Origin of the sequence: Methylobacterium sp. C25 (genome assembly GCF_021352225.1) — a bacterium.
Classification (GTDB): domain Bacteria; phylum Pseudomonadota; class Alphaproteobacteria; order Rhizobiales; family Beijerinckiaceae; genus Methylobacterium.
The window spans coordinates 1-100,616 of sequence record NZ_JAAUVI010000015.1 but is presented as its reverse complement, the minus strand read 5'-3'; the positions used below and the strand labels follow the sequence as shown (position 1 = coordinate 100,616).

The following is a 100,616-nucleotide window of genomic DNA, read 5'->3' as shown; positions in this document are numbered from 1 at the left end:
CGGCGCCGCTACCACCGCCGTTGCCGTTTCCATTGCCGTTGTTGCCGTTGCCGTTGCCGCCGGCTCCGTTTCCGTTCCCGTTGCTGCCGGCGCCGCTACCACCGCCGTTGCCGTTTCCATTGCTGTTGCCGCCGGCTCCGTTCCCGTTGCTGCCAGCGCTGCTGCCGACACCGTTGCCGTTGTTGCTGTTACCGTTGCCGTTGGTGCCATTCGAGCTGTCGCTGACGGCGCGCGTTGTGGAGGTCGCGGCATCGGTGGCGGTCGTCGTCAGCACGCCGCCCGAGATTCCGCTGGAAGCGCGTGCTGCGCCACCGGCACCCAGTACGGCCTCGGCGGCGCCCACCGGATTGCCGCTGTTGGCTGCCTTGTTCTTCCCAACATTCGTGCCGGGGTTCAGGTCGCCGGTACTCCAGACCGTCGAGCGCCTGCCCCCCACAACTCGCCCTTGATCGCCATTCCGCGCGACCCCATTGGTAGCGGAATGGATGTCGAGCGTGACTTCGCCGATCGGTGCCGTGATCCGTGGCGTGCCGCCCTCCGTTCGAATGAGACCGGCCTTTGTGGCGCCGCCCTCGCTGGGGGCACCAGGCAATCCCACCGGTCGCAACGGCGCAGAACCCGTAGCGGGGCGCAGGCCGGATTTCGGAACGTCCAGCGGGGCTATGCGAGCCGTGCGCGGCGTGCCGTGCATGATCTGGCCGAGCATGCCTCGGCCCGAGAGCTGCAGTCCCTGCTCGGCATTGGCGAGCACCCGGGCGCTCTGGCCTGGCAGCACGAGTGCGGAATCGCCGGTCTTGAAGTCCGCGACCTGCACGCGGCCGCGCTCGACGTCGACCTTTGCCCGGCCGCCTTCCAGTGACACCCGGAAGCGGGTCCCCTTCACTACGGCGGCGAGATAGGGGGTCTCGACCTCGAAATGCTTGACGTTCTTCCTCTCGACATCGAGCAGGATCGTTCCGGCTTGCTGCAGAACGGTCGACATGCCCGGCTTGCCCTCGCCGGGCAGTGTGATCGCCGAGTTCGGTGAGACAAGGATGCTCTCCGCGCCGCGGTTCAGCAGAACGCGCCCGTTTCGGCCGGTTCGAATCGAGTCACCGGCGCGGAGCAGTTCGGTGTCGGAGGCCGATGCCGTGCGAACCTTGTCTCCGGAGATCCACGCCTCGCCCGAAACCTTGACGACCTTCCATTGGCCGCCCTCAGCGAAGGCCAACTGCGTCGTGGTGAACAGGCTGGCAGCGACCGAAACGACGATCAGGCCAGTTCTTAAGCATGGGTGGAGCATGGCTCCGGTTCCTTGACTCTGCATCAGTGCAACGGAAAGCGGCAACGCACATTCCGAATTAATGGGAATTCGTTAACCATGTCTTTTTACGGTTGCCCGCACGAAGCAGCGTTTAGAGTACCGACAGGCAAAAGGACATGTGGCGGCCGCGGCAACACAAAGAATGCGCTACAGGGCTTTCAGTTGGCGCATCCATTTCTGTATTATTTTATACATCGGCTATAATGTTTGCAGGATCTGCAGCGGCCCAGTCGACCGGACGTGTTGTGCCTCCCGCCGCAGCGTTGGCTTCTAAACCTGATCTCAGTTTGACGGGAGATCGGCTGAGGACTCCGCAACTTGCATCAGTGGCACCGAAAGCCGCCGCCGATGCATCTTCGAGCGCGCGGTTCCGGCTCCGTGCCGTGGTGCTTGAAGGAGGATCGGTGCTCGCCGCAGCCGATCTTGCCGGAACCTATGCGCCCTTCATCGGTCAGGATGTCTCCGAAACCGATCTGACAACCATTACCGCGTCGATCAGCGCCGCCTACCGAGGCGCCGGTTATCATCTCACGCGGGCGATCGTGCCGGTTCAGGATCTGGCTGGCGGTCGCCTTCGCATCCAGATCGTCGAAGGCACGATCGAGGACATCGTCATCATCGGCGACGATGCCGATCGGTTCGGTCTGCATCGGCTCTTGGCCCCTTTGGTTGCCGAGAGGCCGGCGCGGCGTTCCACACTCGAACGACAGCTCCTCCTGGCCAATGACAGGCCCGGTATCCGCGTTACAGATACGACCCTGGATGAGATTGTGCCGGCCAGTGGCCGTTTCCGGCTGAAGGTTTCGGTGCAGTCCTGGACGGTCTACGGGGCTGTCGGCCTCGACAATCTCGGCTCCGCAGCGGTCGGTCCGTGGCAAGGCTCGGCCACGGCGGCCCTGAACTCGCTGCTCGTCCCAGGAGACAGCCTGGTGTTCTCGGGCTCCTCGTCCCTGGGCTCGTGGCGCGAGCTCAGCTTCGGCAGTCTCGCCTACGATGCGCCGATCGGGACCGACAGCTTCAGGATCGGCGCTGCCGCGACACGAAGCGATATCAGGCCGGGCGATGCGAGGCGCTGGCTGGGCACTCGCTCCGAGGCCGATACCTATGAGGTGCGCGCCTGGTACGCGCCGCTCGTAAGTCAGAGCCAAACGCTTTGGCTGGGAGGTGCGTTGGGCATCAGCAATATCGAGGAGCGTACATATGCTGGGCGCAGCTACGAAGACCATCTCGGTCTGCTGAGCCTATCGGCCGACTACAAGCTGCACATCTCGGAATCGAGCTGGACCTACCTTTTCGGCACATTTCGCCAAGGCCTCGGCGCGACCGATGGTCGGAGTTCAGGCACAGATCTGTCGAGGTCAGGAGCGTCGACAAGGTTCTCGTTGTTCAACGTTTCAGCAGCTCACTATCAGAACTTGACCGATGCCTGGTCCGTGAAGCTTGCGGCCGGCGGTCAGATCGCATCCGGTCCGCTGTTGATCACCCAGCAATATTATCTCGGCGGATATTCGTTCGGGCGTGGTTTTGAAGCGGGCTGGATATCGGGTGACAATGCAATCGCCGGATCCGCCGAACTTCGATACGATATCCCGCTCGGGATGCAGTACCTCAATGCCCTGCAGCTATACGGCTTCGCCGAAGGGGGCGCGACGGAGACTTACCTGAATTCCAAGAGTCTCGTTCAGAAAATTGCTTCGATCGGTGCGGGAGTGCGCTTTTTTGTGACCAATGATTTGTTGGCGGGCGTCGCAATTGCGAAGCCGATCGCCGACACGGCTACATATCGGCGCTCTGATGGCATCGCTGTGCTGTTTTCCCTGACCAACACGTTTCATCTCTGCCCGGGCTCTCAGAGCTGGAGGTGTAATTGATCGCTCCATAAGCAGCCTCTTGCTGATCAGATGAAGCGTATCTCGCCCGGCTGCAGCTTCAACGATCGCGCCATGCGCTTCGAGAGCTGACCTGCGATCTCCACCTCAACGTCATCGGCTGCGCTCTCGGTGACAAGCTCCACCGCTGCGTCGGCATCGGATGCCAGGACAGCGTAGACGCGCACTTGCTCACGACGCTGTTTGACAGCGACCAAGAATGCCTGAGGCGCAGCGTTGGAAGCTTGCGTCATTGCGGTTCGCGCCGGCGTTCGAGTACCCGTTCTGCCTGCGTCAGTTTCCAGACTACCTGACCATCTCGGAGCACCTGAACCAGGGCAGCCGGCGCATCACTAGTACCCATGTAGGGCGCAAGATGCAGTTCAAGATCGAACTCATGGCGCGCCCAGACTTGTGCATCCGAGAGTGAAGAGACGTGCAGAGCTTTCGATGTTAGAACTCGGCAACCACTCTTCGTCGTGCCGACGATCTCAATGGTGAACATGCCGGCCATCGTCGAAAGACAGGATCAATCTTTGTCCGGCTTCTCTTTGGTGATTGCGCCAGTCCTCGGATCGACATGAAATTCCATCTTCACGCCGTTCTTGACGCCTTCGCCTTCCCAGTGGCCGTCGTCAGCCTCTAACTCGGTGATGGAGGTGTACCCGCTGTCGGTGAGCTTCTGACGGATCTGATCCGCCGGGATCCAGTCAGCGCCCGGTTTTCCGCCTGCGAATGCTGCGTTGCTGGCGCCGAGGGCAATCAAAGCGGCCGCTGTCAATCGTGCTGTGGTCTTCATGAGCCGATCTCCTTGCTGTGAAGGAGGATTATCGCATCGAGCAATCTCACCGGTCTGACAGTGGCTGTCAGCGTTTTGTCAGATTCGTGCGAGATTGGCCGGTAGGTTCATGCAATCCTCTAGCGCGCATTCGGCGCACGGCTCGGCTCCTCGGGCTGAGAAATTTCCGGCTTTCGCGAACAGGTGATCGCCTTGCGGCCGCATTCAAACTCGCTGCTTCGGCGGGACTACCATCATCGTCACCAGCATCCCGACAAGAACCGATGCGACCATCATTCCGATTGCATCCGCATCAAGTTCCGTCGGCAAGCTGCGATGACGCAGGAACGGCCACGCCATTACGACCGCGAGCGCGCCGGGTATTGCAAAGATAACGACGATGATCGGGATCTGGACCCAGCGCGGCATGCGCCATTTTGCATGCCGGCGATCAACTTAGAGTCTCCATACGGCAACAGAGGCGGATCTACTTGATGCGCCGATCATTCATCAGTGCGCAGTACCCAATCAAGCTTGCCGATCGAAGCCGTTTGGTCTTCGACCTGCGACTGACCGAGCCTCCCGGCCAATCCGAGGTAAACGGTCGTGACGACGACGCCGAAGAAGAAAAGCGCTCTCGCGAAGCCAGGCTCGAGCTGAAGTGTCGCTTGCATCCGCGCCAGCCTGCTGCGAAACGCGGCGGCGGCGCGGTGAAGGCCTCGTTCTTCAAGCCGAGAAGGATTTGAAACCGGCGCCATGGCGCATGTTGGCTGCCAAGCGTTTCTTAAAGGTAACCGCCCCTCTACGGCCCTAGGGTGCTGCACGAAGGCGATAGCGGGCAAACATAGGACGAACTGGAGTCAGCGGAGTAAGCCGGCAGCGTCGCACGAAGGTTACCAAGGCGATCGCAGTCAGGATGTATCGCGACATGCTATCGAGGTTCGGCGGTGAAAGGGTGGCGGGATGCGCTCGATCCGGCATCCCGCCTTGGCCGACGATCGGGCTTGGCTCACGGTGATTTCGTAAATCTCGCCCCGGCGGGCGCAGTGATCACGCTAAGGTGGGCCGCGACAAGGATCTCGATGCCAGCCGCCCAGCCGCCGGCGAGCAGCCCGACTACACCGGCCTAGCCAGCCTCCGGCAGGCGCGCTTCCGGGCATTGTGCTAGCAACTGGAACGACCAAGTCGCAACAAAACCGTGACGTCTGCTTTCTCGCCTGGCAAGCTTCAGAGCGGCTGGTCCGCTCTCGGCCAAGTTTGGTCGGCCGCTCCGCGCCCAAATTGGCCGTTCAATCGGCCTTGGCTGCTGTTCCAAAGCGGACAGCAGCGCGGCTGTCGTCAGTTGACGACCCGAGCCCGGCATGCGCCGAATGTGCGCGGCCCAAGCCGATCTCTGACTTCCCACGCTCCCGTCACGGGAGGCATGATCTGATTCCTGCCGTTGTTCTTGGCGGCATAGAGCGCCTTGTCAGCAACCATGACGAGGTCTGCTTCAACGTCATCGTCCCGCTCGGAAACGGCGAAGGAGCGGCAGGCCACGCCGATGCTGACCGTGACCCAAGAGCCCGCCGTATTTCGCGCATGCTCGAGCCTGAGAGCTTCGACGCCCTCACGTACCTCTTCTGCGACTTCGCAAGCTGTCCGAAGCTCGGTATGAGGCAGAACAACCGCCATTTCCTCGCCGCCGTACCGGGCGATCACGGCGCCGCTGACCTGGACCTTGCTCGCAATCGCCGAGGCTACCTTCTTCAAGCAATCGTCACCCGCCTGATGGCCGTAGTGATCGTTGAAGCCTTTGAAGTTGTCGACGTCGATCATCAGGAGCGCCAGTGGACTGCCCCGACCGATCGCGTAGCTGCGGCCGGCCGCCAGCGCCTCGTCAAAGCGGCGTCGATTGGCCAGGCCCGTCAGACCGTCCGTGGCAGCCATCGACCGCAAAGCATCCTCCAGCGCTTTCCGATCCGAGACGTCCCGGGAGGTTGCGACCACGCCATCGGGCTCGCCTGAGTGCGGATCCAGCGACACGTGCACAGAGCTTTCGAGCCAGATGTCTCGCCCATCCTGATGGCGGTGTCTGTAGGTCACGATGACCTCGCCCACCTGACCGCGTTTCAAGGCTTCGACGGTTCGCTCGAGTTCAGCCTGATCGTCTGGGTGAACATCTTCGAACACGTTCCGCCCTAAGAGGTCTTCGGGGCGCCGACCGATGATCTTCAGCGATGCGGGTGAGACATAGCGGCGACGTCCGTCGGGACCGATGCGGGAGACCATGTCGCCGCTGTGTTCCGCCAACAGCCGGAAGTTCGTCTCGGTCTCGAGGCGCGCGACCTCGGCGCATTGGCGAAGCTCCGCCTGCCGGATCGACCACCATCCCACGCTCGCGATCAGGCCGACGAGCACGAGGACGGCCCCAAACCGCCAGAGAGCGTCCGATCGCCACGGGGCCAGCGCGTCTTCGACGTCCAGGGCAACCAGAAGGACGACCGGCAGTCGCGACGATGACCTATACCCGCTGATCCGGTCCCGCCCGTCGACCGGCGAGACGTATCGAAGGTTTCCCGACGGCGCGTTGGGCAGGCCTTGCTGAAACAAGGGACCACGGGACAGATTTCGCCCGACCGTCGTGGGGCCATCCGGGTAGCGGGCCATCACGGTTCCGTCGCGATGCATCAGCGCGATCGCGCCATGAGGTCCGACGTTGAAGTGCGCGTAGTGCTCGAAGAAGTACGACGCATCCAGCGTCGCCAGGACGACGCCCGCGAACGAGCCATCTGGCGCATCGTATCGGCGCGACAGGGTCACGATCCACTCGCCGCTCGACCGGCTCAGGACCGGTGTTCCGAGAAAGGACGAGCGCTCAGGGCTGCGCAGATGGCGCTGGAAGTACGCACGATCCGAGTTGTTGAAACCGACCGGAAGCGAAGGCAGTGAACTCGCGATCCACGCCCCTGTCTTGTCGTAGACGAACAGGCCTCGGATTCGCGGAAGTGTCGTGACGCGCAACGCCATGAAGCGGCTCAGGCGGTCCAGCTCCTCGGGTGCCTGCCCCCTGGTCTCGAGGCGCTCGACGATGCCGATCAATGCTGCATCGGACATTTCGAAGGTGTCGTCGGCGTGCTGGGTCAGGGAACGCGCCAGATTGGCGGCATCCTTCGCTGCGTCCCGAAGCACGTCGGATCTCGTCATCCACTCATGCCAGCCTGCAAGCACGAGCAGGATCAGGCAGACGAGTGCCACGAACGAGAGTGGAGCGGCGACAGCCGATCTGCCTAGGATGGAGGGCCCTTCGGCAGCCCTGCGCGGGAGAGCACGGATTTTCATAAGGTCCCGACGTCCGTTCGCCTGGAGACGTTACCCGGCACATTAGGCGCAGACTGCTGAACGGATGATCACCTCTGCCCGCAGATTTTCGAGCTCGAATGGGCCGTGCTTCACTCGCTGATGACCCAATGGGGAAGTTTGATCGCGAGGGATATGAGCGACGCCTGCTTGTCTAGTCTTCGTCAGACAGCGGGGGCCCTCGGAACGCGTCGAGCGTGTCCGACGCCTTCAGTTTTACCGGCGCACCAGTCTTGGCGCTCTCGTAGATTGCTTCCATCAGCATCTGATCTTGCAGGCCCTCCTCGCCGGGAGTACGCGGCTTGCGATTCTGCAGGATGCAATCGGCCATATGGTCGAGCTCGGCCGCAAACTGGTTCTTAGGCTTGAGGACGATTTCCTCCCGGCTCGTCGCGTCCCCGCTACGCGAGGTCACTGTCAGACGCTGACCCGCGTAGAGGTAGGCGTTCGGCATGTCGGCCACGGCCTTCTCGAAATTCAGTCGATGGTGCTTGTCGTCGCGGCCGCCATAGCTCGTGAAGCAGTTGGCGATGAAGCCGGAGGGGAAGATCATTTGGAACGAGACCGTCTCTTCCACATCGGCGAAGCGCGGATCGTTCGGTGGCGTCACGGTGTAGGCGAAGATCTCGACTGGCTCCTCGCCGGTGAGAAACCGTGCCGTGTTGAGGCAGTAGAGGCCGATGTCGGGCAGCGAACCGCCGCCAGACATGACTCGCTTGTGCCGCCACTGCTCGGCACCGTTCTCAGCTACTGTCTGAACGTTGGTTGCGGACATGCCGAGTAGCCGGCCGAAGGTCTTTTCGCGGACGAACTTGGCAAGCCGCCGGTTGTAGACCTCGTACTGGATCCGGTAGGCGACCATGAGCTTCACGGCTGCCTTCTCGCAGGCGGCGATCATGGCGCGGGCATCGGCCGACGAGGTCGCCATCGGCTTCTCGCAGAGAACGTGCTTTCCGGCCGCCGCCGCCCGCTCGACGAACTCCCGATGCATCGCGTTCGGCAGCACGATGTAGACCGCCTTGATCTCCGGGTTATCGCGGACGCGGTCGAAGGCGGCGTAGTCGAAGCAGGCACTCTCCGAGATGCCGTACTGGTGAGCGACCGCCTTGAGCTTTTCCGGCGTGCCCGAGACTAGGGCCGCCGGCTTGGCCTTTTTGCTCTCGCCGAAAGCCGGGAGGATCTCTTCGAGTGCTAGACGTCCGAGGCCGACGATGGCGAATCCGACACGCTTGGAGGGCGGCATCGGCACCGGCGGCGGACCCGAGGGCGTGTCGGCCGGCGCGCGCCAGTTCTCGAACTTCACTTTGCCGCCCTCGACACTGCCGGTATCGACCTTGCTCGGCGCCGGATAGCTTTGCGCCGCCTGGGCTGCATCAGCCAACACGAAGCCCGAGGCTCCGAGGCCCGTGATCTTCAGGAGGTTGCGACGGTGAAGGTCGACGCGCTTCGACACGCTCTGGCTCCATAGTTTGCGAGGATCAGGTCGGCGGCAGATCGCAAGGTCCGGGTCTTGGTTCAGGCGACCAGCACCACGGCCTTGCGGAGGTAGACGGGACTCTCGATCTGCCGAGAGATGAAGTCGGCGACATCGGCGCGGGGGATCATTCCGTTGTGCCAAGGCGAGGCCGATTCCAGGACTTGGTACCTTCCGGTCCTGGTCGCGGACGTGAGCATGCCGGGTCGCACGAACGTCCAGTCGAGCCCGCTGCGACGGATGCGCATCTCCTGAGCGTCCTTGTCATCGTATGCGCGACCGAACATGAGGCGAAAGGGTAAGCGCTGGAGCGGGCCTATCGCTTCGCGGCTGTCGCCGGTGCCGAAGCCGGTGACCGAGATGATGCGGCGCACCCCGGCCTTTTCCATTGCCGGCACCAAGACGTTGGTGGCGGCGCTGAACAGCGTCACCGGCTTGAACATGGCGTGAAAAGGGATGCCCAGAGCTTGAACGACGACATCGACATCGTGGAGCGCCCCTTCGATGTCGGCAGCCAGAAGAGCATCCCCCGGAAACGTCTCGAGGTTCGGGCCCGCAAAGTCGATAGTCGAGGCTGAACGAGCGAAGGCGCGTACGCAGTGTCCTGCCCCCAGCACCGCTTTCACTGTCTCCAGGCCGACGCCGTTGCTGGCGCCGATCACGAGCACATGCGCCATGGCTGGATTAGCCCTCGCTCGTGCCGGGTATGTTGACCGGCACCATCTGCTGATGCTGCACGACGCGCGACTCGTCGTGCGACAAGCGCCTCAAGGTCGACGTGCAATAGGCTTGGTAGGCCTCCTCCTCGCGAGAAGCCCACGCATGGTAGGCGATGACGATCAATCCTTCCTGGGGGCGTGCAACCTGACGCTTCGACAGGTCGACCTCGCTCCAGCGCGGCGTGTTCGCTACCGCCTCGATGGCCTGCTTTCCAGTCAGGACGAAAGGTGGATGTGGCAGCACCATAAGGCACTCGTCATCGACGAGTTCGCGGTAATGGCCCGCTTCGCCGAGCCAGAGCCCCTTCTCGAACGACCACACACGGTCATCATCCATGATCATCTCCTTGGTTGAAGTGGAGGCGCTTGGGCGCTCAGACGGTGTCGGCGCTGCCCTTTTCGATCTCGGCAGTGTTGCCGCCCTGATCGTCGGTGCCGGCCTCTTCCCAGGCCTGCAGCCAAGCTGTGCGTTCTTCGGAGCCTTCCGGATACGGGCAGCTGTCGCGGGTTTTGCCGTAGACCCGAGCGTTGCGCCCCTGAATGAATGGGCTGTCGCTGGCGGTTGCGCCTTCGGTCATTGGTATCTCCACGGTTGATGGTGTCGGCATGCCGACGGATTGGAACCGGCTAGTTCATCGGTGTGTGACTTCGAATGAGCCGAGCGCCATTTCGCCGGCGGCGGCTGCATCTGCGGGAGAGCCATCGTAGTTCGGTGACTCGCGAACGGACACGCCGTCCGCGCCGGTCAGATGCCGTCGAAACCGTCCACGGGTCTCGCCGCACGCCTCGACCGTTGCCGCAACTGGGGTGGGATCATCGTGCACGGCTCATGTCGCCTTCGAGGGATCATGGCCCCAGTTCATCAGCGACAGACGCCACGGCGAGTGCTCGACCTCGGCCTTGTCCTCGGGTCCACCCTGCTTGAGGTGGCGCCGCACATAGCCAACGACCTTTCGCATGTGGCCGTAATCGTCGTCGGACAGCTCCGACTTCTTTTTGTGTAGCATTTCGACGATGCGTCGGCCTTCGGCATGGCCGGTCGGTTCGCCACCGTCCTTCTTCTGGCCGACCGAGCGGCTTTCCTCGGTCTTGAGATGCTTCTCCAGCGCGGAGGCCGTCATGTTCACGACCTCCTTGAACTCCTGGTAGGTCGCCTGGTGATCGCTTTTCCCTGACATCGTTGATTTCCTGGCTTTGGAGGATTGTCGGGATGGCCGGCAAACCCGGACCGCACGCACACGTTCCGGACCGCCCCTGCGGCGCAAGCGCCCCGCCAAGGCTTGCGGCCATTCATCGCCAGCTTTGGGCTGGCCCGCTCCATCCAGGAGTCATGCGTTTCGGTGCAACCGGCCTACGACGATGCCGTTCTCTTCGGCGCGAGGAGGGCTCCGATGGCACGCAGGATCTTGATCACGGGCGCGAGTGTAGCGGGGCCGGCCCTGGCATTCTGGCTCGCGCGAGCCGGCGATGAGGTCACGGTACTGGAGCGGGCGCCCGCCTTCCGGGACGGGGGGCAGAACATCGATATCCGAGGTGTTGGTCGCACAGTCCTTAGGCGTATGGGCTTAGAGCAAGTCGTAAAGGAGCAGGGGACGGGCGAGACGGGCATTCGTTTCGTCGATGAGCGCGACAAGACCTGTGCGCAGTTTGACCAAGCCGAGTTCGGCGTGGACGGACCGACAGCAGAGTTGGAGATCCTTCGCGGTGACCTTGCCCGCATCCTGGTCGAGGCCAGTCGCCGCGAAGGCGCCACCTATCGCTACGGCGACCACATCACCGAGTTCGAACAGCAAGGAGGCGGGGTTGGCGTGACTCTCTTCGGGGGCACCCGGGAGCGCTTCGACGCGGTCATCGCCGCCGAGGGGATCGGATCCTCCACCCGCAAGCTCCTGCTCGGCAGGGATCACGACCGCGAGCCTATCGGCCTCTACATGGCCTACTTCACCATCCCTCGGGGCCACGGCGATGGCGACGTGGCCCGCTGGTATGCCGCGCCCGGAGGCCGCAGTGTTCTCCTACGCCCGGACCGATACGGGACCACGCGCGTCGTGATGACTTTGCGCGAAGCGCCCTGCGGCTATGAAGATTTGCCGCTCGAAGAGCAGCGAGAGGTAATGATCCACCACTTCGCGGATGCGGGTTGGGAGACACCTCGTGTGCTGGAGGGTCTGCGCGCGGCGGAGGATTTCTATTTCGAGACGGTCGGGCAGGTTCACATCGACCGCTGGTCGGAAGGTAGGATTGCGCTGACGGGAGACGCGGCCTGGGCGACTGGGCCGATCACCGGAATGGGTACCAGCCTCGGGTTGATCGGCGCGTACGTGCTGGCTGGCGAGATGTCTCGCACCCGCGACATGCCGAACGCGTTTGCGGCCTATGAGCGCGTCATGCGGCCCATTGTGCAGAAAGGTCAGGACTATCCGAAGTTCGGGCCGAGATTGCTTCAGCCAAGCACCCGCTTCGGCATAGCATTTCAACACACCGTGCTCGCTTTCGCGGCCACGCCAGCGGTGCGAAGCGTAGCGGGCAAGCTGTTCGCTGGAGACGAAAACGGACCCGATCTGCCAGATTACAACTTAGACGCAAGGATTTGATAGTACAGGCGTCTGACTAAGAGCCTCGGGAAAAAGGCTGCCCCATCATCGAAGCAGCACAAATTCCCTGGATCCAGATCGATCCGAACGCCAGTCAGGTCAGCGTCGGTTGGCGAGCAAACCGAGACCGAAGCCGACGAGCCCCGCGACCACCAGCGAGGCATGCGGCCACTCGACGGATTGCTCATGCCCCTCCTGAAGAAACCGTTTCCCAGTTCGGTAGCCGTCTTCGGCATAGTCGGCGACGTCACCGGCTACCTGTCGGACCGCATCTTTCACTTCGCCGTAGCGACGCTCGGCTCGACCTGAGGCTTCGTTGGCACGACCTTCTGCGGCGTCCCGCCGCGAGCCGGACAGGCCACCGATCTCGCTCTGGATTTTGCCGCCCATTTCTCTGGCTGCACCTGTCAGTCTGTCAGGATCGACCATGTTGTTCTCTCCAATCGTTCCGCAGGTATCCCTAGGGATTCCCTGCGTGACGGTCCGCCGTGATCCGGCATCGTTTCTTCCGAGGGTGAGGTCACCGCTGTCCTACTTGTTGGATCTGCCGCCCTTCTTGCCGAGCTCGGACTGCGCTGAGGATGACGTGCGGGGATTCGATTTGCCTTCGTGGCTGGCCTTGGCGTTTGCCTTCTTGGCCGTCGCACTGCCTTGCCCTTTCTTCTCGGTCATGGGGCCTCCTTGTCCACATCGGTTCAACGGAGCGACGGGCCTGCCATGCCCATCGCCGAACGCGTGACGTAGTCGACACCAACATCGCCACCACCGTAGCCAAGGATACGAGTCAGACGTTCGCGGGCGCGCCAGACACGGCTCTTCACGGTACCGACCTGACATTTCATGAGGGCCGCCGCGTCCTCGTAGGTCTTGTTCTCAATGGTGACGAGACTGAGCGCCTCGCGCATCTCGATCGGCAATTTTGCCATGGCGAGGTAGACGTCCTGCAGATCGAGCCGGCAACCTTGTTCGGGCAGGACGGCAAGATCGTTGGCATGGTCGTCGTCGCCGGCATTCACCTCTTGAGAGTGCTTGCGACAGGACGAGTAGAAGTTATTTCGCATGATCGTGAAAAGCCACGCGCCGAGGTTCGTACCGACCGTGAAGCTCGCTCGGCCTCGCCAAGCCTTCAGCATCGTATCCTGGACAAGGTCGTCAGCTCGCGCCTGATTTTTCGTCAGGGACAGCGCGAACCGCTGCAGGTTGAGCATCAGGTCAAGGAAATCGACGCGAAATGCCGCCGAGATCAGACTGAATTTCCGGTGAAATTCCGGCGCTTTTTATCATACGCTGACTGACAGAATCCTTGGACGGCGCAACCATGGTTTCTGCTCATTCCGGTGACCTAAGGGTCAAACCGAACGCGGATCCTTGTCAAAAGTTCGCGCCGACACGGCAGCGAGACCATCTTAGTCTGAAAGCGAACCATCTCTGACAGATACAAATCTTACAAGCGGCGGTGCGAAACCTTGTGGGGTGCCTGCGGTTGCCGTCGCACCAGATCGCCGTCGAGTGACCGACAGCGTTCAGATTTGGAGAATGGTGATCATGAGCATCAAAGGCGAAGCCAAGGAAGCAGCTGGCTACATCAAGGAAGAGCTCAACGAGCACGGCAAGTCTCCCGAGAGCCAGCGAAAGGCTCAGGAGGGGCGCGACTTGCGTAACGAGGGACGTGTCGAGGACGGCAAGGCGCCGAAGACGACGCCTCCTGGATCGGGCCATTCCGATAATTGATGGTTCTCGGATCAAATAAGAGGCCGGCGCCTGGGCGCCGGCCTTTTTCGTGCGTGGGCGGATATGGTCTTTGATTGGATATGTTGCCTGTACGTTCTAGGGTCTTAATGTCTGACGTGCGTCCATGAGCTAGCCCACGATGCGATCTTGATCGGCCGTTCCACATCGGGCGTCGCGCGACGCCCAAGACTGCCGCGAACGACGATGTATCGGCCGTCGTCAGGTTTTCTTGAGATCGGCTACGTTCCGGATCTTGTCCGATACCGCCGTGGTCAACGACGAAAGCCGTTGGGGCGAGCGGCTTTGTAATCGATAGCCGCCCGCCGTCGAATTGCGAACTCAAGCGAGCGTGCGGACCTTAGATTCGCGGTCCCAATAGCGCTTCGTCGCAGCCTTTACGAAAGCATCGAGTTCGACCACACCGTCGTCCGGCTCGACACCAGCTTTGTCGAGCAGCGCCTGGGCTCCCGGATTGTGACCGATGGCCTTGAGATGGCCGAACGCATCCATGACCCATTGTACGGCTGCGCCTTCCTTGACCAGCTTCGCACACGCCTCTGCCGCAAGAAGTACGGCGCAGGCATCGACTGTCACAGACGGCTGACCGAACAGCTGGGCATCGGCCTTTAGTTTCGTGCCATCCGATAGCGGGACTGCGCCGACCTTCGGCGCAATCGTGATCGAATGACCGCCTGCCTTTTTGACGGCATCCCTGAGTTTCTGCAGGTCTTTCGCGTCGCTGCCGTCCGCCAGGAGTATCCCGACGGTCCGCCCTTCGAGAGTGTGCTTCTCCAACGGGCCACGGATGACCCGTAAAGCGGGCGACGGCTCCATATCGATCACCGGCGCGCTGGTCGGCGATGCGTCGGGCAGATCCATTGCCAAGCCGTCCGCGACCCTCTTGGCGAGGGCTTCGTCGACGTTGCGCAGATTGGCCATCGTCGCCAGGCGGACATGCTCCAAGGAGACCTTACTCAGCTCAAACACGAAGGCCGACGCGATGTGCGCCTGTTCGGCGGGATCCATCGATCGCCAGAATAGTCTCGCCTGGCTGTAGTGGTCCGCGAAGCTCTCGGGGCGGATCCGCAGCTTCTGCCCCTGTTCTTCGGACGGAAACGTCTTGAACCCGTTCTCGGGATCTTCGCGCGGGCCGCCGATTTCGCCTGCGAGATGCAGGCTGTTCGGCTCATAGTTGGCGCGTCCCTTCGGCACCTGCATCTGCATGTGCCCGTCGCGCTGCATGTTCAGATACGGGCAACCGCCCTCTCGCCCCTTGGCCTGGTTGATGGGGAGCTGGTGCCAGTTTGTAGTGCCGAGCCTCTTGATCTGCGTGTCCTGGTAGGAGAACAGCCGCCCCTGCAGAAGCGGATCGTTCGAGTGGTCGATCCCCGGCACTATGTGGCTCGGGCAGAACGCCACCTGCTCGGTCTCGGCGAAGAAGTTGTCGGGGTATCGATCGAGAACGAGCTTCCCGATGATCCGGACCGGTAGAACCTCTTCGGGAATGATCTTCGTCGCGTCGAGCACGTCGTAGGGCTGGCTGTTGGCGAACTCTTCGTCGAAGAGCTGAACGCCGAGATCCCATTCGGGAAAGTCGCCGCGTCCGATCCGTTCGAACAGGTCGCGCCGCTGGAAGTCGGGATCGGCTCCAGCAACCTTCACGGTCTCATCCCAAATGGTCGAGGCCATGCCGGCCTTCGGCTTCCAGTGGAATTTGACGAAGGTGGATTTACCCTCGCCGTTGACGAAGCGGAACGTGTGGATCCCGAAGCCCTCCATCGTCGCAAAGCTGCGCGGCAGCGTGCGATCCGACATGATCCACATGGCCATGTGGGTGGTCTCGGGCATCAGGCTGATGAAGTCCCAGAACGTGTCGTGCGCGGTTGCGGCCTGTGGATAGCCGCGGTCGGCTTCCATCTTCGCCGCATGGATCAGGTCAGGAAACTTGATCGCGTCCTGGATGAAGAAGATCGGAATGTTGTTGCCGACGAGATCCCAGTTGCCCTCTCGGGTGTAGAACTTGACGGCGAAGCCACGCACGTCGCGCGGATTGTCGACGGATCCCGCACCGCCAGCGACCGTCGAGAACCGCACGAAAACATCGGTCCGCTGGCCCTTCTTCTGGAAGAGATCCGCCCGAGTGATGTCGGACAGCGACTGGGTGCACTCGAAGTAGCCGTGGGCACCGGTGCCGCGGGCGTGCACGATCCGCTCAGGGATGCGCTCGTGGTCGAAGTGGTTGATCTTCTCGCGATAGACCTCGTCCTCGAGCAGGACGGGACCGCGATGGCCCGCCTTCAGTTGGTTCTGGTTGTCGCTTACCGGAACGCCGTGGTTGGTCGTCAGGACCGGGTGGTCGGCATCAGTAATTTGATGCGTCTCCCCACCATGGCCGGTAATGCGGTCGGTGCTGTCGCTCATGAAGGTCCTCGCTGGCTTCGACCCGCAAACCTTCCGACGGCCAGCTAGTTTCGCATTGGACGAGTTTTTGTCTGAAAGGCCCGATCAGGACGAGATGCTTCGTCGGGCCCTGATCCGGTGGGGTTGGATCGCCGACTGCTTTAAGTCTGAAATGTCGAGCCGATCCGCGCACTCACGATCGGAAAAGGGCAATCCATGGCTTGAAGTGCGTTTTCCTGTGAAGCCGAGCTGCTTCGGCAGCTCGGCTTCACAGTTCGATCATGCGGCGGTGAACCGAGCGGACTTTTTTGCCTTCAATGGTCCGTGCCCGGTCGGTTGGGTCTGGGCGCCTCTCCATGATGCTTAGTGAAGCTGGAACGGTCGGGATCGCCTTTCGCCTTTGCGACGCGACCGCGCATGACACTCGCAACCACCACGACGATGATGAGCGTTGCGATTGCTAGGACGATGATCAGGATAGAGTTGTCCATGGGTTTCCTCTCAATGGTTTTGAGAGGAATTCGACCTACCAGCAGCCAAGTTCCCGGCGGCCCGGTGGCGCGCGAATAAATGAATCTGAAATATTGCCGTCCGTTTCACGACCTCGGTTTGATGTCCCCCAAAGCATCAAAGACGATCCGGCCAACGCCGGACCGCCCTTGTTTCAGCTTGGCGTCAGTTGTTGCCACCACCGCCGCCCGTGTTGGGACGCCCGACTTCCGGACGTTCGGCATTTCCGGATGCGCCAGGATTGTTCGAAATCGTACCCGACCCCAAGCCGCTGCGGGGAACCTCCGTGTTCGAGCCGGGACCGCCATTTTGAGGTGATGACGGGGCCGTACCCAAATCCGTGCCGGCGGGGCTAGTGGTTTTTGCGGGCGGCGTCTGGGCCAAGGCCGGAGAGGCAATGGCGAGAACGAAGGCGGCAGTGAGAAGTCGGTTCATGGCTAATCCGCATTTCGGGAGCAAGGCGGGTGAGACGCTCCAACGGATGCGATGTCCTATTGTTCGTGCATATCAACGAGACGTGATTGCGGTTTTCGGGAGTGACCCGACGTCGCCGTACCGATCGGTAGCGATACCCCGCACAGCTATTGAGGATGCTTTGACGCCGGTAGCCCCGATAATCGGCAGGCGCGCTCGTTCTTCGTCGGCCACGCGAAGAACGCGACCTTCGCGCCTCCTTCCACCCCTACCGCAGGGTGGCCGACTCGCCGGGTTTGAGATGGCGATCCTCTCCGTCCGGGCCGCCGGACGAGACATGGTTGTTCAGACGCTCCAGGTGCTCGAAGGCGTGTTCGAAGGCGGCTGTCACGGCTTGTTCGAAAGAGCCATCATTCTTGCCCTGGGCGCTCTTCAGGGCGCCCAGCAGTTCGCGGTGCTTCTCGACATCGGTCGTCATGGTGTCCATCCTCGTCGCCGGAGTGGCTTCGATGGCCAATCTTCCGGGCGGGTCACGGTTCCTGGGCCGAACCAAAAGCCAGTCATCTATCGCCATATTCGGCGTATCGCGATCGGACCGCCGCGGGCCTGCGCGGCGACGGCTGGAGCCTTCCCCGTTCGAGCTGCGAGATGTCCGAGGCAAGTCTAGCCTCCAGTAAAACATGAGGACCTGGAACGTCCCTCGCACCCGACCAGCGCGTCGACGAGCTCATGGACTGTCGCGACGTCGTCGAGTCGCTCAAGCTGCTCCTGAGGGCTCTCAAGCGCATTCGGCCAGCCGAAGTGGGCATTCAAGCGTCTTCGCGCGGAGTCACGCTGAGTTCGGCCCAATCGAACTCCTGCTCGAGGACGTAGTAGGCATCGTCCCCGATCAACCCGTCCCTGCGCATATGGAGAACTCGGTCCCGGGCCGCGGTAATTGCCCGACGGCGAGCCGCGTCGGCGGGCAGACCTTCGGAAGCTAGCCCCTTCTCGTCGATCTCTGCTTCCTCGAGAGCGGTCCGAAACTCTTGACGCAAGACCTCCGCGCCTTCGGTTTCATCGCCATCGAGGCTGTCGATCGCCGCCGAGTAGGCTTCCGCTCGGCCCCAGCCCACTTCGTGCCCGACGGGATCGTCGTCCTCGAGACGTAGCCACGCCAGTAGGGGCCGCAGTGTGAGGCCCTGAAGCACGAGCGTGCCGATGACGACGCTGAAGGCGGTCAGCACGATCAAATCGCGGTAGGGAAATCCGGGCCCTTCATCGGGGAGTGCGAGGGCGGTGGCGATCGTGACGAGCCCGCGCATCCCGGCCCAGGCTACGGCAAGACCCGCCATCGGTCCTAGATCCGGCGAGCCGAGCCGTTCGTGCGCCAGACCCCTCTCGAACTCGGTCCCAACGCCAAGCACCGAGCTCTTGCCCGTCGCACCTCGGCTGAACCCGATCCGTCGGATGCCACTTGCCGGAACGACCCAGGCGATGCGCACGAGGACGACGGTCACCGTCACGGCGCCGGCCACGAGCCCATACGAGAGCCTTTGCTGCGGCCCGAGCCCTTCCAAGATCGGTCCGATTTGGTTGCCGATGAGGACGAACGCCAGCACGTTGAGAACGAAGATGGCCGTATCCCACACGGCATACGAGACGATCCGCTTGCGCGGGCTGGTCTGTTCAGGTGCGTGCCGGGCGACCGTGATGGCGTAACTCACCACCGTGAGGACCCCGGATAGTCCGAGGCGCTCGGCGACCAGCCAGATGCCGAAGGCGAGCACGAACTGGAGGACGATGGTCGTTGCCGGATCTTCGAATATCCGCATCAACCGGAGGGAGATCACACCGAGCACCGGACCAGCGGTCAGGCCGCCGACGACGCCGATCAAGAACGCCGGCCACAAATCTGAGGGCACGAGAGTTCCGCTCGCGGCAGCGGCGACCCCGAGCCGATAGATGAGCAGCGCGCTTGCATCGTTGAGCAGGCTCTCGCCCCGCAGGATGGTGGCGAGACGATGCGGCAGGTTCACGTGCCGCAGGACCGAAAGCGCAGCGACCGCATCAGGCGGAGCGACGACAGCCCCGAGAACGATCGCCGCCGAGATCGGGACGTCGGGGACGAGCACCTTCACAACGACCGCCACAGCGATGGTCGTGACGCCGACGGCGCCGAGCGCAAGGCCAGCAATCGGGCGCCAGTTCGCTCGCAAATCCCGTAAGGAGGTGTCGTAGCCCGCATCCAGTAGGACCGGCGCTAGAAACAGCGCCAACGCGAGCTCTGGATCGAGCTTTAGGTTCGGTACGCCGGGCGCGAACGCCAGTCCGACACCACCCATTGCGAGGAAGGCCGGATACGGAACGCCGCATTTTCTCGCGAGCGCGGCAAGCAATACCGCTCCAAAGAGAACTCCGACAATCCACTCGAACACGAACATGGATGCAGAGATAGCGCGCGATCACGCCGCCGCCCCAAGCCGCCGACAGTTCGTCGAAGGCGTACCCGGAGCCCTTCCTCATGGGCCGGAGGGTGGATTGGGCGACCAAGACGTCCGCGACCGTCACGCCAATCCAAATTGCCGAGGCAAGCAGACCGAAGACCAAGGCGCCTGCCTCCGGCACCGCCGTATCAACTACTGCAAGATAGCCCAGCGGAAATGCGTGGGGGTTCGATGAGCCGGTTTCTGCCAACCATCGCCGTTCAGGTAATCAAGCCGGTTCGTGGATCGGACAGCCGTTGAAACGCTGCCGGAACTCCGCGGAATGCTGGTAGGTCGCATTCCGCGCCCGATTGATGTTGCCAAGCGGACGATGCGCTACGAGCCCCGTCCAAATGCTGAAGCGCATGTGCTCGTCGACGGCATCGACGCGCTCCGAACTCCAGCTGTCCTGAGGCTGCACCCTCACAGTCGCGACTTTCACGAAGGGCGCCTCGTCCTCGTTCCACTCGATCGTCGGATCTTCGACAGGTTGGCGCTTGAGGTCGCGGCACAATTGAACCCGAAACTCCCAGACGCCCTCGATACCTTGCATCTCGGATTGCACGGTCTCGCGGAGCGCGTTGGGACGGCCCGTAGCATCGATCGAGTTGCCCGTCCGTGCGGTCAGGCTGTGCGAGACGGGCGCTAGTGAGAACTTCGCGATGTGGTCGCCATACCGGAACGGGGTGACGCTGTAATATGTCTCTCCGAGAGGGTCGACGTTTGGAGCTCCACCGAGCGAAGCAATGGCGGGACTTTCGACCCCAACGGCTTGCAGTGCCTTATTGACGCCGCGCAGAACCGAGGACGCCGCCACCTTCACGCGCTCAATCCGGTCCGTAGTCTTAGCTAGCAGCTTTAGGCTTCCCAGAAACTTCTCGGCGTCCGGGGCCTGGAAGACGTTGCCATTGACCATGATGAAGTTCTGAGTTGTGCCCTCGGCATCGGGCAGGCGTTCGCCCGGCACGTCGAGCACCTTCAAAGCGAGGCCACGGGGAAGCGATACCGCGTCGGGCAAGATGTCGCCGGCGTTCGTTGATAAGCGCATGAAAACCTTGTGCTCGCCCGACGTGGCGAACATGCCCTGTGCGAGCTCCAGCGGCAGGTCGGCTTCGACGGTCAGCGTGCCTTCGAGGATGCCATGCGCCTTGGCATGAACGGCGCGGACCGCGTGGCCGGAATCGTCGGCCACCGTCTGAAGGATTGTGTCGAAGGTCTGGTTCAACTGTTCGATGGTCTGGCCTTCACTCGGCTTCACGTCCTCGACATCGGGGCTGTAGCGGACGGGAGCAGCCAAGGTCATGTGTTTCACCTTCGTTCAACTTCCAGGTGAACCTCTCGCTTGCCTTCCTGTTCCGGATGCCGATCGAGTGGGAACGTTGGACGGCCCCTGTGATTGTCGCGGCATATGGCGTCTCGCACGCCAGCCATTTCGCATCTCGGGAAGACCGTCATGAGCCTGCAAGGCAAGAAGATCGCCATTCTCATCGCGCCGCGTGGCACCGAGGAGCCTGAATTCGTGAAGCCGCGCGAGGCCGTCATGCAAGCCGGGGCTACCGTTACGGTGATCGGGCTCGAAGCAGGCGAGGCCGAGACTGTGAACGGCGACCTCGATCCAGGCGGCCGCTACGCAGTTGATGCCGCCATCGAAGGGGCCTCAGCATCACAGTTTGACGGGCTCGTCATTCCCGGCGGCTGCGTAGGAGCCGACAAACTCAGAGCGAGCAAGGACGTCATCGCCCTCGTTCATGACTTCGTGGCTCAGGGCAAGCCGATCGGCGTGATCTGCCACGGCCCATGGACGTTAGTCGAAGCGGATGTCGTTCGAGGTCGGAAGTTGACCTCGTATCCGACTCTGCAAACGGACATTCGCAACGCCGGCGGCGAGTGGGTCGACCAGGAGGTGGTTACCGACCAGGGATTGGTGACGAGCCGCAACCCAAAGGACTTGCCAGCATTTTGCGCCAAGATCGTCGAGGAATTCTCGGAGGGGCGCCATGCTGGGCAGGCTGAGAGCGCCTGATGAGGCGCCGGGGCAGCCCCGGCGGCCTACTCATCGTCTGAATTCATGCATTTCTTGATCGGAACGATTTGTCGCATTGGGGTCGGCCGAGTTCTCGACATCCCCTCGACTTCATTGGATTCAGCTTCGGGAACGAAGATCGGCTGAGCTGAGCGCTCGAAGATTTGGGGTCGCCACCATAAGGGTAGGTCGAAAGCCGGGAGCCGGGTACGGTCGCTCGCTACAATGGTACGCCGCAAGCTGCCATCCCGATTTTGGCCAGTTAAGCCGTTCATCTAATGCCCAACTCGGTCGCTCTCAAACTGATTTAGTAATTCTGAGGTCGATCATTTTGGGGCAACCGGCATGCCCGACAAACCTCAATCATTCCATGAGACCATCTACCGGGGTGCAAATTGTGCCATTCTCCGCGGCGCGATATGCGACCGGCATGACGAAGCCGACCGCCGACCAGATCGCCACCCTCGGTGCCGCGTTCGAGGCCTTCGTGCGGCGCTACAAGCTCGCCGGCGCGGGAACCTCGGACAAGCCGCTGAACGAGCTCGACGTTCAGACCCTCCTCTTCGTCCTACGGCACCCCGATAGCGGGCCGACCGACATCGCGCGGTTTCTCGGGCTGCCCGTAACCACCATCTCATCGGCGACCGATCGCCTAGCGAAGAGCGGGATGCTGGAGAGGCACCGTATCGAGGGCGATCGTCGCGCCGTAGCGCTGCGCTTGTCCGAGGATGGAGCCAAACGGGCACGCTCGCACGTTGAGGCCTACAACTCGCTCAACCGGATGATGCTCGAACGGCTCGCACCGGCCGAGCGCGACGCCTTCATCGGCATGGTGACGAAAATTGCATACGACGAAGATTGAATAATCCGAAGTTCGTCATATCTGCTGGTCGCGCCTGCTTCGCCGGGCTCAGCACGCGGAGGACGTACGATGACCATCAGGGTCAACGGGACTGAGGTCGCCTCGCCCGACGATGCACGCGTTTCCCTGCTCGATCATCTGAGAGAAGGGCTGCATCTGACCGGCACCAAGGTCGGCTGCAACCAGGGAGCCTGCGGCGCCTGCACGGTGCTGCTGGACGGCCAGCGGGTGCTGTCCTGCCTCACCCTCGCAGTGCAGGCCGACGGGCGCGAGGTCACGACCATCGAGGGCCTGTCCGAGGGAGATGGGCTGCATCCGCTCCAGAGCGCCTTCATCGAGCACGACGGATTCCAGTGCGGGTACTGTACGCCCGGCCAGATCTGCGCGGCATCGGCGATGCTGCGCGAGTTGGCGGAAGGTGTTCCGAGCTACGTAACGGCCGACCTCGCCCAGGAGCACGTTTCCGTCTCGCGCGAGGAGATCCGCGAGCGGATGAGCGGCAACCTCTGCCGATGCGGCGCGCATAACGGCATCGTCGACGCGATCTTCCAGGTTGCGACGGAGAAGGCCGCATGAATCCCGTCTCGTATCAGCGCGCCTCGTCCTTGAGCGAGGCGGTCCAGATGGCCGAAACCAGCCGTCTGCTCGGCGGGGGCACCAACCTCGTCGACCTCATGCGCAAGGGCGTGGAGCAGCCCTCCCGGCTGACCGACGTCACCGCCTTGTCGGCGGCGATTGAAGAGACCGGTTCGGGTGGCCTCCTAATTGGGGCTGCCGCGCGAAACAGCACAGTCGCGGCCCATCCGCTCGTCCGCACCCGCTATCCGATGCTGTCGCGTGCCATCCTGGCAGGCGCCTCGGCCCAGGTGCGCAACATGGCGACTGTCGGCGGCAATCTCATGCAGCGGACACGGTGCCTTTACTTCGCCGACGTCGCCGGCTCCCGCTGCAACAAGCGAGAGCCCGGCACCGGATGCGACGCCGCGGGCGGCTTCGACCGCTACCACGCCATCCTCGGCGCCTCCTCGGCCTGCACGGCGACACATCCCTCCGACATGTGCGTGGCCCTGGCGGCTCTCGATGCGAGCGTCCGCATCGCAGGTCCGGCCGGCGAGCGCACGGTGCCCCTGGTGGATTTCCATCGCCTGCCTGGAGACCGGCCCGACCTCGAGACCGTGCTCGAACTGGGCGAGGTCATCGAGACCATCGAGATCCCGGCCTCACCTTTCGCGGCCCGGTCCGGCTACCGGAAGGTGCGTGACCGCGCGAGCTACGCCTTCGCCCTCGTCTCGGTCGCCTCTGGGCTCACGCTCCGCGAAGGCCGGATCGACGAGGCCCGCATCGCCTTCGGAGGCGTCGCTCCCAAGCCCTGGCGCGCCCATCGGGCCGAAGCCGCCCTGCGCGGCGCCGTCCCAAGCGCGGAGGCATTCATGGCTGCAGCGGCTCTGGAACTCGCCGACGCCGCCCCGCTCGCCGGCAACGCCTTCAAGATCGAACTGGCCAAGCGCACGCTCAGTGCCGTTCTCACGGACCTCACGGGAGACGATCGATGAGCAAGGTTCAGAACGCCATCGTCGGCTCGGTCCGGACGGTGCTCGGATGGATGCCGTCCCAGTGGCTGCCGGGCGGCACGCCCGATCCCCTGATCGAACGCCGCGCCGCCATCGGACGGCAGGCCTCACGCCTCGACGGCCCCCTGAAAGTCGCCGGCCGGGCACGGTTCGCGGCGGAGGTGGCGGCAGAGCGGCTGTCCTACGCCACTTTGGTCCATAGCCCGATCGCCCGCGGACGGATCACGCAGCTGGACGCCAGCGCGGCGGAGGGCGCGCCCGGCGTGATCCTGGTGCTGACCCACCGCACCATGCCGCGGATCGAGAGCCCGGCCCTGATCTCGATGAGCGACTTCTCGGCCGTCGGGAACAGCGACCTGCCGATCCTCCAGGATGCCGAGATCCGCTACAACGGGCAGGTCGTGGCCGTGGTCGTCGCCGAGAGCCAGGAACAGGCCGACCACGCCGCGTCGCTTCTCGCAATCAGCTATGCGCGCGCCGAACCGGCAACGCGGTTCGAGGAGGCGAAGGCCAAGTCGCGGACACTGGACTCGCTCCTGATCGAGCGGAACCACGTCTCGGTCGGCAAGGCGGAGCGCGAGCTGGCTCAGGCGGCTTATTGCGTCGACAACCTCTATCGGACGCCTTGGCAGAACCACAACGCGATCGAACTCCACGCTCTGACGGTGTTCTGGGAGGGCGAGGATGCACTGACCGTGCACGATGCGACGCAGATGATCGCGCCGAGCGCCGCGGTTCTCGCCAAGATCTTCGGGCTCAAGAAGGATCGGATCCGCGTGCTCTCGCCCTTCGTCGGCGGCGGGTTCGGCGGCAAGGGCCTGTGGGATCACCAGATCCTCGCGATCGCGGCCGCGCGTATCGTCGGGCGCCCCTTGCGGCTCGTGCTCAGCCGGGAGAGCGTCTACCGCATCATCGGCGGTCGCTCGCCGACGGAGCAGCGCGTCGCCATCGGCGCCGATGCGGACGGCCGTTTCACGGCGCTCATCCATGGCGGCCATTCGGTGATGCCGACCTACGGCGCTTGTCCGGAGGCCTACACGCTCGGATCACGCGCGCTCTACCGCGCGAAGAGCTTCGAGATCCTGCAGCACCATGTCGACCTCGACGTCGTCCCGAACACCTTCATGCGCGCGCCGGGCGAGGCGATCGGCAGCTTCGCGCTGGAAAGCGCGGTCGACGAACTGGCCCACAGCATGGGCATCGACCCGATCGAGCTCAGGCTTCGCAACGAGCCGGAACGGCATCCGATCTCGGGCGCGCCGTTCTCGCAGCACGCCCGGCGCCAAGCCTTCACGGACGGAGCCAAGCGCTTCGGCTGGGAACGGCGGGTACCGGAGCCGGGTGCGCGACGCGACGGCGAGTGGCGGATCGGCATGGGCTGCGCCACGGGCAGCTTCCCCTATGCACGCATGCCGGGAGCCTCCGCCCGCATCACCCTGCGCCGCGACGGCTCTGCAGTCGTCGCCTGTTCGGCCCAGGAGATGGGCATGGGCACCTCGACCGTTCAGACGCAGCATGCCGCAGACCGTCTCGGCCTGTCCGTCTCGGAGGTCACCTTCGAACTCGGCGACTCTGCGCTTCCCGCCGCCCCGATGGCCGGCGGCTCGTCCCAGACGGCTTCGGTCGCGGGTGCGATCATTGCGGCGGCCGAGAAGCTCGTCGGCGAACTGGTGCGCCTCGCCGGCAACGACAGCCCGATCGCCGGCCTGCGGGCAGGGGAGGTGCGTCTCGTCGACGGAGGCGTCGGCTCGATCGAGGATGCTAGGCGGCATGAGGCCTATAGCTCGATCCTGGCCCGGGCCGGGCGAGACGAGATCTCGGTGACGGCGACGGGGAAGCCGCCGCTGGAGATGCTGAAATACGCCATGCACAGCACCTCCGCGGTCTTCTGCGAGCTGCGCGTCAGCGACGTGACCGCGGAGATCCGGGTCGACCGGCTGCTCGGCTCCTTCGATTGCGGCACCATCCTCAACCCTCAGACAGCCACCAGTCAGTTCAAGGGCGGGATGATCATGGGGCTTGGCCTGGCACTGACCGAAGAAACGTTGTTCGACGAGCGCAACGGCCGCATCATGAACCCGTCGCTGGCCGACTATCACATCCCGGTCCATCTCGATGTGCCGGAGATCGAGGTGATCTGGACGGGCATCCCCGATCCGCGCTCTCCCCTCGGCGCGCGCGGCATCGGCGAGATCGGCATCACCGGGGTGGCGGCCGCTGTCGCCAACGCCGTGTTTAACGCGACTGGCAAGCGCGTACGGGAGTTGCCTATCACACTCGACAAGCTGCTGTAGGCCCCGACCCTTTCTCAAGGGCTCGCAGCAATGCGAGCATAATTGACGAGGTTGGGTTGAGAGCAGCCCGCGCCGAGATACCCACTCTGAAGTCTGGAAACCCGAAAGCTGCCGGTCAACTTTCGGCCATCCGCCGCTTTGAACGCGCTGCCATCGTTTTTCATCTCGCTGCCGGCGCGGGCCGGTTGGGAGAACGACGATGGGACATTCCGAAAATGATCCAGTCTTCAAAGATCGCCGAGCATGGAACGCGGGCCGCAAGCTCGGCGCCAAGCGTGCTCTAAAACCGCAGCAGGTCTGGGCGATCCGCTTCTGGCTCGATCGCGAACAACGCGTACGGGATCGTGCAATGTTCGATCTGGCGATCGACAGCAAGCTCCGAGGCTGCGATCTCGTCAAACTCAGGATCGGCGATGTCGTGAGCGGCGGTCGCGTCCGCGCACGCGCCATCGTCATCCAGCGCAAGACTGGCCAACCCGTACAATTCGAAATCCTCGAGCCGGCCCGCACCAGCGTCCTGACTTGGCTGGAATGCCGAGGCGGCGCACTCGACGACTACGCGTTCCCAAGCCGGATCGATCGCACGGACCACATCAGCACACGGCAGTACGCCCGCTTGGTCGACGAGTGGGTGACGGGCATCGGCCTGCGACGTGAGGACTACGGCACGCACTCGCTGCGGCGCACGAAGGCGTCGCTGATCTACAAGCGGACCGGCAACCTGCGCGCCGTGCAAATCCTCCTTGGCCACACCAAGATTGAGAGCACAGTGCGCTACCTCGGTGTTGACGTCGAAGATGCTCTCACCTTGGCCGAGGCGACCGAGATTTGATGTGAGGCTCCTCGACGCCTGATCGAGGAGCCCTCAAACACTGACAGCGGGATCGCGCAAAAACTCGTCAGGAACTCGGCTCGTCGAATGCTCAAAAGCGGTCGTTCGATCGAGAGCTCAGTGTGGTAAAGTGGCGGACTGCCCCTTCGTCACATTTTTTTGGGATCCCGACTTCGGTGCCCACTCAGGATCCGACTTCGGGCCATCCGAAGCATCCGTGGCTCCCCGAAGTTGACCGGGTGCGATGTCCGCGACGCGCTTCCATTTCTGCGAGGCACAGAAGACCAGCATGCAGCCCTTCACCGTCAGGGTCGACGGTTGCTCGCTCCAGACCGTGACGTCGTAGGATTTGCCGTTGTCGGCGTTGTAGATCTTGCCTTCGAAGTGTCGGTCCTCGTTCAAGGCGAGACCGAGCAGCATCTGATGGCCGAGTTGCGGCCGTGCCTGCTTCTTCGGGTCCGGATTGAATTTGTCGACCTTGGGCTGGCCGGTCTCGTCGAGAGGCTTGCTGCCCCATACGATGAAGCCGCAGAGCCGGCTGTTCTCCGATCCGCAGGGCTCCGTCCTCACGCGAGCGCGTCCATCTTCGGTCAGCCACGTCCCGAACGGCTCGGCAGCACGCGCAGGCTCCACGCACGTGCAGCCATAGGCGGCGATCGCCGCCAACGTCGCCGTGGCAAAACGAGAGGTGATCAGGGTCATGCGGTCTCCGCGGATTCGCGATCGGAAGGACACCCTTCCGCTTCAGGACATGGTTCGGTCTGATGCACCGCAGATGCCGTCCGAGGTTCCGGCCAAGCCGGCATCGATCAGAGCGAGGAGTCGGGCGATGGCAGGGGACGGGTCGTAGGCCGCCGCCAATGCACGCTCCACGACGATGCCCTTCATGAAGCTCGATACCGCCGCGTAAAGCGCCTCAGGCTCGCAGTCGGGCGACGAAGCCAGGGCTGTCAGAGCATCCACGAACCAGATCCGGGCTTCTGCCTCCGAGCGCTTGTGCATCTCCGCAATGACCGGATTCCGCGTGGTCTCCGCCCAGATCTCGAGGCGCAATATGGCCGCCTCCCGCGTCATCGACGAGAAGTACTGGGCCAGCAGGCCTTGAAAGGCTCCTCTGCGATCATTGGTTTTTTCCAGCTCGCCCAGGATCGCGATCCCACGTTCGCGATCACGGTCCGCCAGGCCGACGACGATGGCCTCCTTCGATGGGAAGTAGCGATAGAAGTTGCCGGCGCTCATGCTCGCGGCTTTCGCAAGATCCAGCATCGTGGTCCTGTGAAACCCGTTGCGGACGAAACAGGTCTCGGCAGCATCGAGGATGTGTTCGCGGCGAGCTGTCTGGCCGTCGCGCGCGTCCGCCGCACTGCGCGCTGCCTCTCCCATCACGCGCCCTTGCCGCCGGGGCCGTGACTGGGAAGACGGTTCTGGTCCTTCGCGGACATCATACCGCAAGCCGGGCGATCCGAGCCGAACTCGGCGCAGGAGCGGGCCTGCCAGCTATGCGGGCCTGCCCCCGTCCAGGCCAGGATCGATAGCCATCCCACAACCACAGCGGCCGAAAGCGACAGGTTGATGGGCGTGCAAACAGCCCCGACGGCCTTCAACGTGGTGACGAGATCGGATTGAGCCGCCGCAGGTCCAGCACCAGGGTTGGTCCAGCTACCGTCGAATGAATTTCCCACGCGGTCACCCGAGTCAGAATACCAGAATGAACGTTCGTTCTCATAGCAATGAACATTCATTCTCGTCGAGTGCGCTACCACACTGCGGCTCGCTCGATGCCCACCAAACCGCCTCTGAGGCTGCTGTCGGTTCGCTGTTGGAAAACGGCGATGAGCAGGAGCGATCTGCCGAGATCCCTGTGATGGGCTGAGCGTAGGTCACCGTCGAGACGACGTCGGTCGCCACGATGGCCTACACCGTGAATTTCCCGAAATCGTAGCCGATCAGGCCGCCGACCGCGAAGCGGCCGGCGCGACCTCTCTGCGTGCCGAAGTTGCTGACCGTGGCGCTCGGGCGGGCGGTTTCTGAAAGCGCACGTCCGTCCTCCAACGAGAGTTGATCGATTTTTGCGGGGCAAGCGTGTGCAGTCAGCCGCGAAATGTCAGCACCAACAATGCGCCAAGCCCAAGGATGGCGACTGGCATCTGAAGCGGGCGCAAGCGTGCGAAATGCAGCGGGGCCTCGCCGCGTCGAGCAGCTATCGGATCGAGTATCGCAATACCGCCGTAGCCTAGGATCAAGAGAGCCAACGCCGTGCTGGGCTCGTTGCGAACGGCCGCTGCAAGCGCCAGGAAGCCGAGGCTGAACAGGCCGAACATCGTAGAGAGCTGAGCCGGCCGCGGACCGCCCTCGGTCCGGAAGCTGACGCCTCGGCGCACGCCGGACAAGAAGACCAGAATGGCCCCGCCCCACAGGGTCGTCAGCATGATGAAGCCTTCACGGATCTCGCCCACACACCACCAGGCGAGAATGGCTCCGCCGACGAAGGGCACCATCGGCCCGAAGCCCAGCACGACGCTCAGCCAGGGGACCGCCCGAGGTTCACGCGCCGTGATCGTGCGTCCGTCGGGCTTCTTCGTCGCGGTCAAATGAAGGGTCGTCCACCGGTGACGGCGATCGTCGCGCCGGAGGTATAGCTTGCCTCATCGGAGGCCAGCATGACGTAGGCGGCCGCCAGCTCCCGCGGCTGTCCGGCCCGGCCCATAGGCGTATTTCCACCGAAGTTCTGAACTTTCTCGGGCGGCATGGTCGACGGGATCAATGGCGTCCAGATTGGTCCAGGAGCGACACAGTTCACCCGGATGCCTCTGTTGGCTAGGATCTGGGCAAGACCTGCGGTGTAGTTGTGGATCGCGCCCTTCGTGGTTGCGTAGGCAAGGAGCTGCGGACTCGGCTGGTCGGCGTTGATCGACGTGGTGTTGATGATCGACGCGCCCTCGCGCATGTGCGGGAGAGCGGCCTTCGTCAGGTAGAACATCGCGTGGATATTCGTCGCGAAGGTGACTTCCCACTCCTCGTCGCTGATCTCTTCCGGGCTTGAGAACGTTGCCTGATGTGCAGCATTGTTGACGAGCACGTCGACCCGACCGAATGCGCCGACAGCCGTCTCGACAATAGCGCGACAATGCGCAGCGCTCTTGATATCGCCGGGCACCAGCACCGCCGTGCGCCCCACCTCCTCGATCAGACGGCGTGTTGCCTGAGCATCGTCCTCTTCGTCGAGATAGGAGACGAGAACGTCCGCGCCTTCCCGGGCGAAGGCGATGGCGACTGCGCGTCCGATACCGGAGTCGGCGCCGGTGATGATGGCCTTCTTTCCCTCCAGGCGACCCGATCCCCGGTAGCTGGTCTCGCCATGATCGGGCTGCGGCCGCATCGCTGCGGTCGAGCCGGGCATGCGTTGCTGCTGCTCGGGGAAGAGAGGAGTCCCATTCTCGGCCATGTCGCTGTCCTCCGAACGGCCAAGACGCGCCGTCCTGCGGGCAACCGAACGGCGCACCAAAAGATCACGCCGCTGTCGGACTGTGTGGGTGTCAATGGGCCGACGCGCCTGCTGCCCTCAAGCGGGATTGGCCGTGGTTGCCCTATCAACCGGCGCCGTATCCACCTTTGCGATTGTCGGACGGCTTCTCGGTCCGCTCCCGATCGACCGACGAGGGTGCCGTCGGTCCACTGGTCTCGGGAGGCGTCTCTTGCGATCGCCTGGGCACGGTGACGTTCTCGTCAGCCTCGACATCCCGGTCGCTTTGAATGCGTTGGGCTCCGCTGCCCACGGGCGTATGCAGGCCGGGATGCTGCTGCTCATCATTCGGATCGCTGTCCTCGGTGCGACGCGGCATCTCGTCGTTGGACTGGGGCAAGGTTTCCTCCTCGTATGACGCACCAGCCTTCATCGGAGGCTGTCTCCGGCAACCCGGCCGGATCCGGTCAGTTCGCCCGGTAGGAAGGCACAAAACCAAGAGTATTGTCCGCGAACGAAGAAGCCCGCCGCGGCGAACCGAGCGGGCTTCACACTCTCATGCGCTGCAAGCGATGGTCAGCAGCCATCGTCCTTGCCGACGCCCTGGGCGGCGCCAGCGTTATTCATGGCGCCGACAGTGCCTGGGGACGCCGGTTGATTGCCGCCCGCCGTATTCTTCGAAGCAGGATCTTCCTTGCTCTTGTCGGTCGAAGCTTGCTGGCCCACGCCTTGGCTCGCACCGGCGTTGTTCATTGCGCCGACAGTGCCAGGCGACGCCGGCTGCTGACCGCCAGCTTCGTTCTTGCTCGACTTGTCAGTGGCCGAACTCTTGTCGTTCGAGGCAGAATTTTCTGGAGTTTTGCCTTTCGTCGAACCGGTATTGCAGGGAGCGGCCGTAGCGACAGACAGAGACATCAGAAGCGCGAGGGCGCTCGCGGCGAAAGCCGATTTCATGTGTTTCCTCCGGTTCATTGAGCCGGGGCAATCAGGCAGCCCCAGTCAGAGTTCCCGGCAAAACAACAACGAGCGGCCTGACCGAACTCCTCAGCGTTCCCGATGCGAGGAGATCTGCGGCGGCATGAAAAGGGACGATGCCCGTCGCTGGATTGATCGCGAGGGATACGGGCAACGCCTGCTTGTCTATTCTTCGTCAGACAGCGGGGTCCCTCGGAACGCGTCGAGCGTGTCCGACGCCTTCAGTTTTACCGGCGCACCAGTCTTGGCGCTTTCGTAGATTGCTTCCATCAGCATCTGGTCTTGCAGGCCCTCCTCGCCGGGAGTATGCGGCTTGCGACTCTGCAGGATGCATTCGGCCATATGGTCGAGCTCGGCCGCACGCAGTTCTTGCTGTCGCGGCCGCGCCGACGGCGCGAAGCGTCGCGGGCTCCAATAGATGCGATGTCATATTCTCCGTGAATATCAACGAGACGTGATTGCGATTTTTGGAAGTGACCCGACATCGCCGTACCGATCAACGTCTTCATCCTCGCGCGACGGTTGGACCTCCGTCGTCCCGGAGCGCTGCAGCAGCCACGCACTAGAGAAATTGAGCATGGACCGGCCGCAAGACGATTAGCGTCCTCCGGCCGGTCGCGCATCGGCTATTCGACAGGGGGCACCACCGCTTCCGCGGCGCGCTGGCAACGAACACGTCCATAATGCGCGCGATGACGCACTCACGAGAGGGTTCGCTCGCAATTCAAAGAGATCGCGGCGCCGACCGCTCGCAGGCGATGAACGTCGAGTCGCAACACTGATCACCGATCTCGCCCGGAGCGGAACAATTCATGGCTCACGCCGCGTTCTCCCGCGAAGCCGAGCTGACTCGGCCAGCAGAGCGATCCTTTCCCGACGATGCTTGCTTATTTTGAAGAGGCGCCGACGACGACGTCTTCCACCCTCGCCGACACTGAATCCGTCGTCGCTGCTGCGGCGACGCTCGACAATGATCTCGATTGCCATGACGCCTTCCCTACGCATGCATTTGAGCACTTCCGCCGAAACGGGCTTCTGACGGCTCCGCTGCCCATCGAACTTGGAGGGGCGAACCTCTGCGAGGCGAGCGAGACCGCAGCTTTGCGCGACGTGCTGTACCTTGTCGGACGCGGCAGCCTCGTCATGGGACGGCTCTACGAGGGCCATGTGAATGCGCTCGCCCTCGCGCTGCGATACGGAAACGCGGAAACACGAAAGCAGGTGTCGGCTGACGCGAAGGCGGGCCATCTCTTCGGCGTCTGGAATACCGAGCCTGCTCAAGGCAGTTTGTCGATGACGCGGCATGGCGGAGCACTGGAGCTCGCCGGGTCCAAATGCTTCGCCTCTGGCGCGGGTCATGTCACGCGTCCCCTGGTCACGGCGCGGATCGATGACGGGCGGCGCCTGATGTTGATCGTGCCGCTCGAACCGGGCGTACGCGCCGAGACTGAAACCTGGCGGGCCCAGGGGATGCGGGCGACTGCAACCGGCACCGTGGACTTCTCTGGATTGCAGCTCGATGTCGGGGCGATGGTCGGCGAGCCCGACGACTACATGCGCCAGCCGTTCTTCTCATGCGGCGCCTGGCGCTTCCTCGCTGTGCAGTGTGGCGGTATCGCCGCCGTGTTCGAGGCGCTTCGCATCCATCTTGTCACGACAGATCGCGGTGGCGATCCTCATCAGCGTGCCCGGCTTGGTGAGGCGGCGACGCGGGTCGAAACGGCACGGCTCTTCGTCGCGCGGGCAGCCGAAGCTGCCGCCGCGGCGGAGGCCGATCCGGAGGCCGCCATTGCCTACGTCAATCTCGCACGAGGCGCCGTCGAGCGATCGGGGCTGGACGTGATCGAGCTGGCTCAGCGCTCCGTGGGTCTGTCGGGCTTCCTCGAGACGCATCCGCTGGAACGCCGCGTTCGCGACCTCGCTACCTATCTGCGTCAGCCGGCGCCCGACCACGCCTTGGCCTCGGCGGCCGGCTACGTTCTTAATGAGGCGGGAGCCTTCCACGCGCTCTGGCAGAAACTCTGACGGGATGCGCGCCGACGCCTTCTTTGCAACCCTGGATCGGTTACCCGTCGCTTCGCTCGATGCAATTCTCGACCGTGGCGGCCTGGTCGTCGTCGCGCCGCACCCCGACGACGAGAGTCTCGGATGCGGTGGCTTGATCACGCTGGCCTCGGCGGCCAACCGCCCTGTCCGGCTGGTGGTGCTGAGCGACGGCTGCGGCTCCCACACACACTCCCTCCTTTATCCGCCGGAGCGCCTTCGGGCTCTCCGCGAGGTCGAGACCCTGGCGGCGGTAGCCGAATTGGGCCTCGCCTCCGATGCTGTGCGCTTCCTGCGCTTGCCGGACGCCGGGGTACCGAGCAAAGGCCCGCAAGCCGAAGCCGCCGCTGGATCGATCGTCGAGGCGGCTCACGCCTGCGGAGCCGGCGCGGTCTGCGTGACCTGGGGCCGTGATCCCCACTGCGATCACCAGGCGGCCGCCGCGATCGTCGCCTTGGCCCGCCCCCGGCTCGTCGGAGTTCGCATCTTCGCGTATCCAGTATGGGGCCACACCCTGCCGGCAGAGGCTGATGTCGGGGCCCCACCAAGGGGAGTGCGTCTCGACGTGACCGGAGCGATCGAGGCGAAGCGGCAGGCCGTTGCGGCGCACGCCTCACAGACCACGGCGCTCATCGCCGACGATCCGGGCGGCTTCCGTCTGGAACCCGCTATGATCGACAGACTCTGCGGACCCTACGAACCCTTCATCGCGATGTCCGCATGAGCCGACATCCGACTTCGCTATCTCCCGAGTACTTCTCCGGAATGTATGCCGACGATCCAGACCCGTGGCGCTTCGCCACGAGCGGCTACGAGCACGAGAAGTACGCGGCGACGCTCGCAAGCCTGCCGCGTGACCGATACGCATCCGTGCTGGAGGTCGGCTGCTCGATCGGCGTGTTGACGCGACAGCTGGCAAATCGATGCGAGAAGCTCACGGCGCTAGATGTTGTGCCGTCCGTCCTAGAGAGCGCAAGGAGGATGTGCGCCAGTCTCGATCACATACGCTTCCAGCTCGCCACAGTGCCCAGCGAGTGGCCGGACGATCGCTTCGATCTCATCCTGCTGTCGGAGGTCGTCTACTACCTCGACCGTGCCGATCTCGCCCTGCTGGTAGCCCGCGTCGAGGGTTCGCTGCTCCCAGGCGGCGACGTCGTGCTGGTCCATTATCTCGGCGAGACCGACTACCCGCTCACCGGAGACGAGGCCGCCGACGGCTTCATCGAGACAGCGTCCGCCTTCGCCACGCTCGAAGACCAATCGCGCAAGGATGGCTATCGCATCGATGTGCTCCGAAGAACCGGCGTGGAAGCGGCGCGCCCATGACCGCCGTCAGCGTCGTGACGATCAACAAAGGGCGCCGCGCGCACCTTCTTCGGCTTCTGGAAGGACTCTCACGGGGTTCAGGACCGGCCGAATGCATCGTCGTCGAGATGGGCGGTGACGCGGCTCCTTTGCCCGGCACCGGCTTTGCCTTGCGTCGGATCGACCTGCAGACCGAAGGACTGCCGCTTGCTGCCGCACGCAACGCGGGACGCGCCGCAGCTTCCGGTGACATGCTCGTCTTCCTCGACGTCGACTGCATCCCGTCAGCCGATCTCGTTGCCGGCTTCAGTGAAGCCGCGACCAAGAAGGATGGACTCGTCTGCTGCGAGGTCCGCTACCTACCGGCGGGCGCGGTTGCCAACGGATGGACGGCGGAACACCTCGACCAGCTCGGTCGTCCGCATCCGGTGCGTCGGTTTCCGAAGCGCGGCGTCGTTCCGGCAGAGAAACCGGGGCTGTTCTGGTCGCTCGCCTTTGCGGTCCGCTCAGCAACCTTCGATCGTCTCGGTGGCTTCGACGATGGGTTCGATGGCTACGGGGCCGAGGATACCGACTTCGCCTTCAGGGCAAAGGCAAACGGCGTACCCGTGCTTTTCGCCGGTGGGCCGCGCGCATGGCATCAGCACCATCCATCCTGCGATCCGCCGCTCCAGCACTTTTCGGACATCATCCGGAGCGCTCGCCGCTTCCAGGCACGTCACGGCATCTGGCCGATGGAGGGTTGGCTCGAAGCGTTCGCCGAACGCGGCCTGATCGCCTGGGACCGACAGGACATCCTCTCAATCCTGCGCTCGCCGACCTCGGACGAGATCGCGGCGGCCCGGCTGCCTCCGGAGCGGGCATTCTGAAGCGGGCTTCGTTTCAAGCGCTGGGTCGGCCCCGTCCTGGATCTCGTGAGCCATGGTCTCGACCTCCGCGATGGTCCGTACCAACGCATCCGGGTCGGCAAGACTGGCGATCCGCGAAGCGTCCAATGCCATCCCCTGGCGGACGAGATCCGGCCAGGCCGCGGCACTCGGCCAGCCGTGATGAATGATTGCCGCGCCGAGGCTCGCCAAAGCGTCGGCCTTGGTGGTTTGTTCGCCGTAGGGGCGCGGCTCGGGCAGGCAGATGAACCGTTTGGACGCCGCGACGACGGCCGCGACGACGCCGTCACCGGCTCCTCCGACGACGAGCGATGCCTGTGACAGATGCGCGTCGACATCCTCGACCCAGCCGTGAAGGTGCAGGTTTGACGGCAGCGGCGTGCCGTCATCCGTGCCTTCGACGGGTCCTAGGACATGCCACGTCCGATCGGGAATGGCCCGCGAAGCAGCGGCGAGATCCCTGATGCAGCCACCGCGGCCGCCCTGTCCGAACACGACGACGATGCGGCCGTCTTCCGCGCCCTTCGTGACCGGGGACGACCCGAGAAAGCCTGAGAAGAAGGACTTGGCGCGGACCCACTCCGGCACGTCGGCGGCATCGAGGGCGGCGGGATAGGGTACGATCAGGCGGGTCGCCGCGCGAAACGCCCCGAGATGAGGCGCGTCTGTCCGGGAACCGGCAAGACGCACAACCACGGTCGGCACGGACAAGAGACGGCACAGCAGAGTGACCTCGACCGAGACGTCGACGATCACCAAAACCGGATCGGCCTTCGCGATCCAGGCCGCGATCCTCGCCATGCGCTCGCGTATGCCGGGATGGTTGAGCGGTGCGTAATGCAGAGCCTCCGGACGTTCGGCCTCTCCGTCATCGCCGTCGAAGCCGACGATACGATCGTCCGGCAGGTCAACGAGTGGAACGCGCGCCTCTTTCGTATCCCGTTCGTTGAAGGTGCCGAGCAGGGTGACGGGTCTGCGCAGGGCGGTCGCGATCCGACAGGCGCGCTGCCAATGCCCGGCTCCATGGTGGTGGACGTAGATGCCGATCGGACGGGTCATGGCGCCCCCTCTCCAAGCATCCTATCGAAGCTGGCCAACGCCGCATCGAGATCCTGCAGCGGTGGCTCGGCGGTTCGGGCTTCGAGCCGCCGGCTGGTGCGCTCGACGAAGGCAATGGCGTTCGCGCAGGAACCGGGAGAGATGGCGGCGTGATCCTCGTCGCCCAATTCGAACCGCCGGGCGACCTCCGACCAACCGGGCGCAGTCGCAGCCGCTGGCCAGTACCGCCGGAGGGCAGCGCGGCGCAAAACGAGCCCGTGCCAATGTTCTGTAGCGGGGAGCAGATAGGCATCTTCACAGCTCGCCGCGAGGCGACGTCGCGCCATCTCCGGTGCCATGCCGCCCTTGGCCCGGCCTTCCGCCCGGTCGGAGACTCGAACGAAGACGTCGGGGCAATGTCGCAGGCGGCCCCCTTGCTCCTGCACGCGAGCAACCAGCGCGTTGTCCTCGCCCCGGTCGAGCAGCGGCAGGCCCCCGACGCCTCGATAGAGGTCGGCCCGCAGGGCGAGGCTCGCTCCGGTATGATCGCCGTGGCGCGGCGCAGGGTCGTGTGCCGGCGGATCGAGCTGCTCTTCGAGGGCGCGCACCGCCTGCCAGTAGCGCTCGATCCTGTCGTTCAACCGAGCGACAGCCGGGTCTGGCTCGCGCTCGTAGGCGATGACCAGTCGACCACCGACGATCTCGGCGGCGGCCAGCGCCCTTAGATTGGCGGCGACCCAGGTCAGAGGTAGCCACGCGTCGGCATCCGTCGTCAGCAGAACACCGTCCTCACATCCGTCCGCGTCGAGCCACTCTGCGCCGGTGTTGAGGGCGAGGCGGCGCGCGGTGCCGACATGGGCTGCCTGCGAGGCGAAGGTGGTCTCGATCAAACGCACCTCCAGGGAGGCCGTCTCGTTGCCGGCGATCATCGTCTCGACGGCCTGGACCGTCCCATCGCTGCAATTGTTGGCCACGACCACGACGCGCAGACGGTCCGCCTCCGAATAGCACTCCTGTGCGGCGAGCGACCGGATCAGACGGGGAAGCCGCTCGACTTCGTCACGCGCCGGCACGCAAACCACCGCCGGCTCGTTGCGATGGGCCATCCTTCAGACCGTTGCCGCGTCGAGTGCTTCGCCGGGGTCTGCGGCTCCGCGATCCGAGGCGGCGAGGACGGTACGGTAGAGCGCTTCGTAGGCGTCGATCATGGTCCCGGCGTCGAAATGTGCCTCACCGTAGGCTCGGCAGGAGTATCGGTCGAGCCGGCGCGCCTCGCGGATGGCGCGAGCGAGATCCTCGACGTCGTCGGCGTGGGCGCAGCGTCCGCAGGAGGGCGTCACGAGATCCGGCAGAGCGCCTCGAGCAAAAGCTGCCACTGGCGTGCCGCAAGCGACAGCCTCGGCAACGACAAGGCCGAACGGCTCCTCCCAGCGCGGCGTTACCAGTGCGATGCAGGCCCGACCGAGATAACGGGCCAACTCGTCATGCGGGAGGTGGCCGAGGTCGGTCAGGTCTGGGCCGAGCCGCGGCGCGATCTCGGCCGCCCAGTAGGCGACGTCAGTGCGCGGGCCGGCGAAGACCAGGGGAAGCCCCTCGAGACGGGCGGCATCGATCGCCAGATGCAGACCCTTTTCCGGCACGATCCGACCGCTCCAGAAGGCGTAGGATGGCCGAGCGGCCTCCACCTCGAAGCGAAAGGTCGACAGGTCGATGCCGTTTCCGATGACGTAGGCATCGGACACATGTGGCTGCCAACTCGCCGCCAGGGTCTGCGAGACAACGGCATAGGTCATGTCTGCGCCGGCCGCCTCAACGCCAGCGACGAGCGATGGGAAAGGGGGGGTATGAAGCACCGTGAGCATCGGTATGCCGAGATGCCGGACCGCGCGGAATGGGAGGTCGTGCAGGCTATTGTTGTGCACAAGGTCGAAGTCGCCCGTACCGACGGCCTCCAGGATATTCGAGTAGGTGGCGAACTCGATGGCATCGACTTCGAGAGCACGGACGGGGTCGTCGAAGGCTTCGCCGGTCGGAGCGCAAACGGTCCAGGGCTCGAGCGCTGCGTCCGACCCCTGCGACGCGAAAAGAGCCACGTCGTGGCCACGTTCTCGGAGACCTCGAACCAGCAGATGCGTCTGCATCTCCAGGCCGCCAGCGAAGGGCTGCGCGATCGGATATTTGAGATGAGCGAGAAGTGCGATCTTCACGAAAGGTCTTCACCGGCGCGATGGCATGGGACGGTCGCAACTTCCGCGTATCGCGTCGCAAACCTATGTTTTCGAATCTCTCTCCAACTCGCGCGAGAACTGCGGCCGATGGCGCGGGTTCCTCATCGCTTGTGGAAAGTCGATCGCCGCAACGGGCCTGCGGAACAGCCAACACGGCATGAGCGAGACGATGGGATCGGGTTGGTTCGACACTCCGCAGCGCTACGGCCGCATCAGCCGCGCTTTCCATTGGTGCATGGCAGCGTTCTTCGGCTGGCAGTTCGCGGGTGCGCTGCTGTTCGTCAGTATCGGCGACAAGGCGATCACGCGCCTTGTCGGGGGAAGCCATTTCACGATGGGCTTCATGCTATTCGTTCTGGTCCTGCTCCGTTGCGTCTGGGGCTTGCTGAACCTCCGGAGAAGGCCCGCGCATCCCGGACGCCTCGGCCGCGCAGCGGTGGCTGGTCACGTCCTTCTCTACGCTCTGATGGTCGTCGTGCCTTCCCTCGCAATGCTGAGGCAGTACGGGTCGGGGAAGGGATTTTCGCTTTTCGGCGTCGAGCTGATGGCAGCCCGAGACTACAAGATCGAGTGGATGATGGTGCCGGGCGATCTCCTGCACTACTGGCTCGGCTTCCTCCTCCTCGCGAGCATTCTCGGCCACGTGACCATGTCGGTCGTTCACCGACGTTCGAGACATGACGACGTCTTTGAACGAATGATCTGAACGAGCCGGTCCGAGATCGGGTTCTCTGTTCGGAGCAGCATCGGCCGGCAGGATGAGGAGCGCGGCATGACGGACGACCTGGATCCGAAGCGTCGGCTCGAACTGGCCGTGGAAGGTGCGAACGTGCGGGCATCGGGACGATCGAAGGACGCCTGCCCGTATCCGTTGGAGTCTCGTGAGAGAGTAGCCTGGATGGAAGGGTTCGACGGAGAACCGGTCGATCAGGGCCCGGACCTGCCGATCGATCAGAGCTGAGCTCTTCATTACGAATGCGGTCGTCATTGGCGCATCTGGCGGGATCGGTCGGGCCCTTACCCAAGCCATCGCGGACTCAGACGCCTATGAAACGGTCTTCGCGTTGTCGCGCTCGGACATATCGTTGCCGGCGCCGATACGCTTTACGACCATCGACGTCACCAACGAGACATCCGTTACCGCTGCTACCCAGGTCACCGCAGCGGCAGGCCAGATAGGGCTCGTCGTAGTCGCGAGCGGGATCCTCCATGGACCCGACATAAAGCCCGAGAAGGCGATCCGAGTGTTGGATCCGGCTGCGATGGCCTCCGTCTTCGCGGTGAACACCATCGGACCCGCGCTCGTGGCCAAGCACTTCGTGCCACTGATGCCGCGATCTGGCCGGAGCGTCTTCGCCGCCTTGTCGGCGCGGGTCGGCTCCATCGACGACAACCGCCTGGGCGGCTGGTACGCGTACCGAGCTTCCAAGGCAGCCCTGAACCAGATCCTCCGCACGCTGGCCATCGAGGCCTCTCGAACACACCCGGAGACGGTCGTCGTCGGGCTCCATCCAGGGACGGTCAGGACCGCGCTGTCGCAACCCTTCCGACCGGATGAAAACGCCCCGGGTGTATTCGCGCCCGAGGAGTGCGCAATGCATTTGATGGATGTGCTGGAAGGGCTCAAAGTCAGCGATAGCGGTAAGATATTCGCCTGGGACGGTCAGCCCGTACCGCCGTGATGCGAACGTATTGCCGTGTCTGCTTTTCGGCCCGCGCACCCGAAAGCGGCCTGTCAGCTCTCGGCCAGCTTTAGTCGGCCGCTCCGCGCCCATCCCGGTCGTTTCATTCTTCCGGAAGACTGACCCGAAGCAGACATCAAACGCGGCAGGAAGCAAGACGGGAAGCGCCTTTCAGAAGCCTTGCGAGAGATCGGCGTCCGGCCTGTCTTGTTTGCTTGACGCAACGGCCTCCGCTCGAGGAGCCTTGGACCGAGGACCAGACTTGGCTCCGCATGTCGTGGCCCGCATAATGTCTTGACCTTCGCGTTCCGCCGCCTGGCGCTTGCTTCGCCGCTGCTTCGTGCGTCAGCCGATGCGCTTGGTGACCATCACCCCACCCGCGCCGGCGAGCAGGCTCGCGGCCGCGATGATGACGACGGCAACCGCGTAAGCCTCGTGGAGCGCAGGGCCTCGTGCGGCGAAGATGCCGCCCATCAAACCCGTCGCCACCAGCCCCCCGGCTCGTGCGACGGCGCTGTTGAAACCGGATGCGGACCCGCTGTGCCGGTCGTCGACCGAACCAAGCACCGCGGTCGTCAGAGGGGCGACCGCGCACGCCATGCCGAACGCGGCGACGACGAGCCCCGGCAGGACGCTCGACCAGTAGCTGGTGGCGTCGCCTACCCGCAGGAGGAGGAGAAATCCCGCTCCGACGATGATCGGGCCGGCGATGAGGAGCGGACGAGGCCCGAGCCGTCCCGCGAGACCGCCCAGCGCGGGAGATCCCAGGGCGATGATGAGCGGCAGGGGCAGCAATGCCGCACCGGCGGCCGTGCTCGAATAGCCGCATGCCTCGATCAATACGAACGGAAGCAGGACGAGTATCCCTCCAAGCGCGCCGTAGAGAAGGAACGTCAGCAGCGTCAGTCCGGCGAAAGACCGTGTTCCGAACAGGGCGAGCGGCATCATGGCCTGATCGCCGAGGCGCTTCTCCCAGATGAGGAAGCCGATAAGGAGCGCGGCTCCGGCAACGAGCAGCGCGAGCGCCTGCAGCGTCAAACCCCGTTCCCCGGAGGCGTCGATGAGTCCCCATGTCATCGCTCCGAGGCCGAGCGTCGCGAGCAACGCCCCGCCGTAATCGAGGTGAGCATCGTCGACCGCCCGATCCTTCCTGACGTAGAGCAGGGCCAGCAGCACGGCACCCACGGCGAGCGGTATGTTGATGAGGAAGATCGCGCGCCAGCCGATCCAGTCGATCAGCCAGCCCCCGACGACCGGCCCGATGGCCGCCGTCGCGGCGCCCGCGGCAGACCAGATCCCGACGGCGCGACCGCGTGCTTCCCCGCTGAAGGTGTCGCTGAGGATGGCGAGGCTGTTCGGTAGGAGAAGAGCCGCTCCGATCCCTTGCGCCATTCTGGCCAGCACCAGGATCGACAGGTACGGGGCCAGCCCGCAGGCGACGGATGCAAGGGCGAAGAGCCCCACCCCGAGGAGCAGCGTCCGGCGTCGCCCGATTCGGTCGCCGAGGGCTCCGCCGAAGAGGAGAAGCGCCGTCAGCGGGAGGAGATATCCGTTGATCACCCACTGAAGCCCGGCCGATCCTCCTCCGAGGTCGCGAGCCAAGGCCACGAGCCCGACGTTGACGACCGATCCGTCCACGAGTGCCAAGCTCGATGCCAGGATGCATGTCGCCAGCGTCAGCGAAGGGTGCCGTGGAGCGCGGTCTATCCGCGCGTCCCTTCGCGCAACGCCAGCCGGACGGCCCGCCTCTGGGAGGCGCTTCATCGACATCAAGACCGTCCCGTGCGGCTCAACTCCGTGATGGCATCCCGAGATAGTCGAGCTTGCTGAGTGGAACCCCGACATGGCGAAGGATGTCGTAGGCGGTCGTGACGTGGAAGAAGAAATTCGGCAGCGCGAAGTGGAGCAGGTAGGCATCGCCCGGAAGCGTGGTCTTGGACGTTCCGCCCCCGAACGTGATCTGCCGGGTCTCGCTGCCCGCGAAGGCATCGAGGCTCACCGTCTCAAGGTACGCAATCGTCTTCGCGCACCTCTCCTGAAGGTCATCGAGCGTCGCTTCCTCGTCAGCGAAGGAAGGGCCGTCGACACCGGTCAGGCGGGCAGCGGCGAATTTCGCCGTGTCGCTCGCCCGCTGGATCTGTCCCGACAGAGGCAACATGTCCGGCGCGAGGCGGGCCGCCACGATGGTCGCGCGGTCGTGCCCGCCCGCATCGGCGTGGGCAGCTCCCTTTCCGAGCAACGTCGACAGGACGTCGAGCCCCCGCGTCAGCACGGGAATGGAGGCCTGGTACATCGAGAGGGGCATTGAGATGATCTCCGGTGATGGGAGCGCTCGCTCGCAACGGCCGACGCCTGTACTCCTGCGATCCGGCTAGGGCGAGAGAGCATCAGCGTGGATCGGGGGACGTCCGTCCTATCGTGCCCATGACGATCCCGGCCACGATGACGAGCGCGGAGACGATCAGTCCGGGATCCAGCCTTTCGCCTAGGATGGCAGCGGACAGTCCGATGCCAAGCAACGGGGTCGCCAGGAACCCAAGCGAGGCCGTCGTGGCGGATACCTGCCGGCTCACGACCATCATCGCCCAGAACCCGAGAGCCGTGCCGATCACGCCGTTGTAGGCGAGCGACAGCAGAACCCGACCGCTCATCCGAAAAGGATCCGGGGGCGCCCCATCGACGGTTGTCGCAAGCCCGACGAGCACCGTCGTGGCCAGCAGGCATTGCCAGGGCACGAGTTGGAGCGGCGTCGAAACCCAACGGTGGAGGCGGGTGTAGATGATGCTGACCGACCAGGAGAGGGAGGCCGCGAGCAGCAACCCCTGGCCGACAAGGGCCTGCCGGTCGCCCCAGTCCAGGCTCGCGGGGCCGAACAACGATAGTAATCCGGCGAGACCGACAAGGATGCCGACCGCCTGCCAGATCGAGACGCGCTCGCCGAGGAAGAGGAACGCGGCTGGCGTGACCCAGAGGGGCGTGGTGTAGCCCAGCACGACGGCGCGACCGGCGGGAACGAGTGCGAGACCGGCAGTCATCAGTGCCGCGAAGCCGGTCATGTGGAAGAGCGAGATCACCAGCAGCATGGACAGGTCGGCGCCGGACGGGCGCCGAAGCTGCCCGGCGACCAGCAACGCGGGGAAGAGCACCAGCGCGGCGAGCCCCGTTCGGATGGCGACCGCCCAGAGGGAACTGACCTCCTGCACCGCAACCTTCATCGCGATCCAGTTGAGGCTCCAGGCCGTCACGACGAAGGCGAAGAGACTGAGGGTCGTCAGCGTGGATGACGCGGCAGGCCGCCCGTCGATGGATGCGACGGGCGGCCTCGATGTCGTGGGCTGGCCCAGCGGTGGTTGGATGCTGGGGCCGGGTTTCGAGGAACGTGTCACGCGGAGGCCAACGCGCCCTGGTGGGCCACTCGGTTCGAGGCATTGATCTTCGCGGTCGCCAACTCAGCGAGGCCGAGCGCTACGAAGACGATGCCGGCACCCACCCAGCCCAGCGCGTGAGCGCCGACCGCGGGAATAGCGAGGGCGCCGATGACGCCGGCCGCGGTCACGCCGAGATACGTGCCGGAGGTGTTCAGGCCGAGCACGACCGGCGCCGACTGCGGTGCGACGACCACGAGACGGTGCTGCTGTGGGGCGAGCAGGCCCCAGGCGACGGCACCCCAGATTGCGACAGCGACGGCCGTCATCCCGAGGTTCGCGCTGGCGTAGGGCAACCAAGCCATGACCGCGATCAGGATCACCAAGCCGGCCAGGATCACCCGGCGGTTGCCGATCGCGTCGGCCAGGCGGCCGGTCACGAGGTTGGCGACCATGCCGCTGCCACCCCAGAGCACAAGCAGGGCGCTGATCACCAAGGTGTCGTTCCCGAGAACCCGGTCGAAGACGACAGCGAAGTAGGTGTACGTGATGAAGTGACCGGTCTGGTAGACCAGAGTGGTGAGCAGGGTCAGGGCGACCCGTGGGTCACGCACCGGTGCAATCCGCTTCGCCAGGCTGATCGCCGGCGGCAGCGGGATGTGGGACAGCAGCGCCCAGACGCCCAGGCCCGAGAAGGCCGCCAGGGCCGACACAAACACCATCGTCCAGCGCCAGTCGCCGAGGCCGCCGATGAGCGCGCCGGCCGGAGTTCCGAGGGCCGTCGAGGTGGTCAGTCCCGTAATCACGACCGCGAGCGCGAAGCCGCGCTTCTCCGGGGGCACCATGGTGGCAGCGGCACCGGTTGCGGTCGGAGCGAACATCGCCGCCCCGATACCGGCCAGGACTCGTGTTGCGAGTGCGAAGCCGAAGGTCGGTGCCAGGGCAGTGGCCAGGTTGGCGACCACGAAGGTCGCGAGGCTCGCGAGCAGCAGGGCCTTGCGGGGCACGTTCGCGGCGACCGCCGCGATGGTCGGGGCCATCAGGGCATAGGTGATAGCGTAGACCGTCGTGACCTGACCGGCCACGCCGATGGAAACGTCGAAGCTACGGGCGATCTCGGGGAGCACCCCGGCCATCACGAAGCTGTCGGTCCCGAGGGCAAACATCCCTAGGGCAAGTACGAGCAAACGCCGATCCATGGAGACCTCCTCTGGTAGCCGCGAGTTGACGAGGCGCCATCGCAGTTGCATGATGCAACTATGCGCATCAGTTTTATGATGCAACTGTTATTTTCTTGGTGGGTTCCCATGCAGCGCAAGAGCTTCTCCGGGATGAACTGCTCCATCGCCCGGGCGCTTGAGGAGGTCGGGGAGTGGTGGTCGTTGCTGATCGTGCGCGAGTGCACGCAGGGCGCCCGTCGGTTCGACGAGTTCCAGCGCGAGCTCGGCATCGCCCGGAACATCCTCACCGCCCGCCTCCAGCGGTTGACCGAGCTCGGGATCATCGAGCGCTTCGAGATCGAGGAGCGCGCGAACACTGACGGCTACCGGCTGACCCCGAAGGGTGAGGACCTCTACCCGGTCATCGTCGCCTTGATGCAGTGGGGCGACCGATGGCTGGCCGACGACTGCAAGCCCCGCACGGCGCTTGTCGAGGACGCTACGGGCGAGCCGGTCGAGCCCCTCGCCGTGCGCGCGAAGGGGGGGCGGCCCCTGTCCTTCCGCGAGGTCCGCTTCGCGCCCGGGCCGGGAGCCACGGCCACCACCCACGCGGTCATCGAGGACCGGAATAGGAAGGTCCTCGGCCACGCCTGAACGCGTGGCACGAGGGCGACAGGACCAGCGCCTAATGGATGAACAGCGAAACGTCTGCATCGTCGTCTATCCTGGCGTTGCCTCCTACGACGTGGCCGGCCCCGTGCAGGCCCTACGCGCGACCGGGCTTGGAACGTATGCCGTCACCCTCGCGTCGGTCTCGGGCGGCCTGGTGGAGAGCGATTGTCCCGGCGTCGCGTTCGGGAGCGTCCCGGCGGCATCGGTCGGCGACTTGATCGACACCCTGATCATCCCAGGCGGCAACGCCGCGCTCGAAGCGATCGAAGATCCGGCGCTGATCGAATGGGTCGCCACACTCGCCCGGCGCGCGACGCGGGTCGCGTGCGTCTGCACCGGCGCGTTCCTGGCGGCGAAGGCCGACCTCCTCGTAACCCGGCGCGCCGCCACGCACTGGCGCTTCTGCGACGAGCTGGAGCGGCGATTCCCGCACATCAAGGCGGATCGCGACCGGATCTGGATCAAGGACGGCCGCATCTGGACGTCGGCGGGCATCAGCGCCGGAGTCGACCTGACACTGGCGCTGATCGAGGAGGATCTCGGTATCGAGACGGCGCTCGAAGCGGCTCGGGAACTGGTGGTCTTCTTCAAGCGACCTGGGGGCCAAAGCCAGTTCAGCACGCTCCTGTCGGGCCAGATCGCCGACACGAAAGGCCCGGTGCGCAAGCTCCTCGCCTGGATCGCCGATAACCTCGCGGCGGACCTCCGCGCCGAGAGCCTGGCGGAGAGGGCCGGCATGAGCCTGAGGACGCTGACCCGCACCTGTGTCGCCGGCACGGGGATGGCTCCGGCGAAGCTCGTCGAGACCCTGCGGGTCCAGGCCGCACGCGAGGCGATCGAGAGGAGCGACACCAACCTAGAACGGATCGCCGGTCGTTACGGCTTCGGCGACCAACAACGGATGCGCCGGGCCTTCGTCCGTCACCTGAACGCCACCCCGAACGAGATCAGGAGCCGGTTCGGGCGAGCGTCGGTGGGCGGGGAATGCGCGAGCGGGACCGCCGATCATGGTCTCGCCCGGGCTCACGACGAGCCCCGGATCGCCGAACCGGCATCATAGGGCGATCGATCGTCCCGACGGAGACGAGCAGGTGCGCCGGCCTGCCTACCGCTACGGTTTGGCCGAAATTGAAGCCTGACTGACCTTTGGGCCGGACCACGCGGAGGCGACAAACGCCTGGAGGTCGCCGGAAGGCCGACGCTCGACGGGACGCCCGGACCGAACGCGATGTGCCTGCCGTCGTCAGGCGCTCAACCGCCCCGGCATCCCGTCCAGGCCAGCCTTCGCGATCCTCGCCAGCTTCTCGCGGGAAGCGCCGTCGCGAGCCTGGACCGCCAGGCCGCGCAGCAACGTGTTGAGGAACGCCGCGTGACCGTCCACGTCGACATCGGCAGGCACGTCGCCCTCCGAGATGCCCTTGCGGATGCGCTCGGCGAAATAGGTTTCCGTCCCCGCACGGATGTCCACCATCATCTCGCGCAGCGACGTCAGGCTCGACCCCTGATGGGTGCCGGACAGGGAGACCATGCAGCCGCGCGGCATGTCGGGGTTCGTGAACTGCGTCGCCACCGCCTCGAACAGGTTGGAGAAGGCGGTGCGCGCGGTCACGCCCTCCTGGAACAGGCTGTCGAAGATCCACTTCCTGGAACCCTCGACGAAGCACTCGGTCGCCTCACGGTACAGCCGCTCCTTGCTCCCGAACGCATTGTAGAAGCTCGACGGGCTGATGCTCATCTTGCCGATGAGGTCGTCGAAGGTCGTGCCTTCGTAGCCGTTCTCCCAAAACAGCGTCATCGCGTCCCGCAGGGCCGCCTGCCGGTCGAGCTTCGGGGGCCGACCGCGACCCCTTTTTTGTGGCTCCGACATTTTTCTAAGCCTTCGCTCCAAAAATGTGTTGACGAGGCCGTACGCTTCGCCATATGCATCTTTATAGGAGCTATCGCTCCACAAATAAAGACCCCTCGGGGTCGGAGCGTGAAGGACCCTCGACCATGATGAACGTCGCCCCCAAATCTCTCTCCGACTTCGAGGCCGTCCCGGCGGAAGTCACGACGAAGCGTTCCGGCAAGGGCCGCCTTCTGGCTCTGCCGCTGGTCGCGCTGCTGCTCGGCGGCACCGGGTTCTACGGCTACTCGCACTACGAGGCAGCGCACGCGGTGGCCCCGGCGGCCGCTCCCGTCCCCCACGTCACGGTGGCTAGCCCGGTGGGCCGCGACGTCGACGTCCGCCTTTCGGGCCTCGGCCAGTTCTCGGCCATCAACCGTGTCGAGCTGCGCGCCCAGGTCGGCGGCACGCTCACCGAGATCCACTTCCAGGACGGCGACATCGTCAAGAAGGGCGCCCTGCTCTTCGTGATCGATCCTCGCCCCTACGAGATCAAGCTTGCCCAGGCCAAGGCGCTAGTCGAGACCGCCAAGGCCCGTCTCGCGCTGGCCGAGAGCCAGCTCGCCCGCTCCCAGTCCCTGGCGAAGAGCCAGTTCGCCACGCAGGAGACGCTGGACCAGCGCTCCAACGAGGTGGCGGCCGCGAAGGCCACCCTCGACGACGGGCAGGCCCGCGTCCGCGATGCGCAGCTCGATCTCGAATACACCCGGGTTACGGCGCCGTTCACCGGTCGCATCGGTGCCCGGCAGCCGTCTCTCGGCAGCCTGATCGCCGGCAGCCGCGCGGCCGCCAGCGCCACCACGCTGCTCGCCACCATCGTGTCGCTCGACCCGATCTACCTCGACTTCGACATGAGCGAGAACGACTGGCTCAAGTTCCAGCGCGAGCGCCGCGACCAGAGCGCGCCGCTCTCGAAGGTCGTTACGGCTTCGCTCGGGGACGAGGCGCGCTTCGACAGGCAGGGCAAGCTCGACTTCGTCGACAACGTCCTGAACCGGTCCAGCGGCACCATCCACGCTCGCGCGACCTACGCCAACCCGGACCTGTTTCTCTCGCCGGGCCAGTTCGCCCGCATCCGCCTCGCCCTGTCCAAGCCGGCCCCGGCGCTGCTCGTGCCCGACGCCGCCGTGCTGCCCGACCAGTCGGACTTCGTCGTGATGACCGTCGGTGCCGACGACGTCGTCACCCCGAAGAAGGTCGAGGTCGGCGACCTGCGCGATGGCCTTCGGGTCATCCGCTCGGGCCTCGCGCCGACCGACCGGGTCATCGTCGACGGTATCGCGCTCGCGCGGCCCGGAACGAAGGTCGCCGCCAAGACCGCAACCGTCGCCGTCGCGTCCGCCCAGGACTGACGGCCCGGCTCGAATTCAAGACCTCGGGGGCAGCCATGAAACTCGCGCACTTCTTCATCGACCACCCGCGCTTCGCCGTGGTCCTCAACATCTTCATCGTGGCCTTCGGTCTGGCCACGATGATCTCGCTGCCCATCGCCCAATACCCGAGCATCGTCCCGCCGACGGTGCAGATCACGACCGTCTATCCCGGCGCCTCGGGGGAGACGATCTCCAAGACCGTCGCGACGCCCATCGAACAGGCGGTCAATGGCGTCGAGGGGATGGACTACATCTCCAGCCAGTCGACCGGGAACGGCGCCCTCACGGTCACGGTGATCTTCAAGATCGGCACCAACGTGAACACGGCGCTGATGCTGACGCGCAACCGTGTCCAGGACGTGCTGAGCCGGCTGCCCCAGGAGGTCCAACTCCAGGGCGTCCAGGTCAAGAAGACCATCCAGGCCCTGCTGCTCGGCGTTCACGTCTACTCGCCGGATGGCTCGCGCTCGCCCGAATACATCTCCAACTTCATGCTGCGCATCCGTGACGAGATCGCGCGCATCCCGGGCGTCGCGGACTTCCAGATCTACGGCGAGCGACAATACTCGATGCGGGTTTGGGTGGATCCGGACAAGGCGGCCGCCTACGACATCACGGCCAACGAAATCCTCGCCGCCATCCGCGCCCAGAACACGCAGGTCTCGGCGGGTGTTCTCAACAAGCCTCCGCTCTCCAGCCCGGCGGCCTACCAGATCAATGTCGAGGCGCTCGGCCGGCTGACCTCGCCGGAAGAGTTCGAGAACATCATCGTCAAGTCGGACAAGCAGGGCCGCGTCACCCGCATCCGCGACATCGGCCGCGCCGAGATCGGATCGGCCGACTACAGCTCCAAGGCCTATGCCGATCGCTACGATTCCGCGCCGTGGTTCGTGATCGCGACGCCCGACGCCAACGTCTACCAGCTCCATCACGCGATCTGGGACAAGATGGCGGAGCTCAAGAAGACGAAGTTCCCGCCCGGCATCGACTACATCCAGATCTACGATCCGACGAACTTCGTCGACCAGTCCATCGACGGCGTCATCCATACGATCTTCGAGGCGGTCCTCCTCGTCGTCGCCGTGGTCTTCATCTTCCTGCAGAGCTGGCGCGCGACCATCATCCCGGTCATCGCCATTCCGATCTCGCTGATCGGCACCTTCACGCTGCTCGCCATCTTCGGCGCCTCGATCAACAACCTGTCGCTGTTCGGCCTGGTGCTGGCCGTCGGCATCGTGGTCGACGACGCCATCGTCGTGGTCGAGAACGTCGAGCGGAACATGGCCGCGGGCATGTCTCCCCGAGACGCCGCCCACAGGACGATGACCGAGGTGTCGACGGCGCTCATCGCCATCGCCCTCACGCTCTGTGCGGTGTTCGTGCCGACGGCCTTCATCTCCGGCATCTCGGGACTGTTCTTCAAGCAGTTCGCCATCACCATCGCCGCCTCGACGGTGATCTCCTGCTTCGTCTCGCTGACGCTCAGCCCCGCCCTGTGCGCGGTGCTCCTGAAGCCGCACGACCATCACGCGAAGAAGGGCTTCGTCGGCCGGATCGTCCAGGCCCTGTTCGGTCGCTTCAACACGGGCTTCGAGTGGCTGTCGTCGAGCTACGGCCGCTTCACGGGGCGTCTGATCAGGGCCTCGGCCATCGTCGGTATTGTCTATGTCGGGCTGATCGGCCTGACCGGCTTCCAGATGTCGCGGATGCCCTCCGGCTTCATCCCGGATCAGGACATCGGCTACCAGGCCGTCGTCGCCTTGTTGCCCCCGGGCTCCAGCCTCGACCGCACCGACGCCGTCGTCCGCCAGGTCAACGAGATCATCCTCGACACGCCCGAGGTGAAGGGCATCACCCATACCTCGCCGGTGACCGGCTTCGACGTCACCACTAGCACCATCGCCCCGAACGTCGGCACGGTCTTCTACGGGTTGCCCTCGCTCTACGACAAACACGTTCCCGGCATCAACGCGGCCTCGATGCTGCCGAAGATCCGCGCGCGGCTCGCCGGCATCCAGGGCGCCTACGTCATCGTGGTAAACCCGCCGCCGGTTCAGGGACTGGGTGCGGCAGGCGGCTTCAAGCTGATGATCCAGGACGTCGCCGGGCACGGACCGCAGGCGTTGGCCAAGGCGACGAACGACCTCGTCGCGGCCGCCAACAAGTCCGGGCACTTCGGGGGCGTCTTCACCCTCTTCAACGCCGGCGCGCCCTCGATCTACGCCGACATCGACCGCCTGAAGGCCGAGAAGGTCGGCCTGACCCCGAGCGACGTGTTCTCGACGCTGCAGCTCTACATCGGCTCGCAGTATGTGAACGACTTCAACTTCTTCGGGCGGACCTATCCGGTCTTCGTCCAGGCTGACGAGCAGTTCCGTCGGACGGCGGACGACATCGCCCGGCTGAAGGCCCGCAACGCCAGCGACGAGATGGTGCCGATTGGCTCCGTCGCGACCTTCAAGACCCAGACCGCCCCCTATCGCGTGCCGCGCTACAACCTCTCGCCGGCGGCCGAGATCATGGGCGCCGCAGCCCCTGGCGTGTCGTCGGGCACGGCCATCAAGGAGATGTCGGCACTCGCCAAACAGGTGCTGCCGGCCGGCTTCGAGTTCGAGTGGACCGACCTCGCCCACCAGGAAGAGCAGCAGGGCACGCCGACCATCGCGATCTTCGCAGCCGCCGGACTGTTTGTCTTCCTCGTCCTGGTCGCTCAATACGAGAGCTGGGCGGTGCCGCTCGCCATCGTGCTGATCCTGCCGATGTGTCTGCTGGCTTCGGCGACCGGTCTCGACCTGCGCGGCATGCCGATCGACATCCTCGCCCAAATCGGCTTCGTCGTTCTGGTGGGCTTAGCGGCCAAGAACGCGATCCTCATCGTCGAGTTCGCCAGGCAGGCCGAGGAGCACGGCGAAACGCCGGTGGAGGCCGCCATCGAAGCGGCCAGGGTCCGGCTTCGCCCGATCCTGATGACCTCCTTCGCCTTCATCCTCGGCGTGGTGCCGCTGGCCATCGCCACAGGCGCCGGCTCCGAGATGCGGCAGTCACTCGGAACGGCCGTGCTGACCGGCATGCTCGGCGTGACCGTCTTCGGCCTGCTCTTCACGCCGACCTTCTACGTGATCGTGCGCCGCATCGGCTCGAAGCGCCGCGAGGCGCCCGCCCCGACCCCGACACCAGCCAAAGCCCCCGAGCCCCATTCCGCCTGATCCCCCGCGCGTCGAGGCCAGCCGGTCCCGACGCGCCTCCAACCCCCGTCAGAAACAGGAGTCCGTCATGACCCAGGTCGACAAGGCCCATCTCTTCGCACGCCTGCATGCCAAGGGCTCGCCGCTGATCCTCTACAACGTCTGGGACGCCGGCTCGGCCAAGGCCGTTCGGGAGGCTGGCGCCAAGGCCATCGCGACCAGTAGCTGGGCCGTCGCCGAGGCGCAGGGTTACCGGGATGGTGAGGACCTCCCGCTCGCCAATGTCGAGCAGGTGGCCGCTCGGATCGCCGCCGTCGTCGACGTGCCCCTGAGCGTAGACTTCGAGGGCGGCTATGCCGAGGACGAGGAAGAGCTCGCCCGGAACGTCTCGCGGATCATCGGTCTCGGCGTCGTCGGGATCAATTTCGAGGACCGCGTCGTCAAGGGACCCGGCCTCTATCCCATCGACAAGCAGGCGCGGCGGATCAAGGCGATCCGCGAGGCGGCGACCAACCTCGGATTGCCGCTCTTCATCAACGCCCGCACCGACCTCTTCCTTGGTCGCGGCACCGATCCGGCGAAGGACATCACCGAGGCGCTGGAACGGGCCAAGGCTTACGGCGAGGCCGGCGCCTCCGGGTTCTTCGTGCCGGGCCTGCGCGACGAGAAGCTCATCCACCGCGCCGTCGAGGGCATCACCCTCCCGGTCAACGTGATGGTGATGGACGGAATTCCTGCGAAGGGCCGCCTCGCAGAGATCGGAGTGGCGCGCCTCAGCCATGGCGCCAACCCGTACGTACAGGCGACTGCAACGCTCAAGGACGCGGCTCACCGAGCCTTCGTCTGAGCCTCTCCCCCTGAAAACAGAAGGAACACGACCATGTCACTGCAAGGCAAACGCGCGCTCGTGACGGGCGCCAGCCGCGGCATCGGAGCCGCCATCGCCAAGGCGCTCGCCGCGGAAGGCGCCGACGTCGCCATCACCTACGAAAAGTCGGCGGACGCCGCCAACGAGGTGGTCCGCGCCATCGAGGCTCATGGCCGGAAAGCGGCTGCGATCCAGGCCGACAGCGCGAACCCGGGGGCCATCCATGCCTCGGTGGAGAAGGCCGTCGGGGCTCTCGGAGGGCTCGATATCCTCGTGAACAATGCGGGCATCATCCGCTTCTCCGAGGTCAAGGACATGGCGCTGGAGGACATCGACGCCCTCCTCAACGTCAACGTCCGTGGGGTGATCCTGGCCAGCAAGGCCGTGATCCCGCATCTCGGCGAAGGCGGCCGCATCATTAACATCGGCAGCTACTTCGCCGACCGCGTACCGGGTGGCGCCGGACTGTCGGTCTACTCCCTGACGAAATCCGCCTTGACCGCCTTCACCAAGGGCCTCGCCCGCGAGCTCGGCTCCCGGAACATCACCGTCAACGTGGTGCAGCCCGGCTCCATCGATACGGACATGAACCCGGCCCACGGCGACTTCGGTCCGGCGCTCAAAGCGCTGTCGCCGCTCGGCCGCTACGGTGAGGTCAACGACATCGCCAATGCCGTGGCGTTCCTGGCGAGTGACAAGGCGAAGTACGTCACTGGTACGGCCGTGACGGTCGACGGCGGCGCAAACGCCTGAGCCGTGGCCAACCGGATCAGGCGGCCATGAGACCCGGTCGCCTGTAGTCGCCAGGATCCTTGCCCTCCTTTCCTGGCGACGGCGGGTCGGGTGCTCGCCCGAGGTCACCCGACCCGCATCTTCACCGGCGCGACCGAACACCCCCCCAGCACGGTCGCGCCGACCGTCGTGCCACGCAGGCGGCCTCGACCGATCATCCAGATACGAAGGATCCGACCATGTCTTCCAGCCGTCGCGTCGTCTTCGCCGAACCGGTCCGAACGCCGGTCGGCACGCTCGGAGGCGCCCTCCGCGAGGTCGAGGCGGTCGCCCTGGGCGCCACGGCGGTGCGGGCCGCGGTCGAGCGTGCCGGCATCCAACCCGACGAGGTCGGCACGGTCGTGATGGGCAACGTGATCCAGGCCGGCAACAAGATGAACCCGGCACGGCAGGCGGCCATCCGCGGCGGATTGCCCATCGATACGCCGGCGCTAACCGTGAACCGCGTCTGCGGCTCGGGCGCCCAGGCTATCGTCTCCGTGGCGCAGGAAATCCTACTCGGCGACGTCAGCGCCGGTGTCGCGGGCGGCATGGAGAGCATGGATCGCGCCCCGTACCTGATCGGCAGCGGGCGCTGGGGCTATCGCATGGGCGACGCGCAACTGGTCGACAGCGCGCTTCGTGACGGTCTGAATGACGCCTTCTCGGACGCGGCCTCGGGCTGGCACACGGAGGATCTTGCGGAGATGTTTCAGATCAGCCGGGCGGAACAGGACCGCTGGGCTGCTCGCTCGCAAGCGCGGTTCTCCGCCGCCCAGGCCGAAGGTCGCTTTCGGGCCGAGATCGTCCCGGTCGAGGTTGCGGGGCGCAAGGGCACGACGGTGTTCGAGAAGGACGAGCACAACCGGCCAGAGACGACCGCGGAGACGCTGGCGCGGCTCAAGCCTGCGTTCCGCTCCAACGGCACGATCACGGCGGGAAATGCGCCTGGGCTGAACGACGGTGCCGCGGCCCTCGTGCTGATGGACGAGACGTGGGCCGAACGCCGTGATCTCCGGCCAGTGGCCCGTCTCGTGTCCTATGGCATCGGCGCCGTCGAGCCCGGCCTGTTTGGTCTAGGTCCGGTGCCCGCGGTGCGGCAGGCGCTGACCCGCGCCGGCTGGGACATCGACTGGGTGCAACGCTTCGAGATCAATGAGGCCTTCGCCGCCATCGTCATCGCCATCATGGACGAACTCGGGATCGCGGAGCAGGTCGTGAACGTCGAGGGCGGCGCCATCGCCCACGGCCATCCCATCGGCGCGACGGGAGCGATCCTGACGACGCGCCTGATCCACTCGATGCGACGCGACGGCCTCGACCGGGGCGTCGTGACGCTGTGCATCGGCGGCGGCCAGGGCATCGCGCTCGCCATCGAGACCGTTGGGTGAGAGCCGGGCCGCCGGCGGCCCGCACGACCACCGATGCCGGCGGCGCGAACATGGGAGGAAACAGGCATGGCCCGTCTCGATCTCAGACCCAACTGTGAATGCTGCGACAAGGATCTGCCCCCAGATTCGAGGGAGGCCTTCATCTGCACCTTCGAATGCACCTTCTGCCGCGACTGCGTGGAGGGCGTCCTCGATGGCCACTGCCCGAACTGCCTCGGCAACCTGGTCGAGCGGCCGATCCGCCCGATTGGCGGTCCGGTCGGCGGCTTGAGCAAGTACCCGGCGTCCACGAAGCGGGTCCTCAAGAACGGCGGCTGCGTGATGACGCCGGATCCGGCTGGCGCGGATGCGGTGCCGGCTCCGGCATAGCCTGCAGGGAGCCGAACGTACCGGCTCGCCAAGGTCCAGCCGAAACTGGAGGGATGACATGAGCTACGCGTTCAAAACGGTGGCGTCGCCGGTCGGCGCGCTGAAGATCATCGCGAGCGACCGCGGCCTCTCGGCAATCCTCTGGGAGGACGACGACCCCAAGCGGGTCCGGCTCGGGCCTTTGGTCGAGGACCCGTCCCATCCCGTGCTGCTGGAGACGGAGCGCCAGTTGGCAGCCTACTTCGCCGGCACGCTGCAGGCCTTCAGCGTGCCGCTCGATTTCCGGGGAACCGATTTCCAGAAGAGCGTCTGGGCAGCCCTGCTGACCATCCCCTTCGGGGAGACACGGAGCTATGGCGACATCGCCTGTCAGATCGGGCGGCCAAGCGCCTTTAGGGCGGTGGGAGCGGCGAACGGGAAGAACCCGATCTCGATCATCGCGCCCTGCCATCGGGTCATCGGTTCGGCCGGTGCCCTGACGGGCTTCGCGGGCGGCCTGGAGGTCAAGAGGCGACTTCTCGGTCTGGAAAGCTCCAAGGCTGCGGCGTCTTCCGGCCAGCTCCTCTGACCGTGGAGGCGAGCCATGACCATCAAGCACCATGACCTCGCGGGCATCGACCTGAACCTGCTCGTGGCACTTGATGCCCTCCTGACCGAGAGCAGCGTGACGCGCGCGGCCGCCCAGGTCGGCATCGGCCAGTCCGCCATGAGCAGCAGCCTTTCCCGGCTGCGGAAGCTGCTGGGTGATGAACTGCTCACCCGCCTGCCGGACGGCATGCGGCTGACGCCGAGGGCCATGGCCCTGGTCGAGCCGGTCCGTACCGCCCTGCGCCAGTTCCAGGGCATCGTTCTCCAGGAGGACAGCTTCGACCCCGTGACGGTCGAACGGTCGTTCACGCTCGCCGTCCCAGGCGTGGAGGCGCGCGTCGTTCCCCGGCTGCTGGCCTTCCTTGGGCGCGAGGCGCCAGGAATTCGTCTGACCCTGCGAAACTTCGATTATGGCGCCGTGCTCGACGAACTGGATGCCGACCGGATCGATCTGGCCATAGGGGTCATCTCCCAGGGTCAGACACACCACAAGGTTCGTACGCTTTACCGGTTCGGCTACCTCTGCCTGTTCAACCCGGCACTCCTGGGTGTGAGCGGCCCGCTGTCGCTCGAAGACTACCTGCGATTCCCCCACATCATGACCGGGATGACGGGTCGGGGTCCAGGAGTGATCGACGACGCCCTCGCGAGTATCGACCGCAAACGGCGGCTCATGGTGACGACGCCACGTTTCACCACGGTCCCCTTCCATGTTCAGGCCGCTCCCTTGATCGCCACGATGGTCGACAAGCTGGCGGTGACATTCGCGGAGCAACTCGGCTTGGGAACGAGCCCGGTTCCCCTTGAGCTCAACGAGTCCTCCATCTCGATGCTCTGGCATTCGTCGTACGACCATGACCCCGCGCACCGTTGGCTGCGCGAGGTCATGGTGGGCTTGGGTCGGGATACCGCGAAGGATGCGGCGGCGGCCTTGTGAAGGCTGCCGCGGGCGGCGCCTCCTTAAAGGGCGCCCAGGCGAACCGGCTCCGACTTGGCAGCGGCTTCCACCGGTGCGGCCGGCAGCCACTGGACGGCGGCGATCATTCCAAAGCCACCCTGGCGACGAACCTCGACGGCGTTCGTCGCGATACGGGCGTCATGGTAGCCGGCCCCGATGACGGACGGCATGTTGATGACAACGCCCTCGGCCGTCCGTTCGGACCTGTCGGTCCACTTGACGGCGCCGGCGGTGGCGAACCCACCCTGTCGACGCACTTCCACCGCGTTCACCGCGACGCGGCGGTCGTGGTAGGCGGCCCCGATCACTGACGGGAAGTCGATCACTGCGGCCTGGGACTGTTCCTGGGCTGCGCCGGTCCACTGGACGGCGGCGGTGATACCGAACCCACCCTGGCGGCGGACCTCGGCCACGTTCGTCGCGATGCTGCGGACATGGTAGGCGGCGCCGATCACCGACGGGAAATCGATAGCCGCGCCATTCGATGACTGACCGGCGGCCTTGAGCTTCCACTCGACGGCGCCGGCGGTGGCGAAGCCGCCCTGGCGGCGGACTTCGACAGCGTTCGTGGCGACCCGCGGGTCATGGTAGGCGGCGCCGACAACCGTCAGCACTTTGAAGGCCTGGGGGGTGTTGTCGGCGATGGCTGCATCCGAGGCGCTTGCCTGGCCGAAACCGGCAACCGTCAAGAACAGGGCGGCGGCGAGAGTTTGAGTGTTCTTGGACATTGTTCGATCCTCTTTGGCGGCGGCGGGTATTTCCGTCGTTCGATGAGGCGAACGTGCGCTCCGATATTGTATTGATCAAACAGATGTGGTCCATAGCCGACATCGACATCGTCAATCATGGCAGTTGTCGATGAAGACGCTGTGACCTTTTGCAGGCCTCGCGGCCGGGGATCCTATTACCGACATAGGTAGCGATCGGGCCTCGTGACGATGTCCGCTTTCTTTTTCTTAGATTTAGAACCAGCCAGACTGCTATCGGCCAAGTTCAGTCGGCCGTGCGAGCTTGAGCCGCAGACTCTCAAAACCGGATATTTGCAGAATCAGGCAGCAAGCTAACTGGGCTCAGTCACGGGCTGCTTTTCAGTCGCTTCAACTCCTCCGCTAGCTCAATCAAAGCCATGTCGAGCGTCACGCGGGTGCGGAAAGCTCCATCGACACCAACGTGCCGTCGAGCCATTCGACTTAGGCCGATGGCGCTCAGTATGCGCTTCCTCAGAGTAGGCGCGCCGCAGGTGGAAGTAGCATCCTCAACGAGCGCTGGGTTGCGGACGGCAGGTGTATATGCTGCTTCGTGCCTACCATCATGGTCGATGCGTCCAAAGACTTCATAAGCTCCGGCGGTCGCATCAGGCAGGATCGTCAACGTTCCGAGAAAGCCAATAAACGCTTGGTCAGAAGGACCAACCGAAGCTCGCACATCCACCATGACCCAGCGCGGCTGGTCGTGTGGGGTGAGCAATCGATATTGCACGCGATAGTCGGACGACGTTTCGAGCGCGCCGTAGTGGGTGTCTTCAACCAAAGCACGTTCTTTGATATAGATGCGCTCCAACCAGCCACTGCCCAAAGCTTGGCTAGACTCTTGACCTGTCAGACTTTTCCAGACCGGATCCTGGTAGAGCGTTTGCCCGGCGGCATCGTTCACGAATATCCCGTAACCCTCCTGACTTCTGGTTATTATGTACCCGCGGGATTTTGCTGGTTCGCATCGCGTCGCGCATCGTCAGCTTATTCGCAGCGTCTGCGAGATCGGACGCTCTACACTACCAGCTTCCGGCTTCTTCGCGCCCATCAACGTGATTCTGACCCGTCGGCGTTCTGCACGACTGAGAATGTAGGGCGCATGCCGAGGCTGTCCGTTCGCAACAGCTGGCCCGAAAGAAGCATCGTTGGTGACCTGCCGCGCCTCACTTTAGCGGAATGGACATTCCCGCGAGAAGCGGAGCGTAGGCGGAGAGCCTACGGGTGATAAACTCCGTGAAGAGCCGCACGCGCTTAGTCTTCCGGGCCTCGCCCTGCGTAAGGAGCCAGAGCGTTCCGTAGAGATGCAGTTCGATGCCCGGGACCCTGGCCAGAAGTGGATCGGCGTCGCCGACGAAGCACGGCAGCGTGGTCATACCGAGCCCCTGCCGGACCACCGCGAGCTGCGCCTCGGCATCCGAGACCCTGAACGGAACCGCGTCGCTGCGAATCTCGATCTTGCCGGCCCAGTCCGGAATGCCGTGAGCGCTGATGACGATCCACCGCATGGGATCGGGCGCGTCCGCCTGCACGGTGGAAAGTCGATTCCGGGCCTCATAGACGCCTCCGAAAACCTCCGGTCCCTTCAGGCCATGGAGATTGAGTGGCAAGGTTTTGCGGTCGTAGACGACGCGGATCGCGACGTCGGCGTCCCGATTGGTCAGGTTCGCCAGCTCGCCGGACGACGAGATGTCTATCTCGATGTCCGGATGGAGACGCGCAAACTCGACGAAATCCGGCACGAGCAGGTGCGTCGCAAGAGGCGGAGGCAACGTCACCCGCAGGAGCCCGCGCACGCCCTGGTCGCGCCCAAAGACGCGAGCCTCCAGTTGGTGCGACGTTGCCTCCATCCGTTCGGCGAGTTCCAGGACCTCCTCGCCCGCGCTCGTGATGCGATACCCCGAAGGCAGCTTTTCAAAGAGTTGAACCCCGAGGCGTTCCTCGAGCTGGGCAACACGCCGCAGCACGGTCGCGTGGTTTACCCCGAGGCGGGCGGCAGCGCCCCGCACTGAGCCTCCGCGCGCGACGGCGAGGAAATACCGAACGTCATCCCAGTCGATCATGGTGCAATCCAGCACCGCAGGATGCCCGACTGCAAGGCCCGCGTTTGCACGCCGACAGGGTCTCGGGAGGCCTCAGAGGCCGAATTGGATGGCAGCAGACCGTGTCGCACGGCGGATCCCGTCTCTCGCGATTGGGGACGCCTTCAGGCCGGATCGATTTCGCACCACCGCTGTGCGCACATTCATACTGAACGCCTGACGCAGGCGGCCACATGTTCGGTCCTCGGGGGCTCCCCGAAGCAGCCAAGGAAGGATCCTGGACGTGAGAAAGCTTGAGGGTAAGGTCGCGGTCATCACAGGTGGATCTAGCGGCCTGGGGCTGGCGAGCGCCAAGCTGTTCGTCGAGGAAGGCGCCCATGTCTTCATCACGGGCCGCAGGCAGGAGGCGCTGGACGAGGCCGTCAAGGTGATCGGGCGCAAAGTGACCGGTGTCCCCGGCGATGCGGCGAACCTCGACGATCTCGATCGCTTGTTCGAGACGGTCAGGCGCGAGAAGGGCAGCATCGATGTCCTGTTCGCGAGCGCCGGCAGGGGCGAACCCGTCCCGTTGGGCCAGATCACCGAGCAGCATTTCGATACGACCTTCGGCCTGAACACGCGCGGTACGCTGTTCACCGTGCAGAAGGCGTTGCCGCTCTTCAACGATGGCGGGTCGATCTTCATGACCGGGTCCGTCGCCTCACTGAAGGGATATCCTGCCTTCAGCGTGTATTCGGCGAGCAAGGCGGCCCTGCGGGCTTTTGCGCGCGGATGGCTCAACGAGCTGAAGGGTCGGAACATCCGGGTCAACGTTCTGCATCCGGGGCCGACCGATACGTCGGTGCCGATCGACGAAGAGACGCGGCGGATGTTCGAATCTCACATTCCGCGCGGGAAGTTGGGTCGGCCCGAGGAAATCGCAGCGGTCGCGCTGTTTCTCGCCTCGGATGCGTCGAGCTTCGTGAACGGGATCGAGCTGTCCGTCGACGGCGGTCTCTCGGCCGTCTGAACGAGCGCTGCGCGGCCGATGACGGGGCCATCCGTCCGGCCGGCCCGAGACGGCGCCGCCATCCGAAACATCACTCTGAACGGCGGGATCGGCAGGCTCGGGAACTCCCGACCGACCGAGAACCGTGTCTGAAAGGAACGACCATGGAAAAGCTTGAGGGCAAGGTCGCAGTCATCACGGGCGGCGCCACCGGCATCGGCCGCGCCGCGGCAAAGCGCTTCGTCGAGGAGGGCGCGTTCGTATTCATCTTCGGCCGCCGGCAGGAGGCGCTCGATGCCGCCGTGGCCGAACTTGGACCCAATGCCCGTGCCGTGCAGGGCTCTGTCTCCGACGAGGCCGACCTCGACCGGCTCTACGGGGCGGTGAAGGCCGAGCGGGGCACGTTGGACATCGTCTTCGCGAATGCCGGAGCAGGTAGCATGCTCAGGCTCGGCGAGATCACTGCCCAGCACATCGACGAGACCTTCGACACCAACGTGAAGGGGACGATCTTCACGGTCCAGAAGGCGCTCCCGCTGATGGGCCAGGGCGGATCGATTATCCTGACTGGATCGAGCGCCGGCACCACGGGCGCGCCAGGAATGACCGCCTATAGCGCGAGCAAGGCGGCGGTGCGCAACCTCGCTCGCACCTGGGCGGAGGACCTGAAGGGCACCGGAATTCGGGTCAACGTGCTGTCGCCCGGGGCGACGGCGACCGAACTGGCGAAGCAAGCGCTGGGCGAGGACGGCCAGAAAGCCTTCGCGTCGATGACGCCGCTCCAGCGCATGGCGGATCCGGCCGAACAGGGAGCGGTGGCCGCTTTCCTCGCTTCGTCGGACAGCAGCTTCATGACCGGCAGCGAGGTCGCCGTCGACGGAGGCTTGGCGCAGCTCTGATGCGTCGCGCCCGGACGGGTTTCATCGTGTTACTTGAAAGGAATAGCTATGAGTTGCGCAATCATCGGCTTCGGCAAGATTGGCCAAGCGCTTGCCAGAGCGTTCGCCCGCAACGGCATCGAAGTCTCCGTCGCGACCACACGCGAGCCGGCAAGCTTCGCATCCGATGCGGCCTCCATCGGACCCCACATTGTGCCCAAGGCACTGGTGGAGGCCGTGAAAGCGGACGTCATCTTCCTCGCCGTGCGGTTCGAGGCGCATGCGGACGTCGCGAAGGCGCTCCCGAACTGGCAGGGGAAGACCATCGTCGACGTGACCAACGCCTACGGTGTGCCCTCTGAGGACCTGGGAGGACAGCCCTCCGCCAAGGTCGTCGCGCAAGCCTTCACCGGCGGCCGATTGGTCAAGGGCTTCAACCACCTGGGCGCTGGAGTGCTCGGCCAGGATCCGGCCGTCAAAGGCGGCCGGAGGGTCGTGTTCCTCACGAGCGACGACCAGGACGCGACGGCGGAGATCGGCGAGATCGCGAAGAAGCTCGGCTTCGCACCGGTCGACCTCGGCGGCCTCTCCGAAGGCGGCCTGCTCGTCCATGGGCGCGAGAAGACCTGGGGGAAGCTCATCTTCGAGGATCTGGTCAAGTTCGGCTGACCAACGCGGACGCGCTCGGATTGAAAGCGGTTCGGGCGCGCGTGAAACGGAGACATTCCATGAGCATCGAGACAAACATCCAAGCCGTGAAGGACTTCTTCGCCGCGATCGGCAGCGGCGACGAGGAGGGTCTGCGTGCGCTGGCCGCCGACGATTTCGAGTGGATCGTCCCGGGAGAGAATTGGCCGCTCGCCGGGACACATCGGGGGCACCATAGACTGACGGACGTGGTGAAGACCGCATCCGAAACCATCGAGATGTCGCTCTCAGAGTCCCGCGCGTTCGTGGCACAGGGAGATCGCGTCCTGGTCGTCGGCTTCGCCAAGGGGACGATCAAGGCCACGAAAAAGTCGTTCGAAGACCACTGGATCTTCGCCATCACCGTCCGCGAGGGCAAGGTGGTCAGTATCCGGGAATACGTCGATACGCAGGCGCTGGCGCGAGCCGCGCAGATGTAATCTTCCGAAGGGACGTAGCGATGACCAACCGTTGGGAGGGGGCGCTACGTCCGCATTCATTTTCTCGTTGCAAGCAAGCCGCCCTTCAGCTCTCGGCCACGTTCGGCCGGCGGCGTTGCGCCCGTCGTTGATGTTTATTTAGCAAAGAAATCGTCCCGAAACCGGACATCCCTCAAGACCACCATTGGCGGGTGCGATCCCACCGACGTTGTGAATGCTTCGCATTCGCAGCCGACACCGTTTTTTACATTTTATTTCCTGGCAGCCCTTCTAAACAATCGGCGCGGTTACGCCAAATCATCGCTCGATGATTGACGGATAATCCAGAAAACAGTCGTTTTATTTATATCCTAGATCGGATTGAACATCGACGACACGCGGCGGTTCGCATCCAAAGCGCGCTACCGAAAGTCCTCTGGCCGTGTCCGACAAGAAGGACTCAGATCACGACAAATCCCTAAATGACTTGTCACCAGACGAGAAGAAAAAACGACTGTACGACCTGTGTGAAAGACTCCCTGTCTCGGAGGAAGTCGAAACTCCGGCGTCCTCAAACGACAATGCACCTAAGCAGGTGGACGAATGAGGGGGGCGGCCAGTTCAACGCCCGAGTTGAACCCCGCGCCCTGATCCAGGCCGTCCGACCCAATGTGAACCGGAATCACATTTTGCTGCAGGCGCGGGAACGAAAAGCGGTCGCTGCGGCTTCCTCGGTGCCAAATGAGTGGGCAGAGGAGTCTAAAAATGCGTCGCATCGCTTTCGCCGTCATGGCCGCCACCATGCTGACGGCACCGGCACTCGCCGAGAGCGCCAAGCCGGTCACTCCGCCGGCCGAAGTCAAGTTTGCCCCCGTACCGCCGACTGCGGTTCTGAGCTACAATCTGGTGGGTCTCACGGTCGTTGACGGCTCGAACAGCACGGTTGGCGAGATCAAGGATCTCATCGTCAATGACGGCAAGCTGGTTGGCTACATCATTTCGGTCGGTGGTTTTCTCGGCATGGGCGAGCACTACGTCGCCGTCGAGCCGTCTTCGGTGGGCCTGACTTACGATGAGAGCGCCAAGAAATGGGTCGCGTCCATCAACACCGCCAAGGACAAGCTGAAGGAGGCCCCGCAGTTTAAGTACGAGGGCAAGTTCAAGCACTAAACCGCTGAGGACCGGGATTGCGAAAGCGATCCCGGTTTCTATTTCCGGCGCAGGACTTCATTGTTACTGATAGAGACACTTTAATTAGGGAAATAAATTGTTCCTGGCGTCTGGATCTCACCGGTCCGACATCACATTTGCAACTAGCCGTCGCGATTATCGACCAAATGTCCATGCTGTCGCACTGCACGCCGTTCGGAAACAACGCTGCTCGACGGTGAGTTGCCCATTTTCACAAGGGCCGACCTGACCCACACCCCCGGATGCTTGGCGTCTTTGCCACATCAACAGGTTCAGTTTTTACCACAATAGCGGTGCGTGGTTCGGGTTGCGCTCATTGAGATCAAGGAAAAAGCCATGAGCCTAGAGGGCAGGAATATCGCGATCCTCATCGCACCGCGCGGGACGGAAGAGCCGGAGTTTACGGAACCCAAAGAGGCGGTGGCAAAAGCCGGGGCCACTGTGACCGTCATAGGCCTTGAGGACGGTGAGGCTGAAACCGTGACCGGGGATCTCGATCCTGCCGGTCGCTACCCAGTGGATCGTACCATCGGTGGCGCGTCGGCTGCTGACTTCGACGGGTTGATCATTCCAGGCGGCTGCGTGGGGGCCGATAAGCTGCGCGCAAGCGGGGACGTCATCGCATTCGTCCATGACTTCTTCGCGCAGGGGAAGCCGGTCGGAGTAATCTGCCACGGCCCCTGGACTCTCGTCGAAGCCGACGTCGTCAAGGGCCGCACGCTGACCTCGTATCCAACGGTCCGCAAGGACATCGAGAACGCAGGTGGTCGCTGGGTGGATGAAGAATGCGTGTGCGATCAGGGCCTGGTAACGAGCCGCACCCCGAAGGATCTGCCTGCTTTCTGCTCCAAGATCGTCGAGGAGTTCGAGGAAGGCCGGCATCCCGCTCAAGCGCGCAGCGCCTGACCAAAAGGCTGCCTGAGCCGGAGCCTGTAAAGAGAAGGCCGCCCTGTCGAGAGGGGCGGCCTGAAGTCCTGGGAGGACACGCCCGCGAGGGGCGGCAGACGGTGCTGTTGAAACACCCCGCACTGCAAACTTACGTTTGTGCGAAGCAATGGCAAGCGTCTCAATAACGAACGTGGAGCGAAACGCAGGCTTCGGCCCGTACTCATGGAAACTGATCAGCGGCAGCGTCATTAACAGACTATTAACAGTGTCCGCTCATAGTGATGATCGCCAGATCGGAAGACGCATGCCCAAACGATTTACTGTTGTCGGCACGTCGTTCGAGGAACCTGGTCCAGGCCAGCTCGGCGACCCGCGACTGCAACGCATCGCCCTCGGGCTAAATCATGTCTTCGCCCCTCCGCTGCATGACGCGCTGCCCGATCGGCTGCATGCTCTTGTTGCGCAGCTTCATGCCCAGGCCGCGGATGACCACCAGAAGCGACAGACCGGCTAGAGGCCAGGGTCATCTAGCGTGAGACGAACCTGCCCGCAGAGCGTTATGCGGCCTGCGCGTTCAGTTTGCCCGCGATCTTCGTAAGCAAGGCATCCGCCTTCTTCTCCTCCTGTAGCGTCTGATCGAGGAGGGAAGCAGCGTCGGTGTATCCGAGCTGGGATGCCCAAGTCTTCAAGGTCCCATACCGGGCAATCTCGTAATGCTCGACTGCCTGGGCGCAGGCTGCCAAGATCGTATCAGCGGCCGGGGTCCCGCCGAAATCCTCAAGATCCTCTTCCATCTCCGACACTATACCCTGCATTGCCTCGCAGGTCTTGGCACGGGCCGACTTGCCAATCAGCTCGAACACCTGCTGAAGGCGTTCAACCTGTGTCGCGCTTTCCTCGCCGTGCTGCTCAAAAGCCCGCTTGAGATCCGGGTGTTCGGCAGATTTCGCGGACTTCTTACAGGCTTTTACCGACGCTTTTCAGCGAAATAGACATCCTTGAGCATTTCGTAGAACGCATCATTGAGCGTCTTTTCTTTCGTGGCCATCTGCCTGTTCCCGTATGATATGGCGTATCTACGCCGACTGAGCGGGCAACCGGGCGATCGGAAAAAGGCTCCCTGCTACCTCGGGCAATTCACGAGCGAAATTCCGAAGCGTAGCAGTTCAAATGATAAAGCCCCACAGATCTTAGATCTGCAGGGCCAACATTTAGATGCAAAGGTAGTGCGGCTTTAGTGCTTGCCGGTTACCTTATCGGCCAGATCCTTGGCACCATCCTTTGCGTCGCCCAAGGTCTTCTGCGCCTCGCCCTTCAGCTCTTGCGCCTTGCCTTCGGCCTGCAGCTTCTCGCTGCCGGTGACTTTACCAACGCCTTGTTTGACGTTGCCGGCGGCTTCGTTCGCCAGACCTTTGATCTTGTCGGTGGTGCTGCTCATCTTGCTTCCTCCGATTGCCGGGCTTTCACCCAAAATGGTCAGCACACAACTCGACCTTGGCCGCGAATGTTCCCGCTGGGCAGGTTGCTCGATCGTTCGGACACGGTCCGAAGGAAGAAGGCAGTTCGCACCGGCGTGTGCTGAATATTTGCGCATACAGAAAGTTTGAAACGCAAAGCATCGGCGGAACTGAGCAGCTTGGCCCATGTTAACGACCGCAACATCTGACGTTCGTTGGGCCTCGTTATGCTGATCCAGACCGGTTTCTCGCTCGCATTCGACACCTTCGGCCCGACGCCGATGAACCTGCTGCTGAACGTTCGTCCGGAACGCGTAGCGGATCTCGTTACTCCGGAAACCTTCACCTTCGATCCGCCCGTGCCAGCGGGCCGACATGTTGATGCCTTCGGCAACATCGTAACGCGCATCGTCGCGCCCGGTGGCCGGATTAATATGGCCGCAGATTTCGTGGTGCGCGACTCTGGATTGCCGGACCCCGTGGTACCCACCGCCGTCCAGCACCCCGTGCAGGATCTTCCGGACGATGTGCTGCAGTTCCTGCTCGGTAGCCGCTATTGCGACACCGACAAACTTGCCGGGATTGCCTGGTCGTTGTTCGGCAACTCTGCGCCGGGCTGGGCTCGGGTCCAAGCGATCGTCGACTACACGCACGACCGGCTTCGCTTCAACTACCAAGACGCCGATGACACGCGCACAGCGTTCGATGGCTACACCCAGCAAAAGGGCGTGTGCCGGGACTTCGCGCATCTCGCCATCACGCTCTGCCGCTGCATGAACATTCCTGCCCGCTACGCCACCGGCTACCTCGGTGACATCGGCGTCCCGCTCGATTCGGCACCAATGGATTTCTCAGCCTGGTTCGAGGTGTACCTTGGACACCAGTGGTACACGTTCGATGCTAGGCATAATCGGCCCCGCATAGGCCGCATCGTAATGGCGCGCGGCCGCGACGCGACCGATTGCGCACTAACGACCAGCTTCGGGCGCGCCCCCCTGGCTGAGTTCGCCGTCCACACCGCCGAGATCGCCGATTTTACGGATGATGTTCGTAAGGCCGCCTGATCGCCATACTGACAACCTCTCACTCTACGAAACTGAGCCCCGCCATGTTTCGATGCGCGGGGTTTTTCGTGAGCGCAGGATTTATTGGGCCGTGATGGTCCGCATCGCTGGGGAAGGCGTGATGTGGAAATCCAGCCGAAAGAGAATGAGGCCGAGCGCGTCAGTGACTTCCATCCGCCAGTGGGTGCCGACGTTCGCGCGCTTGGCACGATCGGCAATGAACTCGCCCGCGTAGGCGATGGCAGCGATCTGGGCGGCCTGGGGATCGGAGAACTCAGCCCCGTCTCGATCGAGGAATGTGCTCTCGTCGATGACATTGAGGTGATACCGAGGCATCCCAGCTCCGAAAACCGCTCATTAAGCTCGCTGCCTTCTCAGCAAGCCAACATTCTCAGCGGTTAAAGCATGCGGCTGGTCTTCGTTCCCGACCTTCCGCCCTGCAGAGGAGCACCGTGTCACACACAATCACGTGAGCGAAATCTAAGTAATAGCCTGGCTTTAGACTGCTCCCGCCACAAGAGACGGTATGTTTTCATACAGTTGGCCAAGAACCATCCAGACATCTTTGGCCATGCGCCATTTAAGCAGATGGTCCAACCGTAGCCGTGCTATATATATTACGCAGAAGCTCACATGTCAGAAAATTGAAATGGCAAAGGGATTAGGCGCAGTTTGAGTGATCAGGAGCAACACGATCGGATCGAAGCAGAAATAGTCCGCATTGCGAAGAGCAATGATCCGTTTGTGTCAGCCGTCCGCGCGACGCGCATGCCAATGATTATCACTGATCCAAACCAGCCCGATAATCCGATTATCTTTGTGAACGACGCGTTTTGTAAACTCACCGGCTACGAGCGTTCTGAAATCTTCGGACAGAATTGCCGATTTCTGCAAGGCAATGAGACTGACCCGGACGACGTTTCTAAAGTCCGCGATGCCATAGAGCGGCGTGTCTCCATCGAGATAGATCTACAAAACCACAAAAAGAACGGCGAGATATTCTGGAACCGCCTGCTGGTTTCACCGGTCTTCGATGACGACGGCGAACTCACCTATTTTTTTGCCTCGCAGTTTGACGTGACGCTGGAGAAGGAACGGCTCGTCCGCTTGCAGGACGACCGCGACGCCTTGGAAGCCGAGGTTGAGCGCCGTACCGCCGAACTCACGCAAAGTGAGGACCGGCTACGTTTCATGCTCAAGGCCGGACGCTTTGGCTCCTGGACCCTCGACCTCACCGAACGGCGGCTGATGGCGTCGGATGTCTGCAAAGAGAACTTCGGCCGTTCGCCGCGTGACCCCTTTACCTATGACGATCTGATCGCCGCCATTGTTGAAGACGATCGCGAGCGGATGCAGGCGGCCGTCAAAGCCTCAATCGAGCAGAATGCCGATTACGGCATCGAGTACCGGATCATCACTCCCGAAGGCGAGACCCGCTGGGTCGAGATCCGTGGACAAACCTACTACCGGGCGGATGGCTCGCCCCTGAGCATGGCGGGCGTTTCGATCGACGTAACCGAGCGGAAGCGAGCCGAGGAGCACAAGGCTCTGCTGACAGGCGAGCTGAACCATCGGGTCAAGAACTCGATGGCGACGATGCAATCCATCGCCTACCAGACTCTGCGCAACGCCGAGACAATGGACGATGCGCGCCAGATCCTGGATGCGCGCCTGCAGTCCCTGTCGGCCGCCCATGACGTGCTGACCCGCGAAAGCTGGGAGGGCGCGACGCTGGCCGAGCTGGTCGATGGCGCTTTACAGCCCTTCCAGTCCGTGGAAACGCGACGTTTCAGCGTCGGTGGTCCTATGGTTCGCCTGCCGCCTCAGCGCGCCCTGGCCTTCGTCATGGCACTCCACGAACTGGCGACCAACGCGGTGAAATATGGCGCACTCTCGAACGATACCGGCCGGGTGATCCTGAACTGGGACGTTCTCACCGACGGCAAGCCGCATCGTCTGTCGCTGCGTTGGGAAGAGCTGGGTGGGCCGCCGGTCAAGCCGCCGACCAGGCGCGGGTTCGGGTCACGCATGATCGAGCGCGCCCTATCCACCGAGACGGGAGGCAAGGCCGAGATCGAGTACCGGCCGCGCGGCGTCGTATTTACGGTCGATGCACCGTTGTCGGAGCGCTGAGCCATGGTAGCGCCGTTCAACCACGACGGCGTGATAGGGGGTCGCTCACATTCAACAGCAACAATCCGCGCCGTAGCGTGCTCGCATGTCCGGTGAGCGCCCTCAGCCTGATCCAAGGCTGGTGACCACCTATGAGCGCCTGGTGGCTGCTCAGACCCTCGACGGTGTGGTGACGGCGCTGCGGCAGACAGCCCGGCGTGTGCTCGGATCAGACGGAATTGCCGTGGTCCTGCGGGATAATGGGTTCTCTCACTACGTCGCGGAGGACGCGATCCAGCCGCTCTGGCGTGGGCAGCGGTTTCCGCTTGAGACATGCGTGTCCGGCTGGGCGATGCTGAACAACGAAACCGTCGTTGCCGAGGACATACGCCGCGACCCTCGCGTGCCGGTGCTGCCCTATCAGAACAAGGCGATTTGCAGCCTGCTTATGGTGCCGATCGGCTCGCCTGAGCCGATCGCTGCGCTCGGCGCATACTGGTGCGCCATGGTCCACATTCATGACGATCTGGTGGCCCGTGCCGAGGCACTAGCTCATCAGGCCGCTACCGTAATTGCGCGCATTCAAAGATCAGACATGAACCAGATATGTTATCCAGAAATGTGAAGTGCCGTCAGATTCTTAGTTTTATTCAGACACTCATGACATATGAACCAAACGAAGGTGAGGTTTCGGCCCTAAGTTATGGGAGGCAGTGGCCTGTAAGCAAGGCGGCCGCTCCGCCAATTACAACTCTTGAGTGTTGAGGATGCTATAAGAGCACCCATGATTTTGCCGCCCAGTCCGCTTAGCTTTGAATGGAGGTCGAAAGCAGCCTTTCCGCTTTCGGCCAAGTTTAGTCGGCCGCTCCGCGCCCATTTTGGTCGTTCTGGCTTGCGGTGCGTCTGCTCCGAAGCGGACGTAGGCACCGGCGAGTTAATGACCGAGTTAAGTGGATTCTTGCCGGTCTGCTTTCAGACGCCAGCGTCGACAAGCGGACATTCGAAGTCCGGCAGGAGCTGGCCATGTGCAGGGTTGGCCTGCTCGCTTCTGAACTGACGCTCTCCAGCCGCTCTCTGCTTCCCCGTTCGCGTCGTCAAGAAGAACGAGCAGCCCGGATGCGGCGCCCGACATAACCGTCGACGGACAGTGGCCCGGCTCCCCCCATGACCAGCGCGGCGAGGCCGGCGAGGTAGAGCAGATCGGTCTCGTAGCCGGGCTGGCCGAAGGTCGCTCCCGCTGCGGTCACGGCCTGGAGCTTGATAGAACTGAAGCCGTAGGGGAGGTGCACGGTGAAGATGGCGACGAGCAGCACGATCGCCATCGGAATACTAGCGAGCGAGACCAGGGCCCCGAGCAGGATCGCCAGTCCGCCGCCTATCTCGACCAGGATGGTGAGCCAGCCGAGGAGATGAGGCATGGGGAGCCCCATGGCCTGCACGATGGCCGGAAAGGCGTCGTAGCCGCGCGCGGCCTTCGCAACGCCGTGGGCCAGGAAGCCGTATCCGACGATGAGGCGCAGCGGCACGGGCGCCCAGTGTAGGAGGAAGGCGCGGCGCTCGAGGAGCGCGGCGAGCAGGTTCGACATGGAGTCAGTCCTTAAGGGTTCGGAGGAGGTGGCGAGCGCGCACGGGGCCGCGGTCGCGCGCGGTCGGGCGCACGCCGGGGCAGCGTGGTGAGAGGTTCGGGCTGGCTTGCGGAAAGCGGCCGCCGCCCGGCGGTCAGGTAGCGCCGGCTTCCCGTCGCCGGATTTCCCGGACCAGGGGATGCAGCACTTCCGGATCGGCCGCGGCGACGAGGCTGTAGCCCAGTCCCCTCTGTACCCAGGCGCAGCCGGCAATGGAGCCGTAGATGTGATCCACCATCGGCACGTCGCCGCCGTCGCCGTAGGACCGGATCAGCATGACCACGCGCGTTCCCTGCTTGTCGTCATACATCAGCATGCCCGCCGGGCCGTGGGCGGTGGCGACGAGGCGGCCACCGAGCAGGTGGTAGCCTGCCTCGCTGAGATCGGGCACGCCGACCGGCCGTTTCAGCCTGTCGGAAAACCAGTGCGCGATCTCGTCGCGATCGGTCGCGGCGAGTTCGATGGGACGCGAGCGGTCGGGCGCATAGACGACGTAGTTCGCCTTGGCCTCCTGCGCGAGAGCGGAGATGCCCGACGTCCCCTCCTGCATGGAGCCCCTGGCGACCCAGCCACCGAGGCCGCCGACGGTCATGAAAAGAGCCGCCGCCATCGCCTGCCACGCCGGCACGCGCGGCCGCCGCCGTGCGGCGACGAGACGGGCGAGATCGAGCTGCGGCGGCACCGGCTCGGCCGCAATCGGAGCGAAGACGGCGCGCAGGTCGCTGCCGAGCGCCATCAACCGGCCGACGCGGGCCCGTGCCTGCGGATTCTCGGCGAGGTAGGCCTCGACCCCGCTGCGGCGATCCGGATCCAGGCGATCGTCGACGAAGGCCTGAAGATCGTTCTCGCTGATGGGACGCTCGTTCATTTCAGCCTCCTCAGGGCCGGGCGCTGGGCCGCGGCTTCGCCGTCCATGAGCTGGATCATCCGATCCCGCGCCCGGGACAGGCGCGACATCACGGTACCGGTGGGAATGCCGAGAACCTCCGCCGTCTCGGCGTAGGAGAGGCCTTCCACGGTCACGAGGAGCAGCACGCTGCGCTGATCCTCTGGCAGGGCGTCGATCGCCCGCACCAGATCGCGGTGCTGTAGGCCGGCCTCCTGACGAGGAGGCATGGCGAGGACCGCCTCCTGGGCATCGTCGATCGGCAGGTGCGAGCCACCGCGCCGGCGGCGTTGCCGGAGACGGCTGATGGCGAGGTTGTGCACGATGGCGAAGAGCCACGACCTCACGCTGCCGTCGTCCCGCCGCTGGTGCCAGCGGGTGATAGCCAGCTCCAGCGTATCTTGAACGAGATCGTCTGCATCCGACCGATCCCGCAGCAGTGAGACGGCGTAGCGCCGCAGAGCTGGGATTAGCGGCGTCACGAGGAGCATCATCAGCTGCATCGTGCGCCTCTCCACTCGGTCCCAGGCGCCATGCGCTGCCGGGATACCATCGAACTGTGCCTCTTCATGCGAGGCCAGACGCCGCCTCTCAGCGATTATTCCGTCGGCCCCGCATAAAATTCGCCCGAGGGCTCACGGACGATACCTTGTGTAGGCGGAGGCCGGCCGATTGGCGCGCTGCCGCTTGGCATAGCCGAGGGACGGATCACCGATGAGATACTGGTCCGCGCTTCGTCCGCGCTGTTGCTCGATGAGGTGAGGATCATGAAGCGCGGCTCGAAGAGCAGAATCGCCTTCGCCAGTGTCGGCCTTGGCAATGGAGAGTGCAGGCAAGCTCATGCTTGCTGCGACAGCGATAATTCGCAAGACATTCGCGATCGAACGTTCGGACATGACGCTTCCATTTCTTGTCTCGCTGCGTGAATTCATTGGGCAGCGAGGAGGAGACGCCAGTCGATTGAGGTTATTCCGTCGTTGGATCGATTTTTTTTGCAAGGCGACATACAACACGAGCGCGGCCCGAGCCAGTGACGGACCGGTGATGACCGTGTCAGGTAGAAATCCACCGGGTTGCTTTCAGCCGTTAGGCGGGAGAAGCTGACGTTTATGGTTCGGTACGTCAAAGAAATAGGTCGAGCGGCGACCTCATTGTGACGTCAGAGCCGGAAAGTCTGTGTAGCCCTTCGAATAGTCCCTTGGGTCGGCGCCGAAATAGACGCTGGGATCAGCGGTGGTAAGTGGGTCGTTCGACCTCAAGCGCTGTACGAAGTCCGGGTTCGCCAGGACCATCGCACCGTACGACTCGAGGTCGGCCAAGCCGGAGCCCACATCCGTGCCAATGTCGGCGCGTGGCCGTCCCGGGCGGTTCAGGATGAAGGCTTGGTGCCACGACCTACGCAAGTCGTGGAGGATCTCGTCTCCGCCATAGTGGACGATGTGGACGTAGGCGAGACCGATCCGGTCGAGCTCTGCGATGAGATACCGAAAGAGGTTGCCGCCCTCATGTCCGTAGTCGAGCGCCATGCCAGTGAAGCCAGGTGACAGCCGGATTCCAATTCGGTCTGCGCCGATCGCCGCCTTGACGGATTCCGCGACTTCGATGGCGAACCGCGCCCGGTTCTCTAGCGAGCCTCCGTACCGGTAAGATCGCTGGTTCGCACTCAGGGCCAGGAACTAGTGGATCAGGTAGGCGATCCCATGGATCTCAACCCCATCTGCTCCAGCCTCGATCGCTCGCGGCGCAGCATGGGCGTAATCGTCAATCGTATCGCGGACTTCGACGGTGGACAGCGCGCGAGGGACAGGGACGTCTTTCATCCCGCCGCGCGAGAAAATCCGCTCGCCGGGCGCGATCGCGAATGGGGCTACACCCTGCCGATGATGGGGCGTGTTGTCAGGGTGCGACATGCGGCCGGCGTGCATGAGCTGGAAGAAGACGTAGCCGCCCCGGGCATGGATGGCGTCGTTGACCTTTCGCCAGCCTTCCAAATGCGCGTCGGTGTAGATGCCAGGCGTAGCGGGATAGCCCTGTCCGTCCTCGGACGGCTGCGTGCCTTCCGTCACGGTCAGTCCAACTCTGGCGCGTTGCCCGTAACACTCGGCTGCCAGAGCCCCTGGGGTGCCGTCGTAATCCGCCCGCGCGCGGGTCATTGGCGCTATGACGAAGCGGTTCCGCAGCCGAATGCGGCCGAGCGTGAAGGGCGTGTGCATGTCGGGCATAGCGTCCGGCCGTGGGTCAGGGAAAAAGGTCAGCGTCGCGCGTTGTCGGCGGTAACCGTGGCCGTCCTAGTTGTTCGCGCGGGCGGCCATGGTGGCCTTCGCCCACCAGACCAGCTCATCGAGTGCCGTCTTGGCGGCTGGAAGCAGATTCTGTTCGATAGTCTCGATGGGCTGATTGCCGACAGCCGGAAAGATCGCGAAGAAGTCGCTGCCGCCGATGTGAACGGCGGCGTGGGTCGAGACCATCTGCATCTCGATGCCGATCAATCGGAGGTGCTCGATGGCGCGAGCCGCCCCCATGCCGCCGTAACCGATGGCCGTGAAGGGCTTCCGGTTCCATTCGGTATAGGCTTGGTCGAGCGCATTCTTGAGCGCGCCGGTCAGCGAGTGGTTGTACTCCGCCACGACGAAGACGAAGCCATCGAAGCGGGCGATAGTCTGCTGCCAGCGGACCGCTTCTGGGCTTTGGCTGGGCACGAAGGCGTCGGACGCGATCTCGTCAAAGAACGGCAGATCGAAGTCGCGCAGGTCGAGAAGTTCGACCTCCATATCCTCGCGGTTCTGCGCCTGCTTCAGCATCCATCGGGCTGGCACATCGGCGAACCGCGCCGCTCGGGTCGAGCCGACGATGAGAGCGATCCTGGGCTTAGATGTGATCGTCGACATGATTGGGATCCTTCGGCTGTCCATCAGAACGTGCGGGTAGGACGCGAGCGTTCGGGTCGCTGATCCGGGAACAGTCGCGCTACGTGATCGGGATCGGCCGGCGATGGGCCGGCCGGCTCAGACGGGCCTAGTGCGCGGGGGCGAGGCTGGCTGGAAACGTGCGGCGATGGGCGAGATATGCGTCCAAGCTGAGGGCGCCCGCGCCGAACGCGGCGACCTGAAGCAGGCCCCCGGCGAGCATCACGTTCTTGAAGAAGTGCACGAAGGTGTTCTGGTCGCCGAGGTTGGCGTGGAAGTAGACCGCTGTCAGAACCGAAAAGACCGCCAGCAGGGCCGCAACCGGTCGGACCTTGAAGCCTATGACGAGGAGTGTGCCGCCGACGATTTCGAGAGTGACGGCGGTGAGGAAGGCGAGCGGCGGGACTGGAAGTCCGACGGCTTCGATCATGGCAACGGTAGCGCCGTAGGTCGTGGCGTTGCCAATGCCGAAGAGAATGAAGGGAAGGCCGACAAGGAGCCGGCCGGCAAGGGGAAGATATTGGGTGGTGTCCACGGTTCGTCTCCAGTTCGTTCAGGGATGTCGGGCCATCCGTGAGACCAGAGATGCCGCGGCGCCCACCTCGCCACTAGCCGCTTGAAATGCTACCGGGTGTTCCTCTTTCAGGAACATTAGAACCGCTTGTTCCAGGTGGCTGCAGGACTTTGCGGATGGAGATCGAAGACCTCAGGACCTTCGTTGAGGTTGCTGACGCCGGCGGGGTCAACGCCGCAGCTCGGCGCCTGGGTGTAGCGAAGTCCATTGTCAGCCGCCGCCTCGTAAGGCTTGAGACCGAGCTCGGCACCGAGCTCCTCGCACGTACGACGCGCGGTGCGGTCCTGACCGAGGCTGGTCTATCCTTCCGAGACCGTGCGGCCGGCGTTTGCGCGACCATCGACGCAGCCCAAGAGGAGATGTCCCCAGACGGCGACATTCGCGGCCTCTTGCGGATCGCTGGGCCTGCCTCGATCGGAACGTACTTCGCCCCAGCGCTTGCCGAACTCGCCCGAAGGCATCCCTCGCTGCAGATGCACACGCGATTCTCGGACCAGTACGTCGACTTGGCCGCAGAAGGCTTCGACTGCGGTATCCGCGTCGGGTACCTGCCCGATTCCAACCTGATCGCCAGGAAGATCGGTGCGCTTCCCGTCCGGCTCTACGCCAGTCCTGGTTACATCGAGGCGAAGGGTGCGCCTGAACATCCCGACGAGGTGACAAAGCACGCAGCCGTGGTAGCCGGTGCGAACCCCTGGGTGCTCAGCGACGGCAACCGGAGAGTCACTGTCCATCCGCAGGGGCGGTTCAGGGCGGATAACGCCTACGTCCTGGCAGAAGCCGCCGCCGCCGGCATCGGGATCGTCGCGATGGGAGAGATGATCGCCGAGCCTTACGTGAATGCGGGCCGACTCGTTCGGCTTATGACGGGCTACGCGCTTCCGGATGTCGGCATCTTCGTTGTTTGGCCCCCCAGCCAACACGTTCCGAGGAAGGTCAGGGTTCTCGTCGACCTTCTTCTAGAGATGTTCAGCGCGCGGTGCGACTGCGATGGCGAGCACGATCGCCTGCAGCAAGTACAGGGCGACGGTCACGCCCGTGACGAGGACGGCGACGCCCGTCAAAAGCAAAGCCTTCCATCGCAGGAGTCATAGCATCCTACCGGACATCGTGTTTTCGCCGTCAGAACAGCGAGATCAGCACGATACCGGCGACCATCAGGGCGGCACCGCCAATGCGCTCCGGGCCGGCGGCGACCTGCCTCATGCCGAGCCAGCCGAAATGGTCGAGCGCCACCGACGTCAGAAGGTTGGCGGTGATCAGAAGGCCATTGAAGGCACCCGCTCCGACCTTGTCGACGAAAAGCAGGCCGGCGAAGACCGCGACTGCCCCTGTAAGACCCGCCAACGGCATCCACCATCGAACACCCTCGATGTCCTCGCGCCGCGGCAGCGGCTTCGGTCGTAGGACGAAGACCAGAACGAACACGAAGACGACCGGCAGGAACGAGACGGTGGCTGCGAGCCAGGGGTTCACCAGCGCACCGCGCAACTGCGCGTTCCAGACCACGCCGATCGCCTGGAGTGCCCCCGCCACTACGATAAAGGGGTAGAGAAGCCTTCCGTCGAGACCGTGGCCGGCCTCCTGCTCCTGAGTGTTGCCCGGTGTGGCGCGGGCGATGAAGGTCACGCCAACCGCCATCAGCAGGCCGCCGAGCCACGGCATCGGCTTGAACCCGCCGCTCTGCAGTCCGAACAGCCCGAAGGCGTCCAGGGCCAACGACGTGAGGATATTGGCGGTCAGCGTGAGCCCGTTGAAGGGACCGGCACCGACCTTGTCGACAAAGGCGAGGCCGCCAAACACCGCCACCGCGCCCGCCACGCCGCCGAGCGGCGCGTACCATGGCATCACGGCGAGCGTATCAAGGCTCGGCAACGGACACGGCATGACGAGGAACATCGTCGCGAAGACGAAGACGATGGGCAGGAACGACGCGGAGGCCGCCAGGAACGGATTGATGAGGTGGCCGCGCAACTGCGCGTTCATGGAGTTGCCGAGCGCCTGCAGTATGCCGGCAACGATGATGAAGGGGTAAAGCAGGGCAGCGGTCACGCGGGCGCGTCTCCTGGAAGGTCGGAAGCGAGATCAAACGAGAAGAAGGGCGGCGAGCGACAGGACTAGCGCCGGCGGCATCACGAGAAGCCCGAGCTTCAGGAAGGACCAAGCTGACACGTCCTCACCCTCGCGGCGGATCGCGGTCAGCCACAGGATGGTGGCGAGCGATCCGGTAACCGAGAGGTTGGGACCGACGTCGACGCCGATCAGGATCGCATCGGCCACCTTCTCCTGGACATGGGCAGCTTGGACGGCTGCTCCAGCGAGCAGGCCTGCCGGCAGATTGTTCACGAGGTTCGAGCCGAACGCGACGATGGCGCCGCCGACCCAGGCCGCCGCGGCGGGGTTCGTCTCAGTCGACCGCTTCAGGACGTCGGCGAGCATGCCGAGCACGCCGGTCTTCTCCAGCGCCTCGACCAGGACGAACAGACCGGCGACCAGGGGCAGCACGCTCCAGGAGACGTCCTTGACGACTTCTACGAGGCCGCCTCGGTTGATCAGGAGCACGACGAGCGTGGTGGCCAGTCCCGCGGCGAATGTCGGCAGTCCGAGATCAAGGCCGTAGGCGGATGCTGCGATAAGCAAACCGCCGGTCGCGGCAATGCCGGCGCCTGCGACCTTACCGCCGCTCGCGAGACGCGGCGTCTGCACGCTGGTGGACACCGTCTCGGCGTTCAAATGCGCCCTTTGCGTGAGGTGGAGCACGACGTAGGTCGCCACGACAGCAAGCAGCGATGGCAGAGTGAATGTTGCGAGCCACCGGCCGAGCGGCGGCATGTGCTCGGCGAAGACGACGAGGTTGGCCGGGTTGGAGATCGGCAACACGAAGCTCGCCGCGTTCGCGATGAAGGCACAGATAAACAGGTAGGGAAGCGGCTGCTTCACCCCGGCGGCCTTGGTTGCGGCGAAGACGGCGGGCGTGAGCACCACCGCACAGGCGTCGTTCGACAGGAACACCGTCACCACCGTGCCTACGACGTAGACGAGCAGGAAAAGACGCGTCGCAGAGCCTTTGGCGGCCTGCACCGCGTGCGAGGCTAGCCAGTCGAACAGGCCCTCCTTCCGGGCGATCTCGGAGAGCAGCATCATGCCGACGAGGAACAGGTAGACGTCTGTCCCCTTCAGGACGCCGTCGAGGGCGGTGGCAGGCGCGAGCAGGCCGAGAGCGACGAGGGCGGCCGCGCCAAGCACCGCCCAGATCGCCTCTGGCCAGGAAAAGGGACGAAGGATCACGCCGAGTGTGGCGAGACCGGCGATGCCCCAGGTCGCGAGGTTGGGTGTCAGGGTGAGAGCGCCCATCGCGTCGGTCGTCCTTGCAGGTGTTCGAAGTGAAGGCAGGGAGCGAGTGCCGCGCTACCAGTGCCGACCGTTGCGGTTCGGCCCCAGCTGCGTGCCGAGCAAGCCTCGCTCGGGCCAAGGCCCAAGCGCGTCTGCGTCGCTGCCGATCCCTTTCGAGGTCGCGAGCGCAAAAGATTCACCGGCAGGCTCGACGATGTCCTCGCCGCAGGCGCCACCGGCCTCGTAGGCGCGGACGGCGAGGCGGTGGGTGCCAGCCGGCCAATCGACATGGGCTTGGTAACGACGGTCGTTCCCGCTGGAGCTCATCGGGCTCCATGGACCATCATCGATCCTGTACTCACACGCCGCGATGAGGCCAGGGCTCAGAACAACGGCGCGGATCTCCGTTGTGCCTGCGACGCGGTGATGCTCGGAAAGTGCAAGCCGTCCGTCGGCCGGTGCCGTGATGAGAACGAGGGGCCAGGGTTGGTTGAGTTCCCGGAACCGCCAAGACACGACGCCGCGATCGATCGCCACGACGGCGTAGCCGACCGGTCCCTCCTCGATCTGCCCCGTGGAGCGGCAGGCGGCGTAGATCGTACGGCCGTCGTTTGCGAGTTCGTTGTAGTGGGTGTGCCCCATCTCGACGAGGCGGACGGGACCGCGGTGGACGAGGTCGGCGACGCGCTTCGCTTCGCCGGTATCCGTCAGGTCGGCCGGGTAGCTGTGCATGAACAGGACACAGTCCCGGCCCTGCTTTTCAGCCCCGCTAAGTTCCGCTTCGAGCCACGCGATCTGATAGCCGCCGAGCCGGAACTCTGGGCCGCCCGAGCCCGGTCCACACATGTCGAGGAAGAGGCAGCGCGTGCCGGAGACCGTGACCGCGTAGGGCAGCTGCCGCACCCCGAGCCCGCCGTAGAACGCGTGAAGGCTGCCTGACTCCATGTCGTGGTCGCCCGTGATGACGTGCACGGGCAAGCTCAAGCCGTCGAGGCCAATACGGACGAGCTCGTATTGATCGGGACGCCCATTGTCGGCGTTGTCGCCGGGAAGGAAGACGAAATCGAGCCCGTCGAGTTCTTCGAGCTGTGCGAGAACGGCCCAATAGTCGGCGGTATTCTGCGCATCCGGCTCTGTCAGGTGCAGGTCGCCGACATGAGCGAAGATAAGGATGTCGTCGTGCACGCTCATTGCCGGACCTATTCGGCCGCACGTACAGGGAGCGAGGCATTCCCTGCGGCCGTTGTGCCGTTCCAGTCGGTCATTCACGCGTCCGCCAGCTGTTCGACGAGAGGCGGAGAGGTGCTCGCCTGCTCTGTGTGATCGCTCGACGCGGGGAGCAACGCTCCGTTCCCGTGTCTGAGCCGGCGAACAGGCTGAAGGCGAGTTTTTTATTAGATCAGAGACTTATGCGGAGCCCGGCACGTCCAGATCGTCGTGTTTTGTGACAGCCGCTGTCGTATCTCGCAACAGGTCGACGTCAGGCGCTCCGCCGAGACCGTAGCGTTCGATCTTCGCGTACAGAAGCTGCCGTTGAATCCCGAGACGCCGCGCCGCCTTCGTCCGGTTCCCGCCAGCCTCGGACAGGGCTGCCGCGATCATCGCGCGTTCGAGGCGTGCAACAGCCCCGGGCAGATCCGCCTCGATGCCGATCTCGATCACGTCGTTCGACCGGTGCGACGAGGGTGCGGTTGCGAGGTCGAGATCGGACGCCTCGATCAGACGGCTCCGCGTCATCACCGCCGCGCGTTCGACGACGTTGCGCAGCTCCCGGACATTGCCCGGCCAGCGATGGGAAAGCAGGCGCGTGGCGGCGGTGTCGCCGAGCCGCTTGCCCGACACAGCCAGAAAATGTTCCACGAGCGGCACGATGTCGGCCAGCCGCTCGCGTAGCGGCGGAAGGACGATGGGCATGACGTTGAGGCGGTAGTAGAGGTCGGCGCGGAAACGATCTTCGGCGACCATGCCCTGCAGGTCCCGGTGCGTGGCGGCGACCACGCGGACATCGACCCGACCTGGTTTTCCGCCGACGGGCGTTACCATCCTGTCCTGGATGACCCGCAGGATCTTTGCCTGCATCATCGGGGACATGTCGCCGATCTCGTCTAGGAACAGCGTACCGCCTTCTGCAAGATGGAAGGCTCCCGCGCGATCGGACGTTGCTCCGCCCAGTGCGCCGCGGACATGACCGAACAACTCGCTCTCAAGCAGGTCGGCAGGTGTCGCCGCACAGTTGACCGGAACGAAGGGCTTGGCGCACCGGCCCGAGAAGGCGTGGAGTGCGCGCGCGACCTCTTCCTTTCCCGTGCCGGTCTCGCCCTGGATCAGCACCGTGGCGCCGCTGTCGGCGAGAAGGCCGATCGACTTCTGAACGCGCCGCATCGCTTCGCTTGAACCGATCAGACCGTTGGCTGGCTCGCACGCCAGTTCCTCTGCGATGTCGGTTGGACTGCAAAGCAGCATCGACGCGAGGTTCTCGGCAAGATCGGCGCGGCCGATCGGCTTGGTAAGATGATCGTGCGCGCCGAGCCGCATCGCCTCGATCGTATTGGCCGGGCTCGCAAACGCTGTGAGGACCGTGACGGGCGGCGGATCGGACAGAGCTCGGATCTGCCCCAAGGTTGCGATCCCGTCGAGGTCGCCCGGCATGCGCAGATCGAGGAGAACGGCGGCTACGGGCTGATGCGCGAGCGTGGCCACCGCCTCGCGGCCGGATCGGACCGTTAGCGGCGTATGTCCGAGATCCGTCACGGTTTCGGCCAACCCTTCGCGCAGGGCCTCGTCGTCGTCGACGATCAGGATGGTTGCCATGGCAGGTCCAACATAAAAGTGGTCGCGTCCTCTCCCTCGAGGAACATTGCCATTCCGCGATGGGCGACCGCGACCTTGTTCACGATCGCGAGGCCTAGACCCGTGCCGTCGGATCGTCCCGTAACGAAAGGTTCGAAGAGACGCGGCCGCATCGCCGGCTCGATCCCTTTTCCGATATCGGAGACGAGCAGATGCAGGTGGGGCGCACCCTCGCGGATGATCCGGCGAGCGCTCAGACTGACGGTACTATCCGGCGGCGCATGCTGCAGGGCGTTCAGCAGAAGATTCTCGAGCGCGCGTCGAACCTGCTCTCCATCGATATGGGGGCGGTCCGAAGGGGGCAGTCCTTCAAAGTGCATCACGATCTGAACGCCGCGTTGCCGCGCGAAATCTTCGTGCAGCTGCGAGGTCTCCGCCAGAAGGGAGCGGATATCCGTAGGGGTACGCACAAGCACGCGCGTCTGGGTTAGACTAAGAAGGTCGCGCAGAAGAGTTTCCACCCGTACGATCTGGCCAAGGATCGCACCGAGCGCGGCCTTGGCCCGAACTGGATCTCCGGCAGCCAAGGCATTCTCGGCTTTCAGGCGCATTGCCCCGATAGGATTGCGGATCTCGTGAGCCACGTCGGCACTCAGCCTCCCGACAGCGGCCATCCGCTCGGCCGCGACGGCTTGTTCGCGTGCTTCCTTTAGCCGAGCGCCTGCTGCGTTGAGAGCGTCGACCAGGCGGTCGAGTTCGTATTCGCCTGTAGGTTCGAGGCGAACGAGATCGGAGCCGTTGCTCCGCGGAGCCTCCAGCGCCGCCTCCAGACGAGCGATGCGACGGGCATAGCCGTAGAGAAAATGCCCGAGAAATCCCGCGGAACCGATCACCGCTACGGCAAGGAAACCAAGGGCCGCCAGAAAGCGTGAATAGGCCGGACCGTCGTTGACGTGAGCCCGGGTCATTGTCCAGGCGGTCAGCCCTGGAACGGGACCGTGCAGCGGACATGCCTGTACCAGGAGCGCCTGCGTCCGGGTCAACCGGTGACTGACGACTGAACGTCCGAGCTGCCGCGTCTCCGCATTGACTACGGCGATCGACCCACGTTCGGCCTCTGGAAAATCCAGTTTGGGGCCGGAGCCCTCATAGGTCGGGAAGGCATAAGCCAGCGAACCGCCGGCGTTGCTCCAGATGCCGCCTTCGATACCAGGCCATTCGCTCAAGGCGTCCGATACGATGCGCGGCAGGTCGACCGGCTTCTCGTCTGTCGTTTTCTGACCCGCTGATACGCTGTAGCGATCGATGATCGCGCGACAGGCACGCCCGATAGCAAGCTCGGCCTGCGACACCTGCACGGCCGTCGATTGGCTATAGAGACCAAACAGCAGGTATGCCGTTGCCGCCGCCGACGCGAGCAGCATGATCCAGAGGCCGACAAGCCTCGTTTGAAGTCGGTACGGGGTCACTGCCCGATCCGGCTCAAGGCAAGCATCCCGCTTCTAAAATTGTTTCTGCAGCGACTACCGAGCCATCTGCGATAGTGAGGCAGATCTACTGAAAAATGACAATCTACCTCTTCTTCCATCGTTAGATGAGCGTTTGGCGATAGCCGACTCACTGGTCTGGTCAGTTGCAAGCAGAAAGGTTGCTTTTGGCCGCCTCCTGCTGGATGTCGCATGTCCGCATGTTGAATTTGCCACCTGCAAGCGGACGGACTGTAAATCACCCAACCCAGTCAACGATTGCCCTCTGCCAGCGCCCTCTACGGAGGGTCGGTCGACGCCCGTTCAACGAACGAGCTATTACCATCGGCAGCTCGTCGATCAGCGTCGTGTAGCGCGGCGTCCGCATCTCGAACTTCGTCGGCCCGCTCGGGCCCGCTGGCGAAGTCCTGCGAAGTCTACGCGTCAGGTCCCTATGCAGCCACGTTTGGAGGCTTGCTGTCGAATTTTCCAGATGACGATGTCCTATACGCCATTTGGGTTGCCTCCGCCGCTGCTGCGCGATGGGCGTGCTCGAGAGCCAGGAGGGGCTTCAACGCCGACTCTGCAAAGTCCATCAGCTTCGCATCACGCCATCGTAGCCTGACAGCGCCCCTGCCCCCCAGCCATCTTGGCCTCTTCTCCTCGACCATCAGTACGACTTTGCCGGTCCACGTCTTACGGAACCAGAAGCGTCCTGTGAGCGCCATGACGATTGACCACGTGTTTGAACCCGAGGTCTGGCCCGTAAGGGTGAAAGGCTAACAGTCGCCGAGGACACAGCGGTTTTTGCACAGTTGGTCATTTTTGGACCATGCATTTACCGCCGCTGGTGCCTCGACGGTCCGGTATCGCAGTCGCGTTTGATGCAGGCATTGTATGCCGGTTGCTTTCCGTCGGTGAAATCGTTGCAGCTCCAAATGCAGCGCTGTGCCTCCATCGCGGCGTCGTGCTTATTCTTAGCGAATGCAGTCGTCGAGCTGATGATGGCCAGCACCAGAATAAAATATCGCAAGCACGTCTCCTGTTTTTGGCAGTTCGGAGATTTTGCGAAATTAGTAGCGGTGCCAAGCTTGAACTCGGGGCTCCCGAGAGACGTTCAACAGCTTTCGCTCCCCACTCGATCCCGAATAGCCTGAGCCATGGCTGAGCCCCCCGAACCTCGCTGGAGCATCGTCATCCCTGCGATCGGCATGTGGGCAGGCGTGGCATTCATTTTTTGGGTGATCGGGTGGGTAACCGGGCTATGGTAGAACCTCGTCCCCGTAAAAAAGCCTTGCACATAGCTGGCTTTGTAGCCTCGACCGCCGTTGCAGTCGCGGGCTTACTTGCCGCCGTATGGCGGCTGAATTGGTCGATTTGATCCGCTGGCCCTAAGGAACAACGCGGCGAGACACATCATCGCATTGAATGAACGGCCTACGATCCGACAACCAGCGGTGGTTCAGGGTCGGCATGCACTTGATCAGAACGAAATTGGACGCCGATGAACGCGCATTCGCAGCGCCAGCTGACCCTAGGCGCTCTGATCGAGGCGCTGTCCGGGCTCGATCGAGCGCGGATGATCGCCTTTGAATTCGGAGGCTGCTTTCCGACAGACTTCGCGTGCTACCGCGGGGCGAGCAGGACCCTTGCGATCGGCTTCAGCGACCATGGTGAAGAACGCTCCTTTCTGGTCGGCGATCTGCTCCAGAAGGCTACAGCGATGCTCAAGAAACCGCTGACGGACTGGAATGGGCAGACATTCGTGCCGACGCGCGACTCCTTGCTATGGGTCAGCAACCCGGGGTCTGTGAGCGAGGCTGCGATCGTCGATGTCGTCGAGCGTGGCGCTGTGGCTTATATCGTCACGGCTTGGAAGGGCTGACGAGTTATTCGTCTGGGAGGCGCTCGATCAGCTTTCCCTCACGCTGCATCTTGGCGTGGACGTTGCAGAGCCCGTGGTCGCGGGCGTACTGCGTGCAGCGGGTCTTGATCACCTTCGCAGGCGTGATCTTGATCCCGTGACGAACGACGGCGGCCTGCTTCTTCGTGAGAATGGCCTGGCACTGAGGCGGTTGAAGGTCTTTCATCCTCAGCATTTAGGGAGCGACAGCGCGCGGCGGAAGCAAACAGCTAAGAAGTCTGCGTACGGCCGGATTTGCGGGCCGATGGTGAGGCACCCGGCTTCTCGATCAATACAAAACTCGGCCAGTGCGTCGAACTCCAACGCTCAATCTCCTTTCCGCAGAGCCCACATTCAAAGCTGCCCTTCTCCTCAAGCGGTTGCTCATCCTCCACCCGCTGATAGAGCGCTCCGCATTTGCATTTGATCTGGGTCGTCGACATGGCGCGTTTCCGATTGAGGAGGCGAAACGTCCACGGGCGAGTTCGGTTCAGGTCGAAAGCTTATCGGCCTGGAACTTCGACACTTGAGCTAAAGCGACGAACATAAGCAAAGCCAACGAGAGGGTTCGTTTGCAGACGCCTTTCGCATCTTGCGATGCTTCTTCGCCGTCACATCAGCGCCTCTGGATGTAAGCGTGTCTCGCCTGGGACATAGTAAGCCGAATGGGGACATGCGCTGTGAGCTCGGCGATGCTGTAGCCCAACCCTTCGATTGCCAATGTACGTGCCAGAAGTGATTACCGCACCATGGCAAGCGGGGCATCGCTTGAGGGCGTCGCGATAACTGCGATGAGCTAGATCGACCGACATCTCGACCCAGGTCGCCGCGATCTGGACATCACAAGCCAATGGAGAGACGCTCTGGGTCATACCGTCTCTTGTCACGGCGCCGCAAAATTCTGGTTAACGAGACCATCATCAAGCACGGTCTGCCATACGAAGCGACCAGATCGTGTTGTTCTCGGCATCCGTGAGCCAAAATGCATTGACTGCTTCGTTATCGAGCACACGCGTCCGTTCGCGCGCCTGCTCAATAGCCGTCTTGCGATCAGCAGCTTCGAAGACATCGTCGATTGCAGGAGTGCCCAGCTCTCCGTTTCGATCGCGCAAGGCTGCGCGGAGTCGGTAGGTCAGCATAGGATTGGCTCTCACGCCGACAGCCTGTCGATGGTGGCTCACTGGCCTGAGCTAAATCGATCAGCAATTTTCGTCCAGCCGACTGCGTCGCAGAGAAAATGCCGCTCCCTCAGCCGTCCTTGGACACGAACAAGTAGGTCGCAGCGCTCAAAGTCTCGCCGGTCGCGCGATGCGTGACGCTATCCACGCGGAAGTGCCGGTAGGCCTGACCATCGTCGCTGGGAAGAGAAATCGTGTCACCGGCTCGCGGCAATCGGTCGAAGGTCCAGCGACCGACCTCCGTCTTCTCATCGAGCCAGATTTCGCAGTCTATCGACATAACGCGTTCGCTGAGCCTAGCGACCGCGCAGGAAGAAGAACCAGAGGAGGAGGATGACGGGGATCGGAATCCCGATGAGCCATAACAGACCGCCGGTGAGCATGACGAACTCCTTGCTGCGAGCGGCAACGACTTTGCCATCGTGAGGTTCCGCCGCATCGTCCGTAGTCGATTGGAAGCGCTTCATCTTTTCAGTGGCTCTGGCTGCATGCCGTCGGGTAGCAACTCCCTCAGTCGATCATGCACAACGTCTGCACTGAACGGCTTGCCGACGAAATGCGCGCCTCCGGGCAGGTCGTCTGGGCCCGGCTTATACCGTCCAGATGCGATGAGGATGCCGATGTGCGGCCACTGCTCGGCCACCGCGCGGGCAAGGCCAAAGCCGTTCATCGGCCCCGGCATTTCAACATCTGTGAAGAGCAAGACGATGGAAGCGTGATGCTCGCAAAGGATCTTCAGCGCTTCATCGACATCGCTAGCCTCATAGGTCCGGAATCCAGCAGCTTCGAGGATGTCGGCAGCGTCCATACGAATGAGCATGTCGTCATCCGTAACCAGGGCGTACGGACGGTGGTCCTCAGCGAGTTCGCGCACTTGCTATCCTACGACGCTCATCCCCACGGATCAGGAAGCGTCGAAGCAAACTGGATTGTTCCCGGGTCGAAGTAGTCGCGCCGGTACGAAAAAGCCCGCACCAGCGCTGCTGGGCGGGCAAGGGGTTGCATTGGGGGTCCAATGCACGCGCGCTGTGTAGCTTGCCGCAGCGGCAAAGGATGTAGTGATCGGGTCACAACAAAGCCCGCCACGGGTTGCGCACCAAGACGGGCTCTGAAGCCGGGCTATCCAATCGGGAGAAGGTGCCCAGGTCCGTTGAACCGGGCACGCTGGGTAATGTTCAGATCACCGAGCCAGGATCTCGAGGTGGGCTTCCACACCGGAAGCGCTCGATCCGCCAACGCTCATGCTCATGGTCGTTCTGCCACCCCGCCATGGCGGGCTGCGCGAGCTTCAGACACTGAATAGGCGTCTCTACGGCTTCGTCGAAATAATGCGTGCGCGTGACGCAGTGGGCCGGATTGGCAGCGAGGCACGTGACGAAATAGAGGCCGATCATGCGAGGGTCACTCCCTGGCGTTGCGCGGCGCTTCCTCCGAGAGGAGTGCAGCAAACGGCGTGCCGACTCCTATTGAACCGAGCCGGAGCGCGTTTGTTCGGATGCAACAAAACCCGAACCGTGAAACGCCAGGTGGCCGGTGCGGGCTCTGAAGCCGAGGCTGCTAGGCAAGGGAGAGAGCCCCAGGAATGGTGAACCGGGGATAAGCGCGCCGGCTCAGAACCGACAAGGTCCGCCCACGTGAGCCAACGGGACGGACCTTGAAGCCGGGCGATGTGGGGCTCACAAGACACCCAGACGGCAGCAACGCCGTCGATGCGGAGGGGTTCGCCCGTCGCAACAAAGCCCGCCATAACCCCAGGAGGATTGGCGAGCCTTGAAGCCGAGGCTGCTCGGCAAGGAGGTAAGCGCCTCAGACCCGGTGAACCGGGCGCACCGCCGGATGTTCAGCGCTAAAAGGAATCAGTCTCGGCAAGCCTGGCAGACTTAGGGCACTTGGCGATGGAGCGCTCGAACCTGATGCATCAGAGCGCTGCCATCGTACAGTCGCTCACCGCCTTTCCTCTTTGAGCTGGTCATTTCGCACGACCGGTGAAGCGGCAACGTGAAAATCCAAGCGGAACAGCACCAGCCCCGTGTCCTCCGAGACCTCCATCACCCAGTCTTCATCGACGGCGATGCGTTCAGGATTCTCGGCCAAAATGCGTCCAACGATCGAGATCGCCTGCAGCCGAGCCGTTGTCCAATCAGGAAGCTCGACGCCCTTGTGATCGACAATATTCCTGCCGTCCTGAACGTTGAAAAAGAAACGCGGCACGCGCCGGCCTCCATGTGAAAAGGGAGGCGGGAGCAAGCGGCTCTCACTCGCGGACCGGCCTGAGTCAGTGTCCGCGATTGCGAATTGCATACGCCGTTTTGGGGCAGCCGGCTATCGCTGGCGAGTTACTCGGACGCGAGACCAGATCTCCGTACGAGATGGCGCGAAAGAAAAACCCGCCGCGGCAAGCCGGGGCGGGCAAGGGATCACGATCAAGGGGGCTGATCACAGGGAAGACTCGCGAGATCGGATCGGGTTCAATCGAACTGCCGCGCGCGGGCGCCCAGGGCGCTATTCTGATCTCCTCCGACGTCTCTCCGCCTGACGTAAGCGGATAGTCATTCCGGATCACCGGGCGACCCGTGTCCACAACTGTATCAATCTCTCGAAATGTTCGGAACAGATCGGTGTTAGCGAAATCAGTCTTTGGCGACTTTGATCGCTCGCAGCCGCCTAGACTCTATTGTCCGATATTGTACCCTTCGTGCGTCGCAGGCTCGCCTCACGAGGTCAGCGACGGCGGGTCGGATGGTTTTCCCGAAAGTTGGCTGTCCGGCCCGCTTTGATTGACGAGTTGCCCAGCGGGAGCCTTAGGGCCCGCAGGGTGACGGCGGGTCGGGCGGTAGCGCGAACGCTGTCCGGCCCGCTCGAGCACTTGGCATGGCCCGCTCGCAACCATGTGTTCGTCTCGCTTTTGGAACCGAGGGTCTCTCAGCAGCTTGGGGCTTCGGACCGAGGAGGGCGGCGTTGACTGAGGACTTTCAAAGGGAAGCGCTGGCGGTCATCAAAGCGGACACGCATTCGGCGCGCTGCCGAGATCTTCCGGATGTCTACATCGCGGTGCGAATGAGCCTCTCCAGCGTCTTTCCAAGACCTCACGCATCGAGCTTTCTCCAAACCGAAAGGTCCGAGGCTGCATTCGCGTTCGGATCTGCGGTCCCGAGATCGTCGGGGAATTCACGGTTGGACTGCGGATGAACCCCGCCGGCTGAGATTTCAACGGTTCGGCAACGTCCGACACCTACAGTTGCGATTATCATCCGGCTTTTAGCTGACCTGGCTTGGATGATGGCGGGTCGGGTGCGGTCGTCCCCATAACGAATGCCCGGCCCGCCTTATAGCGCTCTGCTTTCGCTCGGACGAAGTCCGGAAACATTCGGTGCCTAGGAGTACGTGCCGTCTGTTCATGCCCGTTCCGACGGCGACAGTCCGAGCGATCTCCCGCCCTCACATGGTCGCTCGGACTGTCAGCACATCGGCCCTTAAACCCGCGGACGCGGCACGACAATCTCGACGTTCTCGCCAGTCAGTGGGTTGAGGATCAGCATGTACGGCGCCTTCGGATGGAGGTGCCTGGAGAACGCCCCATCGCGGCTCTGGAGCCCGGCGATCCGAGCAATTGCGCACACGTGGTCAATGAAGCGTTTACCGCGACGAAGCCGCGTGAAATTGGAGCCTCAGCCGTCCAATCCATCATCGTTATCGCGGATCTCGCCGTCTCGAAGATCTAGAACCTGCTCGGCGATTTCATGCTGCTCAGCAAGCAGTCGCTGGAGGGGCGTCGGGTTTGATATGGCCGAGAGGTCTCCGTTCTCGGACGATTCCCACTCCTCGATGGCCTCTTCCGCTGTCGTGAGAGCGTCGCTCTGCTGAGCCTCCGTGCGGGGTCCGTCGCCGAACAGGGATCGCCCAATCTCGGCGACAATCTCATCGACCTTCGCTTGCCATTCGGCCTGCGTCGCCATGAAAACTCATAGCTATCAAGCACTTGATATCGATCGGCGAGCTCCATCAAAGCCTAGGTAGGTCTAGCTGAGGTTGGCAGAGGCCGTCTCGACCGCGCGGGTAGCGCTCGCCGACTGCTTGCACCCATGATGGCCGGGCTGCTTTCGACCCAACCAAGACGCCGAAACCGCTGATTGCGCCTCTCCAAAGCGGTCGCTTGTCAGCCGTCGCGCAACTTCGGCTGGGGTTGAAGCGCGGACCCTGACCCTTCGCCCTGATGCGGGCGTTCCGTGACCGACCCGTGGAAGACCGCGGGCTCAGGTGTGCGACAAGTTATTTCAAGGTGCATTCTACCCAACCGTTTCAAGGATCACGCGCGCCGTTTCGACAGGCTGATCCCAATGCGGGAAGTGGCCGCAGCGCTCGAACCAGTGCAGCTGGGCCGACGGGAAAGCTATCCGGGCGCGTGCAGCCTGGCTTGGCAAAAGCAGGTGGTCTTGGCGGCCCCAGCCTATGGTGACCCGGCCAGGGGTCTCTGCCGAGCCCTGCTGCAACGGCCCGCGTGCCAGCCCAAGCAGCATCGCATCGAACACTGGTGTGGCTGCCAGGCTTTGCAACTCCTCCGCAACAAGCTGCGGTGGCAGTACCCACGGACGGGCCGACAGCTGGGCTAGCAGCAGCGTGCGGGTGACGGCGTGGCGCGACAGGCCGGGATGGAGGGGGCGCAGCAACCGCACCAGGCGGATTGATGCCGCGAGCGTCCAGTGAAACCAGCGTGTCTCCCACCCGCGCCAGAAACCGCCGGGATCAAGCGCCACGCAATGCCGACCGATGCCCCGCCGCGCCAGCTCTAGCACCAGCCGGCCCCCCACCGAACTGCCGACAAGGTCCGCTGTCGTCAGGCCTTGCGACTGCACGAAGCTGGCGAGGGCGTCCGCATGGGCCTCCATCGTCTGCCGACCCGCGAGCGGGGCCGATCTGCCATGTCCCGGCAGGTCGACCAAGATCAGTTCGCGCGAGCCGCGAAATGCGGACAAGAGCGGATCCCAGGTTCGGAGATTGGACCCCAGCCCATGGACCATCAGTAGCGGCCGGCCCGTGCCGAGGCGCTCAAAATGTAGAAGCATGACGGCATTGTCCTTCAATGTTCAGGCCGCAGTCCGAACATTGGTCCGTCGCAGCTGGTCAGGCAGGGAGCGCCTGTCAGATCCGCGGGCCAACCCTATCCGACGCTTCGATGCCGAGCGGGCTTCCGAAGAATTCGGTGACCCCAAAGGCGATCAGTACAAGACCCTTGGCCGGGCTGGCGCTTGCCGAGCCAGCCCCGCCGTTCCTCATTTCGTACCGAGATCGTCGCGCCCTATCGCACGCTACGGCAGGTTGACCGCCTCACGCGGCTCCGCGATGGCATGACCGTTCCGCTCGGCGCGGAAACGCTTGCCCATTTCGTAGGCTTGTTTGCGCGAGCGCATGATGCCGCCGAGGGGCCGATGCGCGGCTAGCCCGTGCCAGGGGCTGAACGACAGGCCGTCGTCGACCGCGCTCGATCGGGCCTCGCTCCAGGCCGTCTGCGGCTTCACCCGGATCCGCGCCACGGTCTGGTACGAACTCTCGCTCTCGGGCCAGACCGTGGCGGCGTTCTCGACCGGCATATCGTCGAGGCCGGTGCAGAGTTGCGCCCTGACTTCCCAAAGCCCTCCATTCGCACGGAAGAACTCGACGACCGCCGCCCGTATGGCGTTTGGGCCTCCGTTCTCCGCCAAGGGCTTGTCGGTCAAGGCTGTCAGTTCGGGCGCTACCGGCGCGACGCAAAGCTTGGCGACGTAGTCGCCGAAGCGCACGGGCACCTGACTGTAGAAGGTCTCGCCGAGGATGTTGGTCTCGGGCTGGCCGCCCATCGTGGCGACGGTGGCGTTGGGCCCACCGGTGGTCGCGACGATGATTTCCTGCAGGCCGCGCATGGCGCCCGAGACGACCTTCTTAAAACCCTCTGCCTTGTCGGTCGTGGCCGCGAGCAGTTTCAGGGTGGCGAGGAAGGCCTTCGGCGTCGGCGCGCCGAAGGCGGGTCCGTTGACCAACACGAGGTCCTGGGTGACATCACCTTCGGACCCCTCCAGTCGCTCGCCCTCGACACCGATGATCTTTACGGCGAGGCCGCGGGGGGTCGAGACGCTGTCGTCGAGGATGTCGCCGGGGATCGTCGAGAGCCGCATAATCACGGGATAGGTCGCCGGCTTGGAAAACAGGCCCTGGGCCAGCATGGGCGCTAGCCCCGAGACCACCTGAAGCTCGCCCTCCAGGAACCCGTGGCTCTTGGCGTGGACGCTGCGGATCGCATGGCCACCGTCCGCCAGGGTCTTCTCGCTGACCGACCGCATCGTCTCCATCAGGCCCTTCGCCGTCTCGGCCTCGTCGTCGGCGACGGTTTCGACGTCGGGGCTGTAGCGAAGATAGAAGTCATGCGCATCGACCATGATCGTTCCCTGGGGCGGGAGCGATGGAACGACCGGGGACCGGTCACCTTTCGTCCTCACCCACTCTCGGTGGCCAAGATCACCCGACCTCGACGGTTCCGACGGCCTTGGTCCGGTCGAACGCTCGCGGACGTGATCCGAACGCTGGAGCACCGGGACGGGGCCACTCGGCGTCGTGATGGGATCAGATTGGCTCGGTGTCCGGAGGCTCGCTCTCGATGCGCTCCGGTTCGCCTTCGTCCATTCCGCCCACCATGCGGAAATGGCTAGGCGCAGTCCCGAACTCGATCGCGAACGCCTTGCTGAATGCGCTCCGGCTCGCGTAGCCGACGCTGGCGGCGATGACCTTAACCGGTAGGTCAGTGCCGCTAAGGAGACGGGAGGCGATCCGGAGGCGGACCCTCTGGACGAACTCCATCGGGCCTTGCCCAAAGGCCGCGGCGAACGCCTCGGCGAAGCTGGTCCGGCCCATGCCAGCGAGGGCCGCCAAACCCTCGACGGAGTAGTGTGCGCCTGGCTGTTCGAGGACCGCCAGGACGGCGCGGGCGAGCTTCGGATCCTACAGGGCCGCCAGGATCGGGGACGTGAAATCGCTCACCGTTAGCTGGCGGCGCAGGAGGAGGATGAGGCACTGCTTCATCAGCACCTCCGTCATCGCCTGTGTCGCGAGATTGGGGCTCACAACCTCGGCGAGCATGAGCTCGAAGGCGTAGTGCAACGCAGGATCGGTGGGAAAGGTCTCCACCACGGGGGCCTGGAACAGCTCGAACAGACCCATCGCACCGGTGTGGGTGTCGGCGATCTGGCCGCACACGAACAGCGCATCGGAGCTCCCGTCACCGGCCGTGAAGGAGATCAGGCCGTCACCGTGGAGGACGCAGTGATCCTCGGCGCGGACCTCACCGACGCAATCCTCGGCGGCGCCGAGGCTGTGCGAGTGGCGAGCCGGCACGACGATGATGGTATGCGGCGCGAAGGATCGCCACGGGCCTCGCCCGACCCTAAGGCTTCCGGTTCCGCGCAGCACGTAGTGGACGGTGATCGCCTCGAACGGGCTAAAACCCAGGCGCCATCCGCGCTGTATGGTGCAAACGGAGAACGAGCGCAGCCGCACCGCGAGCGTGACGAGAAGGCGATCGAGAAGGTCGGCTCCCATGATGGTGTACTATGCGTCACCACTGGCGAAAGCCCCAATGATTTCGAGCAGACGGGGGCGGCGAAGCTGATACGCTGCTTTCGACCCAAACTAGCCGCCTGGCCCAGCACGGGCGCTTATCCAGAGCAGCCGTTCGTCGGCCGTCCGGCAGTTTCGCCGTGGTAGTCCCTGGACTGGCGATTGAGCTTTACCGCCGTCGGCGCGTTCACTCATGTCCTCACCCGAACGGGAGCCTCGATGTCGAGCCTATCCGAGCGAAAGGCTCGCCTGATCGTCCACGGCGATCAGCCCTACAATGCCGAACCGCCTCTGGGTCGACTGCGCGCCTCCTACCGGACTTCGGCGGAGAACTTCTATGTCCGCTCGCACGGCGATCTTCCGGACCTCGACTTAGAAACCTGGCGCATTGCCATTTTTGGCGGAGCTGGTGTCAGGCTGGAACTTTCGCTGCACGACCTGCAGACCCGTTTCCCGGAAGCTGTGGTCACGGCAACAATGCAATGTGCGGGCAATCGTCGCGCCGACATGCGCGCGGTTGCCCCGGTATCGGGCGATCCATGGGATGCCGGTGCTATCGCGACGGCCGCTTGGACCGGAGTCCGGCTCGGAGACATCCTGCGCGAGGCGGGTGTTGCGGATGGTGCGGATCTCCACGTGGCCTTCGAGAGCCATGACATGGTGGAAGGACGCCCGTATGGAGCATCGATCCCACTCCGCAAGGCAATGGCGCCCGAAACCTTGCTCGCCTACGCCATGAACGGCGAGCCCCTGCTCCCCGAGCACGGCTACCCAGTCCGCGCGGTCGTGCCTGGCTTCGCCGGCGTTCGCAGTCCGAAATGGCTCCGGCGCCTCACCGTGCAGGACCACCCGTCCGACAACCCAATTCAGGCCGAGGATTACAAGCTGTTCCCGCCCGGCGTGACCGCAGAGACGGCGGACCCGACCAAGGGGCATACCATCGACACGATGCCGCTCAACGCCGCGATCTGTGATCCCGAACGCGGAGCCACCCTTAAGGCCGGACGGAACCGGGTTCGTGGCTACGCAGTAAGTGGCGACAGAGCCATCGTGCGCGTCGATGTTTCCGGGAATGGCGGCCGGTCCTGGACGCAGGCTGATCTGGAGCACGAACAGGATGCGCCATTCGCCTGGACGTTCTGGAGCGTAGAACTCTATCTGGCTCCAGGCGAGCATGAGCTCGCCGTTCGCGCTTGGGACATGGCCGGCCAGACGCAACCCGCGCTGCCGACCGACACCTGGAATCACAAAGGTTACCTTTGCACCTGTTGGCACCGGGTGCGGATCAGTGTGATCGATCAGAACATGAGTAGCTTGATCCCCGCTTCGAATGGCCCAGGGGGCCCGTGAACGGACGGGTTCGCGACATCCGCTCTGTGACGTATCCGCCGCAGGGGAGCGGACCGGCAAAGACCCGCTTTCCGCTCACCACGATCCGAGGAACCATGACAACGAGCCCGATCCTCCAGCCCGTCACGATCGGTGACCTGGAACTTAAGAACCGCATTGTAATGGCGCCGCTGACGCGCAGCCGCTCGTCGACGCAGGGCGTGCCACCGGATTTCGCCCAGGATTATTACGGCCAACGATCGAATGCCGGCCTGATCATCTCGGAGGCGACCAACATCTCCCCTCAGGCCGTCGGTTACGCATACACCCCCGGCATCTGGACCGAAGCGCAGGTCGAAAGCTGGCAGAAGATCACATCGACGGTTCACGCCAACGATGGCCGGATCTTCCTGCAACTCTGGCATACCGGCCGCATTTCGCACCCGGACGTTCAGCCTGACGGTCAGCTCCCGGTCTCGGCTTCGGCGATCAAACCGACGGGCAGCGCTTTCACCGAAGGCGGCATGAAGGAGCACGTCACGCCGCGCGCGCTCGAGACCGACGAGATCCCCGGTATCGTCGAGCATTATCGCCGCGCCGCCGAGAACGCCAAGCGCGCCGGCTTCGACGGCGTCGAAATTCATTCCGCCAACAACTACCTGCTGGAGCAGTTCGTCCGCGATTCCACCAACAAGCGCACCGATCGGTACGGCGGCTCGATCGAGAACCGCCTGCGCTTCCCGCTAGCGGTGGTCGAGGCCGTCACCGAGGCCTGGGGCGGCGGTAACCGCGTCGGCATCCGCCTCTCGCCCGCCACCACGCAACCTGGCGAGACCCCGCTCGATTCGACCACGCACGAGACTTTCGGCGCCTATGTCGACGCACTCAACGCCTACGGTCTGCTGTACATCCACACGATCGAAGGCGTGACCCAGCAGACCCGCGACGTGCCGGAAGGCGTCGACTTCCTTGACCTGCGTCGCCGGTTCGAGGGCGCCTATATCGGCAACAACCAGAACACCCTGGATGTCGCTGAGAAGGAACTGGCCGAGGGCCGCGCCGATCTGTTCAGCTTCGGCCGCCCTTACCTCGCGAACCCCGACCTAGTCGGGCGGCTGGCGAGCAGGGCACCATTAGCCGAGGCGCCCAAGCAATATTGGTACGGCGGCGGTGCGACCGGCTACTCCGACTGGCCAGGCATGGACGGGCCGGTGCTGGTACGGCGCTGAATGCCCTTTTGACATCAGCCCATCGCCGACCGTGACCGACTCGATCTCCATTTTCTGGTGAGCATCGCGCCGGAAGTCGAAGAACACCCTCGATGCCGACGTCGAGGGGCCTTCATGCCACCGGGCCGAATCGCGCCCAACCCGGTCGTTCCGACATGTCGAATACCTGCTCTGAAACGGACATAGGCTCTGGCAAGCCAATGATGGAATGGCGGGGCTCGGCGGCCTCGCCGGGCGCTCTCAATGCTATGGCTCGATTTAAAGCGGCGCATTCCTCTTCGCCCTGGCGCTTGTAGAAGTGGATCTGGACGCCAAGGTCGCACGGTGGGTCGCGTCCCAGTTCGTTATGTTGTTCAAGCGGAGCGGCGGCAGATGTAGTTCAGCCGCTAAAGGGGCCGTTTTGAACGGCCGACCTGCCCTGCAGGAGGTGCGGCGTTGGGTAACCGCCCGCCCGGCCGAGGACCATTTTACAGTCCGGGCCGGGATGACTCCGCGCCACTTCGCGCGAGGCACCGGCGCGCAGGCCCGCGAGCCAAGCGTCCAGAATCGCGGTCTCGCCCCGGGTGACTGCCCCGGCCAGGACCTCGGCGCCGTCCATCGTCATCAGCTTATCCTTGTACTCGTTCGAAGCCTTTAGACTGCCCGGGGCGCCTTCGATAGGCGGCATCGCCGCGCCCCGGGTCAGCGCGAGGCAGTTGTCCATGGCCTGTTCGATCCAGCGGAACGGATCGCCCGTGCGGGGATGTAACCCGCCGCGCAACGCCGCTGGAGGCCGGCTCCTGATCCCTCCAAGGCGCCATCGCATCATCGCGCCGCGCGAGCAGACGATGGCCACGTGGGCCTCCTGGCGACGATCCCTTTCTGAAGCTTTTTGCTATCCGCGCTTCAAGATCTAGGAATCGGCCTGAATGATGACGCGGCCAGCGCCGAATTGCGCGTTTAGCCCATCTCAATGGAAATCGAGTTGAGCATTTGGTGTGCCAAGCCGAGCCGCGGCACAATGCCCGAAAAGTTCAGGGATATTTGGCGGCTGCCGATGGTTCTACATGCTCACTATCTGTCAGGATTTACATGACCAAGTTCAGCCTTGCTCTAGCGGGCGTCGTTGCGTTCGCATCGCCCGTTATGGCACAATCCACGCTTCCCCTAGGACATCCGCCGATCGGATCAAATTCTCCTTCGACCACTGGTGCGAACATCGGTGGACAAAATAATACAGGGGGCGAGGTCGATGTGACTGTACCGCGCGGTTCTACGGGAGCAGATACTTTCCAATCAGACTCAGCGGCGGCTGGTAACGCAAACCAGCCCGAACGGGCGGTGCCTCAGGGTAGTGGAGGTGGTGGCGGCAACTCGAACTAACATTTTGTCCATCAACGGCTTCAACCCGCCCGGCTCGCCGCGGCGGGCTTTTTCATGCGCTTCTCGACCCCCACCGTGCGGAGCGTTGCTGATGTTCGTCGGCAGCATCGGACGCTATGTCCAAATGATGCGCACTGTGAGCTCCGGCGGCAACGAGTGAATTCTTTGTCGATCGGTATTCTGTTGGCCGCACCAGCTGGTGTGACTGTCGTTTGGGCTGCGGCCATCGCCTGGAGCGCTGTCTGCTGCACGGATTTTTCTAGCGCAACGGGCGCGAAGGGAGCCCAGAGACATGTTCGCGCTATGCACCGATAACACCCAGGAACCTCAGAGCTTTTTCGCTATTGAAAACAATCGCTGGCCGGCAAGTTCGGGCGTCGGCGACTGAGGGCATTCTTCGCCGTCGCCTTATGAACGACGAGCGATGCGTGCCTCGGTTTCATTTCCACATCTATGATGGGTTCACCGCGCGTGATCCGAACGGCACCGAGTTGCCCGACTACGCTGCTGCTCGCAGAATGGCGCTTCGCGTGGCGGGTGAGTTGATCAGTGAGGAGGGCCGGGAAGTGAAGCTCGGGGAGGAATGGCGTCTCGAAGTGACCGACGACGCCGACCTCGTGTTGTTCCGGATCGATTTCAACATCACAGAGGCTCCGGCGGTGCCGAAACCCGCGCCGCTGCCGTCGCGGCAAGCTTAGCGAGAGCCCGCGATGTCGGTCCCCTAACTCCTGTTCCCACTTCGCCGCCGACGGTTGTCCGTTGACGATGGAGTCACGAGCATACGAAGACAGGCCCGGATAGGCTGGATGATTTTGCACCTCCCGCCGAAAAGCCTCTTCCTGGCGCCAGGCGACATCTAGAGCATCTCGCGCGCCGCGCTGCGTCACAAGCGATCCTGACATCTCAAAAATCGGCTTCTCGATCCCGACGGCTCCAGCCCGAGACGTCAAAGTCCACATCCAATAGTCGACGTTTGCATCGACCGGTCGGTGAAGCATGACACGGCTGATGGTCTCCGCCCCCCCAGAGCGTTCTCGCTGCAGGATGAAATCCGGACCTTCCTCGGGCCAGGTATGCTGCCAGCAGAGACAGCCTTGCGTCACTCGCACTCGCCCTTTGCTTCGACCTCGGGAGGGCAGTCGACGAACGGCATTGCGCCTTGTTGAGATAGCCAGTCGCCGAGCGCCGCGGTGACGGCCTCGTCTCGGCTCGGCTTCGGGTCTTGCCCGGCGATGAAGCGGTCGATCGCCTCGCTGATTTCCGGCGTCAGGGTGATCGTGGTCGCGGACATGGGGCTCTCCTTAGGCCATCCAACCGTGGACGGTTGGCCGATGATCCATGGCCATGACAAACTCGCAGGCGCAGACTGCCCCAATTTCCGGACGCTTCACCCAATATCCCACCTGGGCACAGGTCCATGAGGCGATGAGCATCATCGGCCCGCGCGGAAACCTGGGCGCCCGCTACAACATCGCGCCGACCACGACTGTCGAGGCGGTCCGCCACGGCGAGGAGGGACGCGAGATCGTTCCGATGCGCTGGGTGCTCGTTCCAATGTGGTGGAAGAAGCCGCTAAAGAGCGTGCCGGCGACGTTCAACGCCCGCGCCGAGACTGTGGCCGAGAAGCCCATGTTCCGCGACGCCTTCAAGAAGCGGCGCTGCATCATTCCCGCGAGCGGCTTCTACGAATGGACCGGCGAGAAGGGTGACAAGCAGCCCCATCTCTTCACGGCCGCCGACGATGCGCCCGTATTGGTGATCGCGGGCCTGTGGGACCGTTGGCGCGATCCCGAGGGCGAGGAAATGCTGTCCTGCACGATGGTCGTCACAGAGCCATCGGATTGGATGGGGCCGTATCACGACCGCATGCCGGTGATCCTCGACGGCAAGCAGATCGACGCTTGGCTCGACGGCTCGGCCGGTACCGAGATCCTAAAGCCGGCCGAGAGCAGCCATGTGAAGGCATAGCAGCTTGCGGAGATCGCAGCCGCCGCAGGAAGCGTGACCACCCAGGCGATGACGATGTTGTGCGCCCCAGCGGACCGCCGAGGTCCGGTATTGTCGATGAAGCGCGAGAACCCGCCGATCGCGCCCTGGACGAAGCTGACGAAAAGGCGCGAACCGCCGCCAAGCGCGCAACAAGCCAGGCGAGCTATCCGAGCTGATCCTGTCAGTGCAGAGTCACGCGCCTGGTCACACGAGTTTTCCAGACCAGAATCTGAGTCCCGATGCGGAGCGCCGCTTCGCGCGACGAGAACATCGCTCTGGACCCATCCCACTATTCACCGTCGTGGTGATAGGCGACCCAGGCCCAAGGACGCAGACCTGACCCGATGCGCTCCGCCGTGAGTTTCGGATTGATAACCGTCCTGCTCTCCAGTGAGGGTCGCACGGCATGAGCAGAGTGGCTGGCCGCCACTCTGCTCGCTGTCTCACTCAGCTGCGCCGGACCGCGCCGGGCGTGGACGTGAGGGTGGGGTTTACTGCCCCAGCGCGACCGCTGAAGAACGCGGCGGCTGCACCAATTAGCAAGGCCAGTGCGGCATAGAGGGCGCCCTGCGCTGCAGCCTTGCGCGTGGCTTCAGCTGCCTGC

108 protein-coding genes and 3 pseudogenes are annotated in these 100,616 nt (G+C 63.9%); 42 read left to right on the top strand and 69 right to left on the bottom strand.

Translation table 11 applies throughout. The features are described 5' to 3' along the window. Window positions 1-1,282 (bottom strand): FecR family protein (locus tag HCU64_RS23290; protein WP_233386741.1); only part of this gene is annotated, 1,282 nt, incomplete at its 3' end. A 137-nt stretch (window positions 1,283-1,419) separates the two neighbouring features. Between HCU64_RS23290 and HCU64_RS23285 the strand changes: the two genes are divergently transcribed. Continuing rightward, complete coding sequence (locus tag HCU64_RS23285; protein ID WP_325170017.1) at window positions 1,420-3,174, top strand: ShlB/FhaC/HecB family hemolysin secretion/activation protein; 1,755 nt, start codon at window positions 1,420-1,422, stop codon at window positions 3,172-3,174. Between the two features lie 26 nt (window positions 3,175-3,200). Here the strand turns inward: HCU64_RS23285 and HCU64_RS23280 are convergent, their stop codons facing one another. The 4 genes from HCU64_RS23280 to HCU64_RS23265 form a co-directional block, all read right to left on the bottom strand. Then, entirely contained in the window at window positions 3,201-3,425 is a 225-nt protein-coding gene (locus HCU64_RS23280; protein WP_233386737.1) for a hypothetical protein, read from the bottom strand. After that, entirely contained in the window at window positions 3,422-3,676 is a 255-nt protein-coding gene (locus tag HCU64_RS23275) for a hypothetical protein (protein WP_233386735.1), read from the bottom strand. Before HCU64_RS23275 ends, HCU64_RS23280 begins: the two co-directional genes overlap by 4 nt. A gap of 24 nt (window positions 3,677-3,700) precedes the next feature. After that, entirely contained in the window at window positions 3,701-3,970 is a 270-nt protein-coding gene (locus HCU64_RS23270) for a PepSY domain-containing protein (RefSeq protein ID WP_233386733.1), read from the bottom strand. A gap of 204 nt (window positions 3,971-4,174) precedes the next feature. After that, window positions 4,175-4,378 carry a hypothetical protein gene (locus HCU64_RS23265; protein WP_233386731.1) on the bottom strand — a complete coding sequence of 68 codons (204 nt, stop codon included), beginning with the start codon at window positions 4,376-4,378 and terminating at the stop codon, window positions 4,175-4,177. A 65-nt stretch (window positions 4,379-4,443) separates the two neighbouring features. Between HCU64_RS23265 and HCU64_RS23260 the strand changes: the two genes are divergently transcribed. Further along, entirely contained in the window at window positions 4,444-4,695 is a 252-nt protein-coding gene (locus HCU64_RS23260) for a hypothetical protein (RefSeq protein ID WP_233386729.1), read from the top strand. A gap of 592 nt (window positions 4,696-5,287) precedes the next feature. Here the strand turns inward: HCU64_RS23260 and HCU64_RS23255 are convergent. The 6 genes from HCU64_RS23255 to HCU64_RS23230 form a co-directional block, all read right to left on the bottom strand. Further along, window positions 5,288-7,045 (bottom strand): diguanylate cyclase, encoded by a 1,758-nt coding sequence (locus tag HCU64_RS23255; protein ID WP_233386753.1) that lies wholly within the window; start codon window positions 7,043-7,045, stop codon window positions 5,288-5,290. 397 nt (window positions 7,046-7,442) lie between these two features. Further along, on the bottom strand, window positions 7,443-8,741 hold the full coding sequence (locus HCU64_RS23250) for a Gfo/Idh/MocA family protein (RefSeq protein ID WP_233386727.1): 1,299 nt from the start codon (window positions 8,739-8,741) through the stop codon (window positions 7,443-7,445). A gap of 62 nt (window positions 8,742-8,803) precedes the next feature. Next, complete coding sequence (locus HCU64_RS23245) at window positions 8,804-9,439, bottom strand: NAD(P)-dependent oxidoreductase (protein WP_233386725.1); 636 nt, start codon at window positions 9,437-9,439, stop codon at window positions 8,804-8,806. A gap of 7 nt (window positions 9,440-9,446) precedes the next feature. Then, window positions 9,447-9,818: a DUF4440 domain-containing protein gene (locus HCU64_RS23240; protein WP_233386723.1), complete on the bottom strand. Its 372-nt coding sequence runs from the start codon at window positions 9,816-9,818 to the stop codon at window positions 9,447-9,449. Window positions 9,819-9,855: 37 nt separating this feature from the next. Beyond that, the gene (locus HCU64_RS23235) at window positions 9,856-10,059 is read right to left on the bottom strand and encodes a ribosome modulation factor (protein ID WP_233386721.1); all 204 of its coding nucleotides are present in this window, start codon (window positions 10,057-10,059) and stop codon (window positions 9,856-9,858) included. Between the two features lie 249 nt (window positions 10,060-10,308). After that, window positions 10,309-10,659, bottom strand: coding sequence for a DUF3140 domain-containing protein (locus HCU64_RS23230; RefSeq protein ID WP_233386719.1), 351 nt, complete (start codon window positions 10,657-10,659; stop codon window positions 10,309-10,311). Between the two features lie 213 nt (window positions 10,660-10,872). On the opposite strand from HCU64_RS23230, the gene HCU64_RS23225 reads away from it, so the two are divergent. Continuing rightward, window positions 10,873-12,075, top strand: a complete 1,203-nt coding sequence (locus HCU64_RS23225; RefSeq protein WP_233386717.1) for an FAD-dependent monooxygenase — start codon at window positions 10,873-10,875, stop codon at window positions 12,073-12,075. A gap of 99 nt (window positions 12,076-12,174) precedes the next feature. Here HCU64_RS23225 and HCU64_RS23220 read toward each other — a convergent pair whose 3' ends face one another. The 3 genes from HCU64_RS23220 to HCU64_RS23210 all read right to left on the bottom strand — a co-directional run bounded on the left by HCU64_RS23220 (window position 12,175) and on the right by HCU64_RS23210 (window position 13,283). Continuing rightward, window positions 12,175-12,504, bottom strand: a complete 330-nt coding sequence (locus tag HCU64_RS23220; RefSeq protein ID WP_233386715.1) for a CsbD family protein — start codon at window positions 12,502-12,504, stop codon at window positions 12,175-12,177. 102 nt (window positions 12,505-12,606) lie between these two features. After that, window positions 12,607-12,747 (bottom strand): hypothetical protein, encoded by a 141-nt coding sequence (locus HCU64_RS23215; protein WP_233386713.1) that lies wholly within the window; start codon window positions 12,745-12,747, stop codon window positions 12,607-12,609. Window positions 12,748-12,770: 23 nt separating this feature from the next. Beyond that, window positions 12,771-13,283 carry a sigma-70 family RNA polymerase sigma factor gene (locus tag HCU64_RS23210; RefSeq protein ID WP_442786005.1) on the bottom strand — a complete coding sequence of 171 codons (513 nt, stop codon included), beginning with the start codon at window positions 13,281-13,283 and terminating at the stop codon, window positions 12,771-12,773. Window positions 13,284-13,620: 337 nt separating this feature from the next. Here HCU64_RS23210 and HCU64_RS23205 point away from each other — a divergent pair, with 337 nt between their 5' ends. Next, window positions 13,621-13,806 carry a hypothetical protein gene (locus tag HCU64_RS23205; RefSeq protein WP_233386164.1) on the top strand — a complete coding sequence of 62 codons (186 nt, stop codon included), beginning with the start codon at window positions 13,621-13,623 and terminating at the stop codon, window positions 13,804-13,806. Between the two features lie 339 nt (window positions 13,807-14,145). Here HCU64_RS23205 and HCU64_RS23200 read toward each other — a convergent pair whose 3' ends face one another. The 5 genes from HCU64_RS23200 to HCU64_RS23180 all read right to left on the bottom strand — a co-directional run bounded on the left by HCU64_RS23200 (window position 14,146) and on the right by HCU64_RS23180 (window position 20,898). Continuing rightward, window positions 14,146-16,227 carry a catalase gene (locus HCU64_RS23200; RefSeq protein WP_233386711.1) on the bottom strand — a complete coding sequence of 694 codons (2,082 nt, stop codon included), beginning with the start codon at window positions 16,225-16,227 and terminating at the stop codon, window positions 14,146-14,148. A 293-nt stretch (window positions 16,228-16,520) separates the two neighbouring features. After that, window positions 16,521-16,697 (bottom strand): hypothetical protein, encoded by a 177-nt coding sequence (locus HCU64_RS23195; protein ID WP_233386709.1) that lies wholly within the window; start codon window positions 16,695-16,697, stop codon window positions 16,521-16,523. Between the two features lie 701 nt (window positions 16,698-17,398). Beyond that, window positions 17,399-17,608 (bottom strand): hypothetical protein, encoded by a 210-nt coding sequence (locus tag HCU64_RS23190; RefSeq protein WP_233386708.1) that lies wholly within the window; start codon window positions 17,606-17,608, stop codon window positions 17,399-17,401. 331 nt (window positions 17,609-17,939) lie between these two features. Beyond that, on the bottom strand, window positions 17,940-19,553 hold the full coding sequence (locus HCU64_RS23185; RefSeq protein WP_233386706.1) for a cation:proton antiporter: 1,614 nt from the start codon (window positions 19,551-19,553) through the stop codon (window positions 17,940-17,942). A 271-nt stretch (window positions 19,554-19,824) separates the two neighbouring features. Next, window positions 19,825-20,898, bottom strand: coding sequence for a catalase family protein (locus tag HCU64_RS23180; protein ID WP_233386705.1), 1,074 nt, complete (start codon window positions 20,896-20,898; stop codon window positions 19,825-19,827). A gap of 150 nt (window positions 20,899-21,048) precedes the next feature. Between HCU64_RS23180 and HCU64_RS23175 the strand changes: the two genes are divergently transcribed. The 6 genes from HCU64_RS23175 to HCU64_RS23150 all read left to right on the top strand — a co-directional run bounded on the left by HCU64_RS23175 (window position 21,049) and on the right by HCU64_RS23150 (window position 27,177). Next, window positions 21,049-21,618, top strand: a complete 570-nt coding sequence (locus HCU64_RS23175) for a type 1 glutamine amidotransferase domain-containing protein (protein ID WP_233386704.1) — start codon at window positions 21,049-21,051, stop codon at window positions 21,616-21,618. 430 nt (window positions 21,619-22,048) lie between these two features. After that, complete coding sequence (locus HCU64_RS23170) at window positions 22,049-22,480, top strand: MarR family winged helix-turn-helix transcriptional regulator (RefSeq protein ID WP_233386703.1); 432 nt, start codon at window positions 22,049-22,051, stop codon at window positions 22,478-22,480. A gap of 69 nt (window positions 22,481-22,549) precedes the next feature. After that, the gene (locus HCU64_RS23165; protein ID WP_233386702.1) at window positions 22,550-23,056 is read left to right on the top strand and encodes a (2Fe-2S)-binding protein; all 507 of its coding nucleotides are present in this window, start codon (window positions 22,550-22,552) and stop codon (window positions 23,054-23,056) included. After that, window positions 23,053-24,033 (top strand): FAD binding domain-containing protein, encoded by a 981-nt coding sequence (locus tag HCU64_RS23160; RefSeq protein WP_233386701.1) that lies wholly within the window; start codon window positions 23,053-23,055, stop codon window positions 24,031-24,033. Before HCU64_RS23165 ends, HCU64_RS23160 begins: the two co-directional genes overlap by 4 nt. A gap of 50 nt (window positions 24,034-24,083) precedes the next feature. After that, window positions 24,084-26,345 carry a xanthine dehydrogenase family protein molybdopterin-binding subunit gene (locus HCU64_RS23155; RefSeq protein ID WP_233386751.1) on the top strand — a complete coding sequence of 754 codons (2,262 nt, stop codon included), beginning with the start codon at window positions 24,084-24,086 and terminating at the stop codon, window positions 26,343-26,345. A gap of 199 nt (window positions 26,346-26,544) precedes the next feature. Next, a complete protein-coding gene (locus HCU64_RS23150; RefSeq protein ID WP_233386700.1) occupies window positions 26,545-27,177 on the top strand; it encodes a tyrosine-type recombinase/integrase in 633 nt (210 codons plus the stop codon). Window positions 27,178-27,294: 117 nt separating this feature from the next. On the opposite strand, the gene HCU64_RS23145 is transcribed toward HCU64_RS23150, so the two are convergent. The 9 genes from HCU64_RS23145 to HCU64_RS23105 all read right to left on the bottom strand — a co-directional run bounded on the left by HCU64_RS23145 (window position 27,295) and on the right by HCU64_RS23105 (window position 31,981). Then, on the bottom strand, window positions 27,295-27,879 hold the full coding sequence (locus HCU64_RS23145; RefSeq protein WP_233386698.1) for a DUF2147 domain-containing protein: 585 nt from the start codon (window positions 27,877-27,879) through the stop codon (window positions 27,295-27,297). Window positions 27,880-27,921: 42 nt separating this feature from the next. After that, window positions 27,922-28,560, bottom strand: a complete 639-nt coding sequence (locus tag HCU64_RS23140; RefSeq protein WP_233386696.1) for a TetR/AcrR family transcriptional regulator — start codon at window positions 28,558-28,560, stop codon at window positions 27,922-27,924. Further along, window positions 28,560-28,859, bottom strand: coding sequence for a hypothetical protein (locus HCU64_RS23135; protein WP_233386694.1), 300 nt, complete (start codon window positions 28,857-28,859; stop codon window positions 28,560-28,562). Before HCU64_RS23135 ends, HCU64_RS23140 begins: the two co-directional genes overlap by 1 nt. 232 nt (window positions 28,860-29,091) lie before the next feature. Next, window positions 29,092-29,229, bottom strand: a complete 138-nt coding sequence (locus HCU64_RS23130; RefSeq protein WP_233386691.1) for a hypothetical protein — start codon at window positions 29,227-29,229, stop codon at window positions 29,092-29,094. Between the two features lie 38 nt (window positions 29,230-29,267). Further along, window positions 29,268-29,768 carry a DUF3429 domain-containing protein gene (locus HCU64_RS23125; protein WP_233386689.1) on the bottom strand — a complete coding sequence of 167 codons (501 nt, stop codon included), beginning with the start codon at window positions 29,766-29,768 and terminating at the stop codon, window positions 29,268-29,270. Further along, a complete protein-coding gene (locus tag HCU64_RS23120; protein ID WP_233386687.1) occupies window positions 29,765-30,622 on the bottom strand; it encodes a glucose 1-dehydrogenase in 858 nt (285 codons plus the stop codon). Before HCU64_RS23120 ends, HCU64_RS23125 begins: the two co-directional genes overlap by 4 nt. A gap of 145 nt (window positions 30,623-30,767) precedes the next feature. After that, window positions 30,768-31,073 carry a hypothetical protein gene (locus HCU64_RS23115; protein WP_233386686.1) on the bottom strand — a complete coding sequence of 102 codons (306 nt, stop codon included), beginning with the start codon at window positions 31,071-31,073 and terminating at the stop codon, window positions 30,768-30,770. A 143-nt stretch (window positions 31,074-31,216) separates the two neighbouring features. Beyond that, window positions 31,217-31,594, bottom strand: coding sequence for an exopolysaccharide production protein YjbE (locus HCU64_RS23110; protein WP_233386685.1), 378 nt, complete (start codon window positions 31,592-31,594; stop codon window positions 31,217-31,219). 186 nt (window positions 31,595-31,780) lie between these two features. Beyond that, a complete protein-coding gene (locus HCU64_RS23105; RefSeq protein ID WP_442786006.1) occupies window positions 31,781-31,981 on the bottom strand; it encodes a Gfo/Idh/MocA family oxidoreductase in 201 nt (66 codons plus the stop codon). Between the two features lie 513 nt (window positions 31,982-32,494). On the opposite strand from HCU64_RS23105, the gene HCU64_RS23100 reads away from it, so the two are divergent. From HCU64_RS23100 to HCU64_RS23085, 4 genes are read left to right on the top strand one after another with little or no spacing between them, the layout of a single operon-like run. Continuing rightward, on the top strand, window positions 32,495-33,640 hold the full coding sequence (locus HCU64_RS23100; protein WP_233386683.1) for an acyl-CoA dehydrogenase family protein: 1,146 nt from the start codon (window positions 32,495-32,497) through the stop codon (window positions 33,638-33,640). 4 nt (window positions 33,641-33,644) lie between these two features. Then, on the top strand, window positions 33,645-34,382 hold the full coding sequence (locus HCU64_RS23095) for a PIG-L deacetylase family protein (RefSeq protein WP_233386682.1): 738 nt from the start codon (window positions 33,645-33,647) through the stop codon (window positions 34,380-34,382). Beyond that, window positions 34,379-34,984, top strand: coding sequence for an SAM-dependent methyltransferase (locus tag HCU64_RS23090; RefSeq protein WP_233386681.1), 606 nt, complete (start codon window positions 34,379-34,381; stop codon window positions 34,982-34,984). Before HCU64_RS23095 ends, HCU64_RS23090 begins: the two co-directional genes overlap by 4 nt. Next, entirely contained in the window at window positions 34,981-35,832 is an 852-nt protein-coding gene (locus HCU64_RS23085) for a glycosyltransferase family 2 protein (protein ID WP_233386680.1), read from the top strand. Before HCU64_RS23090 ends, HCU64_RS23085 begins: the two co-directional genes overlap by 4 nt. Here HCU64_RS23085 and HCU64_RS23080 read toward each other — a convergent pair. The 3 genes from HCU64_RS23080 to HCU64_RS23070 are packed head-to-tail and all read right to left on the bottom strand — an operon-like array spanning window position 35,764 to window position 39,095. Then, window positions 35,764-36,909: a glycosyltransferase gene (locus tag HCU64_RS23080; protein ID WP_233386678.1), complete on the bottom strand. Its 1,146-nt coding sequence runs from the start codon at window positions 36,907-36,909 to the stop codon at window positions 35,764-35,766. The genes HCU64_RS23085 and HCU64_RS23080 overlap by 69 nt on opposite strands. Then, window positions 36,906-37,994 carry a glycosyltransferase gene (locus HCU64_RS23075; protein WP_233386676.1) on the bottom strand — a complete coding sequence of 363 codons (1,089 nt, stop codon included), beginning with the start codon at window positions 37,992-37,994 and terminating at the stop codon, window positions 36,906-36,908. Before HCU64_RS23075 ends, HCU64_RS23080 begins: the two co-directional genes overlap by 4 nt. A gap of 3 nt (window positions 37,995-37,997) precedes the next feature. After that, a complete protein-coding gene (locus HCU64_RS23070) occupies window positions 37,998-39,095 on the bottom strand; it encodes a glycosyltransferase family 4 protein (RefSeq protein ID WP_233386674.1) in 1,098 nt (365 codons plus the stop codon). A 178-nt stretch (window positions 39,096-39,273) separates the two neighbouring features. Here HCU64_RS23070 and HCU64_RS23065 point away from each other — a divergent pair, with 178 nt between their 5' ends. The 3 genes from HCU64_RS23065 to HCU64_RS23055 all read left to right on the top strand — a co-directional run bounded on the left by HCU64_RS23065 (window position 39,274) and on the right by HCU64_RS23055 (window position 40,798). Further along, window positions 39,274-39,822 carry a cytochrome b gene (locus HCU64_RS23065; protein WP_233386673.1) on the top strand — a complete coding sequence of 183 codons (549 nt, stop codon included), beginning with the start codon at window positions 39,274-39,276 and terminating at the stop codon, window positions 39,820-39,822. A 66-nt stretch (window positions 39,823-39,888) separates the two neighbouring features. Next, window positions 39,889-40,077 carry a ribosome modulation factor gene (locus HCU64_RS23060; RefSeq protein ID WP_233386672.1) on the top strand — a complete coding sequence of 63 codons (189 nt, stop codon included), beginning with the start codon at window positions 39,889-39,891 and terminating at the stop codon, window positions 40,075-40,077. Beyond that, on the top strand, window positions 40,043-40,798 hold the full coding sequence (locus HCU64_RS23055; RefSeq protein WP_325170018.1) for an SDR family NAD(P)-dependent oxidoreductase: 756 nt from the start codon (window positions 40,043-40,045) through the stop codon (window positions 40,796-40,798). Before HCU64_RS23060 ends, HCU64_RS23055 begins: the two co-directional genes overlap by 35 nt. A 345-nt stretch (window positions 40,799-41,143) precedes the next feature. Here HCU64_RS23055 and HCU64_RS23050 read toward each other — a convergent pair whose 3' ends face one another. The 4 genes from HCU64_RS23050 to HCU64_RS23035 form a co-directional block, all read right to left on the bottom strand. After that, window positions 41,144-42,562, bottom strand: a complete 1,419-nt coding sequence (locus HCU64_RS23050; protein ID WP_267922610.1) for an MFS transporter — start codon at window positions 42,560-42,562, stop codon at window positions 41,144-41,146. Window positions 42,563-42,587: 25 nt separating this feature from the next. Beyond that, window positions 42,588-43,103, bottom strand: coding sequence for a DUF1993 domain-containing protein (locus HCU64_RS23045; protein ID WP_233386670.1), 516 nt, complete (start codon window positions 43,101-43,103; stop codon window positions 42,588-42,590). An 82-nt stretch (window positions 43,104-43,185) separates the two neighbouring features. Continuing rightward, window positions 43,186-44,184, bottom strand: coding sequence for a DMT family transporter (locus HCU64_RS23040; protein ID WP_233386669.1), 999 nt, complete (start codon window positions 44,182-44,184; stop codon window positions 43,186-43,188). Then, window positions 44,181-45,362 carry an MFS transporter gene (locus tag HCU64_RS23035; RefSeq protein WP_233386668.1) on the bottom strand — a complete coding sequence of 394 codons (1,182 nt, stop codon included), beginning with the start codon at window positions 45,360-45,362 and terminating at the stop codon, window positions 44,181-44,183. Before HCU64_RS23035 ends, HCU64_RS23040 begins: the two co-directional genes overlap by 4 nt. Window positions 45,363-45,470: 108 nt before the next feature. Here HCU64_RS23035 and HCU64_RS23030 point away from each other — a divergent pair, with 108 nt between their 5' ends. Continuing rightward, complete coding sequence (locus HCU64_RS23030; protein ID WP_233386666.1) at window positions 45,471-45,977, top strand: winged helix-turn-helix transcriptional regulator; 507 nt, start codon at window positions 45,471-45,473, stop codon at window positions 45,975-45,977. Window positions 45,978-46,011: 34 nt separating this feature from the next. Then, a complete protein-coding gene (locus tag HCU64_RS23025; protein ID WP_233386664.1) occupies window positions 46,012-47,055 on the top strand; it encodes a GlxA family transcriptional regulator in 1,044 nt (347 codons plus the stop codon). Between the two features lie 183 nt (window positions 47,056-47,238). Here the strand turns inward: HCU64_RS23025 and HCU64_RS23020 are convergent, their stop codons facing one another. Further along, entirely contained in the window at window positions 47,239-47,862 is a 624-nt protein-coding gene (locus HCU64_RS23020; protein WP_233386662.1) for a TetR/AcrR family transcriptional regulator, read from the bottom strand. 125 nt (window positions 47,863-47,987) lie between these two features. On the opposite strand from HCU64_RS23020, the gene HCU64_RS23015 reads away from it, so the two are divergent. From HCU64_RS23015 to HCU64_RS22980, 8 genes are all read left to right on the top strand, one after another. Continuing rightward, window positions 47,988-49,232, top strand: a complete 1,245-nt coding sequence (locus tag HCU64_RS23015; RefSeq protein ID WP_233386660.1) for an efflux RND transporter periplasmic adaptor subunit — start codon at window positions 47,988-47,990, stop codon at window positions 49,230-49,232. 35 nt (window positions 49,233-49,267) lie between these two features. Then, a complete protein-coding gene (locus HCU64_RS23010; RefSeq protein ID WP_233386658.1) occupies window positions 49,268-52,459 on the top strand; it encodes an efflux RND transporter permease subunit in 3,192 nt (1,063 codons plus the stop codon). 67 nt (window positions 52,460-52,526) lie between these two features. Further along, the gene (locus HCU64_RS23005; protein ID WP_233386656.1) at window positions 52,527-53,285 is read left to right on the top strand and encodes an isocitrate lyase/PEP mutase family protein; all 759 of its coding nucleotides are present in this window, start codon (window positions 52,527-52,529) and stop codon (window positions 53,283-53,285) included. Between the two features lie 33 nt (window positions 53,286-53,318). After that, the gene (locus HCU64_RS23000; protein WP_233386655.1) at window positions 53,319-54,059 is read left to right on the top strand and encodes a 3-oxoacyl-ACP reductase family protein; all 741 of its coding nucleotides are present in this window, start codon (window positions 53,319-53,321) and stop codon (window positions 54,057-54,059) included. A gap of 218 nt (window positions 54,060-54,277) precedes the next feature. After that, window positions 54,278-55,468, top strand: coding sequence for a thiolase family protein (locus HCU64_RS22995; protein WP_233386652.1), 1,191 nt, complete (start codon window positions 54,278-54,280; stop codon window positions 55,466-55,468). A gap of 66 nt (window positions 55,469-55,534) precedes the next feature. Next, window positions 55,535-55,837, top strand: coding sequence for a DUF1272 domain-containing protein (locus HCU64_RS22990; RefSeq protein ID WP_233386650.1), 303 nt, complete (start codon window positions 55,535-55,537; stop codon window positions 55,835-55,837). Between the two features lie 58 nt (window positions 55,838-55,895). Then, window positions 55,896-56,405 carry a methylated-DNA--[protein]-cysteine S-methyltransferase gene (locus HCU64_RS22985; RefSeq protein WP_233386649.1) on the top strand — a complete coding sequence of 170 codons (510 nt, stop codon included), beginning with the start codon at window positions 55,896-55,898 and terminating at the stop codon, window positions 56,403-56,405. Window positions 56,406-56,420: 15 nt separating this feature from the next. Then, entirely contained in the window at window positions 56,421-57,362 is a 942-nt protein-coding gene (locus HCU64_RS22980; RefSeq protein ID WP_233386648.1) for a LysR family transcriptional regulator, read from the top strand. A 23-nt stretch (window positions 57,363-57,385) separates the two neighbouring features. On the opposite strand, the gene HCU64_RS22975 is transcribed toward HCU64_RS22980, so the two are convergent. From HCU64_RS22975 to HCU64_RS22965, 3 genes are all read right to left on the bottom strand, one after another. Continuing rightward, window positions 57,386-58,111 carry a hypothetical protein gene (locus HCU64_RS22975; RefSeq protein WP_233386647.1) on the bottom strand — a complete coding sequence of 242 codons (726 nt, stop codon included), beginning with the start codon at window positions 58,109-58,111 and terminating at the stop codon, window positions 57,386-57,388. Window positions 58,112-58,457: 346 nt separating this feature from the next. Next, window positions 58,458-59,036 carry a PAS domain-containing protein gene (locus HCU64_RS22970; protein WP_233386646.1) on the bottom strand — a complete coding sequence of 193 codons (579 nt, stop codon included), beginning with the start codon at window positions 59,034-59,036 and terminating at the stop codon, window positions 58,458-58,460. A gap of 262 nt (window positions 59,037-59,298) precedes the next feature. Then, window positions 59,299-60,195, bottom strand: coding sequence for a LysR family transcriptional regulator (locus HCU64_RS22965; protein WP_233386645.1), 897 nt, complete (start codon window positions 60,193-60,195; stop codon window positions 59,299-59,301). Window positions 60,196-60,457: 262 nt separating this feature from the next. Between HCU64_RS22965 and HCU64_RS22960 the strand changes: the two genes are divergently transcribed. The 6 genes from HCU64_RS22960 (at window position 60,458) to HCU64_RS22935 (ending at window position 65,243) form a co-directional block, all read left to right on the top strand. Then, window positions 60,458-61,183, top strand: a complete 726-nt coding sequence (locus tag HCU64_RS22960; RefSeq protein WP_233386644.1) for an SDR family NAD(P)-dependent oxidoreductase — start codon at window positions 60,458-60,460, stop codon at window positions 61,181-61,183. A 143-nt stretch (window positions 61,184-61,326) separates the two neighbouring features. Then, window positions 61,327-62,061, top strand: coding sequence for an SDR family NAD(P)-dependent oxidoreductase (locus HCU64_RS22955; RefSeq protein WP_233386643.1), 735 nt, complete (start codon window positions 61,327-61,329; stop codon window positions 62,059-62,061). 48 nt (window positions 62,062-62,109) lie between these two features. After that, window positions 62,110-62,709, top strand: a complete 600-nt coding sequence (locus HCU64_RS22950; protein ID WP_233386641.1) for an NADPH-dependent F420 reductase — start codon at window positions 62,110-62,112, stop codon at window positions 62,707-62,709. Between the two features lie 59 nt (window positions 62,710-62,768). Next, on the top strand, window positions 62,769-63,167 hold the full coding sequence (locus tag HCU64_RS22945; RefSeq protein ID WP_233386639.1) for a nuclear transport factor 2 family protein: 399 nt from the start codon (window positions 62,769-62,771) through the stop codon (window positions 63,165-63,167). A 744-nt stretch (window positions 63,168-63,911) separates the two neighbouring features. Further along, window positions 63,912-64,316 (top strand): PRC-barrel domain-containing protein, encoded by a 405-nt coding sequence (locus tag HCU64_RS22940; RefSeq protein ID WP_233386637.1) that lies wholly within the window; start codon window positions 63,912-63,914, stop codon window positions 64,314-64,316. Window positions 64,317-64,673: 357 nt separating this feature from the next. Beyond that, entirely contained in the window at window positions 64,674-65,243 is a 570-nt protein-coding gene (locus HCU64_RS22935; RefSeq protein WP_233386636.1) for a type 1 glutamine amidotransferase domain-containing protein, read from the top strand. A 539-nt stretch (window positions 65,244-65,782) separates the two neighbouring features. Here HCU64_RS22935 and HCU64_RS22930 read toward each other — a convergent pair. Both HCU64_RS22930 and HCU64_RS22925 read right to left on the bottom strand, forming a co-directional pair. Then, window positions 65,783-66,273 (bottom strand): annotated as a pseudogene (locus HCU64_RS22930) (YciE/YciF ferroxidase family protein). Window positions 66,274-66,459: 186 nt separating this feature from the next. Then, the gene (locus HCU64_RS22925) at window positions 66,460-66,663 is read right to left on the bottom strand and encodes a CsbD family protein (RefSeq protein ID WP_233386635.1); all 204 of its coding nucleotides are present in this window, start codon (window positions 66,661-66,663) and stop codon (window positions 66,460-66,462) included. A 246-nt stretch (window positions 66,664-66,909) separates the two neighbouring features. Here HCU64_RS22925 and HCU64_RS22920 point away from each other — a divergent pair, with 246 nt between their 5' ends. After that, window positions 66,910-67,746: a transglutaminase-like domain-containing protein gene (locus tag HCU64_RS22920; protein ID WP_233386634.1), complete on the top strand. Its 837-nt coding sequence runs from the start codon at window positions 66,910-66,912 to the stop codon at window positions 67,744-67,746. A gap of 81 nt (window positions 67,747-67,827) precedes the next feature. Here the strand turns inward: HCU64_RS22920 and HCU64_RS22915 are convergent, their stop codons facing one another. Beyond that, window positions 67,828-68,082, bottom strand: coding sequence for a DUF6894 family protein (locus HCU64_RS22915; RefSeq protein ID WP_233386633.1), 255 nt, complete (start codon window positions 68,080-68,082; stop codon window positions 67,828-67,830). 336 nt (window positions 68,083-68,418) lie between these two features. Between HCU64_RS22915 and HCU64_RS22910 the strand changes: the two genes are divergently transcribed. Both HCU64_RS22910 and HCU64_RS22905 read left to right on the top strand, forming a co-directional pair. After that, on the top strand, window positions 68,419-69,879 hold the full coding sequence (locus tag HCU64_RS22910) for a PAS domain-containing protein (protein ID WP_233386632.1): 1,461 nt from the start codon (window positions 68,419-68,421) through the stop codon (window positions 69,877-69,879). Window positions 69,880-70,000: 121 nt separating this feature from the next. After that, entirely contained in the window at window positions 70,001-70,483 is a 483-nt protein-coding gene (locus HCU64_RS22905; protein ID WP_325170016.1) for a GAF domain-containing protein, read from the top strand. Window positions 70,484-70,952: 469 nt separating this feature from the next. Here HCU64_RS22905 and HCU64_RS22900 read toward each other — a convergent pair whose 3' ends face one another. The 7 genes and pseudogenes from HCU64_RS22900 to HCU64_RS22870 all read right to left on the bottom strand — a co-directional run bounded on the left by HCU64_RS22900 (window position 70,953) and on the right by HCU64_RS22870 (window position 75,810). Further along, window positions 70,953-71,444: a DoxX family protein gene (locus tag HCU64_RS22900; RefSeq protein WP_233386630.1), complete on the bottom strand. Its 492-nt coding sequence runs from the start codon at window positions 71,442-71,444 to the stop codon at window positions 70,953-70,955. Between the two features lie 133 nt (window positions 71,445-71,577). Continuing rightward, window positions 71,578-72,351, bottom strand: coding sequence for an anti-sigma factor family protein (locus HCU64_RS22895; RefSeq protein ID WP_233386629.1), 774 nt, complete (start codon window positions 72,349-72,351; stop codon window positions 71,578-71,580). After that, on the bottom strand, window positions 72,348-72,872 hold the full coding sequence (locus HCU64_RS22890; RefSeq protein WP_233386627.1) for an RNA polymerase sigma factor: 525 nt from the start codon (window positions 72,870-72,872) through the stop codon (window positions 72,348-72,350). The genes HCU64_RS22895 and HCU64_RS22890 overlap by 4 nt, the downstream gene beginning before the upstream one ends. Before the next feature lie 132 nt (window positions 72,873-73,004). After that, window positions 73,005-73,265 (bottom strand): hypothetical protein, encoded by a 261-nt coding sequence (locus HCU64_RS22885; RefSeq protein WP_233386625.1) that lies wholly within the window; start codon window positions 73,263-73,265, stop codon window positions 73,005-73,007. A 252-nt stretch (window positions 73,266-73,517) separates the two neighbouring features. Then, a pseudogene (locus HCU64_RS22880) lies at window positions 73,518-74,591 on the bottom strand (alkene reductase). Window positions 74,592-74,657: 66 nt separating this feature from the next. Then, on the bottom strand, window positions 74,658-75,248 hold the full coding sequence (locus tag HCU64_RS22875; RefSeq protein WP_233386747.1) for an NADPH-dependent FMN reductase: 591 nt from the start codon (window positions 75,246-75,248) through the stop codon (window positions 74,658-74,660). A gap of 136 nt (window positions 75,249-75,384) precedes the next feature. Next, complete coding sequence (locus HCU64_RS22870; RefSeq protein WP_233386623.1) at window positions 75,385-75,810, bottom strand: DoxX family protein; 426 nt, start codon at window positions 75,808-75,810, stop codon at window positions 75,385-75,387. A 155-nt stretch (window positions 75,811-75,965) separates the two neighbouring features. On the opposite strand from HCU64_RS22870, the gene HCU64_RS22865 reads away from it, so the two are divergent. Then, window positions 75,966-76,943: a LysR family transcriptional regulator gene (locus HCU64_RS22865; RefSeq protein WP_233386622.1), complete on the top strand. Its 978-nt coding sequence runs from the start codon at window positions 75,966-75,968 to the stop codon at window positions 76,941-76,943. A gap of 28 nt (window positions 76,944-76,971) precedes the next feature. Here the strand turns inward: HCU64_RS22865 and HCU64_RS22860 are convergent, their stop codons facing one another. The 5 genes from HCU64_RS22860 to HCU64_RS22840 form a co-directional block, all read right to left on the bottom strand. Next, the gene (locus tag HCU64_RS22860; RefSeq protein ID WP_233386621.1) at window positions 76,972-77,901 is read right to left on the bottom strand and encodes a DMT family transporter; all 930 of its coding nucleotides are present in this window, start codon (window positions 77,899-77,901) and stop codon (window positions 76,972-76,974) included. 33 nt (window positions 77,902-77,934) lie between these two features. Continuing rightward, complete coding sequence (locus HCU64_RS22855; RefSeq protein ID WP_233386620.1) at window positions 77,935-79,203, bottom strand: arsenic transporter; 1,269 nt, start codon at window positions 79,201-79,203, stop codon at window positions 77,935-77,937. Window positions 79,204-79,257: 54 nt separating this feature from the next. Continuing rightward, window positions 79,258-80,373: a metallophosphoesterase family protein gene (locus tag HCU64_RS22850; RefSeq protein ID WP_233386619.1), complete on the bottom strand. Its 1,116-nt coding sequence runs from the start codon at window positions 80,371-80,373 to the stop codon at window positions 79,258-79,260. A gap of 216 nt (window positions 80,374-80,589) precedes the next feature. Next, window positions 80,590-81,993, bottom strand: a complete 1,404-nt coding sequence (locus tag HCU64_RS22845; protein WP_233386618.1) for a sigma-54-dependent transcriptional regulator — start codon at window positions 81,991-81,993, stop codon at window positions 80,590-80,592. Then, window positions 81,978-83,396 (bottom strand): sensor histidine kinase, encoded by a 1,419-nt coding sequence (locus tag HCU64_RS22840; RefSeq protein WP_233386617.1) that lies wholly within the window; start codon window positions 83,394-83,396, stop codon window positions 81,978-81,980. Before HCU64_RS22840 ends, HCU64_RS22845 begins: the two co-directional genes overlap by 16 nt. Window positions 83,397-84,942: 1,546 nt before the next feature. Here HCU64_RS22840 and HCU64_RS22835 point away from each other — a divergent pair. After that, window positions 84,943-85,323 (top strand): hypothetical protein, encoded by a 381-nt coding sequence (locus tag HCU64_RS22835; RefSeq protein WP_233386616.1) that lies wholly within the window; start codon window positions 84,943-84,945, stop codon window positions 85,321-85,323. A 4-nt stretch (window positions 85,324-85,327) separates the two neighbouring features. Here HCU64_RS22835 and HCU64_RS22830 read toward each other — a convergent pair whose 3' ends face one another. The 12 genes from HCU64_RS22830 to HCU64_RS22775 form a co-directional block, all read right to left on the bottom strand. After that, a complete protein-coding gene (locus HCU64_RS22830; RefSeq protein ID WP_233386615.1) occupies window positions 85,328-85,528 on the bottom strand; it encodes a hypothetical protein in 201 nt (66 codons plus the stop codon). 733 nt (window positions 85,529-86,261) lie between these two features. Continuing rightward, complete coding sequence (locus HCU64_RS22825) at window positions 86,262-86,480, bottom strand: hypothetical protein (RefSeq protein ID WP_233386614.1); 219 nt, start codon at window positions 86,478-86,480, stop codon at window positions 86,262-86,264. A 109-nt stretch (window positions 86,481-86,589) separates the two neighbouring features. Continuing rightward, window positions 86,590-86,799: a hypothetical protein gene (locus HCU64_RS22820; RefSeq protein WP_233386612.1), complete on the bottom strand. Its 210-nt coding sequence runs from the start codon at window positions 86,797-86,799 to the stop codon at window positions 86,590-86,592. A gap of 16 nt (window positions 86,800-86,815) precedes the next feature. Continuing rightward, the gene (locus tag HCU64_RS22815; protein ID WP_233386610.1) at window positions 86,816-86,986 is read right to left on the bottom strand and encodes a hypothetical protein; all 171 of its coding nucleotides are present in this window, start codon (window positions 86,984-86,986) and stop codon (window positions 86,816-86,818) included. Beyond that, on the bottom strand, window positions 86,983-87,393 hold the full coding sequence (locus HCU64_RS22810; RefSeq protein ID WP_325170015.1) for a response regulator: 411 nt from the start codon (window positions 87,391-87,393) through the stop codon (window positions 86,983-86,985). Before HCU64_RS22810 ends, HCU64_RS22815 begins: the two co-directional genes overlap by 4 nt. A gap of 301 nt (window positions 87,394-87,694) precedes the next feature. Then, window positions 87,695-87,913, bottom strand: a complete 219-nt coding sequence (locus HCU64_RS22805) for a hypothetical protein (RefSeq protein ID WP_233386608.1) — start codon at window positions 87,911-87,913, stop codon at window positions 87,695-87,697. A gap of 550 nt (window positions 87,914-88,463) precedes the next feature. Further along, window positions 88,464-88,730 (bottom strand): DUF6894 family protein, encoded by a 267-nt coding sequence (locus HCU64_RS22800; RefSeq protein ID WP_233386606.1) that lies wholly within the window; start codon window positions 88,728-88,730, stop codon window positions 88,464-88,466. Between the two features lie 1,457 nt (window positions 88,731-90,187). Beyond that, entirely contained in the window at window positions 90,188-90,475 is a 288-nt protein-coding gene (locus HCU64_RS22795; protein WP_233386605.1) for a hypothetical protein, read from the bottom strand. A 330-nt stretch (window positions 90,476-90,805) separates the two neighbouring features. Then, complete coding sequence (locus tag HCU64_RS22790; RefSeq protein ID WP_233386603.1) at window positions 90,806-91,600, bottom strand: alpha/beta fold hydrolase; 795 nt, start codon at window positions 91,598-91,600, stop codon at window positions 90,806-90,808. Window positions 91,601-91,825: 225 nt separating this feature from the next. Further along, window positions 91,826-92,929: a catalase family protein gene (locus HCU64_RS22785; protein WP_233386601.1), complete on the bottom strand. Its 1,104-nt coding sequence runs from the start codon at window positions 92,927-92,929 to the stop codon at window positions 91,826-91,828. A gap of 184 nt (window positions 92,930-93,113) precedes the next feature. Beyond that, the gene (locus tag HCU64_RS22780) at window positions 93,114-93,419 is read right to left on the bottom strand and encodes a helix-turn-helix domain-containing protein (RefSeq protein ID WP_267922607.1); all 306 of its coding nucleotides are present in this window, start codon (window positions 93,417-93,419) and stop codon (window positions 93,114-93,116) included. A 69-nt stretch (window positions 93,420-93,488) separates the two neighbouring features. Then, a complete protein-coding gene (locus tag HCU64_RS22775; protein ID WP_233386600.1) occupies window positions 93,489-94,085 on the bottom strand; it encodes a cupin domain-containing protein in 597 nt (198 codons plus the stop codon). A 237-nt stretch (window positions 94,086-94,322) separates the two neighbouring features. On the opposite strand from HCU64_RS22775, the gene HCU64_RS22770 reads away from it, so the two are divergent. Continuing rightward, on the top strand, window positions 94,323-95,453 hold the full coding sequence (locus tag HCU64_RS22770; protein WP_233386599.1) for a molybdopterin-dependent oxidoreductase: 1,131 nt from the start codon (window positions 94,323-94,325) through the stop codon (window positions 95,451-95,453). Window positions 95,454-95,548: 95 nt separating this feature from the next. Continuing rightward, complete coding sequence (locus HCU64_RS22765; protein ID WP_233386598.1) at window positions 95,549-96,661, top strand: alkene reductase; 1,113 nt, start codon at window positions 95,549-95,551, stop codon at window positions 96,659-96,661. A gap of 379 nt (window positions 96,662-97,040) precedes the next feature. Here the strand turns inward: HCU64_RS22765 and HCU64_RS22760 are convergent, their stop codons facing one another. Continuing rightward, window positions 97,041-97,496 carry a hypothetical protein gene (locus tag HCU64_RS22760; RefSeq protein ID WP_233386597.1) on the bottom strand — a complete coding sequence of 152 codons (456 nt, stop codon included), beginning with the start codon at window positions 97,494-97,496 and terminating at the stop codon, window positions 97,041-97,043. A gap of 955 nt (window positions 97,497-98,451) precedes the next feature. Here HCU64_RS22760 and HCU64_RS22755 point away from each other — a divergent pair. Beyond that, window positions 98,452-98,721: a DUF6894 family protein gene (locus HCU64_RS22755; RefSeq protein ID WP_233386596.1), complete on the top strand. Its 270-nt coding sequence runs from the start codon at window positions 98,452-98,454 to the stop codon at window positions 98,719-98,721. Window positions 98,722-99,122: 401 nt separating this feature from the next. On the opposite strand, the gene HCU64_RS22750 is transcribed toward HCU64_RS22755, so the two are convergent. Beyond that, window positions 99,123-99,314, bottom strand: coding sequence for a ribbon-helix-helix domain-containing protein (locus HCU64_RS22750; protein ID WP_233386595.1), 192 nt, complete (start codon window positions 99,312-99,314; stop codon window positions 99,123-99,125). Between the two features lie 47 nt (window positions 99,315-99,361). Between HCU64_RS22750 and HCU64_RS22745 the strand changes: the two genes are divergently transcribed. After that, window positions 99,362-99,991, top strand: coding sequence for an SOS response-associated peptidase (locus HCU64_RS22745; RefSeq protein ID WP_233386594.1), 630 nt, complete (start codon window positions 99,362-99,364; stop codon window positions 99,989-99,991). On the opposite strand, the pseudogene HCU64_RS25675 reads toward HCU64_RS22745, so the two are convergent. Continuing rightward, window positions 99,973-100,078 (bottom strand): annotated as a pseudogene (locus tag HCU64_RS25675) (inorganic phosphate transporter); the annotation flags it as partial. The gene HCU64_RS22745 and the pseudogene HCU64_RS25675 overlap by 19 nt on opposite strands. Window positions 100,079-100,616 lie beyond the last annotated feature (538 nt).

Excerpts from the sequence above, each read along its gene's own strand:
- HCU64_RS23285 (WP_325170017.1), top strand. The coding sequence starts at position 1,420 with ATGTGGCGGCCGCGGCAACACAAAGAATGCGCTACAGGGCTTTCAGTT.
- HCU64_RS23280 (WP_233386737.1), bottom strand. The coding sequence starts at position 3,425 with ATGACGCAAGCTTCCAACGCTGCGCCTCAGGCATTCTTGGTCGCTGTC.
- HCU64_RS23275 (WP_233386735.1), bottom strand. The coding sequence starts at position 3,676 with ATGTTCACCATTGAGATCGTCGGCACGACGAAGAGTGGTTGCCGAGTT.
- HCU64_RS23270 (WP_233386733.1), bottom strand. The coding sequence starts at position 3,970 with ATGAAGACCACAGCACGATTGACAGCGGCCGCTTTGATTGCCCTCGGC.
- HCU64_RS23265 (WP_233386731.1), bottom strand. The coding sequence starts at position 4,378 with ATGCCGCGCTGGGTCCAGATCCCGATCATCGTCGTTATCTTTGCAATA.
- HCU64_RS23260 (WP_233386729.1), top strand. The coding sequence starts at position 4,444 with ATGCGCCGATCATTCATCAGTGCGCAGTACCCAATCAAGCTTGCCGAT.
- HCU64_RS23255 (WP_233386753.1), bottom strand. The coding sequence starts at position 7,045 with ATGTCCGATGCAGCATTGATCGGCATCGTCGAGCGCCTCGAGACCAGG.
- HCU64_RS23245 (WP_233386725.1), bottom strand. The coding sequence starts at position 9,439 with ATGGCGCATGTGCTCGTGATCGGCGCCAGCAACGGCGTCGGCCTGGAG.
- HCU64_RS23240 (WP_233386723.1), bottom strand. The coding sequence starts at position 9,818 with ATGGATGATGACCGTGTGTGGTCGTTCGAGAAGGGGCTCTGGCTCGGC.
- HCU64_RS23235 (WP_233386721.1), bottom strand. The coding sequence starts at position 10,059 with ATGACCGAAGGCGCAACCGCCAGCGACAGCCCATTCATTCAGGGGCGC.
- HCU64_RS23230 (WP_233386719.1), bottom strand. The coding sequence starts at position 10,659 with ATGTCAGGGAAAAGCGATCACCAGGCGACCTACCAGGAGTTCAAGGAG.
- HCU64_RS23225 (WP_233386717.1), top strand. The coding sequence starts at position 10,873 with ATGGCACGCAGGATCTTGATCACGGGCGCGAGTGTAGCGGGGCCGGCC.
- HCU64_RS23220 (WP_233386715.1), bottom strand. The coding sequence starts at position 12,504 with ATGGTCGATCCTGACAGACTGACAGGTGCAGCCAGAGAAATGGGCGGC.
- HCU64_RS23215 (WP_233386713.1), bottom strand. The coding sequence starts at position 12,747 with ATGACCGAGAAGAAAGGGCAAGGCAGTGCGACGGCCAAGAAGGCAAAC.
- HCU64_RS23210 (WP_442786005.1), bottom strand. The coding sequence starts at position 13,283 with ATGCTCAACCTGCAGCGGTTCGCGCTGTCCCTGACGAAAAATCAGGCG.
- HCU64_RS23205 (WP_233386164.1), top strand. The coding sequence starts at position 13,621 with ATGAGCATCAAAGGCGAAGCCAAGGAAGCAGCTGGCTACATCAAGGAA.
- HCU64_RS23200 (WP_233386711.1), bottom strand. The coding sequence starts at position 16,227 with ATGAGCGACAGCACCGACCGCATTACCGGCCATGGTGGGGAGACGCAT.
- HCU64_RS23195 (WP_233386709.1), bottom strand. The coding sequence starts at position 16,697 with ATGGACAACTCTATCCTGATCATCGTCCTAGCAATCGCAACGCTCATC.
- HCU64_RS23190 (WP_233386708.1), bottom strand. The coding sequence starts at position 17,608 with ATGACGACCGATGTCGAGAAGCACCGCGAACTGCTGGGCGCCCTGAAG.
- HCU64_RS23185 (WP_233386706.1), bottom strand. The coding sequence starts at position 19,553 with ATGTTCGTGTTCGAGTGGATTGTCGGAGTTCTCTTTGGAGCGGTATTG.
- HCU64_RS23180 (WP_233386705.1), bottom strand. The coding sequence starts at position 20,898 with ATGACCTTGGCTGCTCCCGTCCGCTACAGCCCCGATGTCGAGGACGTG.
- HCU64_RS23175 (WP_233386704.1), top strand. The coding sequence starts at position 21,049 with ATGAGCCTGCAAGGCAAGAAGATCGCCATTCTCATCGCGCCGCGTGGC.
- HCU64_RS23170 (WP_233386703.1), top strand. The coding sequence starts at position 22,049 with ATGACGAAGCCGACCGCCGACCAGATCGCCACCCTCGGTGCCGCGTTC.
- HCU64_RS23165 (WP_233386702.1), top strand. The coding sequence starts at position 22,550 with ATGACCATCAGGGTCAACGGGACTGAGGTCGCCTCGCCCGACGATGCA.
- HCU64_RS23160 (WP_233386701.1), top strand. The coding sequence starts at position 23,053 with ATGAATCCCGTCTCGTATCAGCGCGCCTCGTCCTTGAGCGAGGCGGTC.
- HCU64_RS23155 (WP_233386751.1), top strand. The coding sequence starts at position 24,084 with ATGCCGTCCCAGTGGCTGCCGGGCGGCACGCCCGATCCCCTGATCGAA.
- HCU64_RS23150 (WP_233386700.1), top strand. The coding sequence starts at position 26,545 with ATGGGACATTCCGAAAATGATCCAGTCTTCAAAGATCGCCGAGCATGG.
- HCU64_RS23145 (WP_233386698.1), bottom strand. The coding sequence starts at position 27,879 with ATGACCCTGATCACCTCTCGTTTTGCCACGGCGACGTTGGCGGCGATC.
- HCU64_RS23140 (WP_233386696.1), bottom strand. The coding sequence starts at position 28,560 with ATGGGAGAGGCAGCGCGCAGTGCGGCGGACGCGCGCGACGGCCAGACA.
- HCU64_RS23120 (WP_233386687.1), bottom strand. The coding sequence starts at position 30,622 with ATGGCCGAGAATGGGACTCCTCTCTTCCCCGAGCAGCAGCAACGCATG.
- HCU64_RS23115 (WP_233386686.1), bottom strand. The coding sequence starts at position 31,073 with ATGAAGGCTGGTGCGTCATACGAGGAGGAAACCTTGCCCCAGTCCAAC.
- HCU64_RS23110 (WP_233386685.1), bottom strand. The coding sequence starts at position 31,594 with ATGAAATCGGCTTTCGCCGCGAGCGCCCTCGCGCTTCTGATGTCTCTG.
- HCU64_RS23100 (WP_233386683.1), top strand. The coding sequence starts at position 32,495 with ATGCTTGCTTATTTTGAAGAGGCGCCGACGACGACGTCTTCCACCCTC.
- HCU64_RS23095 (WP_233386682.1), top strand. The coding sequence starts at position 33,645 with ATGCGCGCCGACGCCTTCTTTGCAACCCTGGATCGGTTACCCGTCGCT.
- HCU64_RS23090 (WP_233386681.1), top strand. The coding sequence starts at position 34,379 with ATGAGCCGACATCCGACTTCGCTATCTCCCGAGTACTTCTCCGGAATG.
- HCU64_RS23085 (WP_233386680.1), top strand. The coding sequence starts at position 34,981 with ATGACCGCCGTCAGCGTCGTGACGATCAACAAAGGGCGCCGCGCGCAC.
- HCU64_RS23080 (WP_233386678.1), bottom strand. The coding sequence starts at position 36,909 with ATGACCCGTCCGATCGGCATCTACGTCCACCACCATGGAGCCGGGCAT.
- HCU64_RS23075 (WP_233386676.1), bottom strand. The coding sequence starts at position 37,994 with ATGGCCCATCGCAACGAGCCGGCGGTGGTTTGCGTGCCGGCGCGTGAC.
- HCU64_RS23065 (WP_233386673.1), top strand. The coding sequence starts at position 39,274 with ATGAGCGAGACGATGGGATCGGGTTGGTTCGACACTCCGCAGCGCTAC.
- HCU64_RS23060 (WP_233386672.1), top strand. The coding sequence starts at position 39,889 with ATGACGGACGACCTGGATCCGAAGCGTCGGCTCGAACTGGCCGTGGAA.
- HCU64_RS23050 (WP_267922610.1), bottom strand. The coding sequence starts at position 42,562 with ATGAAGCGCCTCCCAGAGGCGGGCCGTCCGGCTGGCGTTGCGCGAAGG.
- HCU64_RS23045 (WP_233386670.1), bottom strand. The coding sequence starts at position 43,103 with ATGCCCCTCTCGATGTACCAGGCCTCCATTCCCGTGCTGACGCGGGGG.
- HCU64_RS23035 (WP_233386668.1), bottom strand. The coding sequence starts at position 45,362 with ATGGATCGGCGTTTGCTCGTACTTGCCCTAGGGATGTTTGCCCTCGGG.
- HCU64_RS23030 (WP_233386666.1), top strand. The coding sequence starts at position 45,471 with ATGCAGCGCAAGAGCTTCTCCGGGATGAACTGCTCCATCGCCCGGGCG.
- HCU64_RS23025 (WP_233386664.1), top strand. The coding sequence starts at position 46,012 with ATGGATGAACAGCGAAACGTCTGCATCGTCGTCTATCCTGGCGTTGCC.
- HCU64_RS23020 (WP_233386662.1), bottom strand. The coding sequence starts at position 47,862 with ATGTCGGAGCCACAAAAAAGGGGTCGCGGTCGGCCCCCGAAGCTCGAC.
- HCU64_RS23015 (WP_233386660.1), top strand. The coding sequence starts at position 47,988 with ATGATGAACGTCGCCCCCAAATCTCTCTCCGACTTCGAGGCCGTCCCG.
- HCU64_RS23010 (WP_233386658.1), top strand. The coding sequence starts at position 49,268 with ATGAAACTCGCGCACTTCTTCATCGACCACCCGCGCTTCGCCGTGGTC.
- HCU64_RS23005 (WP_233386656.1), top strand. The coding sequence starts at position 52,527 with ATGACCCAGGTCGACAAGGCCCATCTCTTCGCACGCCTGCATGCCAAG.
- HCU64_RS23000 (WP_233386655.1), top strand. The coding sequence starts at position 53,319 with ATGTCACTGCAAGGCAAACGCGCGCTCGTGACGGGCGCCAGCCGCGGC.
- HCU64_RS22995 (WP_233386652.1), top strand. The coding sequence starts at position 54,278 with ATGTCTTCCAGCCGTCGCGTCGTCTTCGCCGAACCGGTCCGAACGCCG.
- HCU64_RS22990 (WP_233386650.1), top strand. The coding sequence starts at position 55,535 with ATGGCCCGTCTCGATCTCAGACCCAACTGTGAATGCTGCGACAAGGAT.
- HCU64_RS22985 (WP_233386649.1), top strand. The coding sequence starts at position 55,896 with ATGAGCTACGCGTTCAAAACGGTGGCGTCGCCGGTCGGCGCGCTGAAG.
- HCU64_RS22980 (WP_233386648.1), top strand. The coding sequence starts at position 56,421 with ATGACCATCAAGCACCATGACCTCGCGGGCATCGACCTGAACCTGCTC.
- HCU64_RS22975 (WP_233386647.1), bottom strand. The coding sequence starts at position 58,111 with ATGTCCAAGAACACTCAAACTCTCGCCGCCGCCCTGTTCTTGACGGTT.
- HCU64_RS22965 (WP_233386645.1), bottom strand. The coding sequence starts at position 60,195 with ATGATCGACTGGGATGACGTTCGGTATTTCCTCGCCGTCGCGCGCGGA.
- HCU64_RS22955 (WP_233386643.1), top strand. The coding sequence starts at position 61,327 with ATGGAAAAGCTTGAGGGCAAGGTCGCAGTCATCACGGGCGGCGCCACC.
- HCU64_RS22950 (WP_233386641.1), top strand. The coding sequence starts at position 62,110 with ATGAGTTGCGCAATCATCGGCTTCGGCAAGATTGGCCAAGCGCTTGCC.
- HCU64_RS22945 (WP_233386639.1), top strand. The coding sequence starts at position 62,769 with ATGAGCATCGAGACAAACATCCAAGCCGTGAAGGACTTCTTCGCCGCG.
- HCU64_RS22940 (WP_233386637.1), top strand. The coding sequence starts at position 63,912 with ATGCGTCGCATCGCTTTCGCCGTCATGGCCGCCACCATGCTGACGGCA.
- HCU64_RS22935 (WP_233386636.1), top strand. The coding sequence starts at position 64,674 with ATGAGCCTAGAGGGCAGGAATATCGCGATCCTCATCGCACCGCGCGGG.
- HCU64_RS22925 (WP_233386635.1), bottom strand. The coding sequence starts at position 66,663 with ATGAGCAGCACCACCGACAAGATCAAAGGTCTGGCGAACGAAGCCGCC.
- HCU64_RS22920 (WP_233386634.1), top strand. The coding sequence starts at position 66,910 with ATGCTGATCCAGACCGGTTTCTCGCTCGCATTCGACACCTTCGGCCCG.
- HCU64_RS22915 (WP_233386633.1), bottom strand. The coding sequence starts at position 68,082 with ATGCCTCGGTATCACCTCAATGTCATCGACGAGAGCACATTCCTCGAT.
- HCU64_RS22900 (WP_233386630.1), bottom strand. The coding sequence starts at position 71,444 with ATGTCGAACCTGCTCGCCGCGCTCCTCGAGCGCCGCGCCTTCCTCCTA.
- HCU64_RS22895 (WP_233386629.1), bottom strand. The coding sequence starts at position 72,351 with ATGAACGAGCGTCCCATCAGCGAGAACGATCTTCAGGCCTTCGTCGAC.
- HCU64_RS22890 (WP_233386627.1), bottom strand. The coding sequence starts at position 72,872 with ATGCAGCTGATGATGCTCCTCGTGACGCCGCTAATCCCAGCTCTGCGG.
- HCU64_RS22885 (WP_233386625.1), bottom strand. The coding sequence starts at position 73,265 with ATGTCCGAACGTTCGATCGCGAATGTCTTGCGAATTATCGCTGTCGCA.
- HCU64_RS22865 (WP_233386622.1), top strand. The coding sequence starts at position 75,966 with ATGGAGATCGAAGACCTCAGGACCTTCGTTGAGGTTGCTGACGCCGGC.
- HCU64_RS22855 (WP_233386620.1), bottom strand. The coding sequence starts at position 79,203 with ATGGGCGCTCTCACCCTGACACCCAACCTCGCGACCTGGGGCATCGCC.
- HCU64_RS22850 (WP_233386619.1), bottom strand. The coding sequence starts at position 80,373 with ATGAGCGTGCACGACGACATCCTTATCTTCGCTCATGTCGGCGACCTG.
- HCU64_RS22845 (WP_233386618.1), bottom strand. The coding sequence starts at position 81,993 with ATGGCAACCATCCTGATCGTCGACGACGACGAGGCCCTGCGCGAAGGG.
- HCU64_RS22840 (WP_233386617.1), bottom strand. The coding sequence starts at position 83,396 with ATGCTGCTCGCGTCGGCGGCGGCAACGGCATACCTGCTGTTTGGTCTC.
- HCU64_RS22835 (WP_233386616.1), top strand. The coding sequence starts at position 84,943 with ATGAACGCGCATTCGCAGCGCCAGCTGACCCTAGGCGCTCTGATCGAG.
- HCU64_RS22830 (WP_233386615.1), bottom strand. The coding sequence starts at position 85,528 with ATGAAAGACCTTCAACCGCCTCAGTGCCAGGCCATTCTCACGAAGAAG.
- HCU64_RS22825 (WP_233386614.1), bottom strand. The coding sequence starts at position 86,480 with ATGCTGACCTACCGACTCCGCGCAGCCTTGCGCGATCGAAACGGAGAG.
- HCU64_RS22820 (WP_233386612.1), bottom strand. The coding sequence starts at position 86,799 with ATGTCGATAGACTGCGAAATCTGGCTCGATGAGAAGACGGAGGTCGGT.
- HCU64_RS22815 (WP_233386610.1), bottom strand. The coding sequence starts at position 86,986 with ATGAAGCGCTTCCAATCGACTACGGACGATGCGGCGGAACCTCACGAT.
- HCU64_RS22805 (WP_233386608.1), bottom strand. The coding sequence starts at position 87,913 with ATGATCGGCCTCTATTTCGTCACGTGCCTCGCTGCCAATCCGGCCCAC.
- HCU64_RS22795 (WP_233386605.1), bottom strand. The coding sequence starts at position 90,475 with ATGGCGACGCAGGCCGAATGGCAAGCGAAGGTCGATGAGATTGTCGCC.
- HCU64_RS22785 (WP_233386601.1), bottom strand. The coding sequence starts at position 92,929 with ATGGTCGATGCGCATGACTTCTATCTTCGCTACAGCCCCGACGTCGAA.
- HCU64_RS22775 (WP_233386600.1), bottom strand. The coding sequence starts at position 94,085 with ATGGGAGCCGACCTTCTCGATCGCCTTCTCGTCACGCTCGCGGTGCGG.
- HCU64_RS22770 (WP_233386599.1), top strand. The coding sequence starts at position 94,323 with ATGTCGAGCCTATCCGAGCGAAAGGCTCGCCTGATCGTCCACGGCGAT.
- HCU64_RS22765 (WP_233386598.1), top strand. The coding sequence starts at position 95,549 with ATGACAACGAGCCCGATCCTCCAGCCCGTCACGATCGGTGACCTGGAA.
- HCU64_RS22750 (WP_233386595.1), bottom strand. The coding sequence starts at position 99,314 with ATGTCCGCGACCACGATCACCCTGACGCCGGAAATCAGCGAGGCGATC.
- HCU64_RS22745 (WP_233386594.1), top strand. The coding sequence starts at position 99,362 with ATGGCCATGACAAACTCGCAGGCGCAGACTGCCCCAATTTCCGGACGC.